Below are 114,461 nucleotides of genomic sequence, written 5' to 3'. Positions count from 1 at the left end.
AACCAAGCCAACGCCGCACATCCTTGGTTTTTGCAATTAATTGGTCAGGAAGATGCCTCGGTAGCCGTATACCTGCAAGCTGATTTGCCAAGTTTGGCTACTCCACCGACACGCCTTGAGCCGCAGCCGTATTTCCTTTATCACACTTACCCATTGCCATTGGCTTCTCAAACGGCTTACACCCTGTACATACGCTTACACAATCAGAATGCGGCATTGCTGGGTAATGCCCACTTCAAGCAAGCTGAGCAGCGGGTGAATATTCACAGTGTTGTCTTTGGTGTCTTGTTGGCAGGTTGTTTACTGGCGTTGGGAGTGTACAACGGGATATTAGCATTCAACTTGCGGGATCGTAATTTTGCTTGGTTAGCCGCGTTTATCTTGGCGATTATGCTGAAATTGACCCAGTATACAGGTTTGTTCCAGCAGTATATTCGGGTATCCGAGCAATACGCATTTCTGTATTCCGCGCTGGGGTATCTTTGTATTATCAGCTATTTGGCATTTTTCCGTCATTTACTAGGGACGCGCAGTTACTTGCCTTACCTTGATAAGGTATTTGCAGGGATATTTTGGTTGGCGGTGGTCATGATGCTGGGTTCCCCTTGGCTACCGTTTGATCTGTACGTCATCAATGTGTTGGCTCTCCTGAGCGGAGTGATAACCCTGCTGGCTATCTGGCGTTTGCGCCGCTTGCAGATACCTCGCATTCACAAGCTGAACTGGGCATTTTTCGTCTTGATTGGTGGATTGTTGCCGACAGTATTGAATACCTTAGGTATTTCGCTCGGATTCAATGATCATCTTAATCTGTCACTGACTGGGGTTACGCTCTTTGTTTTGTTGCTATCGACCGTGCAAGCCGATCATGTACGCCGTTTGCGTGAAGAAACAGCCAGTGCAAATGCGGCTAACAAGGCTAAAGGCGATTTTCTCACCACCATGAGCCACGAATTGCGCACCCCGATGAATGCGGTGGTGGGTGCGGGTGTGTTATTACAGGATACCGCACTGACACCGCAGCAACGCAGCTACGTCGACAAGCTGGAAATTGCTGCCCGCCACATGCTGACCCTGATTGGCAATATTCTGGATGTTGCCCGTATTGAGCAGCAGGCATTGCATCTGGAAAAAATTTCATTTGATCTCAACGCTATCGCCACCGAGTTGGAAATCTTATTTGCAAGGCAGGCAGTCGACAAAGGCTTAGCATTCAATATTCATGCACCTGCGGATTCAGTTTGGTTGCAAGGCGACCCAACACGCTTGAAGCAAATCCTCGTAAACCTGCTGGGTAATGCCATCAAGTTTACCGAGCGCGGCAGTGTCGAGTGTACGCTGGTGGTGGGCAAGAAAAGTGAGGAAGGGCTTCCCGTAACGTTTAGCGTCACCGATAGCGGCATCGGCATTACCCCGCAACAGCAGGTGCATTTATTCCAACCATTTTCACAGGCAGATAGCTCAACCTCGCGACGTTACGGTGGCAGTGGTCTGGGGCTTGCCATCAGTGCGCAATTGGTGCGGCAGATGGGAGGAGAGTTAAGTGTGGAAAGTTCACCGGGGCAAGGCAGCAGCTTCTCGTTTACTCTGGAATTCCCCGTTGTTGAAATAATCCCGGCGACGCAATCACCTGCCAGCATCGCACCGCGTACACTGCCAGATGCACACATTTTGCTGGTGGATGACGACGTGCTAAACCAATTTTTTGCGCAAGCCATCCTCGAAAAATTAGGGATGCGCGTCACTGTGGCAGATAGTGGGGCAGCCGCTATCCAGCAGGCACAGCAACAGGATTTTGCAATGGTGTTGATGGATGTGAGTATGCCGGGTATGGATGGTTATGAGACAACCCAGCAAATTCGCCAGTTCAAACCAGCGGCAGCGTTACCGATTATCGCCCTGACTGCGCACGCAATTGAAGGGGAACGGGAACGCTGTTTTACGGCGGGGATGGATGATTTCTTGAGCAAGCCGTATCAATTGTGGGACTTGCAGCAGATATTGCAGCGATGGCTGCGTTGATGCTTCGCGCTGTGGTTTCCTGTATCCTTCGTGCTTGTTTTATCGTATGAATAGACCCTAGGCTTTATGACACTACTCCCCGGATCAACCATCGGAATGCTCGGTGGCGGGCAACTTGGACGTATGTTCACCGTTGCCGCACGCACCCTCGGCTATCGCGTCATCGTGCTGGAACCCGACCCGCACAGCCCCGCCGCGCAATTTGCCGACGAACACATTATTGCCGCTTACGACGACACCGCCGCCTTGACCTTGTTTGGCAACGCCTGCGATGTTGTTACCACTGAGTTTGAAAATATTCCTGCGAAAACGCTGGAATTCCTCACACAGTTTTGCCCGGTGCGCCCTGCTGCCAGCGCGGTGGAAATGGCACAAGACCGGATCGTGGAAAAGGAATTTGTGCGTTCCTGCGGTTTATTGCCCGTGCCGTTTGCGGCGATTCGGCGTATTCCCGACCTTGCGGCAGCGCAAGAGCTAGTGACATTTCCGGCGATTTTGAAGACCGCACGCTTGGGTTACGACGGCAAGGGGCAGTCAACGGTTCACGATCTTGCCGAAGCCGAAGCCGCTTTTGTACGCATGGGCGAGGTCGAATGCGTGCTGGAACAGCGGGTGGATTTAGCCTGCGAAATTTCCGTGATTCTGGCGCGTAGTGTCAGCGGTGAAGTGCGATGCTTCCCCGTGGCGGAAAATGAACACCGCAACGGCATTTTGCACCAAACCATCGTCCCGGCACGGGTTGCACCCGCTCTTGCACAATCGGCACAAGCGGCGGCGACCCGCATCGCGAATAAACTCGATTTCGTCGGGGTGATGGCGGTGGAATTTTTCATTACCCGCAGCGGCGAATTACTCGTCAACGAAATGGCTCCGCGCACCCACAATAGCGGGCATTACACCTTGGATGCGTGCATCACTTCGCAATTTGAACAACAAGTGCGCATGGTCTGCGAATTGCCGTTTGGCGATACTCACCTGCTATCGTCCGTGGTCATGGTCAATTTACTCGGCGATGTGTGGGGCGACTCCCAACCGCTGTGGTTGGCATTGCTGCAAAGTGCGCACACCAAACTCCATTTATACGGCAAACGCGAAGCTCGCGTCGGGCGTAAAATGGGGCATTACTGCACATTGGCAGACAATGCCGATGCCGCACTGGCAGAAGCTGGGCGGATTTTCCAACAACTGTAAAACTGTAGAGGTGACACCACATGGATAACAATACCCTGATTTTAAAAGTACACGTCATTATCGCGTTGCTCTCGCTGGCTATTTATTTGCTGCGCGGCTTGTGGATGATGACCAATAATCCGGCAGTTACTGGCAAACCGGCCTTAGCCAGCGCGTCGCTTTCCATGCTGATTTTGCTGGGAACGGGTGTATGGCTGGCATTTGTCAGCGGTGCGCACGGGCTGGATGGTTTCGTGGTTTTCAAGTTTATGGGTTTGCTTGAATACATCGTGCTGGGCGTGATCGCGCTGAAACCGGGCTTACCGCGCCCCACTGCGATTGTCTTGTGGGTGGCTGGTTTAGGCGGTTTTGTGTTCAGTTACTTAGTCGCTAAAGGCGTTGTACCGGTGTTGTTCTAATGGCTGATATTCCTTACACCAAAGACTTGCGCAATGACATTCGTTTTGAAACCGAATTGTGCGGGCATAAGCTCACGTTCTTGTCCACTTGGGGGATTTTTTCCCCGCGTGAAATTGATGACGGCACTGATTTGCTGCTGAAATACTTGGAAATTAACCCGACGGATGATTGTTTCGACTTGGGTTGCGGCTACGGCCCCGTGGGTTTGGCAATGGCAAAACTCGCACCACTTGGGCAAACGCTAATGGTAGATAAAGATTTCATGGCGGTGGAATACGCGAACCGTAACGCCGCTTTGAATAAATTACCCAATGCCAAAGCCATGCTCAGTAACGGCTTTCAACACATTGCTAAAGATGCGCGGTTTGATGTAATTGCATCCAACATCCCAGCAAAAGTGGGGAAGGAAATGATGAGTATCTTGCTGCACGATATGAAACACCACCTAAAACCGGGTGGGCGAATCTATTTGGTGACAATCAATGGCTTGCGTGAATACATGAAGCGCAATCTAAAAGAGACTTTCGGTAACTTTGACAAGCTCAAACAAGGCCAGTCTTATACCGTATCTTACGCAGAAAAATTGAAGTAACCCCCTATTTTTCCCCTCTTAACACCCTTCCCCCCTTGCAGGGGTCAGGGCTGAGGATGGGGGGTTAACGTATTACGACGCTTCTTTCTTCGCCGCGCCCGCACGTTTACGGTCGTTTTCCATCAGGAAACGCTTGCGGATACGGATATTCTTTGGCGTGATTTCAACCAATTCGTCATCGTCGATGAATTCCATCGCTTGTTCCAACGTCATGCGGATCGCCGGGACAAGGATCAGGTTTTCGTCAGTACCGGAAGCACGAATATTGGTTAACTGCTTAGCTTTCAGCGGGTTAACTACCAAGTCATTGTCGCGGGTATGGATACCGACAACTTGACCTTCGTACACTTCTTCGGTGTGACCGACGAACAACTTACCACGCTCTTGCAGGCTGAACAGGGCGTAAGCCAAGGCTTTGCCTGTGCCGTTAGAAATCAATACGCCGTTGTGACGGTTGCCAATCGCGCCCGCTTTGAACGGTGCGTAGTTATCAAATACGTGGTAAATCAAACCAGTACCCGAAGTCATGGTCATGAAATCAGTCTGGAAACCGATCAAACCGCGAGCAGGCATCCGGTATTCCAAACGCACCCGACCTTTACCATCGGGAGCCATGTCTTTCAGTTCCGCACGGCGTTCGCCCAGTGCTTCCATGACTTTGCCTTGGCTGGACTCTTCGATGTCAACGGTCACGTTTTCAAACGGTTCCATTTTCACACCGTCGATTTCACGGATGATAACTTCCGGGCGGGAAACTGCGAGTTCATAACCTTCACGACGCATATTTTCGATCAGGATGCCCAAGTGCAATTCACCACGACCGGAAACTTTGAATTTCTCAGGGTCAGCGGTGTCTTCGACGCGCAAGGCTACGTTGTGCAGCAATTCTTGCTTCAAACGCTCGTTCAAGCGACGTGAAGATGTACCAGTTTTAACTTCTTTGCCCGCAAACGGTGAAGTATTGACTTGGAATGTCATGGTAACGGTCGGTTCGTCAATGGTCAGCGGCGGCAATGCAACCACATTTTCTGGGTCACACACGGTGTCGGAAATGTGCAGCTCATCCATACCGGAGAACGCGATAATGTCGCCCGCTTGCGCTTCGTTGACTTCGACGCGATCCAGACCGTTAAAGCCGAGGATTTTCAGCACACGACCGTTACGGATTTTGCCTTCGGTATCAATGACTTTAACTTGGGTATTGGTTTTAACGCGACCTTGCTTGATACGCCCAATCCCGATAATGCCGAGGTAAGAGTTGTAGTCCAATTGGCTGATTTGCAACTGGAACGGTGCATCCGGGTCAACGTCTGGTGCAGCAACGCTGTTGATAATGGTCTGGAACAACGGGGTCATATCGCCGCCGCTAACCGTTTCTTCCAAGCCCGCATAGCCGTTGATGGCAGAAGCGTAAACCACTGGGAAATCGAGCTGCTCGTCAGTCGCGCCAAGGTTATCAAACAGTTCAAACACCTGATCCATTACGCGGTGCGGATTCGCGCCCGGACGGTCGATTTTGTTGACGACCAGAATCGGTTTCAAGCCGTGGGAAAAGGCTTTTTGGGTAACGAAACGAGTTTGTGGCATTGGGCCATCAACTGCGTCAACCAACAGTAATACGGAGTCAACCATTGATAATACGCGCTCTACTTCGCCGCCGAAGTCCGCGTGTCCCGGTGTGTCGACGATATTGATGCGGTATTCTTGACCATCTTCAGGGTTAGTCCAACGCAAAGCGGTGTTTTTCGCCAAAATGGTAATGCCGCGCTCTTTCTCCAGCGCGTTAGAGTCCATCATGCGTTCGGAGACTTCGGCGCGTTCGCCCAAAGTACCGGATTGTTGTAGGAGTTTGTCTACAAGGGTGGTTTTGCCGTGGTCAACGTGGGCAATGATGGCGATATTTCGCAGGTTCTGGATCACAACGGAGTACTCAATGAATTCATGAAAGGCGCGATTATACTGACAATATGTTAATTTTCTAATGTATTTGCGAAATTACATGCTGATAGTGCGAAAAACGCCGTAGACTTGCGCTCTTTTCAGCAAACACGGAGTGCTTAATGGAATTACCCATCAGAACCCACTACGACATGCTCGGCGGCGAACAAGGCATACGCCAATTGGTTAACCGCTTTTATGACTTAATGGACGAACTGCCGGAAGCGTGGGAATTACGCAAAATTCATCAGCAAGATTTGCAAAGTGCACGTGACAAACTTTTTAAGTTTTTATCGGGCTGGCTCGGTGGCCCCGGATTGTACGAAGCCGAATACGGGCATCCGCGTTTGCGGGCGCGGCACATGCCTTTCCCGGTAGATACGCAAATGCGTGACCAGTGGTTAATGTGCATTAATCAGGCATTGGATGAACAAGTCAGTGACGAATTATTCAAGTTACAACTGAAGTCTTCGTTTGCCAACGTCGCAGATCACATGCGTAACCGTGCGGGTTAAGCCTTCCTTGGTTTAGTACGGGAATCGTCAGTGGGGCAGTGAATACCACGTTCCTTTACCCTGACCGTGTTGTTGCAATAACTTGCTACGTACCAATTCTTCCAGCCGCTTCCTAATAGTGGCTCGGTTAGCTTGAGTAGCCAACAAAACTTCCCCGGTGGTGATCCTGCCGTTTTCCCGTGCGAGTTCCAAAATATCTGCTGAGAGTTGAGGTAGTGCTTGCAAGAAATGGCGTTCCCGCTCGACTTTTTTCAATAAGTTATCTTTTTGCTTTTTCATGGAACGTAGGAAAAATAGCAGCCAATGTCCCCACTCTGGCGCATCGCTTTTAAGGGTGGATTGGGTGCGACGCAGTGCCAAGTAATAGCCATCCTTGTTAGCTTCCACCACACTTTCCAAGGAGCTGTAAGGCACATACACATAACCGGCCTTCAATAGCAGTAGTGTGGTGAGAATGCGCGATAACCTGCCATTACCGTCTTGGAAGGGGTGAATCGCCAGAAAGCGCACCACAAACACCGCGACAACTATCAAAGGATGCAAGAAACGGTCAAGCAGGGCTTGGTTTGTCCACTCCACCAGTTCCTGCATTTGCAGTGGGGTTTCAAACGGGCTGGAAGTCTCAAAAATAATGCCGATTTCCTTACCGTCCGCACTGAAAGCAGCCACGCTGTTGGAGAGGATTTTGTACGCTCCCCGGTGGCGTTCGTCTTTGTCGCTGTATTTCAGTAGCAGGGTATGGAACTGCTTGATATGGTTTTCGGTCAGGGGAATGCTGCTGTACGACTCAAACAGCAGTTGCATGACTTCGGCGTAACCTGCCACCTCTTGCTCATCGCGAGTGCTGAACTGGCGTTGCTCCAGATTTTGCAGCAGGTTTTCCACTTCACGATCAGTCAGTTTCACACCCTCAATACGGGTGGAGGAAGCGACACTTTCCACTGTCGCCACCCAGCGTAAAGCTTCCAATCGTTCAGGTGCTAAATTCTGGTAAGTACGCCAACCACCCTTGAACTCGTCAATTTCAGCAATAAGATTGAGAAGTTCAAAGGTAATATCAGGCTTGATGACCTTCATTGAAAACGTCCATATCCATAAATTTATTCGTATTTATTCATACGAGCTTTTTCAGCCTCAATCCAGCCTCTGACGTGCTGATTAATTGCGTCAGCTTTCATGCCTTTGGTTAACAATGGCTCGCCGATACTCACGGTAATCGTACCGGGCTTTTTGATCCAAGCGTGCCGCCGCCAGCTTTCCCCGGCATTGTGTGCCACCGGAACCACCAAAGCACCGATTTGTGCCGCCATCAATGCGCCACCGATTTTGAATTCGCCGGTTTCCGGTGGGGCAATGCGAGTGCCTTCCGGGAAAATAACCACGCAAATACCGGCTTCCAGCAAGGCTTTCCCCTGCTGACTCATTTGTTTAATCGCGGCACGCCCCGCGCTGCGGTCAATCGCAATCGGACGCAGCATACGCAAACCCCAGCCAAAAAACGGAATTTTCAATAACTCTTGTTTCAGCACCCAAGTCAAACGCTGCGGAAAAATTACCGGCAAGGCATAAGTTTCCCAAGTCGACTGGTGGTTTGCCATGATCAGAAACGCACCTTGCGCCGGGATGTTTTCACGCCCTAACACCCGGTATTTGACCCCGCAAGTCACTTCCAGCCACCACACATTGAAACGATTCCACAAGGTGACAGCCGGGTAACGCACTTTATCCGGCAATGCCCACAGCACCACCATCATCATACCGCCAACCAACAAAGTGCTGACCACAGAACCCGCCCAATAAATGGCAGCCCGCAACCCCAACCAGAATGTATTTAATGCGTTCATGCGTTGTGTACTTTTGCTAAAGGAGTGAATCGACGTAGTGTGCCAGATTGTCGAACACAGGTATATCGGCGGGTAAACGCCCATCAGCTAAGGTGCGCTCGCCTTTGCCGGTACGCACTTGCACATAACCCGCGCCCGCTGCTGCGGCGGCTTGCCAGTCGCGTAACGAATCCCCCACCACTACCGCTTGCGTCACATCCGCGCCAAGCTGTTGCGCAATATCGAACATCATGCCCGGTTTGGGTTTACGACACGCGCACTGCGCTTCGCCTAGGTGTGGGCAATACGCAATCAACGCAATTTCCGCGCCGTGTGCCGCCAATAATCCGCGTAACTTGGCGTGCATCGCATCCAATTCTTCCACGCTGTAATAGCCGCGTGCGATACCCGATTGATTGGTCGCCACCGCCAAGGTGTAACCCGCGTGATACAGCCGCGCCATTGCTTCAATGCTGCCGGGAATTGGGATCCATTCAGCCACGCTGCGGATGAAATTATCCGAATCCTCGTTAATTACGCCGTCGCGGTCGAGGATAATAAGTTTGTTTATACCCCTCACCCTACCCCTCTCCCTCAAGGGGAGAGGGAACTGCCAATAACTTATGCAGTTTGCGTAATGCCTGTCCGCGATGACTGATACGGTTTTTTTCTTCCGGCGGTAATTCAGCGGAAGAGCAGCCGTGAGTCGGCACATAAAACAACGGGTCATAGCCAAACCCGTTTGCACCACTCAACTCATGCAAGATTCTGCCCTCCCAACTCGCTTCCGCAATGATGGGCAATTGATCGTCGGCATGACGTAAATACACGATGCAGCAATAGAACCGCGCGGTACGCTGCGCATCCGGCACATCTTTTAACGCTTCAAGTAACTTGGTGTTATTGGCAGCATCACCTGCACCGGAATAACGTGCGGAGTACAACCCCGGCGCACCACCGAGTGCATCCACGACAATGCCGGAATCATCCGCCATCGCGGGCATTCCGGTAGCTTGTGCTGCATGACGGGCTTTAATCAGGGCGTTTTCGACGAAAGTTAACCCGGTTTCATCCGCATCACTGACCCCGAATTCGCTTTGACGCACGAATTCCAAACCCAAATCGCTCATCATGGCATTGAATTCACGCAACTTTCCGGCATTCCCGGAGGCTAAAACAATCCGCTGACTCATCCTGCTAATGCCTCACGTTGTGCTTGCATGATTTCACGAATGCCTTTTTCGGCTAACACCAACATCGCATCCAACTCATCGCGGCGGAACGCATGACCTTCTGCCGTGCCTTGCAACTCAATGAATTGCCCTGCTTCATTCATCACCACATTCATATCGGTTTCGGCTTTGGAATCTTCATCGTAATCCAAGTCCAGCACCGGCACGCCATCAAAAATCCCCACCGACACCGAAGCAATTTGCCCATGCAACGGGTTTTTCTTGAGACGACGATTTTGCTGTAACCAGGTTACCGCATCGCACAATGCCACGTAAGCACCGCTGATGGACGCAGTGCGCGTGCCGCCATCGGCTTGCAACACATCGCAATCGAGGGTGATTTGAAATTCGCCCAAGGCTTCCAAATCCACCATTGCCCGCAACGAACGCCCGATCAATCGCTGGATTTCCATCGTGCGTCCGCCTTGTTTGCCTTTGGCAGCTTCGCGGGCGGTGCGTGAACCCGTGGAGCGCGGCAACATCCCGTATTCTGCCGTCACCCAGCCCTGCCCTTTACCTTTCAACCAACCTGGCAAACGGTCTTCCACCGTCGCAGTACACAACACTTTGGTGTTGCCAAACTCAACCAGCACCGAACCTTCCGCGTGGCAAGTGTAATGACGGGTAAATTTGACCGTTCGCATTTGGTCGGGAGCACGTTCGCTTGGCCTCATCGGGATTCCTTCATGGTGTATTGCGTATTTAAGCGGGCGATTATACGCATCCTTGGGATGGGTTTCATGGAGTTATTTCTCAGCACTCTTGCCGCTGGCGAAATTGCCAAACAGATTCATCCATGACTTCATCGCATCCACATTAGTACCGATGCTGGATTGAAAAATACTGGTGGGATCAAAACCTTCCGCGCCTTCCTTCATTTTTTGCAGCATTTGCTCCATGACTTTCTGGTTGAATTCCTGCACATCCGGCAACCCCATCAGGCGGCGCAACTCTTCCGGTGACATGTCGACATTGATTTGAACATTCATCGTAATACTCCCTTGGTTAGAACAACTAGGTTATATATTACACTATCCACTTCGAGAGCATCGCCGCCAATCTTGGGGGGTCAATGGGTTTGGTGAGGTAATCGCTCATCCCCGCCGCAATGCATTTGGCACGTTCGGTAGAAATCGCGTGCGCCGTCATCGCAATAATCGGCAAATGCTGCCATTCGCGGCGTTGGCGAATCAGCCGCACAGCTTCGTAACCATCCATTTGGGGCATTTGAATATCCATAAAAACAAGCTGAAACGTCGCCTGTTCCAGCATTTCAATGGCTTCTACGCCATTGTTTGCCACGGTAACACTTACCCCTAATTTGCCCAGCAATGCCCCCGCTACCATCTGATTCAGCGGATCATCTTCCACCAGCAAAACCTGCACGGTATTGAAATTCGTGACTATCGCGTTTGCGGCGGTATCAACGGGTAGCGCATCCGTACACGTCGCAAATGCAGCGGTAAAAACGAACGTACTCCCCTGCCCTAACTGGCTTGCCAGCGTAATATCACCCGCCATCAACCGCGCTAACGATTGACTAATCACCAATCCCAAGCCGCTCCCGCCATGCCGTCGGGACAAGGAACTATCGGCCTGTGCAAAGGGTTGAAACAGCTTTGCCTGTTGGTTTGGACTAATCCCAATGCCGGTATCTTTCACCGTAAATTGCAACCGCACTTGCGCATCCCGTATCGCTAACAGCCCAATACGAATGGCAATTTCACCCGCCTCGGTGAATTTAATAGCATTACTCACCAAATTCAGCAAAATCTGCGCAAGACGTTGCGGGTCGCCAACCAAACAAGTTGGCACATCCTCCGCCACTTGAATTTGAAACCCTAAGCCTTTTTGCCGCGCCTGTTCTTCAAACAAATAGGTTATTTGCTGCAACACATTACTGAGTCGGAACGCTGTAGGATTGAGCGCGAGCTTGCCCGCTTCGATTTTCGCCACATCCAAAATATCGTCGATAATCCCCAGCAACATCTTGGAGGACGACTGCATTTTGTTCAGGTAATCCACTTGTTGTGCGGTCAAATCCGTTTGTTGCAGCAAATACCCCAAACCAATCATCGCATTCATCGGAGTACGGATTTCATGGCTCATATTCGCCAGAAACTCACTTTTAGCTTGATTCGCGCGTTCCGCCTCCTCCTTAGCTTGTTGCAGCGCGGTATTCAAACGGGTCAGTTTGCGGTTCCAATAAATGCTGCCCAACAAAATCAGGGTTGCACCGATAACGAGTTTCCACAACAAGGAATAATCCGTCGTTTCAACCACGTAGACCGAATTCCAATTACGCTTAACTGCCTCGTGATCGGCTTGCGTCAAAGAGTCGACGGCTCTTTGCATAATACCCAGCAATGGCGGGGAATCTTTGCGCACTGCAATCGAAATCGGGTAATCGTAATCCAGTTTGCCAATGATCTTTAAATTGTATAGCCCCTGCTGAATAATCTGGATACCGTGCGCAAACGAAGCCACGCCAGCGTAAGCCCCACCGTTTTCCACCATTTCAAACAGTTCATCGGGGGTTTCCGCTTCAATAAAAGTGGTATTGGGGTAGTCTTGACGCAACTGTTTGCCAATTGCACCTCCGGTGGGAATAACGATTTTTTGATCCGCAATATCCGCCAACGACTGGACAAACGGCCGCCCGGATTTGGCGAGCAAAACATGCGACGTTTGATAATAAGGCGTGGTGAAGGACAAAAAATCTTCACGTTCTGGCGTTTTGACCGCCCCAGAAAGGAAATCGCACTTACCTTCGCGAACAAACTGCAAGGCTTCACCCCACGTATTGCTCAACACCGGCTGCAACGGGATATTCAGCCGCTGGGAAAAGAGTTGGAGGTAGTCGGAAAAAATGCCTTTGTGCTTGCCACCCTCTAGGAAGTCGTAGGGCTTCCAGACGGGGCTAAAGCAATAGCGCAGGGGTGCGCCTTGGCGTTGCTTTAGCCATGCTTGTTCGGATTTGCTTAAAGCAATAGCAGCGGATGGCGGAATTTGCTCAATAGCTGGCGTATTCGCCGTTGAAAAGATCAACAGACCATACAGGAGAATGAGGAGCAAGGGTTTCATATGCACAATAGTAGCGCATCCCTCAGATTAATATCACCACCAACTCTTTCGGCCCATGCACCCCATACGCCAACGTCTGCTCAATATCCGCCGACTTCGACGGCCCCGAAATCAGCAACGCATTCGTCGGCATTCCCGCTTGCACCCAGCCTTGCGCCTGCACAGCCTCCGCAAATGTGGTGTACAACTTATCTACTTCCAACACCGCAATATGCACCGGTGGAACCAGCGACATCAAACGCGGTTCATCCGCACTCGGCATCACGATCAACGTTCCCGTTTCCGCAATCCCGCCATACGTGCCCGTGAAAGCCGCATCCACGCCGTAAAACAGCTCCTGTTTCCAGCTTTCAATGGGCTGGTCGTAGGTTTTTAGGGCAGGAAAGCGGTCGGCTTGTGCGTGAAGCTGTTTACCCAGCATGGTTTCCGGCGAAACTAACAGGTTGCTTAAACCCTTGGCTGCACACACCTGACTGACGACATCCAACCACGTTTCGGGTGTGGCGTGATGTACTTCGGCGCGTACTGCGACCATGCGTTCGGTAAAGCGGCGTACTCGTTCCGCCGTATCCCAATCGTAACGGCTCAGGTAATCACGTTCGTTAAAGCCGCAATCCGGGCGTTGCGGTTCGCGCAAACGAGCAAGAATATTAGCGCGTGCCGTATTACTCATGGTCGACTCCCAGATTCTTTACTTGTTGGTGCAAGGTCGATTCCGCCAATTTTGGCGCACTACGTACCGTCGTCCACGCGCCCAAATTCGTCGGCAACATGCCTTTGAAGCGCGTCGCCAGCGTCGAACCTGCGTGGTAAATCGTCGGATGCGTCGCCGCCCATGCCCAGGTTTTCCAAGTTGCCGCCTCGCTCAAAGTACGGCGTTTGCCCGAACCCACGGTGTTGGTATTAGCAGCATCCTTACGCACCCCGTCGTAACGCAAGCGGTTGAGAATACTCGGAATCGGAATGCGTACCGGGCAAACTTCGCTACACGCGCCGCACAAGGTCGAGGCTTGCGCTAACTCACCATGCACATCCAGCCCCGCTTTTTGCGGCTCTAAAATCGAGCCAATCGGCCCCGGATACACCGTGCCGTAACTGTGCCCACCAATGCGCACGTACACCGGACAATGGTTAATGCACGCCCCGCAACGAATACAGCGCAAGGTCGCCAGCAATTCGGGATCACTATAAATATTGGAACGCCCATTATCCAGCAACACCAAATGCACCTCTTCGGGGCCATCCTTCTCCCCCACTTTGCGAGGACTGGAAATCATATTGAAGTAGGTGGTAATCGGTTGCCCCGTCGCCGAGCGCGTCAAAATGCTCAACAGCGGCGGCACATCGCTCAGGCTTTCCACGACTTTTTCAATGCCCGTGACTGCAATGTGTACTGGCGGCGCAGTAGTCGACATCCGACCATTGCCTTCGTTTTCCACCAAACATAACGTGCCGGTTTCTGCCACCATGAAATTCACGCCGGAAAGCCCCACGGGTGCGGCATAAAACTTGTCGCGCAAAATACGTCGAGCGGTTTGCGTCAATTCATCCACGTCTTCGGTGTAAGGAATGTCGGGGAATTTTTGGTGGAACAACTTGGCAATCTGTATGCGGTTTTTGTGAATCGCGGGCATGATAATGTGCGACGGGGTTTCGCCATCGAGTTGGATAATGAATTCGCCAAGGTCGGACTCCAAACACTCAATGCCCAAGGCTTCGAGGAAATGGTTCATACCCATTTCTTCCGACACCATCGACTTGCCTTTGATAATCGACTTGGCATTGTGGCGTTCCAAAATCGCTTGCACGATCTGGTTGCCTTGTTCGGGGGTTTCTGCCCAATGCACTTGAATGCCATTGCGGGTCAGGTTGGCTTCGAGGGTTTCCAACAATTCCGGCAACTTGCTCAGAGCGTTAGCGCGGATCGCCATGCTTTGGGTGCGCAAGCGTTCCAGTTCGGCTTTGTCGGGGAATTGGTCGAGGCGGCGCGTCATCAAGCCATCCATCGCACGGTAGAAATTGGCGCGAACTTCGGGCTTGGCGAGGTTAGCGCGGACGGTTTGGCGGAAAGTGGATGTCATAGCGTATTGTCTCCTGCCAAAGGGGAAAAATCCCCCCTACCCCCCCTTTTGCAAAGGGGGGAACAAGAGGGGTGGCGCATCTGGCTTCCCCCTTTGAAAAAGGGGGACTGAGGGGGATTTTCTTCAAACATGCGTTCTCTCCCAAAGAAACTCGGCAATATGCTGATGAGGAAGCGCATCGCCTTGCTTTGCCATTACCCCGCCAATATTCATCAAGCAACCGCATTCCTGACTGATCAAACGATCCACGCCGGTATTGCGGATGTGGGTCACTTTATCCAGCACCATCGCCGCCGAAATTTCCGGCTCTTTCACCGCGAACGTGCCGCCAAAACCGCAGCATTCGGGTTTGCGGGCGTGCTCCACCCGTTGCACATTGCTGAGTTGCCCCAGCAAGGATTCGATCTTGTCGGCAACGCCCATTTCACGGCGGGCAGAACAAGAGGTGTGTACTGCCACTGTCAGCGGTTCGCCCAAATCTTGCAACTCGATTTTCAGCACATCGACGAGGAATTCGGTGAGTTCGTACACGCGGCTGGCAACATCCACCGCTTGTGCTTCATCCTGCTGCCCCGCAAACAGTTCGGGGTAATGCACTTTCATCATCCCCGCACACGAACCGGATGGAATCACGATGGGAATGGGTTTGGGGAACAGCGCGATTTGCGCCCGTGCCACAGAACGCGCTTCGTCGCGGTAGCCGGAGTTCCAAGCGGGTTGTCCGCAGCAGGTTTGTGCAGGTGGGAAAATGACTTTCACCCCCGCACGTTGCAGCAATTGCATCGCTGACACACCCGCTTGCGGGTACATCAAATCGACTAGGCATGTGCCAAAAAAGTAGATGGTATCGGGTTTTGTTGCCATTGGAGCCTACCTGCCTACGAGTGTTAGGTGACGCAGCGAACGCACCTTGCGGGCTTCGTCAGCGTCGATGGATTTGAGGGAATCTTCCACAAAAGCCAGATGTTCTTGCGCGGCTTTGCGGGCGCGTTCGGGATCACTGGCAAGGACGGCTTCCATCAGTTCGCGGTGCTGATTCTTGAGCGGATCGAACACACGCGGGATGGTGTAGAGCTTATCCAGATTGTGCGAAATGCTGTTTTGCAGCAGTTCAAACAGGTTTTTCATGACGTGCAGCAGCACCAGATTGTGCGAGGCTTCGACAATCGCCAGATGAAAATCGGCATCGGCGCGGGCTTCGTCCATCGGGTCAGCACTGCCGTGACGTTGAATCATGCGCTCGAAACAATCGCGGATATTGGCTTTGTCCTCATCGGTGGCACGCAAGGCGGCGTACCAAGCGGCATTGCCTTCCAAGGCGTGGCGAATTTCCAGCACGTCGAAACGGTATTCGGGGTTTTCACGGAACAATTCGACCAAGGGGCTGCTGCACGGTGCAGTGGCTTGCGGGGTATCGTTTTCCACAAACGTGCCGCCGCCCGGTTTGGAAACCAGCAAGCCCCGGCTGATCAGGGTTTGGATGGCTTCACGCAAGGAAGGGCGCGATACGCCGAATTGTTCCGCCAAGGCGCGTTCGGCGGGCAAACGTTCGCCCAGCGTGAAATGTCCGCTGGTGATCATTTGTTCCAGTTGTTGAGTGAGTTGTTCGGCGATGCGTAATTTCTTCATGGCTTCCGCTCTTTTGGCCTTACCAATTTTGGTTATCATAACTGATGTTACGCAGCCCTAAGCACCTGTAGCTCATCAAAAGCGCCCCGAATTGCCTTGGCGTAGAGCTTTGAACGCAAGGCAAAGTGGTTAAGATGCTTGCTGATGGTCAAACACTCCATTTTGAAGACGGCGACGATGGAGGCGAATAAGTGATTCGCTTGTGTTTTAGCGGTGTGGGCAGGGGATTTCGCAAAGGCAGCATTGGATTTGAGCGATTTATGGAAGACCTCGACTTTCCACCGTTTTTGGTAGGTTGTCGTGATTTCGTCCCACTCTGCTGCCAAGCGGCTACAGACCAGATACAAAATGCCGCTGCTGCCGTCTTTGTTCGTAAAGACTTGCCGGGCGAGCTTGACGGGGAAGGTTAGCCCCTTCAACCAGCCCTTGATGGCTTTTTGTTCTGTCCATACCAATTGGTCGAGTCGTGTGTAACGTTTTGCCTTGCTGTCTACTTCGCTCAATGCCACTAATCGGTTACTTTTCAATGCCATAATGAAGTCCTTTTGCCGTTTCTCCTTGATGTGTTCCATATTCTCGGCGGAGGCGAACCAAATGTCGCTCAACACCCATGAAAATGTCAGTTGGTTTTGAATGCAGGTGTCAATCATGGAGCGCATTTGCTCATTTTTGGTGACATCGCTGCACCGCTTTTCTTGGCGTGTATTGATGTCACAGAAACGGAACGGTTTCCGTATCAGTTCAAATGCAACAGGAATGGATGCACCATTGCTATGATATAGACAGTTTAACAAGTTGATTCCCTTGATATTACGCCCTTTGCAGTGGTCGTAATGCCAACAAATTAGATCGTTTTCGTCCATGTAGGGCTTTTCTTGCACCGTATCGTCGATGATCAGGATGCCATCGGCTGATTCGACCTCCCTGACGGTCTTTTTTACCTGTTTCCACAGGTCTTTCGAGGTGTACTCATCTCCCGAAAGAAAACGACTGATCGCATCGTGGCTAATTTCGCCGTCCAATAATTGGGATAAACCCGTTGCTGTGGCGTAGCCAAAGGTCACGGTCAGGTAGTCGGTGTAGAGGTCAAGACGTGTTTGATTCATACCTGAAATATAGTCGAGGAGAGGTCGGACTGCGTAACATCAGATCATAAAAGCCTGAAAGTTTTATTGCAAGTGGATTAGATTGTGTATTGACAAGGACTTACGAAAAGCCCCAGAATTCATGGTCTTACCAGTTGGTTATTAAAGCAATATTGGTAAGACCAATTATATTCAGGAGGAGGAGTTCTCAATGAGTCAAACGCTACTTTCGTTACTGGCATTTTTGCCCTTGGTGCTGGCAGCCGTGCTGCTGGTGGGATTTAACTGGCCTGCACGGCGAGCGATGCCCGTGGTTTTCGTGGTGACGGTGGCGATTGCGCTTACCGCGTGGGAAATGACCGCTAATCGGGTGCTGGCTTCTACCCTGCAAGGGCTGATTCTGACGGGGGCGATTCTGTGGATTATTTTCGGGGCTATTTTGCTGCTGAATACGCTGAAGCATTCGGGGGCGATTACCGCGATTCGGGCGGGCTTCTCGAATGTCAGTACCGATCGACGCATTCAGGTCATTATCGTGGCGTGGTTGTTTGGCTGCTTTATTGAAGGTGCATCCGGTTTTGGTACACCCGCAGCGGTGGTTGCACCGTTGATGGTAGCCTTGGGTTTTCCGGCAATGGCAGCGGTCATGGTCGGGATGATGGTGCAATCCACGCCGGTATCATTCGGTGCGGTGGGTACGCCGATTATCGTCGGGGTTTCCGGCGGTTTGGATAAGGCGGGCATCAGCGAAAAACTGCTCAGCGAAGGCTCAAGCTGGGACGTGTTGTACGCGCTGATTACCTCGGAAGTGGCGATTACCCACGCGCTTATTGGCGTGTTAATGCCGCTGTTCATGTGTGTGATGTTGACCCGCTTCTTCGGGCGTAACAAGTCGTGGAGTGAAGGTTTGGCGGTTGCGCCATTTGCGATTTTTGCGGGTTTGGCATTTGTAATTCCTTACGCGCTGGCTGGCGTGTTTTTGGGGCCGGAATTCCCGTCCATTATTGGTGCATTGGTGGGTTTGTCCTTGGTTGTACCGGCGGCACGTGCCGGTTTTTTGGTGCCGAAAAAATCGTGGGATTTTGCGCCACCGAGCGAATGGGCTGCGGAATGGATGGGCAGCATTGAAATTAAGCTGGATAGCCTGACCGCAAAAGCACCCGTGTCGATTGGCATGGCGTGGTTGCCGTATGTGTTGCTGGCGGCGTTGTTGGTGTTGTCACGGGTTAGTACCGAGGTGAAAACCTTCCTGAGCAATACGCTGGTGTTGCCGTGGGTGGATATTCTGGGTGAAAAGGGCATTTCCGGCAAAATCGAGTTCCTGTACTTGCCGGGTGGCATTATGGTGTTGGTGGTGTTGGCGACGTTCTTCCTGCATCGCATGAAATTTTCCGAGTTGAAAGCGGCAGTGGGCGAGTCTTCACGGACATTGCTGGGTGCGGGCTTTGTATTGATTTTCACCATTCCAATGGTGCGGATTCTGATTAACTCCGGGGTAAATCTGGCGGATTTGCCATCCATGCCACGCGCAATGGCGCAATTGGTTGCCAGCAGTGTGGGCGATGTTTACCCGTTCTTTGCACCTGCGGTTGGGGCATTGGGCGCGTTTATTGCTGGCTCGAATACCGTTTCCAACCTGATGTTGGCGCAATTCCAGTTTGATACCGCCGGGTTGATTGGGGTATCGGGTGCAATGTTGGTGGCGGTGCAAGCGGTGGGCGCGGCGGCGGGCAATATGATTGCGATTCACAACGTGGTGGCGGCATCGGCAACGGTGGGCTTGCTGGGGCGTGAAGGGCAAACCATTCGCTTGACGATTATTCCGACGCTGTATTACCTGGTGATGGCGGGCATTATTACCATGGTTGCCATCCATTTCTTAGGCGTGACTGACCCGTTAATGTGAGGCATTGCCATGAACCATCCCCTGATCACCACCCTGCAAGGTATTGTGGGCGCGGATAAGCTGACGACTGGGCAACGCCGTACTGAGTATTACCGTACCGGCTTTCGTTCGGGCAGTGGCACGGCATTGGCGGTGGTGTTTCCGCAAACCCTCATGCAACTGTGGCACGTGCTGCAAGCTTGTGTGGATGCGAACACCATTATCATTATGCAGGCGGCGAAAACCGGCTTGACGGAAGGCTCGACCCCCAGCGGGGACGATTACGACCGTGAAGTGGTGGTGATCAATACCTTGGCGATGGACGATTTGGTGCTGTTGAATGGCGGTGAACAGGTGTTGAGTTTTCCCGGTGCGACTTTGCACAAGCTGGAAAAATTGCTCAAGCCGTTAAAACGTGCGCCGCATTCGGTGATCGGCTCGTCCTGTTTGGGCGCGTCGATTGTCGGCGGCGTGGCGAATAATTCGGGCGGAGCCTTGGTCAAACGCGGCCCGGCTTACACCGAAATGGCGTTGTTTGCGCAGGTGAATGAACAGGGCAAGCTCGAAATGGTTAACCATTTGGGGATTGCCTTGGGCGATTCGCCAGAGGAGATGATTACACGGCTGGAGTCTGGCAATTTTGCCAAAGACGGGGTGGATGATGGCGGCAAGCTGGCATCGGCTCGCGACTACGTGGCGCGGTTGCGCGATGTGGATGCGGCAACACCGGCGCGTTTCAATGCCGATGAAAGCCGTTTGTTTGAAGCCAGTGGGTGCGCGGGGAAATTGGCGGTGTTTGCGGTGCGACTGGATACGTTTCCGATGGTGCAGCAGGAGCAAGCGTTTTACATCGGCACGAATGATCCGCAGGTGTTGACGCGCTTGCGTCGCCACATCCTCAGCCAGTTTGAAAATGTGCCGGAAGTGGGCGAATACATGCACCGCGATATTTTTAATATTGCGGAAAAGTACGGCAAAGATACCTTCCTGACGATTGAAAAGTTGGGGACGGATGTGATGCCGAAGTTGTTTGCGATTAAGGGGCGTACCGATGCGACTTTGAATAAGTTGCCGTTGCTGCCCAAATATTTGAGTGATCGGGTGATGCAGGGCGTCAGTAGTTTGTTTCCGCAGCATTTACCTGACCGTTTGCTGGAATTCCGTGACCGTTATGAGCATCACTTGATTCTGAAAATGAGTGAGGGCGGGATTGCCGAGGCGCAGGCGTTTTTGCCGGAATTCTTTGCGGATGCGGGTAATGCGGGCGCGTATTTTGAGTGTACGCCGCAGGAGGCGAGTAAGGCGTTCTTGCAGCGGTTTGCGGCGGCGGGCGCGGCGATCCGTTACCAGACCTTGTTCAGTGATCAGGTCGGCGAGGAAATGTTGGCGTTGGACATTGCGTTGCGGCGCAATGATGCGGATTGGGTGGAAGTGTTGCCGGAACACATTCGCAGCCAGATTGAACATACGCTGTATTACGGGCATTTTATGTGCCACGTTTTCCATCAGGATTATATTTTGAAAAAGGGTGCGGATGCCCATGCGGTGAAAAAGGCGATGCTGGCGTTGCTGGATGCGCGGGGGGCGAAATATCCGGCGGAGCATAATGTCGGGCATTTGTATCAGGCGGAAAGCGGCTTGCGGGAGTTTTATAAGCGGCTTGATCCGACCAATACGTTTAATCCGGGGATTGGGAAGATGGAGAAGTAAGTAACTAGCTAGAAGTTTCCACGTATAAGATCCTGCTGGTGTAAACTGGTAGTTTGTCACTTAAGAATGTCCGCACCGATGAAATTTGCCCAGCCGATCCCTGAAGAAATCCGCGTGACCTTGCAGGAAATGTATATGAACCACCCTACATTCCGCTGTCGTCAACGTGCGCAAGCAATTTTGTTGAGTACACGCGGCTTTACCCTTGCGGAACTGTGGTCAATCTTGGATGTACGGCGCGATGCCATCAGTGAGTGGCTCGACCGCTGGGAACATGAAGGGCTGCTGGGACTTTACGACCGTCCCCGCTCTGGTTGCCCCCGGATATACACAGAAGCTGAAGTAGCGTTGTTGAAAACCCTAGTGGACGAAGAGCCACGCCAAATCAAGACGGCTCAAACCAAACTGGCTGATCTAACCCAGAAAGTAGCCAGTACCAGCACCTTGAAACGCCTGTTAAAAAAAAGTTCCACTACCTCTGGAAGCGGATGCGTAACTCATTGAAAGATAAACGTGACCCCGTGGCTTTCAAGCGTGAGCAGGAAATTCAAGCATTACTCCACCAGCAAGCGGCGGCTGGCAAGTTGCTTATTTACTACTTCGATGGTTCAGGTTTTACCACAACTCCTTGCGTCCCTTACGGGTGGCAGAAACGGGGGAAACACGCAGGCTACTCACAGCTCAGAGCAAACGCTTGAATGTCTTGGGTTTTATGAGCCTAGACAACGATAGTTTTTTCCACACGGTGGAAGGGCGCGTTGACTCACAAGCTGCCATCGCCGCCTTTAATGCCTTTGCTGACCGTTATGCCGAAGAATTTGCACAAACAAAAATACCTTGCTTGGTTATTCTGGATAACGCCCCGATACAAACCAGCAAAGCCTTTCTTGGTAAACGTGAAGATTGGATGTTGGCGGGAATTTGCTTACATTTTTTGCCAACCTACAGCCCTGAACTCAATCCTATCGAAATACTCTGGCGAAAAATCAAATATGAATGGTTGCCGCTGGATGCCTATAAAAGCTACAAGGACATGAAGGAACTGGTGTTAGCTATACTGGCTGGCTTTGGCGAAAAATACACGATAACTTTTGGATAATTACTTATAAGAGGAATTGTAGTTGTTGTGGGTAGGCTCGGATGCGCGTAGTTTCATGTTATCCTTGTGAGAACACAAGCAAGGCGGAAAATTCGCCATCCTAGCTACCGATATTAGGACATAAACGTATGCAAAAAGTGGATGATCCTTCTGCTAAGTAACTAGTACTAAGTTTTCGCACATTACCCCCTTTGAAACTCAATGAGTTATGAATCAGGAATACACGAAAACTTTGGCTCAGTTACTTACCTATCGTGGTTATCGTCGCCAAGCACTTTATTGTTTATTTCGTCTTTTTGAAGATGGCTTGCCAGAAAACTATATTCTGCAACCAGAAGGCATTGAGGATTTAGCGATCTTTGATGCCTCAGGTGTGTTGCTAGAAGTTGTACAGGTAAAAGATTATTCCAGTCCATTAGTTGCATCTGATTTTACATCTTTTTTCTATGAACGGATTGCTCAATATTGCCAACCAACATCTAAGGTTAAAGTAACGTTGGCATCTTTTGGGGCTATTGGTAGTGAATTAGCAATGGCTTTAGATACGTCATCCAACATACCTAAGCGCACATTAAAAACCGTTAAAGGTGAAACTTTATCAGATACTCAAGCTTCACAAATTCTCAATCATATCCAATATGTTCAACTTGAAGATGAGAAATTAACTGAGATTGTTTTTTCTAAATTGAGAAAGTCTGTAGCAGCAGGACAACCACAACAAGCTTTTGATAATTTCATGTGGTGGTTATTTACTGCATCAGAAAAAAGGACAGAAATCACTAGGAAGGCTGTTATTGAGCGACTCAATAACATAGGCAAGTTCTTAGCTCAAAGAAATTCTCATATAAGTGAATGGAATGTTTCTATTCTGCCTATTTCATTATTAACGCCACATCAAAGCACGGAAATCTTAGAACGTGAATTCTTCCAAGGAGGGCGCGTAAGATTTGAACATATTGCCGCTAATCTTGATATTCCTAGAAATCAGGTGCTGGCTGAGATTAATAATGCTTTCCTCAAAAATAATGTAGTAGTGGTTCATGCTGCATCAGGGCAAGGTAAAACTACATTAGCCTATCGTTATTTGTTAGAGTTTTGTGCTGCTGAGTTCTGCTTTGAGATTCTAAGACCTTCTGATACTATTCATGCAAGACGTATGGCAATAGCTTTGGCTGGGCATTATGAGTCATTGCAAGTTCCAACTTTTATTTATTTAGATGTACGCCCCGGTGATAATGCCTGGAAAGAATTCGTAAGAGAAGTATCAGGTATTTCAGGCATACAAGTTCTTATCACTATTCGAGAAGAAGACTGGTTTCTCTCAAGAATAACTATTGATGATTTCTTCTTTGCAGATATACAGCCACAGTTTGATGAAAATACGGCAATGCTGTTGTTTGGCTCACTTAATGAAAAATATAAAGTCACGCATTATTTGGATTTTGATGATGCTTGGAAACAGCTAGGAGAGCGAAAAACACTGTTTGAATTTGTTTATCTTTTAACACAAAATCAAAGCTTAACATTTAAAATAAAACAGCAAGTTTCTGCATTGCAAGATGAAGTAAATGAAGGTAAATTAACTTGTAATGAATTGAAGCTCTTACGTCTGGTAGCTGTGGCATCAGCATATGAGGCACGAATTCGGTTAATTGATCTTGTAAATCTTTGCGATATAAGTAATTATCCAAAAGTTATCGTGTATTTTTCGCCGAAGCCAGCCAGTATAGCTAACACCAGTTCCTTCATGTCCTTGTAGCTTTTATAGGCATCCAGCGGCAACCATTCATATTTGATTTTTCGCCAGAGTATTTCGATAGGATTGAGTTCAGGGCTGTAGGTTGGCAAAAAATGTAAGCAAATTCCCGCCAACATCCAATCTTCACGTTTACCAAGAAAGGCTTTGCTGGTTTGTATCGGGGCGTTATCCAGAATAACCAAGCAAGGTATTTTTGTTTGTGCAAATTCTTCGGCATAACGGTCAGCAAAGGCACTAAAGGCGGCGATGGCAGCTTGTGAGTCAACGCGCCCTTCCACCGTGTGGAAAAAACTATCGTTGTCTAGGCTCATAAAACCCAAGACATTCAAGCGTTTGCTCTGAGCTGTGAGTAGCCTGCGTGTTTCCCCCGTTTCTGCCACCCGTAAGGGACGCAAGGAGTTGTGGTAAAACCTGAACCATCGAAGTAGTAAATAAGCAACTTGCCAGCCGCCGCTTGCTGGTGGAGTAATGCTTGAATTTCCTGCTCACGCTTGAAAGCCACGGGGTCACGTTTATCTTTCAATGAGTTACGCATCCGCTTCCAGAGGTAGTGGAACTTTTTTTTAACAGGCGTTTCAAGGTGCTGGTACTGGCTACTTTCTGGGTTAGATCAGCCAGTTTGGTTTGAGCCGTCTTGATTTGGCGTGGCTCTTCGTCCACTAGGGTTTTCAACAACGCTACTTCAGCTTCTGTGTATATCCGGGGGCAACCAGAGCGGGGACGGTCGTAAAGTCCCAGCAGCCCTTCATGTTCCCAGCGGTCGAGCCACTCACTGATGGCATCGCGCCGTACATCCAAGATTGACCACAGTTCCGCAAGGGTAAAGCCGCGTGTACTCAACAAAATTGCTTGCGCACGTTGACGACAGCGGAATGTAGGGTGGTTCATATACATTTCCTGCAAGGTCACGCGGATTTCTTCAGGGATCGGCTGGGCAAATTTCATCGGTGCGGACATTCTTAAGTGACAAACTACCAGTTTACACCAGCAGGATCTTATACGTGGAAACTTCTAGCTAGTTACTTAGCAGAACCCCAACGGACATTACAACGCTTTAATAACGAATTTTTATTGCGAACATCTATTGATGGTCATTATGTTGAAGGTTTTCACTCAGTACGCAGCGAAATTATATGCTCCCAGTTATTAGATGAGGTTTTTTATCCTTGGCCCAGCTTAGCAAAACAGGTTTTATCAATTCTAGAAGAAAATGATCTTGAGTTCTTTTTACTATGTACATTCTCACGCCACTATCATGATTCAAAAGAATTAATATCAGCGTTATCTTCTCTTTCCTTAACAACATGGGAGGCGGTAAGAGGTGTTGGTAGATCTTTGCAATGGCTTGGACTCAAAGAGTATGCTTTGGTTAATGCGGAAGTTTTGAGTGATGCGCGTACTCTTGTAGGACAGGCATGGTGGATGTTAATAGATTTTGATATAGCAAATGCATTAAAAGTAAAAAATGATTTATTTGCACCATTGGCAGCATCAAATCCTAACTTTGCAATAGCTGCTCAAGCAGCAATGGCATTAAAAGAAAAACAAACAAATAAAATGGATATATTTAATTATTTTTCTGATTTTCTCGGAAGCTTGCTTTATTTTCCTAGAAATCCACAGTCAATTCTTGAATTTGATGCATTTGCAGAAATTATATTTTGGCTTGGACATATTAATTTAAAAGTCGATTATGAGTTAATTGCCAACGATGATTTGGATGCAGCATTAACTATTCTACCTGTTTATTCTTTTGCTCGGCTTGCTATTGCCACTCGTACATTTAATGAGAATTTATATTCTTCTTGGTTTGATTTAAATAAAGAAAAGTTGAAAAAACATATCCAAGAAAAAGAAGGAATATTTGCGTTAGATCAAGAAGATGACTGTTTGGTTGCACACTATATAATTAGGCAAAACAATAGAATGTCTGGCATGGGATTGTCAAGATCGAAGCCTGATACACTTGTTACTTATAATGATCTTTCAGTAGAAAGGGTTGAAACAATCGCTTGGTGTATACCAAACTTCAATAAGTATGGATCATCGGGATATGGGAATAAAACATCTCTGCTGGAATTGCCTTATGATGACACAGTAAAGCGAATGCCTATTGAAAACATTCTGAAACCTTGGTTGCCTATTTTTAATTCTTGGTTTCAGGGATTAGTAGACTATCAAGCTCGCCCGAAAGAATGGAGTGAGTACTTTTCCCAAATATATAAACTGCGTAGAGATACAGTTTATTCACTAAAACAAATCGGCATTGCTTTACATGATATTGGTTCAAAAGATATACAATTTATAACCGATATGAAGGAGTGGAATAGCTTTAGACGATTAACAACGGATAATTTTTTGTTGCCAAAATCTGCTCTTGACGAATGGGGAATGATAACTGAAAGTCAAGCTAAAGAAACCTCGAATTTAAGAAATAGCCAAAGATTTTTAGCCAGCAAACGTTTGTCTGATTTTAAAGTGGCACTTAATGAATATAGGCATAGGGTTGGTGATTTCGTAAGGTCGGCTGAAAAAGCCCTTATTCTCATGGTTCTTATGCCATCTGCAAAAGCAAAAGATCAAGTTGAAGAGCTTTATGCTTTAGCTGAAAAAGAGGGTATCAACAAACATGATATTCATTTATCAGTATGCAATGGAATTGATGCATGTATAATGCTAAAAAAACTTCACCAACAAGAGGAGGTCTTGACAAATCCCCAGTCGCTAGACTTTTTATCACCAAAAGAAGAATATGAAGCATGGATTGAAACTATATACAAATGGTGTAGAGCTGCATATCCAGAACAGTTTCCACTCATGGAAGGAAAGCTCCAGAAAACCAAAAGAAAATTAACAAAAGGAATGCTAAGTGATTGTTTAATCCCTACATCCAATCGTCTTAATTCCTCATTAAAACTATTAAAAAAACGAGGTATTCATGCCAAAATTCATGCGGATAATATTTACTGGAAAGGAAATAATGCATTATGGATCACTTTCGATGTTGAACATCCAATTGACTCTTTAAATGCATTGGATGCTTTATGGCAAGCAATAGCAAGTGCATTAAATATAGACCAAGACAAAATTGTTAGAATCAAAGCAATGGATCTCTATTGGCAACATATAATACTGATCCCGCTAGTCAAAGGAAAAAGCTTGGAAAGATTAGCTTATACTAATTTCAAGGGAGTTATGGAATATGATATTGATGTTATAAGCAGCCAACGTTGGCGTTTATTTCCTGAGCCTATTAGCTCGGATGTTTTGGATGCACTTGGAATTAGGCAGTGGGCATATCTGGGTAAGACAGATCTTATTGATTCTTTTGTCAACTCTTATGGGGAGCTATTTGAGCATATTGATTATTTATCTAATTTTAATAAGCAAATTCAAGGCATGGACGATGTTGGCACAGATGTGCTACGTAATTATTTAGAAGATGAAGAAGTGGCTATAAACTCGCACGCTCAAAAAACTTTTGACTCAATGGCTGAGTTAACTAATTATTTCTCGGATCAAGATCTCACCTTGCTATCTGAAACAAGACCAAATATATTTCTTTGCCTGAATTTGATTTTAGAGATAAGTACTGCGCTATATCCTATAGAGAACTTTCAAAACACAGCATCATTAACACTAGAACAAATAGCATCTTGGCGTGATAGATTACATATAAGTCTTACTTCTGTTGGCTTTTTGAAATACCTTTGGATAGCTGATATGATTGGATGTAATGAGCCTAATTTAAATTAACAATTACACATTTTGTTATTTTAAGTGGCGTGACAAAGCATTTAAAGCATTATTCGCCCACAACAGTCAGTGCGTAATTTAATAACTCTTCGCCAAAATAGGTTTTGGAGTTGCGCAAAATTTCAATATAAGGATTTAGTAAAGGAATCATGCCTTTGCGCTTGGCTTCAATCAAAACGCCGAGACTGCCAATGATTTTGACTTGGTTGATTTGTGCGACTTTTCGCCCTGCTTTCTCGTCAATCAACAGATAATCAGCATTAAGGTTTTTATACAATACAATAGAGGTTAACTCACCCTTGTCGACTGTGTCGCCACCAATAATGTGCAAATCAAGGCACGATTCTTTTACTTTGCCTTGTAAATAATGAGCAAGTTTGGCTGAGCCAGCTTTATTCCCGACGGTAACTTCTTCATAAACAGTCTGTGACACTCGGACTTCGCCAAAGAGTGCATCCAAAACGTCCAAGCAATCGCACAGTGCCAAAGCGACTAAAGGCGAGCTATCCGCAATAATAATCACGCCAAATCCTTTGCCAGCATGTCGATTTCTGCTTGCAGCTCTTCAACATTGTCGTAGGTTTGTGGCTCAATCCCGCGTTGGCGGCATTCGTAGAGAAATTCGTAGCGGTCAAGGTCGCCAACAAATTCAGCCGCAGCACCCGCCGACAGTTTGCCGCGTCGATAAAGGTCAATCGCCGTATTCAGTTTGAGTAGGCGTATCAGCTCTTTGGGTGTTTGATAAGCAAAGAATTTTTCTGGAATATCGAGCGTCAATTGCATGAGATTTCTCCGCTAACGAGGTACATGATCATTGTGGCACGCCCCAACCGCACTCGCAAACTTGGATGTTTACGTCGGTACGGATAACCCACTTGCGTGGCAAACGGATTTGGTGACAGTGCATAGGATTGGCTACACAAGGTTTCATGCTATCCTCATGAAAACACCAGCAAAGCAGGAAAACCGCCATGCCAACCACCATCAACCGTAAGCTCTACCCGGAACTGGACAAGCTGCTATGGGATGTCCATTGCGAAACCGTCGATCCTGACTTTGCTTTCCGCGTGTATGAAGAACGTTGGGGCTTCGTGCAAGCACAGAATCTAAGCGACAACGAGCAAGGTCTAATCAAGGAACTCACTCGCACAGTGGGGCAAGGCATTTTCATTCCAGCGTTTGGGGTGGTGCATCATGCCTGATTACCAACTGCCCCATCACCGCCTGATCATGACCGCATTGGCGCAGTTCGATGCTGATTTCTTTACCCAACATGCCATTTGTTTCGGTGGCGGGACACGCATTGCCTTGGAACTGGACGAATACCGCGAATCGGTTGATATTGATTTGCTGTGTCCAAACAAGGATGCCTACCGTGCTGTGCGTGAACAGGTGACGAATCTTTCCCTCGGCGCATTGGTCAGGCAAGAGTTTGATTATGTGCGCGAAATTCGCGCCGACCGTTACGCTGTCAGAACGTTTCTCAAGCTGGATGATTCACTGGTCAAACTCGAAATCGTCAGTTGTGATGAATACCGACTGGGCGCAGGTGCTGATCTGAACTTGTTTCCGCTGCCCTACTTGTCACGCGAATCCTGTTTCATGACCAAGCTGTTGGCGAATGCTGACCGTGCGCTTGCCCCACCGTTCAAGGATGTCTTCGATTTGGTGGCGATGTATCTGGCATGGGGTGAAATCCCGCAAGCTGCATGGCAAGAAGCCGAGCGACAATACGGCAGTGTTCCCCGCAAAGCATTGTTGAAATCGTTGGCAGATATGCTGACACGACCTGCACTGTATCTGGAACGGGCAGCGGATATGAAAATGAAGCCAAGTTGGGCGCAGCGGATTGTGGCGGAAGGTGCGCAGCAGTTGTACGACCGGATTGCGGCATAACCGCTCACTTGTCATTTTGGAAACACAAACTAAACACCACGTCGAGAGATAAGAATTCTGATGAAATGCCTAGTTTACGCCAGTTTTGCGTGCATTGATTTTAGTGAAAATGACCTTGCCCAACTTGCTACAGATGCCGCCGCGCGTAATGCTGAATCCGGGGTCACGGGTTATTTGTATTTCGACAACGGGCGTTTCATGCAATACATCGAAGGTGAAGCGTGGGCTATTGACCTGTTAATCGGGCGTATTGAGCGTGACACGCGCCACACCATCAAGCGCCTGGTGATGGATAATGACTTGGAAACACGCCGTTTTCCGACATGGCATATGCAGTGGCTGAAACAAGGCTCGTTAGTAAATATTCGACTGGAGCACATCTTGCACAGTTTTTTACTACTAAAAACTGCGCACACCAGCCGCTACAGCATGTTGGAAGCGCGAGTCTGGCAACTGGTCGATAAAATCGCCGACCGCCACGGCATTAGCCAAGGTAAGTAACCCAAGCAGCCCGCACCGCCTCACGCTCACGCACAAACTGCCCCGCCTCCACTACCGCGTCCTGCTCCTGCAACGACAGCTCGTGGATACGATCACGCAACGTCCGGTAAGCATCCGCCAACATCACCGCCGTATCTGCTGGCAAAATTCCCGCCCCCTGCAACGATTCTAATTGGCGGATATTGTCGCTCCAGCGCACCAATTCCGGGTGTTCGTGCGCATGAGCCAGAATCAGAAACTGCACAATAAATTCAATATCTGTCACGCCACCGGGGTCTTTTTTCAGGTTAAAAATACTGGAATCCTTACTCGCCATGCTTTCCCACATTTTCTGGCGCATCGCAATCACCTGCTTGCGCAACTCCGCCCTATCACGCGGCTGACAAAGGATGTCATGGCGTACTTGCTCAAACTGCGACCGCAAACGCTCCGTTCCCGTAATCACCCGCGCCCGCAGCAAGGCTTGATGTTCCCACACCCACGCCTTTTCCTGCTGGTAAGTGCAAAACGCATTCAAACTGCTGACCAGCAAACCCGAAGCCCCACTAGGGCGCAAGCGCGTATCGGTTTCGTACAAGCGTCCCGCTGGCGTAAACGTCGTCAGCGTATGAATAATTTTCTGCGCAAATCGTGCATAAAACACCGCATTTTCCAGCGTCTTTTTGCCATTGGTCTGCTGCGCCGTGCCGTGGCTGTCGTGTAAGAAAATAATGTCGAGATCCGACCCATAACCGAGTTCCAGCCCGCCCAGTTTGCCGTAAGCAATAATCGCAAACCCCGCTTGTTGCGTTTCTCCCGCATCATTCTTGTAACACGGCACGCCCGTTTGCGCCGTCATCGTCACCCACACATGCCGCTGGGTTTCTTCCAACACCGCCTCGGCAATCCATGTCAACTGATCCGAGACCTTCATCAGCGGCAATATGCCGGTAATGTCCGCCGCCGCTACCCGCAACACTTGTGCTTGCTTGAATTGGCGCAACCGTTCCATCACCTGTTCGGTGTCGCCCTGATCAATACGCTCCAATTCCAAGCGCAATGCCGCCCCCAGTTGCTCACGATCCAACGGCGTATACAACTGGCGCGAATCCAGCAATTGATCCAGCAAAATCGGGTGATCGGTCAACTGGCTGGTAATCCACAAGCTATCACTAACCAAGCGCACAAATTGTTCCAACGCATTCGGGTGATCCGCCAGCATGGCAATGTAACCGGAACGCGGCGCAATCTTTTGCACAATCCGCAAACACCGTTCCAACGCCTGTTCAGGGTCAGCCAAAGCATTACACGCATCCAGCAACGCAGGCAGCAAGCGGTTCAAACGACTGCGCCCCGTATCGGTCAACGTGTTATACAAACGGCTGTGCAGCAATGCCTGAATCGCGGGATGTTCCGGCATCGGCTGACTCTCTTGGGTTTCGAGTGCAAACACCCTCTGGAAAATCTGCGATACCGCACGCTGATGACGATTGAGTTCTGCCTCAAAACTCGCCCAATCCGCAAAGCCCATCGAGCTGGAGAGACAGGCTTGGCGTTCAGACGTGGTTGGCAGCGAATGCGTCTGTTCGTCGTTCCACATTTGCAGGCGATTTTCCGTGCGGCGCAGGAAATGGTACGCGCTGCGTAAAATCCCAAACTCGTCCGCCGTCAGCAATTGTTGCGCCAGTAAGGCATCCAGCGTCGGCAGCAAACTACGCCCCCGCAATTCGGGAATCCGCCCGCCGCGCATCAGTTGGAACACTTGCGCGGTGAATTCGATTTCGCGGATACCGCCAGTGCCGAGCTTCACATCCAAATATTTGCCACGGCGTTCGGCTTCGCGGTTGATCATGGCTTTCATATCGCGCAATTGCTCAATCGCGCCATAATCGAGGTAGCGGCGGAACACAAACGGGCGGAAGCGTGCCATCAATTCCGCGCCATTGTGTTTGTCGCCCGCCATCACCCGCGCCTTGATCAGGGCGTAACGTTCCCATTCGCGCCCGTGGGTTTCGTAGTAATGCTCCATCGCATCGAACGACAACGCAAGTGCGCCGACTTCACCGAAGGGGCGTAAGCGCATATCGACGCGGTACACAATGCCCTCCGCCGTGGTTTGCCCCAACACCCCAATCAAGCGTTGTCCCACACGGGTGAAAAACGTTTGGTTATCGAGATCGCGCTTGCCATCGGTTGCGCCTGCTTCGGGGAAGGCGAAAATCATGTCGATGTCAGAGGAAAAGTTGAGTTCCTGCCCACCGAGTTTGCCCATGCCGATAATCACCATCTGCTGGGGCTCACCGCTGCGGCTGCGCGGGATGCCGTGTTTGGCGGTGAGTTCGGCGTAACACCAGCGGTAAACTGCGTCCACCAAACCATCGGCGAGGTCGGAAGTGGTTTGCAAGGTTTCGGCGAGTTCTGCTTTGCCTAGCAAATCGCGGTAGGCGATGCGCACCATTTCGCGGTTACGGATGATGCGCACCGTGCGCAATAGGCTGTCGTAATCGGGGAGTGTAAGCACTTCAGCCGCGATGTTTTGCACCAATTCACCATTGGCATACGGCTGGCTCGTTTCTAGGTAGGCTTGCCATTCAGGGTGGCGGGCAAGCTGGTGTTGCAGATAGGGGCTGGCTGAAAAAATGGCATCAGAAACAAGCATTATTATTTTCTCTTGAGAAGGCACTTCCCCCATTATAAGCCCTATTCTAGTGCCATCCCTACCCTTTCTATATCTCTTTTAGCTATTCAGGCTATCCCTTCACGTTGTGCGGTGCAATATAAAACCTTGATATAAATCATTATTGCGCCTGCACAATTTTGGGTAATGTAAATGTAACATTTTCCCCACGATAGGACATTTTAGCGTGATTGACGCCAGCATTCTCTCCGCAGACACCGTAGTTGCCCTAGGTTACATGCTGGCCTTGGGAGTTTCTCTCGCCGTTATTCTGGCAATTGCCAACCGTTTCCTGTTTGTGTACGAAGATCCGCGCATCGACGAAGTGGATTCCGCCCTGCCACACGCCAATTGTGGTGCATGTGGTGAAGCCGGTTGCCGCATTTTCGCCGAAAAGCTGATTGCGGGCGAAGTCCAGCCGGGGCAATGCACCGTTAACGCGCCTGCCAACAACCTTGCGATTGCCAATTTCCTCGGCGTGGATCTCGGTAATCAGGAAAAGCGCGTGGCTCGATTGGCTTGCGCTGGCGGCAACCACGTTGCCTACAACCGCGCCAAATACGCCGGATTGCATTCCTGCCGGGGCGCAGCAATGGTGGGCGGCGGTGGCAAAACCTGTACGTGGGGCTGCTTGGGCATGGCGGATTGCGCCGACGTGTGCGAATTCGGCGCGATTTCGATGGATAAAAACGGCCTGCCCGTCGTCGATGCCGACAAATGCACCGCCTGTGGCGATTGCGTCGATGTCTGCCCCAAGAAACTGTTTGAACTGCATCCTGTCAGCCACCAATTGTGGGTGGCTTGCAAAAATCTCCACCACGGCGCAGAGGCGGAAGCCGAATGCGAAGTGGCTTGCAATGCCTGTGAGCGTTGCGTGAACGATTCCCCGGAAGGGTTAATAACGATCAGGGACAACCTGGCAACCATTGATTACAGTAAAAACACCCTAGCCTCTCGCGTCAGCATCCAGCGTTGCCCTACCGGTGCAATCGTGTGGCTGAACCGCAAAGGGGAGACCGAAAAAGGGTCAAAAGCCAAGCCTGTCATTAGAAAGAAGGCACTCCCAGTTAGCCACGCATAATCCTTTGAATCTCACTCGTAGAGGCAGTCAAACCATGTTCGGAATCAAGAAACCTGTTACCCCTACCGTCAAGTACCCCGGTACGCGCATGGCAATGGACGGCAACGCCGCTGTCATTATGTGTGAACGCGAGGCATCGGATGCTGCGGGTGCGTACCCCATTACCCCTTCCACCCAAATGGGCGAATACTGGGCGGAAGAAGTCGCCAAAGGCCACGTCAATAACGCGGGGCAACCGCTGATTTTCGTTGAACCGGAATCCGAACATGCTGCCGCCGCCGTGACTGCGGGGATGTCCATGACGGGCTTGCGTGCCACCAACTTCTCCTCCGCACAGGGCGTGGCATTCATGCACGAATCCTTGTACGCCGCCGTCGGTAAACGCCTGCCTTACGTGCTGAACATTGGTTGCCGCGCCATTACCAAAGCCAGCCTCAACGTGCATTGCGGGCATGATGACTACCACTGCATCGACGACACCGGTTTCTTCCAGATTTTTGCCAAGAATGCGCAAGAAGCGGCTGACCTCAACCTGATCGGACGCAAGATTGCCGAAATGTCCCTGACCCCAGCGGCAGTTGCACAAGACGGCTTCCTCACCACCCATTTGATCGAACCGCTGCAAGTGCCGGAACGCGAACTGATTGCGGAATTCCTCGGCAACCCCGCCGACATGATCGACTGCCCCACCCCGGCGCAGGAAATGATTTACGGCCCGAAACGCCGTCGTGTCCCTGAAGTGTGGAGCGTGGATAACCCGATGGTTGCCGGTACGGTGCAAAACCAAGACGCTTACATGCAAGCGACTGCCGCGCAACGCCCGTATTTCTTCGACCACATCCGCGACCTTTCCGAAAAAGCGATGGCGGAATACGCCAGCCTTACCGGGCGTTACTACGGGCGCATTGCCGAATACCGTTGCGATGACGCTGACTACGTAATCCTTGGGCAAGGCAGCATGATCGTGCAGGCGGAAGCGGTTGCCGATTACCTGCGCGATACCCGCAAGCTCAAAGTGGGCGTAATTAACCTCACCATGTACCGCCCCTTCCCCGGCGATTTGATTAGCAAGGCACTCAAGGGCAAGAAAGGCTGCGTGGTGCTGGAGCGTACCGACCAGCCACTGGCGGAAGATTTACCCGTGATGCGTGAAGTCCGCGCCTCCCTCACCAAAAGCATGGAAAACGGTTTTGCTACCCGTGGCGAACTGCCTTACCCGCTGTATGCCAGCTACAAAAGCGGCGAAGCCCCAGCCCTGTACTCCGGCTGCTACGGCTTGGGTAGCCGCGACCTGCAACCGGAAGGCATTATCGGTGCTATCGAAAACATGCTGCCCACCGGCAAAAACCAGCGTTTCTTCTATCTCGGCATCGACTTCTACCGCAATGCCGCCTCCCCGCGTCAGGAAGTGTATTTCAATGACCTGTTGAGCCGTTACCCGCAAATCAAGGATTTGTCGGTGTATGGCAGTGAAAATCCCAACCTGATGCCGAAAGGCTCAATCACCGTGCGGATGCACTCGGTCGGCGGCTGGGGCGCAATCACCACGGGTAAAAACCTGGCGATGACGCTGTACGACTTGCTGGGTTTCGACATCAAAGCCAACCCCAAATACGGTTCGGAAAAGAAAGGTCAGCCGACCACCTACTACCTGTCCGCTGCGCCTGAACCGATCCGTTTATCGTGCGAATACCATTTCGTCGATGTGGTGCTCTCACCCGACCCGAACGTGTTCCTGCACTCCAACCCATTGCACGGGCTGGACAAGGATGGCGTGTTCATTATCCAAAGTAGCCTCGGCACTGCGGCAGAAGTGTGGGCGCAAATTCCGCGTCAGGCACAGAAATACATCGTTGACCACGGCATCCGCATTTACTACATCGACGGTTTCAAGATTGCCCGCGAAGAAGCTTCCAACGCTGAACTGCAATTCCGTATGCAGGGTAACGCCTTCCAAGGTGCGTTCTTCGCCGCTTCCCCGTTGATGGCGCGGAACAATATGACCCGCGACACCCTGTTCGACGCGATTGAAAAACAATTGCGCGACAAGTTCGGCGGCAAAGGCGCACGGGTGGTTGAAGACAACCTCAAAGTGGTACGCCGTGGTTTCGATGAAATCATTGAAATCACGGAAAAAACCGTCGGTTTGACCCCGGAAGCGGTGCGCAAGCAAGCCAGTTCCTTGCCGATCATGCTGAAACAGTTGCCGGAAGGCGACGGACGTTTATCCGACATCCACCGTTTCTGGGAACAGACCGGCAGCTTCTACCTCGAAGGCAAAGGCAGCGGCAACCTCGCCGACCCGTACATGGCAACCGGCTTGATGCCCGTCGCCACCGGCTTCTACCGCGACATGACCCAGATCCGCTTTGAATACCCTGAATTCAAGCCGGAAAACTGCACCGCTTGCGGCAACTGCTACAGCGTGTGCCCGGATAGCGCAATTCCCGGTCTGGTCAACTCCATCAGCGACGTATTCAATTCCGCCATCATGACGATTGAACGCGGCGGCAACCCGACCCGTTTCCTGCGCCGTGAAGTGCGTACCGTTGAGAAAAAGCTGCGCGGCCTGATCGAGCAAAACGGTGAAGCCGCCAACGTCAACCAGCTCATCGACCATGCGGTACTGGAAACACTGGCAGAATCCCCGCTGGAAGGTGCGGAAAAGCAGAGTCTGGAACGCGAATTCAGCCGCCTGCTCGCCACCATCGGCGACTTCCGTTTCGCCATTACCAAGCCTTACTACTCCACCCGCGAGAAAAAGCAGGCAGGCAGCGGTGGCTTGTTCTCCATCACCATCAACCCTTACACCTGTAAAGGCTGCATGGAATGCATCAAGGTCTGTGACGATCAGGCATTGGTAGCCGCCCCGCAAACCGAATCAGCGGTCGAGCGGATGCGCAAGGAATGGAAATTCTGGCTGGAATTGCCCACCACCGCCCCCGAATTCAGCCGCATTGACGATCTGGATGAAAAGGTTGGTGCACTCGAAACCCTACTGCTCGACAAGCACAACTACCATTCCATGATGTCCGGCGACGGCGCGTGTCTGGGTTGCGGCGAAAAGACCAGTATCCACCTGTTCACCGCCACCGTAACCGCCTTGCTGCAACCGCGCGTCAAAACGCATCTGGAAAAAATCGACAACCTGATCAACCAGCTCGAAACCAAGGTGCGCATGACCTTGGCGAACAATATCAACCTTGGCGACACCGCTGCCTTCCGCGCCGCTATCGACGGCAACAAGGAACATGACCTGACACTGGGCATCCTCTCGCATTCACTGGAAGCAGACGGCCCGACCCAGCCACTCAACCAGCAATGGCTGAAAGACATTACCAAGCTACTGGATGCCTTGCGCAACCTGAAATGGCGTTACACCGAAGGCCAGACCAAGCAAGGTCGCGCCGAAATGGGCATTATCAACGCCACGGGCTGTACCTCGGTGTGGGCATCCACCTTCCCGTTCAACCCGTATCCGTTCCCGTGGGCAAACCATTTGTTCCAGGACGCGCCGTCGATGGCGATGGGTATTTTTGAAGGTCACATGGCGAAAATGGCAGACGGTTTCAAAGCCATCCGCAAGGCCGAGCTGATTATTGCCGACAAATACGACCCGGCGGAACACGATTCCATCCTGACCTACTTCAACTGGAAAGCCTTCAGTGATGAAGAATGGCGTTTGTGCCCACCAGTCGTTGCCGTGGGTGGTGACGGTGCGATGTATGACATCGGCTTCCAAAACCTGTCGCGGGCGCTGATGTCAGGAATGCCGATCAAGGTGCTGGTGCTGGATACGCAGGTGTATTCCAACACGGGCGGTCAGGCGTGTACCTCCGGCTTTATCGGGCAGGTGTCCGACATGGCTCCGTATGGCAAGGCGTGGAAAGGCAAGACCGAAATCCGCAAGGAAATGAGCCTGATAGGGATGGCACACCGCACGTCCTTCGTGCTGCAAAGCTCCATTTCCAACATGACCCACATGATCGAAGGCTTTATCGACGGTTTGAACAGCCGCCGTCCAGCCCTGTTCAACATCTATGCCGTGTGCCAACCCGAACACGGTGTAGCCGATGATGCTGCCGAACAGCAAAGCAAACTGGCGGTCGAATCCCGCGCATACCCCTTGTTCCGCTTCGACCCGGATGCAGGCGAAACCCTGAAAGACTGCGCCAGCATCGAAGGCAACCCGTCCATCGACACCGACTGGCCAACTTACACGCTGGAATACACCGACGAAAAAGGCAAAACCGCCAGCATGAAAGTGCCAATGACCTTTGCCGATTTCGCCCTGACCGAAGGCCGTTTCCGCAAGAGCTTCCGCAAAGCCCCGCCGGAAACCTGGAACGACAATATGGTGCAGTTGCACGACTTCATCGAACTGGATGAAGACGCACGCGACGGCCTGTTCCCGTACATCTGGGCAGTCGATGGCAAAAACCGTCTGATGCGGGTATTGGTTGCACAGGAATTGCTGGCTTCCACCGAAGAGCGCCGTGGTTTCTGGCATCAACTCAAGTCGCTGACCGGGGTTGATCAAGTGGTGGATATGGATGCGATCAAGCTGCAAGCCAAAGCCGAAGTGGCGCAACAACTCACTGCCACCCTGATGGGCATGGCGGCGGGCAGCTTGCCTGCCGGTTTGCTGGCAAGCGGTGGCAATGGCGCATTGTCTCCGGCTTCTGGCGCACCAGCGGCTAACGCGGGCAGTTTCGAGCCAGTGTGGGTCGATACCCCGGAATGTACCGCCTGTGACGAGTGCATCAATATCAACCCCGCTATCTTTGCTTACAACGACCAGAAAAAGGCGATTGTGATTAACCCACAAGGCGGCTCGTTCAAGGACATCGTGAAAGCGGCAGAGAAATGCACGGCAGGTTGCCTGCACCCTGGGACTCCGCACAACCCGAACGAAGCTGGCTTGGATAAGCTGGTGGCGCGGGCAGCGAAGTATCAGTAAAAATGGGTAGGGGCAGACCTGCGTGTCTGCCCTCTTTGCCGTAACCGGCGGTGAATTTACAGAAGGGCAGACACATAGGTCTGCCCCTACATCGCCGAGATTGACTGATTACCCACGAGGGAACAGGTGACAACCATGCTTGCTCTGTTTGAAAAATTCCGCAAAGGCCGCTTCTCGCACGGCATTCACCCGCGTTACCACAAGGATGCAACGCGGGGGAAGGCGATCCAGCGGCTGGCGTTCCCGCCGCGCCTGATAGTGCCGGTGGCACAACACATTGGCGCACCTGCCAAGCCTGTGGTCAACGTGGGTCAGGAAGTGCTGCGTGGGCAAATCATCGCCGAGGCGGATGGCTTCATGTCCGTCCCGGTACACGCGCCTGCCACGGGTGTGGTTAGCAGCATTGGGCTGATGCCGAGTGCGGCTGGCCCCAAAGTGCTGTCGATTGTGATTGATGTGTACAAAGCCTCTTCCCAGTACGTGCTGTACGGCAATCCGGTCGAGCCGGAAACGCTGGACCACGACGAACTGATCCAGCGGGTGCAAGCCACCGGCATGGCAGGTCTGGGCGGGGCGGCGTTTCCGTCGCACGTCAAATTGCGCATTCCGCACGGCAAAACCGCGCACACACTGGTGGTGAATGGCTGCGAATGCGAACCCTACCTCACCTGCGACCACCGGGTGATGCTGGAACAGCCACAGGATTTGCTGCAAGGCATCCGTTACGCGCTGCACATTACCGGAGCCAAACGCGCCATCGTCGGCATTGAAGACAACAAAGCCGACGCAGCCACCGCGATAAAAGCCGCCTTGAAACCCGACGACCCGATCACCGTGGAACTGGTGGAAACCAAGTACCCACAGGGCGCGGAAAAGATGCTGCTGAAATCGCTGCTGGGTGTGGAAGTCCCCGCTGGCGGCTTGCCCATCGACATCGGCATTGTGGTCAACAATGTCGGTACGCTGGCGCAACTCGGCAAACTGTTACCCAAAGGCGAAGGGCTGATTGAGCGCGTCGTCACCGTCACGGGCACGAATGTTGCCAAAGCAGGCAATTACCTGATGCCGATTGGCACACCGGTACGCTTCATCCTTGAGCAACTGGGCATTACCGCCGACCACGAAAAAGTGATCCTCGGTGGCCCGATGATGGGGATGTCGCTGCCTTCGCTGGATGTGCCGATCACCAAAGGCACGTCCGGTTTGCTGGTGTTTCAGGAACGCACTTTCATCGGCGAACAGGGCGAAACGGTTTTCCCCTGCATCAAGTGTTCGCGCTGTGTGGATGCCTGCCCGATGCACCTCAACCCGGCGCAAATGGGCTGGCTGGCGGGCAAACGCCACTACGCCGAAATGGAAAGCGATTTCCACCTCAACAGTTGCTTTGAATGCGGCTGTTGCAGCTTCGTGTGCCCATCCAACATTCCGCTGGTGCAATATTTCCGCATTGCCAAAGCCGTCAACCGTGAACAGAAGGGGAAAGCATGAGCAAGAAACACATTGTTCTGCACACTGCGCCGCACGTGAAAAAGCCGCAGGATGTGCCGACTATCATGCGCCATGTGGTGTACGCGCTGCTGCCGATTGTGGCGTTCGCGGTGTACCAGTTTGGCATTAGCGTGCTGGCACTGGTGATTGTCACCACGCTGGCTTGCCTTGGCACGGAACGCTTTTTCAACTGGATGGGCAACAAGCCCAGCAGCTTGAACGACTGGTCGTCCACCATCAGCGGCATTTTGCTGGCGTTGACCTTACCACCCGGTTTTCCGTTGTGGATGGCGGCGGTGGCGGGGATTGCCGGGATTGCCATCGGTAAAGCGGTATTTGGCGGGATTGGTTACAACGTATTCAACCCGGCATTGGTGGGGCGGGCGTTTGTACAAGCGGCGTTTCCGGTGGCGATTACCACTTGGACTCCGGCGTTTTTCACCGGGCGTTTCAGCGAGTTTGTGCCTTCCAGCCTGACTGCGCCGTTCATGATGCCGCCGGAAACCGCCGAGTGGGTGAAACAGGTGGCGGTGGATGGTTTTACCGGGGCTACGCCATTAAGTTTGCACAAGTTCCAGCACATCAGCACTGCACCGTTTGACCTGTATACCGGCATGGTAGCGGGTTCGGCGGGGGAAACGTCCGCACTGCTGATTCTGGTGTGCGGGATGTATCTGGTGATCCGCAAGATGATGAACTGGCAGATTCCGGCGTGGATTTTCGTCGGCGTGATTGCCACCTCCGGGGTGTTGTACCTGATTAACCCGGACAAATACGCTGACCCAGTATTCATGCTGTTTTCGGGTGGGCTGATGTTGGGGGCAATGTTCATGGCTTCCGACATGGTGGGTTCGCCGCTCACACCGAAAGGGGTAATGATTTACGGCTTGCTGATCGGCTTCCTCACCGTACTCATTCGCCAGTTCGGGAGTTTGTCGGAAGGCATTATGTACGCCATTTTGCTGGGCAATGCCATGACCCCGCTGATTGATACCTGGACACAACCACGCTTGTTTGGCGCACAACCCAAGAGCGCACAATCTAAGGGGAGAACCGCATGAGTGGGAATACCAGTAAGGCGATGATCGCCACCTTGGGGTTTGTGACTGCACTGTCGGGTTTCCTGATCGTGACCGTGTACCAAGCCACCAAACCGGCGATTGAGGAAAACAAACGGCTGGCTATCCAGAAAACCGTGCTGGAAGTCATCAAGGGCGCAACCGCTTACAAGCATTTCGTCATCAATGAAAAAGGTGAGTTGCTGGCAGCCGCCCCCGGCTTGAAAGGCACGAATGTCTACGCCGGTTACGATGCTGGGGGCAAGTTGACGGGTTTGGCGGCGGAAGGTCGGGCGCAAGGTTATTCGGGCGCGGTGGAAACCATTTACGCCTACACCCCATCTTGCCAGTGCATTACCGGGGTCAAGGTCATCAAGCAAACTGAAACGCCGGGGCTGGGTGACAAGGTGATTACCAACAAGGATTTCGTCGCCAACTTCGACAAGCTGGATGCCACCGTGAAGGGCGATGCGCTGGCAAACGCGATTGTCGCGGTCAAACATGGCTCGAAAAAGAACCCGTGGGAAATTGATGCGATTAGTGGGGCGACCATTTCCTCCAAGGCGATTGCCAAGGGGCTGAATGGCAGTGCACAAGACGTGTTGCCCAAGGTCGTGCCGTTACTGTCGCAAATGGAAGGAGCGCAACCATGAGCTTACTCAAACAGGATGACCGCATCACGGTCGATACTTTCCTCGAAGGCATTTGGCGCGAAAACCCGGTGTTCGTGATGATGCTGGGGATGTGCCCGGTATTGGCAGTGACCAATTCCTCCATTAACGCCTTGGCAATGGGGCTGGCTACGACCTTCGTCTTGATTGCGTCGAGTATGCTGGTGTCGTTGTTCCGTAACCTGATCCCGTCGGGGGTGCGGATTGCCACTTACATCGTGATCATTTCCACCTTTGTGACCATCGTCGATTACACCATGCAGGCGGTAAGCCAGACCTTGTACAACGCGCTGGGGGCGTTCATCCAGTTGATTGTGGTGAACTGCATTATTCTGGGGCGGGCGGAAGCCTGTGCGTCACGCAACAAACCGCTGAAGTCGATGGTAAACGCGGCGGGCATGGGGCTGGGTTTCACGCTGGCGTTACTGTGTCTGGGAACAGTGCGGGAAGTACTGGGCAATGGTTCGCTGTTTGGCTTGCCACTGTTCGGGGAACAGTTCCAGCCGTGGGTCATTATGGTATTGCCACCGGGCGGCTTCCTGGTGCTGGGTGGCTGGTTGCTGTTCTTTGAATGGCTGAAAACCCGCAAGCAAGATCAAACCCCAACCACCGGAGGTGTCAGCGCATGAACACGGATAGCGTCACGTTTATCTTTTTCAACTCGGTGCTGGCAAATAACTTCGTGCTGGCGATGTTTTTGGGGCTGTGCCCGTTCCTTGGCGTATCTGGCAAGCTGAATACAGCAGTGCCAATGGGCTTGGCGACTTCGTTCGTCATGCTGGTGAGTTCGATATGCGCGTATTTCATCAATGAATTGCTGGTGGCGTTCAATATCGAATACCTGCGCCTGATCAGTTACATCGTGGTGATTGCGTCGGCGGTGCAACTGGTGGAAATGACCATGAAGAAACTCAGCCCGGCGTTGTTCCGTGCGCTGGGGATTTACCTGCCGTTGATTACCACCAACTGCGCGGTGCTGGGTGTGGCCTTGTTCCAGACTTCCAAGGAATACGCTTTCATGCAATCGGTGTCGTATGCCGGGGGCGCGGGGGTCGGTTTCATCCTCGCACTGGTGCTGATGGCGGGCTTACGTGAGCGGCTGGATTTGGCACGGTTGCCGAGTGTAACCCAAGGGGCGGCGTTGAGCCTGATCCTCGGCGCATTGCTGTCAATGGCGTTTATGGGATTTGCAGGACTGGGAGCGGAATGATGCGGGATTATCTGATTGCAATGCTGGTGATTCCGGTGTTGTTCGGCGCGTGGATTGTGGTGCAACGCATCGTGAAAGAATTTGCCTTGCGCCACCCGGAGTTTGGCCCGCCACGCGAGGAGGGCGGCGGCTGCGGGTCGTCGTGCGGGTGCAGTGGCAAGAAGGCGTGCAAGAACCGCGACAAACACGAACATTGAAGAGAGAGGATTTTTATGACTGATACCAACGAACAGACTTACAGCAATACCTGCGACGCTATCGTGCGCTCCAGCAAGCGCATCACCGATACCAAAACGGATGAGGTGCGTGAAATGGTATTGACCATCCATGACCCTGCGTTCCGGGCGATGCCGGGGCAGAATATTGGCGTGCTGGTGGAAGGCAAACATCCGTTTGGCAACCGCTTCCATCATCGCTATTACAGCGTGTTAGCGGCACAGCCGCATGGCGAAGGCTCGGACATCGAGATTCTGGTGCGGCGTTGTTCCTATATCGACGAGGTGTCGGGTGAAGAATACCCCGGCATTGCTTCGCACTACCTGTGTGATGCTGCACCGGGTAAGCAAATTACCCTGACCGGGCCTTACAAGGCGGCGTTCAAAGTGCCTGCGGATAACACCAGCAACTTGTTGATGATTGGGACGGGGACGGGGATTGCGCCGTTCCGTACTTTGATCAAGTCAGTATACGCGCAGGAACAGGGCTGGCGTGGGCAAGTGCGCTTGTTCTACGGCGCGAAGAGCGGGCTGGATGCGTTGTACATGAACGACCAGAACAATGACATTACCAACTATTACGATCAGGCTACCTTTGAGGCGTATCAGGCGATTGACCCGCAATCGTGGCGCGATGCGTCCGGTAATCTGGGCAAGAGTCTGGCGGAAAACGGCGCGAAAACCTGGGTGATGATGCAGATGCCGAATACTTACGTTTACCTCGCCGGGTTGAAGAAACAGGTGGCGGTGCTGGATAAGGTGATGGGTGAACTGGCGGGTTCGGCGGCGAACTGGCAGGCGTTGAAGAACCGGCTGGTGGCGGATGGGCGTTGGGCGGAGTTGGTGTATTAAACACTAACCCACGAATCTTTGCTCCCTTCACCCCTTGCGGGGGAAGGGCTGGGGATGGGGGGTTAGGTTCGGAGTGATAAACTCTGCAATTCCTCCAGCTCTTTATCGCGGCGGTGATAACCCGTTTCTTTGATGAGTTTGGCGGCGGCGGCAATGTGGTACGCAGGGTCAGCCGCTGCGCGGCTATTCCCCCCTTCCCCAGCCCTTCCCCCGCAAGGGGGGCAGGGAGCAAGAGACTCCGCCACCAACAACCGCGCCATCTCCAAATGATAATCCGTCAAATGCAGCCGCATCCCGCTGCCGTCGGCGATGTCGAACACTTCCTGCAAGTCCTGCCGGGCGCGGGCGAAGTTGCGGGTGTGGCGGTGCAGCGCAGCGCGGGCGAGCAGACCGTGAGGCAACATGATCTGTTGTCCTGCTGCACGCAAACCAGCGACAGCCTGATCTAGCCAGTGAAGACCCTCACCCCCAACCCCTCTCCCGGAGGTAGAGGGGAGTAAGAGTTGTTGCAGATGGGCACGTCCGAGGGTGAGTTGTTGTAGGCATACATCAAGTAAACTTGCTCTGTTTCGCATCGCCCATTCCAGCGTCTGTTCCGCCCGCTCCAGCACCTCCGCCGTGCTGCCATACACCAGCAGCAGGTCGCAGTAGAGGAAACCTGGCAGCGAATACAGGCGCGGGTACGCAGGCTGGTGTTCCTGCTGGAGTTGCTCCGCTTCCCGAAACAGGGCAAGGGCGGCGGCGGTGTCCCCTGCCTGATTCAGGGCATCGGCGTGGGTGGAGCGTCTTGCCATGCGCTGGAACATATCCCCGGACTGGTCGGCGTAGCGGCTGCTGCGTGCGCAGCTCTCCACCGCTTGCGCCACATCGCCGAGGGTGAGTTGCAGTTCGCTGAGGTTACTGGCGGCACTTGCGGCATTTTCCCAATCTTTGCTGTTTGTCTGCATTTCCATACCAGCCTGCATCGGCTCCAGTGCCTCACGCAGCCGCCCCAAGGCGCGTAAGCGGAAACCTGCCCAGCTCAGCAATACGGCTTTATCGCCTTCCGTCAAACCCGCTGCGGGGGTGTGCCACGGGGTAGTGAAGAAATGCGCTACGGTAGCGAGGTCATCGCTGAAAGCTCCGAGTTTTCTCCAAATGTATTTTTCATTCTCACGCAAAATACGAGGCCAATACACCTCATCCAACGCCTGCTGATGCAACCCCGCCGCACACCCATGCGCCACAGCACTGAACAGCGGCTGCATTTCTTCCAACGTATCGGGAAATTCCTTCTCCGGCAGAGCTTTGTAGTACTCGTACAGCCGTTCATGCGCCTGCTGCCACGCTTGTGGCTGCTGGGTTTGTAGTTGCCCGCCGAAGTATTCGCGGATCAGCGGGTGGCAATCGAGGTTATCTGGATAATCAGGATTTGGAGCGTTTAACAGTCGTTGTTCGCGCAAGTCATATATTGCATAGCACCAATCGGCATCACTACCCAACTGATCAGTAAGTCTGGGGATTTTCGCCTCTTTCAAACACTGGACAGCTCCGGGTGAAACGGGTCGATCAAACAAACCCAGCAAGTACAACACACTCAATGCGGATGTACCCTTGAGATGTGTTTCATAAGCAGCCAACATTTTTTCTGCGTGTTTGCCATCACTACGCTCAGCCATCAAACCCGGAATCTTGTCTCGTTGGCGAATATCACAGCTCAACACCTTTTTGACGTAATTACCCAGTAAGTTAAGTGCCAAGGCATGACCTGCAACTTCTTTCACAGCCTTTGTCAGATCAACCTCTGAGCCTTTTACACCGATAGCTCGCAACAGGGCTACGCCGTCTGTTTCTTGTAGTTGTTCAAGATCGTGGGCTAATACCAGTTTTTCCGGCTTACCTTTGAGTTCTTCGACAGTTTGCCGTGACGAAATCAGGCACAACCCCGGATTTTTGACTGCCAATTGCTGCAACAACGCTTTTAAAGCTTGATCTTTAAGCTCACCGTGGAAAATCCCAACCGGGTGCTGTAATGGCTCTAAACCATCCAAGATCAAGAGGGTGCGCTGTGAAGCAACTAATCGGGCTAACTTGATACCGCGTTCATGTGGCGGTGGCAGATTTTGCTCGGCATAACCAAAGAACCGCAAGGCAGACTCGAAGAAGTCATCGGTAGAAGCCTGCTTATTCTCTGCTGAACCCTGAGAATAGAATGACCATGTAAAGACGGCTTCTGCGCCGCGATAGCCACTTGCAACAAATTGATCTAACCAATGTTTCAGCAATGCAGTTTTACCCGTACCGCCCATTGCTTTCAGAATGAGAACATTGACCCCTTCAGCCCAAGCTCTATTCAACATGGCAATTTCTGCTTCACGCCCAAACAGATGGCTGTTGGTATGGGGAAGTTTGGTGATCTGGATTTTATCGGCAGGCGGAGGTTCTGCGGATTCCCCTACAGTTTCAACATCAGATTGCTGTAGGGGTTGAGACTTTGGGAGCACGTCCTCCTTGATGAAAGCCAGCAACGATTTGTAAAGCTGGTCGCCTTTGTTTGCCAGCTTGCAGATGCTGATATGATCTTCAGGCAGTGGAACTGCTATTTCATGTGGTACGTGTGGCTCACTGCTATTAGCATCAACGACAAGGACTTTTATTGGCTTAAAGAATTTCACACCGACTTGCACTGGTTTTCTCTCAGCAAAAGTGCGCACCGCAACACAAGTATCTTGCGCATTGAAATAGGCAAGGAATTGCTGATTGAGTGAACGCAAGTGCGCATCATGATTTTGCATGTTTCCGACCTGCGGGTTAGTACGCAGCAAGAAGGCCATATATTGAGCAAGCGTAGCTAGCTGTGAACCATTATGTGGTGTGGCAACGAAAGAAACGCCTCGAATGCGTTTAACAACACTTTCATAGCGGGCAACTCCTTTTGTGCATCCGTGATGGATCAAGGTTTTGATGACCAACCCACCCATACTATGACCGATCAATAGTAAGGGACGGTTTTTTAGCCCTTCTTCGGTAGCCAGTGTTTCCAGCACCGAATCGCCTTGATCGGGTAGTGGCATCGCATTGTCTTGCCAACTACTCAATTTCGCATCGTAGCCAAGCACCCAAACCGAGCAATCAACATCAGATGCCAACCAGCGAGGCCATAACGTGGAATCATCTTTTTCATCCATCATCCAAGTTCCACGGGCATCGCCGTTTAGACCGTGAATGAATATAACGGCAAGATCATCTTTCTTGGTCGAACCAACCAAACATTCTAATTGAGCCATCAAGCCACCGATAACGAGGAATGGGGGATAAAATTTACATGGGGAATGATACCGTTTATCCGCCATTTTGTCCGACTTTATGAACATTTGATCACCGCTTCAATGTGGCGATATTGACAATAATGAGTCAACGTTCAAGACTCTAGGTATCGGCAAATGGGAGAGTCAAATCATGACCACGCTAAACATTTCTTTACCAGACAATATGAAAACATGGATCAGCCAACGGGTAACAGGTGGTGATTACAGCAATATTAGCGATTACATCCGCAGCCTCATCCGCCGTGACCAAGAGCAGCTACAAGCCCAGCGCGAACAAGATGACCGCAAGTGGCAACTGATACAGGACATCGCCCGCAAAAACTTGCAACAGCGTTTGGCAGAACCACCACCCGAAGAATTTGCCGACATGAGCGAAGAAGAAGTTATGCGCATGGTGCGTGAAGAAATTCAAGCCTACCGCCAAGGTAAAGCATGAGGGTTGTCATTGATTGCAACATTTTGATTTCAGCAGGGCTGACAGCAGGAACATGCCGCGCCGTGATACAAACGGCACTGGCTCATTGCGAGATAGTGATGTCACCGGCTATTTTGGCTGAATATCAGGAAGTAGTATCCCGCCCCAAATTTGTCCGTGTTCGCGACAAACTGGAAGGTTTCATGCTGGATATGGCACGGGTAGCTGAATTCGTTTACCCAGAGCCGATTGCTTACCCACTCCCAGACCCAAAGGATGTGCCTTATCTGCTAGCCGCACTGGCAAGTGGCGCGAAATATTTGGTAACGGGCAATGGCAACGACTTTCCAGCGGATGTCTGCGTGGGTGTTGATGTGGTAACTCCAGCAGCATTTCTCAGGCTTGATTTGCCGGATGAACCAATTTTACGTTGAGCAATTTATCGGCTTAGTCGTGTAAGTAACGTCCACCCTCTTCCTGCACCTGATTCAACAACGGATTATGGATACGCACCCCGCCAATCACTTGCCCATGATTGAGGTCTTCGCTCAACAAAACGCTGGCGTTTGCCCGCTGCGCTGCCGCGACAATCAATGAATCCCAAAACGATAGCCGCACCATTTCCTGAATGTTGGAGGCTATCTGAATCAATGACGGGTCAACCTGCACAACTTCCCACGCTTCGTACAATTTCAGTTCGGCTCTGGCGGTCTCATAAGTCATCGGCTTGCGTAATTTACGGGTGGCATTGTTGTAGAACTCTTGCATGACCTGCGTGCTAATCACCCCGCAACGCTGTCGCCACAAATCCTGCACGACTTGTTTGCAGATTTCCTGCTTCCAGCCAGCCGCATGATCGTAGACATACAACAAGATGTTGCTATCAACGAAAGTTTTTGCGGTCATACATTTCCTCGCGTGTTAAGTAATTGCCACCGCCGAAGTCATAACCTTTTTCCATCGAAGCTAGTGCTTGTTCCATCGCTTGCAGGTAGGCATCGTCTTTCTTTGCTAAACGCTCCAGCTCCGCTGTCAGCAAGGCACTGATTGACGTAGAACGTTGTGCTGCCAGTACCTTGATTTTCTGGAGCAGTTCTTTTTCCAACGAAAGCGTAATATTCTGTTTCATGTCATCACCTCCACGCTTTCATGTGTAGCACGCTTTTACGTGAAAAACAACGTGTGATAATTTTCGCATTATGCTCTAAACTATACTTTAGACTAAAGCTGATTTTTACTGAAATAGGTTTCACAGACGATGATCTCCCCCATCCTCCGTCAGACATCCGCCTTGATCCTTGCCCGACGGCAACCGGACTACCGCCGTTTCCTGCACACTCGCATCGACTTTGGCGAGCAACTGATCGGCATCAAGGGCGCACGCGGTTGTGGCAAAACCACCGTGCTGCTGCAACACGCGCAAAGCTGCGGCTTGGAAGCCTCCCGTATCCTCTATATTGCCTGCGACCACCCCGCGATGGTGGATGTGGATTTGTATGCCCTAGCCCAAACCTTTTACCAAGAAGGCGGGCAACTGCTGCTGATCGACGAAATCCACAAAAGCAAGGGCTTTGCCGTTCACCTCAAGGCGATCCGCGATACCTTTGATTTGCAGGTGATCTTTTCCGGCTCGTCGGCGTTGCGGCTGGAACACGAACTGGCGGATTTGTCACGGCGGGCGGTGGTACATGAGTTGCCGGTGCTGTCATTGCGCGAATTCATGGAAATCGAAACCGGGCAACACTTCGCGGCTTATGCCCTGCCCGACATCCTCGCCAATCACGCCAACTTGGCGGCAAACGTCATGCAAACGCTGCGCCCGATTGAGCAGTTCAAGAAATACCTGCGTTACGGTGCTTACCCGTTCTACCGCGAATCGCTGGATAATTACACCAGCAAGCTGCTGGAAGTGATCAACCTGACGATTGATTCCGACCTTGCCAGCCTCTACAGCATCGCCCCCGACAAACTGGATAAGCTGAAAAAGCTGCTGTACATGCTGTGCAGCACTGACCCGGTGGAATTGAACATTTCCAAACTGAGCGCGGGGGTGGGTACATCTTGGCCGACGCTTTCACGCTATCTCGACAGCATGAGCGCGGGCAGTCTGGTGCATATCGTGCGCGGCGGCAGCGGAATGCGTACCGTCAACAAGCCGGACAAGCTATTGCTGGATAACACCAACCTGTTTTACGCGCTGTGTGCCAGCCCCAATGTTGGCTCGCTGCGCGAAAGTTTTTTTGTCTCGCAACTGAGTTACCAGCATCAGGTGCATTACCACGACAAAGGCGATTTTGTGGTGGATGACCGCTGGGTATTTGAAATCGGAGGTGCGGGTAAGACGCTCAAACAACTGGCACAGCACCCGGATGGCTATGCGGTGGTCGATGATGTGGTCATCGGCGATGGCAGGCGGATTCCGTTGTGGTTGTTTGGGATGTTGTATTGAGTTACGTGAAATGCCCTTAACTGACTGGTTTTCCCTGCTCGCCATCTGTTTGATGGGTGCAATGTTCCCCGGTGCAAGCCTTGCTGTGGTGCTGCGCAACACTATCAATCATTCGCGCTTGCACGGCATCGTGACTGGCGTTTCCCACGCGCTGGGCATCGGTTTATACGCGCTGCTTTCGGTACTCGGTCTGGTTTTGCTGCTGCAACAATCGCCGCTGTTGGTCAAAGCCATTAGCTACGCCGGGGCAGTTTACCTGCTGTGGCTGGGCTATCAAGGCTTGATGGCGAAAGCGCACACGGGGCGACACGCCGCTATTCAAACGCATCAAGCCACATTGCTGGACGCTGCCCGTGACGGCTTGCTGATAGCGTTGCTCAACCCCAAGGTCGGGCTGTTTTTCCTCGCGCTGTTCAGCCAGTTTGTGCAGGAAGGGATGAGTCTGACTGCCAAAACCATGTTTGTCAGCACGATTGCTATCGTGGATGGTGCTTGGTATGTGCTGGTGGCTGCGGTTTTGTCACAAGGTAAATGGCTGGAATGGTTACGGCAACATCAGGTGTGGGTCGAGCGAATTCTGGGTGTTATCCTGATTTTATTGGCTTTGCGGATTTTTCTGGCATGAGGAGCATCCCTCGTCTCCCCTGAGCAGAGGAGACTGGGATGGGTTGCGTATTACGCGGACAGTTTGTCGATGACGCGCAACAGCTTTTCCTTTGCCACCTTGCCAACTTCTTGTGCTGCGTCGCTTTGCGCCAGCCCCAGCACGGTGACAGGATCCATAAAACTCACCACCACGTTGCCCGGTGTGGTTTCGTACATAATGAAATTGCATGGCAATAACGTGCCTGCATTCGGTTCCACCTCCAGAATCTGGGAGGCCAGCTTGGGGTTGCACGCGCCGAAAATACGGTAAGGCGGAATATCTTTATCCATTTTGGCTTTGAAAATGGCTTGCACATTGACTTCGCTGACAACGCCCAGATGCTCTTCCATCAAGACGGCGCGGACTCTTTCAATGGCTTCTTCAAAACCGCTTTGCAGTGTGGTGTTGAACTCGTATGACATGGGTTTTCCTTTGCGTTACCTGAAATGAGGCGAGTTTAGACAGACAGATTGTCATGAACAATGCAAAATCACAAATACGCCCCCGTGCCTGCACCAAATCTGCAAAATCTTTCCGTGCTCCCTCCACATCAGCGCGTAAATACCTGCACAAGTGGCGCGTACTATCTACTCCTGACACTACTCACATGAACCGGGAAACGGACGATGCCAACAATAATCGGATGTTTACAAGCTGTTATCCCGGTGGGTTTGACAACCCATAAGACTCCTTCGGTTCCGGTTAGCGGCTTTAGCGTCGCTGACTGGAATTACTTTGCCCGCTTGCTTTATAGTTACCCCCATGAATAAACACATCCTCATCGCCGACGACGACCCGCACATCCGCGACGTGATCAGTTTCGCGCTGGAAAAAGCCGGGATGCAACCCACCCTCGCCGAAGACGGGCGGCAAGCCTTGGATTTATTCCGGGCGCAAGCGGCGGATTTGATCGTGCTCGACATCAATATGCCAGAACTTGACGGTCTGGAAGTGTGCCGCGAAGTGCGTAAGTTTTCCGATGTACCGATTCTGTTTTTATCCTCGCGGGATGATGAAATAGACCGCATTCTGGGGTTGGAAATCGGTGGCGATGATTACGTCACCAAACCGTTTAGCCCCCGTGAATTAGTCGCCCGCATTAATGTGATCCTCAAGCGCAGCCAGCAACTCACACCAAGCAGTGCGGCGATTACCCCCGGTGAATTGCGCCTGAGTAAGCTCACAATTCAACCACAACAACACACCGCCAGTTGGCAGGGGCAAAACGTTACCCTGACTGCTACCGAATTTGCCATGTTGCACCTGTTTGCCCGCCAGCCGACGCGGGTATTTAGCCGCGATACCATTATGGGCAGCGCGTATGACGGCAATGTCTACGTGAGTGACCGCACCATTGACAGCCACATTCGCCATATTCGCCAGAAATTTGCGGAAAAAGGTTGCGAAAATATTATCGAAACCGTACATGGGGTTGGTTACAAACTCGCAAATTGCCAGTAAATTGATCAACTGAATCGGGTAGTGACATTTATCAGTACAAACGCGCCACAACCCGACTAGCATGGTAGGGTTACTGTTTTTAACGACAACAATCCTGTGGAGCAAACAATGGCGCAAGAAAAAAACCCCAACCCAACCCCTGCAAATTCTGAGTTAACCGCCACTGGCGTGGAAGATTTTGCGGTTCTGCAAGCGAGTTCTGAAGCGCAAGACGCGCAATTTGCGGCGGTGGAAGACATCCTCGAACACCTTGAACCGCAACCCGACAACAACGAAGCCACCCTGAAAGCCATCGGCGCGATTCTTGAAGGCGCGTCCCCCGATGATGCGGCGGCACTCAAAGCAGCGTTGTTACGTTGGCAAAAATTTGAAGCCAAAATGCCTATCAGCCCGGATGACGAGTTGGTGGACGATTGGCGCAGCGCGGTTTACCCCTACAAAAACCGCTTATCACGCAAATCCTATGAAAAGCAGAAATACCACCTGCAAGTCGAGCTACTCAAACTGCAAGCGTGGGTACGTGAAACCGGGCAGCGCGTAGTAATCCTGTTTGAAGGCCGTGATGCTGCCGGTAAAGGGGGGGCGATTAAGCGTTTCATGGAACACCTCAACCCGCGTGGTGCGCGTGTTGTGGCGTTGGAAAAGCCGACCGAAATGGAACGTGGGCAATGGTATTTTCAGCGTTACATCCAGCATTTGCCGTCCGCCGGTGAAATCGTGCTGATGGACCGCTCTTGGTACAACCGTGCGGGCGTTGAGCGTGTCATGGGCTTTTGTAACGAAGATGAATACTTGGCATTCATGCGCCAAGCCCCGGAACTGGAACGCCATCTGGTCAACAGCGGCATTCATTTAATCAAGTTCTGGTTCTCGGTCAGCCGCAAAGAACAACGCCGCCGTTTCAAAGAACGCGAAATTCACCCACTCAAGCAGTGGAAGCTCAGCCCGATTGACTTGGCTTCCCTCGAAAAATGGGATGAATACGGCAAGGCTAAAGAAGCAATGTTCTTCCACACTGACACTTCCGAGTGCCCTTGGATCATTGTGAAATCCGACTGTAAGAAACGCGCCCGCCTGAATGCGATGCGTTATGTGCTGAACAAAATGGATTACAAAGGTAAAGACCTGCGTAATATCAGCCAAGCTGACCCGCTGATTGTGGGGCGAGCCAGCTTTGGCGGTAACAACAGCTAAACGCTTAACGCAAGCGTAGCACCTGCCCCACCTTGATCCCATGAGGTGCGGGCAGTTGATTCAGCCGAATCAATTCCGGCACTGCCACACCCGTCACCCGCATGACCTGATAAACCGTATCACCAGCACGCACTGTGTAATGCCCTGCGGCTCCCGGACTCGCGGCTTTTACTGTATGCAAATCTGCCCAAGGTAACACTTTACTGCTACTCGCAGGCTCCACCTGTAACGGGCGCACCACTTGCTTTTTAAAAGTGGCGGCTTGATCTTGCGTCCCGGAAAATTTCCCGTAAGCCTGCATCACTTTACCCACGTAAGCGGGGTTGGGAATACCACCGGTTTTACGCACATTGCCTTCGCCAGCATTGTAAGCGGCAATCGCACGACGAGTATTACCATCGTAATGCGCCAGCAATACGCCAAGGTAACGCGCCCCGCCGTTAATGTTTTGCCAAGCGTTGTAACCATCATTCACATTAAAACGCCGTGCAGTTCCCGGCATTAATTGCATCAAACCCTTTTCACCGGACGTGCCACGCGCTTTGGATTTAAAGCAACTTTCAATGGTAATTACCGCTTTAATCAGATCCTGACTCACGCCGTGCTGACGTGCCGCATTGTGAATCGGCTGTCCATACGCGCTGGCTTTTTGTTCGAGTGTGGAACCGCTCAAGGTTTGGCAACCACCACCCGTGCGGCGGGCTACACGACGTTTTTTAACGGAACGGCTGCGCGATTTCAGGGCGTTACCGGCTTTTTGTGGGGTGTAAGATTGGGCAGCTTGTTGAGCTGCGGCGTGGGCGCGTGACGATGGGGCAACCACAATGGCAACAGCAATAACCATCGCGACACTGAGTGCGATTGATAGCATCTTTTCCATAAGTTTTCTTCTAAATCCATTCTATTTGATAGATACCGCCAACAGCGGCATACCGAACTTGCCATTTAAACTTAATATTAGCTGAACAGCAAGAGCCACTTATTTAGTTATCAATCAGTTATAAAGCAAGCCGGTATTTTGTATTAATCCACAGCGTTTATACGACAAAATCGGACAGCAATACACGCAAGGCTTGCAAAGCACGCTACAGCGCGGTAAATAGACCGCAAGCTAACGACACACAGGCCAACCATGTATACCCCTTCATCGCGCATTCGTACCTTGTTTAAAGCTTTTTTTCTCGCCGCCTTGGTCGTGGGCACGATCTTAGCGTTGATTCCCAGTAACGGCATGGGCGTTAAACACGTGGATAAAGTACAGCACGCGCTGGCATTTTTCAGCCTCGCGGCATTACTCGACATCGCGAGTTTACGGCGGTATTGGCAGTGGAAAGTACCATTGTTGCTGGGTTACGGTGCAATGATTGAGGTGCTGCAAGCGTTCCTGCCTTGGCGTTCGTTTTCGGTGGCTGACTGGTTTGCTGACGCGCTGGGCTTGGGGTTGTACTGGCTGGTGTGGTGGTGGTTGCTTAAAAACCGCCTACCACACCGCTAGCGTTACGGTTTGGTGGGTTGTGCCACAGGTGCGGGCGCGGCGGGTTCTTGCCACATTTCTACCCGTGCGTCTTTGAGTTGATAACCTGCTTCGGCAAGGTCAGTTTTAACTCTTTCCGCCGTTAATGTACCGAAAACCCACACCGGTTCGTACATGCGTTCCATCCCCACGCTTTTTCCGGGCAGCGGTTGCACCAACAGCGTTTGGTTCAACGGCGGCGGCGGCACATGGATACACGCCCCGAAGTAAGGCACGAGCAAAAACTCTTTCACCACACCTTGCTTTTCGTCCACTTCCAACGGCGAAATGAAACCCGGAATTTTCACCTGTTTGCCGTTAAGCGCGGGGTTCACCGGAGCCATATTGAGTTCCGCCTGCATCTTTTCTAACACAGCGTCTTCGGACGGATCACCTTCGGGAATCGCATCAATCTGCGGTTGATATTTCTTCAAAATATCCGCCAAACCCTGTCCCGGCAACTCTAGGTTTTCCCATTCGAGTTCGGTAAATTGCGCATCTTCTGCCTTGCGTTTCGCCAATTCCGCATCGCTGGGTTTCACCAACGCCTGAATCGACGTGCCAATCGCCGGAGCTTCCGGTGGCAAGGCTGTCTGAGCGGGCGGTGTTGCCGGAGCAACCTGTTTTTCCTCACCACACCCTGTTAAACCCATAGTGAGCAATAAGCACGCTAAAATCTTAGTTTTCATTTCAAATCCTTACCAATCAATATAAATCACACCCGCACCGTTAACCCATCCTGCAACGCACGCCGGTACGCAATCGCCCCCGGAATCAAACTAAACAGCAACGCTAACCCCGCGACCACTGCCAGCAGCAGCAAATCGCCCACATCCGGCAACCAAGTGCTCAAATAAAATCCGTATTCCGCCAACACCCACGGACGCGCCGCTAACACCCCCGCAAACACCAACACCGCGCCCAGCAAGCAACCCAACACGACCAATACGCCCGCTTCCAGCACAAACAACAGGAACACATGACGCGGATGCGCCCCCACTGCCCGCAAAATAGCCATTTCACGCCGCCGTTCATTCAACGTGGAAAGCAACGTAGTCAACATCCCCAATAGCCCCGCCACCACCACGAAGCCGGTAATAATCCGCAGCACGTTTTCAAATAAACCAATCGCTTGCCACAATTCCGCCAACGCCACACCGGGGACAGTCGCCAGCAATGGTTCACGCTTGTAATCGTTGATTTCGCGCTGTATCCGAAATGCTGCCGCCCGATTTTTCAAACCTACCATAAATGCGGTAATCACTTTAGGTTGCAAGTTTTTCTGCAACGCCTGTTCCGCGCTGATTTGATAACCGGGAATTTTTGCGCCCCCCACCCAATCAACGTGAATGGCCTCAATGCCTTCCAGCGAAACATGCACAGTGCGGTCAAGCGGCGTGCCCGTGGGTTTGAGGATGCCGACGACAGTGAACGGTTTATCATCATGCAAAGTAAAGCTCGTTGAAGCCGCTCCGTGGGCGATGACGATTTTATCGCCGAGCTTGTAGCCCAACTTCCGCGCCACTTCCGCTCCTAACACCGCGTCGAATACGCCATCAAAAGGCTTGCCAGCCGCAAATTCCAACAGGCGTTTATCACCGTGGCGGTAATAGCGAAAATAATCCTGATTCGTGCCTAACACCCGAAAACCTTGGTGCGAATCACCCAAACTCAGCGGAATTGTCCAATCCACCAGCGGCTTACTCGCGATCTCCTGATACGACTGCCAACTGATATTGTTGGTGGCATTGCCAATCCGAAATACGCTGTAAAGCAGCAATTGCACCGGCCCACTCCGCGCGCCCACCACCAAATCCGTCCCGGAAATCGTGCTGAGGAAACTGCTTTTCGCCTCCTTACGGATGTACTCCACGCCCAACAGCAACGCCACGCTGATTGCGATAGAAAACAGCGTCAGCAGCAAACTAGCACGGCGATTCCACAGACTACGCAGGGTGAGATTGAGCAAAATCATGGTTTAATCACCATCGTGAATAACATCAGGAAAACCGTAAACACGCCCTGCTTCACTCATCGCTTCCGCCAACAACGCATCCCAATCGTCGGGCGGATGTCCAGAATGCAGCATTTTGCGAAATACCCGATAAGCGTCGCGTTCACTTTCGTAAGCGCGTTTGGTGCTATCATCGTTAACCCATGCCAGCACAATAATACGGCTTTCGGCGTGGTAGCGAAAAAACAGGCGGTATTGCTGGAAAAATTTAGCACGAAACCAGTGTTTGTATTCCGCGCCCAACGTGTTGCCTTGCCGGTATTCGGGCAGCGTCGGGTCTTGCGGAATAATGTCAAAAGCCAGACGTTTCAAAGCGGTAAGCCGTTTTGCTGAGCGTTTTTTATGAAAATTGAGTGGATCTTTGTATTCAAGCCGCTCCACTTCTCTAGTGAGTATTTCCAATTGCTCTGAAAATAAGGGGTGTGGAAGCACAGTCCAACCATGAATGACCGAGGGTAGTGCTGGCATTATTCGTCCTCGTCATCATCGGGTGGTAATGGCGCATTGAGATCGAGATCCGCATCGACATTAGCTGTCAAACGTTCGATTCTAGCCATCAACTCAGCAGAAAGCGGCTGTAAGCGGTGTGGGTTCTGTTCAATATCATTAGCGAGGAATTGCAGAAATTTACCCAATACCGGGTCTGGTTCATCCTCAATTGGCACGATTACCCGCGATAACAACACGCTGCCGTCGGATTGGATGGTGTAATGCACCTTGTCACGTTTGCCCAATTTCAGCGCACGCCGCACCGGTTCTGGCACGGTAGTTTGGTAACGGTCGGTGAGCGTGGATTCAGTTTCAAACACGGTGGTTGGCATGACGCGCCTCCATAAGACTAACAGGGTAATGCAATTGCATTACTCTACCATGCTCGCGCCATTGACGCTGCTCAAATCCACCACACGCGGAAAATGACTGGCAATGTGCGGGTCGTGGCTGACGAAAATAATGGTGCTGCCCTGCACTTGTGCTTCCCGAAACAACAGCTCAAGGAAACCGTCACGGGTATCCGTATCCAGCGCGGAAGTCGGTTCGTCGGCAATCAAAATTTCCGGGCTACCGATCAACGCACGCGCCACGGCCACCCGTTGTTGCTGCCCGACACTCAACTCGGTAACAGCTCGCTGCCACAACGACCTATCCAGCCCCAAATGTTCCAATAAACGCTCGATAGCACCTTGCACATCGCCAGCACGTTGTTTGCGCCGTGCGGAAAAATGACACGGTAATTGCACATTTTCACGCACCGACAAATACGGCAACAGATTAAACTGCTGGAAAATAACGCCCATGTGATCCGCGCGGAAACGATCACGCGCCGCTGGATTCATGTTGTGCAAGGTTTGCCCCAACAGGGTCAAACTGCCACTGGCAGGCTTGAGGATACCTGCCAGCAGGTTGAGCAACGTGGTTTTACCGCTACCGCTTGCCCCGCGAATGAACAAATGTTCGCCTTGCTCAACCTGCAATTCGGCAATCGCCAAGGTGTCCTGGCTTTGGCCTTGCCAGCGGTAGCGCAGATTGTGCAGCTCAATGACACTCATTGTGTCAGCGTAAGCGTCGTATCTTGGGTCAGTTCCATTGCCGACGCACCTTTTTCCGTGACCCACTCCGCCTTAATGTGTTGGAAACCGTTCGGGAATGCCGCAAACAATTTCACCGCAACCTCTTTGAGTTCCGTCGGTTTAGCGCAGGCGTAAGACCATGCAATATCCATGTCATTGTGCGCGGCCTCAGCCTCCTGTTGGTGTTCATGTTCAGCAGACACTTCGTCCCCCAGTAACGCAGACAACACTTCGGTGTCTTGCAATTGGCACTCAGCTTCGGGATTAAGCGTAAATAGCTCATCACCCGCTTCGAGCTTTTTCACCGCATCATCCAACGTTTCTTTATCCGCATCGCTGGTGGGAACGTGTTCAAAACCCACGATATTGGCGGCGGGAGATTCCAAAGTGATTTCCACACCTTCTGTACCCACTGCAACCGCCAGCGTAGCAACGCCGTGTTCGTGTGCACCGTGTTGCTCGTGTTCTTCGGCGTGAAGATTGCTGGCGGAAAGTGCCAATAACAGGCTGAAACTGCTGATTAACAAGCTAGGGTATTTCATTTTAAGCTCCGAAAGTGTCGCGTGGTGAGGTAGTCACCGTTTGGGTAAACGAAGTAAGTAACTGACTGACAAAAGCTTCATCTAGGTCAGCGGTAATAAAGACGAAACGGCTGCGATGATCATCATCCGGCCATGCGGGGAGTTCGATTGACGGGTAAAACAAATGTTGCACTGCGTGTAATACCACCGGACGACCAGGGTATTCCTGCACATTGACGATAGCTTTCATGCGCAATAAACGCTGGCTGCAAAATTCTGCCAGTGTTTCCAAGGCTTCCGCCACTCCTGCCCAAGGTAAAGCGTGCTCAAATTGCAGGGAAAAGCTGCGAATCCGCCCATCTGCACCCGTGTGTAGCGGCGCACTGGGGTTAAGAATACCTGATGTTTTTAACGGCGAACCGCCCGTCACCAAGCGGAAGTTTTCCGCAGCCAACCATTGTTTGGCTTTGACAGGTTCGGATTGGTGATACGCCCGCAATTTGAAAATGTGATCCGGGCTGACATTGCCATGCTGCACCTGCACTACTGGCGCGGCAGGATTCAGGCTGGCAAGACGACTTTCCAGTTGCGCAATTGTGGCGGCATCGGCAAGGTCGGTTTTGGTAAGCAATAAGCGATCAGCACCCGCCACTTGGCGCACCGCTTCAAAGTGCTGGTCAAGTTGACCGCTGCCAAATACCGCATCCACCGTAGTGACAACACCATCCAGATAGTGGCGTTTAGCGACCCAATCGGAACGCAGCAGGGTTTCGAGTATCGGCGTGGGGTCGGCGATACCGGTGGTTTCGATGATAATGCGTTCATACGGGGGAATTTTGCCATCGCGCCGCCCCATCCACAGGTTTTTCAGGGTGGGTACTAGCGATCCTTGGATTTCACAACACACACACCCGCCGGACAGCAGTGCCATTGTGCCTTGGGTATTATCGACCAGTTGATGATCCAGCCCGATACTGCCGAACTCGTTCATAATCACAGCGGTAAGTGGTGGCGCACGCAACAACCGTTCCCAAAACGACGGTTTCAGCAGATTGTTGAGTACTGTGGTTTTGCCACTGCCCAGAAAGCCGGTAAGCAAAGTAATCGGGATGCGCACATCCACCGCGTCAGCCATGATTCATTCCTGCATCGTTCTCGTTTGCAACAAAGTTGCATTAAAGTGTAGAGGAGTCGTGACTAACTTGCAACGCCACGCTTAATGCGCAGCGGCTGCGTCATCGTGTTGAGTTGACTGATAAATTGTCAGGAACTCATGGGGATTCACGTAAAACATCCGATCCAACCCAAATGGCTGATCCGGCTTCCATTCTGAGACTTGCGGGGGCAAGCTACGAATGGAGTAATACAAATTTGCCGGACGCGGGGTAGCTTTAGCAGGTGTGCCCACCGTACCGATTTTTTCACCGGTTTTAACCCAAGAAGCGGGTTTAACCGTCACTTGTTCCAGATTGGCATAATGATGTAACCGCCACTTCGCGCCTAATACCAATACGGAATTATCACCTTCAGGATCAGTTTCACGGTAAATCACCCAGCCACTGGTGGCAGCCTCTACCGATGTGCCTTTATTGGCGAAAATATTAATGCCCTTTTGTGCATTCATTCCGCCGACATACCAAAAGGCGGAAGGGTTCCAATCGTAAGGTTTCGCGCCTTCAACCGGGAGATGACGATCCTCCGGTATCCAATAACCCATCATAAAAACGGTCAGTGCGCCGAGTAGTAGTAGTGGCTTGTTCATGGCGTATTCCCCGCATGTGTGCTCTTCTTCATTATTATTGATACGGCTTATGCCGAAAAGTTCATCTTATTGTACTTAATAATACTAGGCCAATTTCACCCGCAACCCAAAGGCTTTCTGGAAGAACGGCTTATCACTGTGACGTTAACAACAACGCCTTAATTTTGCTGACTGGTTCGCGTAAATCTGGCGGTGAATTTTCCAGCCAATCGCCTAAATACGTTTCCAACGAAAGGTCTTTGCCGGTTTCGCCAAGATTCAGGTAATTGATCGCTGTCCAACCCTGCGGTGTTGCTGACAAAATCGGGAGGATTTGGTTACTCACCACCTCGTTCAAGTCGCGGTCTTTAGCGTAAGGGTCAGCACGTAACACCTCACGGTATTGCTGATACCAAGCGGGTAATTTCATACCCTTAGGCAATTGGCGGTGTGCTTCTTGCAGGTTGTTTTGACTGTATTCGCGCAAATGCGGGGCGTAATCTTTCCAGTTCGGGTAAGGCGGATTTTCTGCCCATGCTTCTGCCATGCGCTCCAAGGTAAATAAACCGAAGGCTTCGCACAACGCTTCCTCAAACCATTGCTGGCGTGAAACATTGTTCGGGGCAAGGTCGTAATTGCTCATTAAATGGCACATTTCGTGCGAAAACTGATAAGCAATGCGTGCCCAATGGTTGCCGGAGGCTTGCACCTGCACAATGTATTCGCCATCCGCGCTTTTTTCGTACATTGCACGCGGCGCGTCTTCACTACGCTGAACCAAAATCGTCCCGAATTTGCGTTGCGCAATGTAGGGGCTAATCACGGTGATGACCGAATCCAGTACCGCCTGCACATCTGCCGGAGCCGCTCCCCCCCATTCTTGGGTGGTTAATTTGATCTGCGCTGGCGGCACAAACGCAAACGCCCGCAATGGGGTTAACGCCAATAACACTAGCAGGATCAGATGGGCTAAACGCATGGGGTCACTCATAACTTCGGGTTCATTATCGTGCTATCCAGTGTGCGACTGACACGCGATAAAAGCCAAATATTTTCGGCTAACCGGCATAAGTCAGACGATACGATGCCAATCTCAAGTTTTATCCAAAGGTAATTCCAGCACAAACGCCGCCCCCACAGCACTTTCTCCTAAACGAATACTGCCACCGTAAGCCTTGAGCAACGACGCAATGATTTCCAGCCCCAACCCCGTGCCGCCGTTGCTGCGTTTAGTGGTAAAAAACGGGGTGAAAATTTTATCGCGATTCGCCGGGGAAATGCCTTCGCCGTTATCCTGCACGTGCACTTCCAGCACTTGCGGGCGCACTTGCGCGGTCAACGCAGTACTGGTTGCGCCATGCTGCACGCTGTTATCGAATAAATTGCTGAAAATAGACTCTAGTGCGTCTGGGGCAATCGCCAAACGGCATTCCGGCAAGCCTTGCGGTATTTGCAATGCCAAACCGCGCTCTTGGTAACGATTTTGCACTGCTTTGAGCATTTCTGTCAGGGTGCTGGTTTGCTTGCTGGGTTCCAACGCATCGGCGCGTGCCAGCTCCAGTAGACGATTGACCAGCAATTTCAACCGCTGGGTATCTGCCAATAAATTATTGATGAAATGCCCGCTGCGTTCTACCGTCATCGAATCCAAGTGATCACGCAATAACTCCAACGCCCCCTGCATCGAAGTCAACGGGGTTTTAAACTCGTGGGAAACATGCGTCGCAAAGCGACGTAAATAATCCGAACGCTCCGCCAGCGCGTGTGACATCCCCACAAAGCTGTCGGATAATTGCGCCATTTCCTGCGTTACCGGATGCTGTAGCGGCGCAATTTCACGCTGTTCGCCGTTACGCACCCGCTCGGTTTGCCGCAATAATTCCCGAATCGGGCGCGAAATCGTTGACGATACAAACAGCACCAGCAACACCGCCAACACCAGCAAACTCAAAGTTGCCAGAGCCACGGTTTCCTTCACTTCATACAAATGTTTGATAATATTGGTCGGGGTACGTGATAAATAAATCACCCCTTGCAATCGCCCCGCTTCAATCACCGGAAACGCCGCAAACACCCGAATATTGGTTCCGCGACTGATCGAATACAGCGGCGGCGGTGGCTCATCCGACACCCGTTGGCGAATCGTACTGGCGTATTGCCCCTTCAACGCCTGTTTCACTTCGGCAATGTGCGCCAGTGACAAACCAACCTCTTCGCGCCCCGCAATCACCGTGCCGTTCATGTCCAGCAAGCGCACCCCGGATAAGGTGGTTTGCTGCATATCCTGCATAATGCGCTTCATCCGCTCCCCGACATTTTGCGCCAACGTATCGGTAGCGTGGATACTCGGACGCGCTTCCGGGCGCGGCAATTCAATCGGCGCAATCAAATCAACACGCGGTGTTACCGGCTGATAATCCTGCGATTCAGGCGAAACTTCACGCGCAGGGCTGAGATACGCTTTCCCCAAATCCCCAGTAAACAACACGTAGCCGTAATCGTGTCCGTTCGCCTGATCCCGCACTGTTTGCCGAAACGTCGCCGCCAATACCGCTGCTTGTGAAATCAATTCCAGCTCGGTTTGTTGTACCAGTTCATTTTCGTAAATGCGGAAAAAATACAAACCACCCAACGGCAATGCCAACACCGTTAACATCACCACCAGCAAGATACTGCGCAACCGCAACAACACCTTGCGCGGTAACGGCAGACGGGCATTGATTAACATCTAGGGTGCTGCGCGTGGCACAACCGCCAAAGCCAACGGTTGCGGCCCCGTCACCTCAATATGCCATTGCGCCCCCGGCTCGGCGTGTAACGCTGCCAATTGCGGCTCAATCGGTAATTCCCGCCCTTGGCGTGCCACCAATACCGCCACGGTAATCGAAGCGGGTCGCCCGAAATCAAACAGTTCATTCATAGCACCGCGCAAAGTACGCCCGGTATAAATCACGTCATCAATCAGCAATACATGGCGATTATTCACATCGGGTAATAACGACGGCTTGCTTTGTGGATGCAGACCCACCCGACTGAAGTCATCGCGGTAAAAAGTGACACTCAAGCTTCCCGGCTCTTCCGCCAATTGCAGGCGTTGTTGCAAGTGTTCGGCAATCCATACCCCAGCGGTATGAATACCAACCAGCAACGGATCAGCAATGCCACGGGCTTGCATCCAATCACGCACCTGCTGTTCCAGCGTGTCGAGTAAGGCATCAATATTATAGTTGTTGTCCATTAGTGTATTCCTGCATCCAGCTTTCCAGAATAATGGCGGCAGCCACCTGATCAATCTCTTCTTTGCGGACTTTGCGTTTGCGCCCCGCTTGCCGCGCCGACTTTAAGCGTTGCTCCGCCTCCCGTGAGGACAATTGCTCGCTGACCACATCCACCGGCAAGGCGTAACGCCCTTCCAATTGACGGATGAAACGCTCAATCGGCTCTTGCATCGCACTGTCGCTACCATCCAGTTTACGTGGCATCCCCACCACCAAACGTTTGGGTCGCCACTCTTGTATACAGCGGGTAATCGCCGCCCAGTCGGGCACACCGTCACGCGCTGTTACCGTCGATTGCGGTGTCGCCACCCCTGTTAAGGTATTGGCAACAGCAACGCCAATGCGAGCTTTACCGTAATCGAAACCCAAAACCGTCAAATGCGTCATGCGTGTCCTGCGGTAACACCCAGTAAATTCATATCAATTCCCAAGGTACGCGCCGCACCCTGCCAACGTTGAGTGTAGGGCATATCAAATAAGATTTCCGGGGTAGCAAGGCAGGTAAGCCACGCATTTTCTTTGATTTCGTGTTCCAACTGCCCCGGACTCCAGCCTGCACAACCCAAAATCAGCAAAAAATGCTGCGGCCCCACACCACTGGCAATGTCGCTTAAAATATCGCGCGAAGAAGTCAGGGCTAAATCGTCACTAATCCGCAAGGTGCTATCCCAGCGACGCTCGCCGTCGTGCAGCACAAAACCTTGCTCCGGTTGCACCGGCCCGCCGCTCAGTGCGGGTTGCCCTGCAATGTGTGGGTCATGGATTTCAATCGCCAACTGCCCCAGCAATTCCCCCACCGTCATTTCCAACGGACGATTAATCACCACGCCAAACGCACCGAATTCATCATGCTGGCATAACAAGCTCACGCTATGGTCAAAATTCGGGTCGCCCATGCCCGGCATGGCAATCAGCAGGTGGTTGCGCAGGTTAAGGGTATTCTCGGTCACAGGCTTTACCAATCCATCGGGTTATTGAGTGTCGAGGGTTCCGCTGTGGAACAACCACGTGCGGGTAATGTTGAGTTGATCCCATTTACGGCGGATGTCATCCGGCAATGGCGGATAAGGCCCTGCTAAAGTCACGATGCGCAAGGCGGCTTTATCCAATACATCATAGCCTGATGATACACTGATTTGGGTATCGACAATACGACCCTGATGATCGAGGGTGGCATTCAAAATCAACTTGCCACTCAACTGGCGACGCACCGCTTCTTCGGGGAAATTGATATTGCCGACGCGCTCAATTTTCTTCACCCACGCATCAATGTATTCCGCTTCCACCGCGCTTTTGGCACTCACCGCATCAATAAAGTGAATCCGGGGGCGGCGGGCGTAACGCGCTTCTTGTTCGTCCACTTCCGCCAGCAATTGCGCAATTTCTTGGGTGGCATCCGAACGCTCTGGTGCGATTTCCGGCTGCTCTTCTTCGGGCTGTTCCGGGGATTTATCGACGCGTTTAAAGGTTTCGCCTTTGGTAGTCAGGATTTGCGGTTGTAACTTCGGCACTGCCTCGGTCATGCTGGCTTCGGTTTGTACAGGAGAATCGCCTTCTGCTTCATTGGGCAACAACGATGACAATGGGCTGGTCGGGCGATTTTTTTGGTCACTATTACCGCTGGCTTGTTGATTGGCTTGCGCGATAAAATCGACCTCGTCGGGAGCTTTCTCGCTGTGCGTTTGTACCAGCGTGATGTCGAGCACCGGGGAAAGATACGCTTGCGGGTTAATTCCCGGAATAAAGCCAACCCCACCGATGAGCAACAAATGCAGCAGCAGCGCGACAGGTAGCGTTTTGGCAAGCGGTTCATCCGCTAAATTTCTAGGCAATACAGGCATAGTGTGGTTCACAGTTCGTCTGTTTGATCGGCAGGACATTGATTTTAATATTATCCCGCTTGCTTTTTTTCAAGGTAAGCCCCTTTGATGAAGGGTTATCTTAGCACCTTTAACGGCAATTTGAGTAGCAGTTATGTGGAAACAACTCATCGGCATGGTCGCCGCCATCAGCTTAGGCGTAGCCGCAGCATGGTGGATCTCGCAACAACTTAACCCCGCACCGGCTGCGAGTGTGCAACCCGCCGCACAATCGGTGGGTGGCGATTTCACCCTGCAATCTGCTAAGGGCGCGGTCAATTTAGCCGATTTTCGCGGTAAAGTGGTGGCGTTGTATTTCGGTTATACCGCCTGCCCCGACATTTGCCCCACCTCAATGGCAACCCAAAAGGCCGCTTTTGCACAACTCAGTGCCGCAGAAATGGCGCAGGTGCAAGGCATTTTCATCTCGGTTGACCCCGAACGCGACACTTTAGAACACATTCAACGCTACGTCGGCTATTTCCACCCCAATATCGTCGGGGTCAGCGGCACATTGCCGGAGCTGGAAACCCTCGCACGGCGTTACAACGCCTTTTTCCGCAAAGTCGAAATGCCGGGGTCGGCGATGGCGTACACCATTGACCATTCCAGCGTGATTTACGTGATCGACAAACAGGGTAAAGTGCAAACGCAAGTGCAACACGCCGCACCTCCGGCGGAATTAGCGGCAGCGATTCGGGCGTGGTTGTAACAATCTCGGAACAGCTTAAATTGAATCAGACGCTGATTATTCCAAACACCATGTGACTTCACTGTTTGAACTCATTGTGGCTAGTGCACCGAACGCTGCTGTATCATCGACGCTATATCAACTAAAAACGACAATAATTGCGTTATGACTAAGCTAATCCCGTCTTTACAGAGTTGCCTCAATCGGATGACTTCCGGCGAGAAGCGTTTTGCGCGTCGTTTGGAACAGTTGTTGGAAGATGATTACCTGTGTTGGTACGAGCCGCGTGTGGGTGAAGGTTTTCGCCAGCGTTACGCTGATTTCATTATCGTGCATCCTTGGCGCGGATTATTGCTGCTGGAAGTGAAAGATTGGAAGCTGGATAGTATTCAGTCTATCGACAAAGCGTCTGCTACCCTGCTAACTCCGCAAGGCGTTAAAACCACTACCAACCCGCTGGAACAGGCGCGGCAATGTGCTTATAAGTTGGTGCAGCAACTCGAACAAGACCCGCAATTGATTCAATACGCAGGCAGGCATCAGGGCAAATTGGCGTTCCCTTACGGCTATGGCGTGGTACTGACCAATATTAGCCGGAAACAGTTTAGCAATACCGATTTGCAAGCCGTGTTGCCTTGGAATCGCACCCTGTGCAGTGATGAAATGCTGGAAAATATTGACCCGGAAGATTTCCAGCAATGCTTATGGAATATGTTCGATTACCAGTTCAGCAAGCCGCTGACAGTGCCGCAGTTGGATCGTATCCGCTGGCATATTTTCCCGGAGATTCGGATCGCGTCCCAAGGCAGTTTGTTTGCAGAACCGCAGGCTGATATTGCCGATAAACCCATCGAAACGGTGTTGCCCGATATTCTCAAAGTCATGGATCTGCAACAGGAACAACTAGCTCGCAGCATGGGGCGTGGGCATCGTGTTATTCACGGGGTAGCAGGCTCTGGGAAAACGCTCATCTTGGCGTACCGCTGTTTGTATCTGGCAAAGCTATTGTCCAAACCCATTTTGGTATTGTGTTACAACATTGCCTTAGCGGCGCGGTTGCGGGCTTTGATGCAAGAAAAAGCCATTGATGACAAGGTGAGCGTTTACCACTTTCATGACTGGTGTGGTGAACAATTACGTGCCTATCACATCGACCGCCCAACGGAACACGGGGTTGAGTATTTGGATGCGCTGGTCAATAGCGTCAGTGCCGCTGTAGAAAGTGGGCGTATTCCCAAAGCGCAATATGGCGCAATCATGATTGATGAGGGGCATGATTTTCAGCCTGCGTGGTTAAAGCTGGTTAGCGGCATGGTTGACCCGGAAAAAGATTCTTTGCTGTTGTTATACGATGATGCGCAATCCATTTACCAACAAAACCAATCGTTGAAGTTCAGCCTTTCCAGCGTGGGGATTCAAGCACGCGGGCGTACTACCGTGCTGCGCCTCAATTACCGTAACACCGATGAAGTGTTTGGGTTTGCTTACCAATTTGCGCGGCAATATTTGCAACCCCACGACAGTGACGACGATCATATCCCCCTACTGGCTCCAGAAATGGCAGGGCGACACAGCTTTAGTCCTGTTTGCCGCCTGTTCTCCAGTTTTGCAGAAGAAACCGTAAGAATTGTGCGTTGGTTACGGCAATGGCATCAGGAACGTGGCACATCATGGGCAGAAATGGCGGTGCTGTATCGACACAGTAATCAGGGCAAAGTATTGCAGCAAGCCATGCACGACGCAGACGTACCTTGTTATTGGTTGCGTGACCCGGCGAGTAAAAAAGGTTTCAACCCTGCCGAAGATTCGGTAAAGCTCATGACTTTCCATAGCAGCAAGGGGTTGGAATTTCCGTTGGTGGTGATTGCGGGCATTGGTTTCATTAGCACGGATACGGCAACCGCAGCCGATGAAGCAAAGCTATTGTATGTCGCCATGACCCGCGCTACTGACCGTTTATTGCTGACTAGCCATCAGGAAACGGATTTCACCCGCGCCTTGCAAAGCGAGGCCACAGTTTTATTAGAGGCAGTCTCATGACAACCGAACAATCTTGCCCATTCTGCCAACTCGCAGCGGCGGATATTGTGGCGGAAAATGCATTTCATGTGGTCATCCGTGACCGTTTTCCGGTGTCGTTGGGGCATTCGCTGATTATTCCGAAACGCCATGTGGCTTCACTGTTTGAACTTACGCCGGAAGAATTCAACGCTTTGCATGAATTGTTGCATATCACTAAGCAGCAACTCGACACGCAATATCAGCCCGCAGGCTATAACGTCGGCGTGAATGTCGGCGAAGCCGCTGGGCAAACGGTGTTTCACCTGCATGTGCATGTGATACCGCGTTATACGGGCGATCAGGCTGATCCGCGTGGTGGCGTGCGGTGGATTTTTCCTGAAAAAGCCGATTATTGGTCAGCAAGGTAAACTAGGCATGGCGAATGACTCCCGTTTTTATGAAATCGAACCAACTTTAGAAAATCACTGGCGAGCCATTATTTTGTTTGGCAGAAATGTCGCGTCATACAAATTTGCCTTGGCGAAAGCACTGTATGATTTACGAACCAATCAACAAGAGCTAATTCGTCTTGAAGACTTAGCCCCTCACTTTGCTGATCATGTTATCCAGCACCTCCAACAATGTGATAAGCAAGGCACTTCCAGCCAAAGCCGCTTTCTGGAGGTTTGTCGAAAATTTCGTGATGGAGACGCGAATACTTCACGGGATGAACTCATTACTGAAACCGTAAAGCTGGGTTTTAACAATGTGTTGGATGCCTTCCATAACGTGCATGGCAAAGAGCTGGATAGTCGATTTTTTCTCGATGAACGTAAAACAGCCGGAGGCATTCGGTTAACCGAGCAATTTTATCATTTGGCTAGTTTGGGTGATTTTGCTGATTTGAATCAGGAAACCGAAGCGCGTTGGCGACTGGTAGAAACCGCATGGGAATTGAATTTGCCTAAGCAGGTGGTGCAAGTTTCGTATGATGAAACCAGTCAGTTTTTACACACCCTCACCACACAACATCGACGGGTAAATATCACCTCCTCGCGGGATGCGCTGAATGGCTACCAAAAAGGTCGTTGTTTTTACTGTTACCGCGATATTTCTATTGACCCCACCTCCGATAATTTGGCTGATGTTGATCATTTCTTTCCGCACAAGTTGACCTTTTGTGCCACCGATAAACCGATCAATGGTGTGGCGAATCTTGTGCTGGCGTGCAAGGAATGCAATCGAGGTAGTGAGGGGAAGTTTGACCGTTTGCCGAAACTTGATCTGCTGGATCGCTTGCATCAGCGTAATGAGTATTTGATTAAAAGCCATCATCCCTTGAGAGAAACACTCTTGCTGCAAACAGGGATGCGCGAAGATGAACGTATTGATTTCCTACAAAATGCTTATAACTGCGCGTCAGCACATTTGATCACGCGCTGGTCGCCAAAACCTAGCGGCATTGCTGTTTTCTGAGTCAATCTGCTCAATGGTGACGGCGAAAAGATTCTGTGATCAACGTAAGAACGTGTAAAGATCATCCACCGCCATTTCCAACCCAACAGAAACGAGTGTGAAAGTTTTGCCCTCGGTGTAACTTTCCTTGAGCCACTCGTTGCTGCGGCGGTAAATTTCCACGTAAGGCGTGTCCTGCGAACACAGCACGTATTCCTGTAAAGTTGGAATCATCCGATAACCTACCAGTTTTTCCGTGCGATCTTTACGTGCCGTGCTGCCGGATAATACTTCAATCACCAGACACGGCGATTGATTAAAATGCGATGCGGTTTCATCCTCACACGTCACCTGCACATCAGGGTAGTAATAACGGGTATCGTTGAATATTTGAATTTCAACCCTCATATCCGACTGAAATACTTGGCAACGACTGCCGCGCAGGTGCAGAGCCAATGCGAGGAAAAAATTTCCTGCCAGTAAATTATGCCCGCGACTCGCCCCCGCCATCGCGTAAATCTGCCCATTCACATACTCGTATTTCTGCCCATCCGGGCGGTCGTTTTCCCCTAATAAATATTCTTCTGGGGACACATAAGGTGACTTCGGTAACGCACCCATCGCACTGACTCCTGCACAAGGGACTTAAAGCTCAACTGCACGATTCCATCTTCGTGGTTTTTATATGGCAGTTCAAGTGATGCCGTGCAACTTCATGTAAACTTAGCGACGACGTATCCACAACAAACAGGAGTTACCCCATGCACACCCCGCACAAGCTGGAACTAGTCAGTTTCAAAGTTTGCCCGTTCGTACAGCGTTCTGTGATTGCCCTCAATATGAAAGGCATCGAATACAGCCTCACCCACATTAACCCGCACGACGCACCTGACTGGTTCAAGGCCATTTCCCCACTGGGTAAAGTGCCGGTGTTGCTGGTCGATGGTACGCCATTGTTCGAGTCTGCGGTGATTCTGGAATATTTGGATGAAGTCTACCCGCCCAGCCTGCACCCCGCTGACCCGCTGGAAAAAGCCCAACATCGCGCTTGGATCGAGTTTTGTTCCGAGCTGATCGGGCGGCAGTTCCGCATGGTGACGGCAAAGGATGAAACCGCGTTTAACGAAGCCCGCGAATCCCTGCAACAAGGTTTGCAACGGCTGGCAACGGTAGTCGATGCTACTGGCCCATTCTTTTCCGGTAGCGAATTGAAACTGGTGGACACGGTTTACGCACCGCTGTTCATGCGTTTGTCACTGGCACGTCAATTGGTGGGGCTGGAACTGGAATTGGGTACTCGCCTGCAAACTTGGAGCGATACTTTGCTGGGTTTGGAAGCGGTCAAAACCTCTGTAGTGGAAGATTTTAACGCCGTGTTCCTGAACTTCCTGAAAATGCAGGAAAGCTGGTTACTCGCTCGCCATCAAGCCGCAACACCTTAATGCTAGAAATCCTCTACCAAGATGCTCACCTTGTTGCCATCAACAAACCTTCGGGTCTGTTGGTGCATCGCAGCCTGATTGACCGCCACGAAACGCGCTTTGCGATTCAGCTTACCCGCGACCAGATTGGGCAGAAAGTTTACCCGGTGCATCGGCTGGATAAACCCACGTCGGGGGTATTGCTGTTCGCGCTTGATAGCGACACCGCACGGCTGATCAATGCGCAATTTACCGCTGGGCAAGTGCAGAAAACCTACCAAGCCATTGCGCGTGGGTTTGTTCCCGACAATGGCGTGATTGATCACCCGTTGCGTGAACAGTTGGACGCACTGGCGGATGCCGACGCAGACACTGATAAAGACGCACAAACCGCGTTGACCCATTACCGGCGATTACAGGCGTTTGAAGTGCCGTTCGCAGTTGACCGCCACCCGACCAGCCGTTACTCCTTGGTGGAGCTATGCCCCAAAACAGGGCGCAAGCACCAATTGCGCCGCCACATGAAGCACATTTCCCACCATTTGATCGGTGACACCACCCACGGCAACGGTAAACACAACCGTTTTTTCCGTGAACAGTTTGGCAGCTCACGTTTGTTGCTGCACGCCACCCAGCTTTGCTTAAAACACCCGCACAATCATGAAAACTTACTGATTCAAGCGAAGTTTCCCGCAGACTTTGATGAGGTGGTACGGTTATTGCTTCCTTTCCAACAGTAATCAATAAACACAGTCGACTACCCGACGAGGTTCTTTATGGAAAGGAATTCACAACTGACACTGGCGCAAATTTTGACGCGCTTGTCCCAAATTTTAGGGCAAAAACAATCCGGTACGTTTTTCGTAGCGACGGATATAAACACCTCTTGCCGTTTCGCCATAGAAGAAGGAAAAATCACCCACTGCACCCACAAACGCGATCAGGGCATGACCGCCGTGCGCAGTTTTCTAGGTACACAAGGCGGCTCCTGCTCGTTTTCCGAAAATCAATTTGTGCCGTTTCGGGCAGATGCAGCGGTTATTCATCAAATGTGTATAGATGTATTGGGAATTCGCCCCAGCTTACGCATTGAAAAACCACCGTTATTAGCCAGTAATCCCGCACCAACACGCGCTGTGGAAGCCAATAATCGGTTTTATCGCGGGGGTTACGCTGCCGCCGAAAGCAGCAACGTTGAAACCACCAGCCAAGCCGCAAAGGTCAACAACCGTTTTTACCGGGGTGGTTAGCACCTAACCAAGCCGCACCACGTACCCCGCTGGAGTCGCCGTAGCGAGGAGGCAATAAACGGGTCGTTACGTAATCAGAGAACACGTATTTCCCCCAACGCGCGGGCACATTTTGGTACAAACGGGCAATGTTTGACATCCCGCCGCCCAGCACAATCACATTGGGATCAAGGATATTGATAACATGAGCAAGGCTTTTTGCCATGCGCTCCTCGTAAGCCTGCAACGCGGTTTCGGCACGCTCATCGCCGTGTGCAGCGCGTTCCACCAGCGTCGCCGCAGTTACGCTTTCCCCGTGTAATAAGCGGTAATGCGCGGCGAAACCCGTGCCGGAAAGCCAAGTTTCAATACAGCCGTGTTTGCCGCAATAACACGCCGCACCGGGCAATTCGTGCATTTCAGGCCAAGGCAAGGGGTTGTGCCCCCATTCGCCGCCGATAGCGTTTGCGCCACCTAACACCTGCCCGTTTACCACAATCCCCGCACCTGTACCTGTGCCAATAATGACCCCGAATACCACCGACGCACCGGCTGCCGCGCCGTCGGTAGCCTCTGATAACGCAAAACAATTCGCATCATTTTCCATACGGATAGCGCGTTGTAACAGATGGCTCAAATCGGTGTGCAACGGCTTGCCATTCAACACCACCGAGTTCGCATTTTTCATTAAACCGGTTGCGGGGGAAATCGCCCCCGGCATTCCGACACCCACGCTGCATTGCCCACCAGCGACACGTTCCGCCGCATCCACTAGCGTTTTAATGGTGTGTAATGTCGCTGCGTACTGCCCTTGCGGGGTGGGTAAACGCTGGCGGAACTGCTCAGTGCCGTGCGCGTCCAGCAATAACACTTCGATTTTCGTACCACCAAGATCAATTCCAATATGCACGCGCTGACTCCTTAATGACGCTGATGAATCGGGAAACTGCCAAAAACTTGCAATAAGTCATGACCTTTCGCAAGCAATAATGCTAAATTGCAAACCGTTTTACCCCGCTTTTTGATAGGAATAGGCGTGTTTATGCGTTTTGATGACATCCTGACCCGTTCACCAGTCTTGGAAGCCGTATTGCGTTCCGCACACTTGATTGCTCAAACCGATGCCAGCGTGTTAATCACAGGCGAATCCGGCACGGGTAAAGAATTGGTGGCGCACGCCATGCACGCTGCCAGCCCGCGCCACCAGCAGCCGTTTATTGCGGTCAATTGCGCAGCATTGCCGGAAACACTGGCGGAATCCCTGCTATTCGGACACCGCAAAGGCGCGTTCACCGGGGCTGATAATAACCACGCGGGGCTATTAACCGCAGCGGATGGCGGAACCTTATTTCTGGATGAAATCGGTGAATTGCCGTTAAATCTGCAAGCGAAATTACTACGCTTTTTAGAGTCGGGCGAAATCTTACCGCTGGGTGACGCACAGGCGAAACGCCTCAATGTGCGGGTATTTGCCGCCACTCACCGGGATTTATTCACACTGGCAGAACGTGGTGAATTCCGCCGCGATTTGTTTTTCCGTTTGAACATTATTCCGGTGGAATTACCAGCACTGCGCGAACGCAAAGAAGACATTGAGTTGCTGCTCAACCATTTCCTCCAGCAATTTGCGTCACAACACCAATTACCACGCGCCAGTTTCGATAAACCTGCACGCCAGCAATTGTTACGCCATACATGGACAGGCAATGTGCGCGAGTTACGCAATCTGTGCGAACGTTGTAGCATTTTGCTCGCTGGTCGTGAAATCGGGGTAACGAACCTGCCGCACGAATTACGCAATCCGGGTGAACCAGCACACAGCACATCTTTCAGTTTGCCGATGCATGGGGTTAATCTGGATGAGCTTGAGCGCGATTTACTCAATCAAGCGTTAGAGCGCACCCAAAACAATAAAACCCATGCCGCTAAACTGCTGGGCATTAGCCGTGACGCGCTCAATTATCGGCTGAAAAAACAGTTGCTTGCATAACGGTTAACAGCAACTTCCACCGCTCAACAGCATAGCCACTGTTTTATACCTCATATCGGAAATGAATGACCTCCCCGTTTGTCGGTCGGGCAAACTGGGTACTCAGAGGGTTTCATCAGGAGGTATGAAACATGTGGAACTGTCATTTCTCGCACCTAAAATATTCCCTGCTCGGCTCGGCAATGCTGGTATTGGCGGGGTGTAGTACCAATCCCCGCAGCTTAAGTGCCGTGAGTCCGGCACAACAAGCCACCGAACCTGCGAAAAACCGTGTCGTTCAAGCCCACCAAAAAACCAAACCGCACACCGTGCAGTTGGCTAAAGCCCGCAAAGCTCCCGCTGCCAGCACCTTGGAAAAAGTCACTTGGTGCGCCCGCAAACAGCAAGGCAAAATGTATTGTTGGGGCGGAAGCAGCCCAACCACGGGTTTTGATTGCAGCGGCCTCACCCAATATTCTTTCAAGCAAGGCGCAGGGGTTAATCTGCCACGCACGGCAGCGGCTCAATACCAAGCAGCGGAGAAAGTGAATCAACAGGAAGCTCGCAAAGGTGATTTGGTATTTTTCAGAACACGCGGCAAGCGCGTCAGTCATGTCGGCATTTACTTGGGTGACAATAAATTCATCCACGCGCCGCGCACTGGGAAAAGCATTACCACCAGCAAGCTGCAAGGCTATTGGAAACAACGCTTAGTGGGTTTTGGACGTGTACAGGGTGCGTGCCGCCCCGTCTATTCCTAGCACGGGGCAACTTGGAGCGCAGTTAGCGATCAGTGATGTTTCATCCCGCCCATCGGTGGGGTGACTTCCTTGATAGGGGCATCAACGACAGTCGTGCTGCCATCTTCAAAGGTGAGTGTTACCGCTACGGATTCACCAGCTTTGAGTTCCTGACGCAACTCAATCAGCATAATGTGTAAACCACCGGGCGCGAGTTCCGCTTTACCGTTGGCTGGCACATCAATTTGCGGGATCTGGCGCATTTCCATTACGCCATTGTTATTGGTGTGAGTGTGTAATTCCACCGTGTTAGCCACCGGACTGGTAGCAGATACCACTTGGTGTGCGACAGCACTGCCGTTGCTCAACACCATGAACGCCGCGCTATTCGGTTGACCCGGTGGAACTGCACGCACAAACGGATTTTCTGCTTTAACCGCATCCGCTGCTTTAGCCACGGTTACCGCTGCTGCTTGCACTTGAGGAGCTTCCGCAGGTTTTTTAGCTGTTTCACTTTCTGCTTGGCAAGCTGTCGTTACAGAAATCAATACGCCTAACAAGGCTGCACGCAATAAAGGTTTCATTCTATTCTCCTGAAAAAAGACACTAAAACTACGTCCCAGTATCTTAAAAAGAGTAGATTCAATCAATGTGTTATATCACACACCTGCATCACACCATTCACCGCTGGCGAGACCGTCAAGCGTCCAAGAACCAATGCGATAACGAATTAAACGTAACGTCGGCAACCCCACCGCCGCTGTCATACGCCGCACCTGACGATTACGCCCTTCGCTGATGGTAATCGCTAACCACGCATCAGGAATCGCTTTGCGCACCCGAATCGGTGGTTGCCGCGCCCATAATCCCGGTGGTTCTGGAATAATCGTCACCGTCGCAGGGCGCGTCATGCCATCGTTGAGCATTACCCCATCACGCAACGGCTGTAACGCTGCGTCGCTCGGCGTGCCTTCCACTTGCACCCAATAGGTCTTGCTGGTTTTGTGTTTAGGGTCGGCAATTTTATGCTGTAAACGCCCGTCATCGGTTAACAGCAATAAGCCTTCACTGTCACGGTCTAAACGTCCGGCGGCATACACACCGGGAACAGGGACGAAATCCGCGAGGGTTTGACGGCCTTGACCATCTGTAAACTGGCACAACACGTCATACGGCTTGTTAAACAAAATAATCCGTGACATGGGTTAATCCAACAGCAACTGGGTAAATGCGGGAGTGGCATAGACGGCAAAACCCGTTTCGCTACGCCACACAAAATAAGCGGCTAAACCGTGCTGATCCGCAAAGGCTTTACCCTTGATTTCCCCCATCGCCATCAACAAAGTGGCGTAAGCATCCGCCTCCGCCCCCTGTTGCGCAACCACCGATACCGAAGCTAAACGATGTGTCACCGGATAGCCCGTCGCCGGATCAAGCGTGTGTGAATAACGTTTACCGTCTTTCATAAAAAAGTTGCGGTAATCGCCCGACGTAGCCAGCCCTGCATTGTGCAAACGAATGCCCTGCTGCACTGCCCGCCCGTCATCCAAAGGCTTTTCAATGGCAACACGCCAAGCATCGCCGCGCGGACTAGAGCCACGGGTACGGATTTCCCCGGCAATTTCCACCATGTAATTCGTCACACCCAATGATTCAAGGTATTCCCCGACGCTATCGGTGGCAAAACCATCCGCTAACGAAGCCAGTTCCACGTGTAAATCCGCTTGGGTTTTGCGTAAGGCTGGCGGCTCACGTTGCACCTGCAATTTTTGGTAGCCCACCCGCGCCCGCGCCGCTGCAATAGCCTCCGCAGCGGGCACATGATCCGCACTTTCCTGCGCCGAACCGAATCCCCACAGGGTAATCAAAGGGCGGATGGTAATGTCGTAAACACCTGCACTTTCCGCACTTAAGCGCAACGCCAACTCACTTAAGCGTGCCACGTCCGGCGATACTGCAAACCAATCTGTGCCTTGGTGCGCGTTGAACTGGGAAATTTCTGAAGACTTATCCCAACCCGCGATTTGTTGGGTGGTTTTGCTCAATGCTTGGGTAATACCTGCCGTGAGGGTGGCGGCATCGACTCCCGCAGGATTATCCGTCAGGGTGACATGCCAAACGGCAGTGCCGTGCATTCCTTCGAGCTGCATTCCCGCTGGTTTGCCACACGCCGTTAACAGGCTGATTAGAATGCAAAATGCCAACCCGAAAGCTGGCATTTTCCGATAACGCATCCAGCCCACGCCGGTTACACCTTATCCTGTGAACCGGAAGGACTGGTAAAACGGTCATTCAAATATTGCACAAAACGATCCGTTGCATCGCGAATACCGTCCAAACGCCGCCGATTACGCTTATTCCAGCCAGAAGGTGTGCTCAGGAAAATACTGCGCCAAATGCGGGTACTTTTACGGAACGCCGCTGCCAAACTGCCGTAAGATTCACGCACAGCCAAACGTTCTGCAATACGTTTCGCCAATTTCTGGCGGATCAACAGGTGCAAACCCAGCGCAATACCAATCGGAATCGCAATGCTGATCGCAGTAAATACCGTATGACCCTGCAAAGAAGCTAACCAAGGCGGGTTAAATAACAAGCCTTCCCAATAATCGAATTCAATGCTCATCGCAAACAAAGCGATTAACAACGAACCCAATACCAGCACGTCCGCCATCAATACCTGTTTCTTCCAGCGTTGTAACGCTTCACGTAAACGTGGCACGGCCTGCTGCTCAATGTGGTTCGCCTGAGATTCCATCGCGCCCACAATGCGATATACCCGCTCGATATTTACGCCATCAATCCGCGCCATAATGCGGCGATAATCGGCATCGCGCTTGGCGACGTAACGCGCCCACACGTTTTCATCCGGCACGGGCACGGCTAACTTATCGTTGAATAAAATGTGGAAACTGCCCGCTGACAAACCCTGTTGCACCAAGGCTTTCTGCCATGACGATACGATGTCTTCAAGGTTATCTTCACGCGCAGAAGTGTCAATTTGATTTAAGATAAACAGGAATTTACTACCGTCATTGCGGCGCATCGAACCTTTTACCAAGTGCTCTAGGGTATCCTGCATCGCGCCCGGTTCGGGGTGGCGTGCATCAAAAAACACCAGAACCAAATCCGACAGCTCAATAATGTGGTCGGTAATCCGCAAAGTCGCTTTACGTTGTTCGTCTGCGTCAAACCCCGGTGAGTCGATCAAAATTTTACCGCGCAATTTCTCACTCGGTGCCACTTTCATTTGCAGGTAGTTGTCGATTTTCGCGCCTTCACCCGTGGTGACATGCTCAATCTCTTCGCTGATCTGGTAAAACGGAAAACGTGGATCACCATCCAACGCTAATCCCGGCAAAGTGCGTTGCTGTCCATCGGGGCTAAAGGTAATGACCGTAAAACGATCATCAACCGCCTGATTCCCGGTACGCTGCAAATCCACATCAAGGTAAGTATTGATGAAGCTGGATTTACCCGCCGAGAATGTCCCCAAAATCGACACCAGCGGCCACCACGAAATCTGCGTGGCGTAGGATTCCCCGCCATCCAGCAAACCAAGCTTTTGAGCAACGGCATCCAATTCCCGGTATTGGTTAACGGCCTCTACCAGAACCGGATTTTCACGTTTAAGGTGCTCTTGCAAACGCTTTAAACGCTGCTCCATTCGCTTGGCTGGTGTCATGGTTATCCTCTTGTCGCACTCGCGAGTAATTGTTCATTGGGCGGCTCAACCGCGCTGTGACCATCTTTTGCCGTTGCTGCCCCAGCCGGTGTTGCGGGTGGAGCGACGGCTGGCGTAACCACTTCCGGGGTAGCCGGTTGCGCAGCCACAGGTGCTACAGGCGCACTGGTCGCCGGAGCCACTGCGGATGGTGCAGGCTGTTGCATACCGTAGTAGTTATAATACGGGTTAGGTGTCACCGCCGTCGTGCTCGGTGGTGGCACAACATACGGCGTGGTTTTATCACTACCGAATGGATTGAATTTATTGATCATTTTCATGGGGCCAGAAATATTCTTATTCATTGACCACATATCACGCTGCATATTGTAAGTCGACACCGCCATGTTTTGGGTAGAAGCATTCATCTGCTGAAGGTTACCCGCCATGTCCTGCGTACTGCTATTCATGCCGACAATATTGTTACTCATGTGTCCGGTCGACTCGACCAAATTACCCATTTGACTACTCATTGTCTCCATCGTGCCTGCAATGCTCTGCATATTGGTCTGCACGCTGTTATTCATACCCGCAATGGTTTCGGTTAAGCGGTGTACGTCGGTGGTCAATGATTGAACTAAGAAAAACCCATAAGCGGACAGTATGATAAAAGCAACCATTGCAGGATACACAATCATCTGCAAAGTGCGCGTCACATTGACTTGCTTCTCCTCAAAGTGCTGCAACTCGTCCTCAACACCGTGCAGTTCGTGCACCACTTCGGTGATGCTTGAGGCGTTATCTGCTTTTTCCATACTTGGCTCCTATCGCGGGCTGCCTGAAACACTGATTTCATTAATGGCTGACCCGATACTGTGAATGCAATTTCACGTTACTTTAACGTGCGTGGTGTGAACATCATCATTTTCCTTTGGGTGGTCATATTATTATTTATCGTTGTTACGACAATAAAGGCAGGCACGGGGATCTGTCAAACCCCGTGCTGCCTTTTTATTATTTAATCGTCTTCGCTAAAGCAGGGTCAACCATTTCCACGTACAAACGCATATTGTTCGCTTCGGTGCTACGACCTTGTGCCTGCAATTGTGGCGCGAGTTCAGCAAACAAAGCAGCCGCTTGTTGTGAATTGCCTTGTTTCCAGAAAACGTTCGCCAGCTCACCCTTGTATTGCAAAGAATCAGGCGTTTGCTTCAACAATGAGGTGTAAAAACCAGCGGCATTGTCAAACTCGTTGCTCCAGTATGCTTCACGTGCAGCACGCAGCAAATCAGCTTCACTGTTCGCATCCGCTACTGGTGCAGTGGCTGCTTCAGGTGTTACTACTGCAGCGGCGGCTGGTGCAGACGGTACTTCAACAGTAGCAACGGGTGCAGCGGCTGTTACAGCGGGTGCTGCTTCAGGTGCTGTTGCTGTTGTTACCGGTGCGGCGGCTTCAGTAGCAACAGGTGCTGCTGCCGCTGCAACGGGTGCAGTTTCAGTAGCAACAACGGCCTGTTGTGGTGCAGCAGCTTGCGTTGCCGCAGCAGGTGCTTGCCCATGATCAGCCGCAGCCGCTGGTGCTGCTTGATGTGCTGCATCAACTTGGGCAACTTCTTTATGCGCAGTACCCGCTTTATTACCACCCAATCCAAAATTCAACAGGATGGCAGTTATCGCCAGCAACCATGCCAGCATAATCGGATGTTTCATCAACCAACGTAAAATATTCATCTGAATCTCCTTTTCTTAGACCCCAGAGTTATTAGAAAGTATGTATTTATACCGGATAAAGTAATCGACCCAGTTCCTCGACTTCCGCAGCCGCTTTGGAACGGGGTTCCATTTCAAACACTGCTAAACCTTCGCTGAAAGAACGCCGGTATGTCGTGCGCATATACAAGCGAGGTTCAAGCAGGCGGATATTACCCAACATTTGCATGGCTTCCGCCGCTTCCGCTGTTTCACGAACGGCGTGATGGGTATCCGCGCGGTTGATAACGCCAAGCAGTTCAACCGCTTGATCACCACGGATGTCGCTCACCATTTTCAGAAAACGCTGCGTTGACCAGACATCGGCTTGGCTGGGCGCAATCGGTATCAGAATGCGATCCGCTTTACGCACCGCAATTTCCAATGCTGCCATGTCCGCTAAACCCATATCCACAAGTACTTCGGAATTTTTCCCTTCCGTACCTAGTGTCTCAGCGGTGCGCACCGGGACAATCGCGGGCAAATAACCTTCATCCGCGCGAATTTCAAATGCATCCGACGTAGTAGCTTGCGGGTCTAGGTCATACACAATCACATGCTTGTTGTGACGTGTTGCAACCCATAACGCTAAGTTAAACGTGACCGTGCTTTTGCCGGTTCCACCTTTGAGATTCCCAATCAGCGTAATCATGTATGGCTCACTTCATCCGGGTTAACGGCTTACTGTTGCACAGGCGCAGGGGCTTGTGGTGCTGCGGCTGCGGGTGCTGCCTGCGCAGGAGCTGGCATTGGCTGCATACCGTAACCTTGCGCAGGTACTGGCATTACCATTGGCTGACCTTGTGGTGCTGTCGCGCCGCCTTGTGCACTACCTTCTGGCATTGCAGGCATCGGGATAGCGTACAAGTAGTAGTAAGCCGCTGGTGGTTGCGGTGGTGTTGGCATGTTTGGCGCAACAACTGGGGTAGGTGCAGCAGGTTGTGTCGGTGCTTGTGGCGCGACTGGCATTGCTGGTGCTTCTGGCTGTGTCGGCACGGCTGGTACAGCAGCAATTTGTGCTGGCACTGGCGGCACGGCTGGCACAGCAGGTTCTGCTGGCGCACTCGCTGCTGCCGGTGCTGCGGCTGCTGGTTCAGCAGCAGCGGCTTGTTGCGCTGGTGCTGGAACTGCCGGAGCTTCAGGTGCTTTCACTTCGCTCAATGGAGCGGCTGGCGCTTCTGGAGCTTTCACTTCGCTCACTGGTGCAACTGGTGCTTCAGGTGCAATAGCAGCCACTGGCGCAACTGGTGCTTCAGGTGCAATAGCAGCCACTGGCGCAACTGGTGCTTCAGGTGCAGTAACAGCCACTGGTGCAACCGGTGCTTCAGGTGCTGCCGGAGCGGTTGGTGCAGTGCCTGCTACAGGAGCAGTAACGGCTGGCGCAACGGTTGCCGCCCCTTCCGCTGTTGTTGCTGCTGCCGCAGGTGCGCCTGCTGCTGGAGCACTGGCTGTTGCTGTTGCAACTGCTGGAGCTGCTGCTGTTGTAGCTGCTTCACCAACGCTGACAAACGGGCCAGGCGGCGGCTCAGGTAAATCCGTTGCAGCCCCAACATTCATGCTAAGCATTGCCAAGGTTGCCGAGGTAGCGGCAACGGTGACTGCTAAACGTTTTTTATTAAACATTTTCATCGTCATTCCTTCCAAACAATTAAATATCCGTCTTCAATTTTATCCCGCGTCTAGCCGGGGCTTTTTTCCGTTCCTTCGTCTCGGTGGAAACCGAATCCGCGTCCGCATCTACCGCTGTTTCAACGGGTTGCATCACGATTTCAGTCTCGTCCTTGTCCATGCTGACTGCGACAGGCGCGGTCACTACTACCACCGGTTCCGGCGGCGTGATTACTGGTGCGGGAGTGGGAGCAGGTGCAGGCTTTGCTGCCACTGGAGCCACTACTGAGAGTTTCTGCGGTGATTTTTTACCGCGCCCACGCCACCATTTACGTCCGGCTGCAAACCAACCGCCCACGCCTTGCAGCGTACCTTTGGCGATAGCAACACCGTACATACCGGCGTAAGTTGCAATTTCTTTACCCACTGCGCCAGCCGATTTACCCGGTTTGCTCGGTGTCGGTGCTTGACCACCAGAACCACCACCCGGCGGTTCATCACCGCTGGCGCAAGTTCCCATAGAGTTTCCTGCACTGATACAACCCAATGGAATAATCAACAGGGTCAACAAGGTCGCCACCGCGCCCCCGAAGATCAGGGAAACCGCCATGCCTTGAAAAATGGGGTCAGACAAAATGACCATCGACCCGCCAAACAATGCCAAAGCAGTAATAATGATCGGGCGAGTCCGCGCTTCGCAGGAATGAATCACTGCTTCCAGCACCGTTTCGCCGTTAGCAACCGCTTCCCGTGCAAAATCGACCAACAAAATCGAGTTACGCACGATAATCCCCGCCAAGGCAATAAAACCAATCATCGAGGTAGCGGTAAATTCCGCATCCATCAACCAATGCCCCGGCACAATCCCGATCAGGGTCAACGGAATTGGAGCCATAATAATCGCGGGCAAGGTGAAATTCCCAAATTGCGCCACGATTAGCATATAAATCAGCACCAAGGCAGCGGCAAACGCAATCCCCATGTCGCGGAAAGTTTCCCACGTCACCGTCCATTCACCGCCCCATTCAAAGGCAGACTTTCCTTCCACCCCTTCCGGTGATTTCAACCAATACGCCTCATCCAGCAAGCGTGTACCATCCGGGGAAAGATAACCTTCACCGTTATTAGCATCCGCCAACAGTTGTTCCACCTGACCTTGCCCATAAACCGGTGCGGCTAAACGCCCCACGGTTTCAGCGGTAACAAATTCCACCGAGCGTAAATCTTTACGGTACAGCGGCTTATCCTGTTTATCGAATACAAACGTCCCTAACTCGTGCAACGGCACAAACTGCCCCACGCGATTAGTCACCGGCAACTGCGATAAACGGTAAATCTGTGAACGCGCACTCAACGGCACTTGCATCACAATGCGACTAGGATCAATCAGCGCGTTTTTCTTGATGTCGCCTAAAATAAAGCCGCCCATCGCCATTTCCAAGGTGCGGTTCACGTCTTCAGCAGTAATGCCGTTGCGTTGCGCTTTATCCGAATCCACGATGAAACGCAGGATGTCGTGGTCTTCTTCCATCAGATTATCCACATCATCCAAGTTTTCCGCTGATTCAAACATTTTGGTTAAATCGTTGGCAACTTGGCGACGTGTATTCGCATCCGGCCCGTAGATTTCTGCCACCACTGACTGTAACACTGGCGGCCCCGGCGGCATTTCCACCACTTGCAGCTTACCGCCAGTCCCCAGCAACAACGGCTTGAGTAAAGCGCGAGCTTCCACTGCAATCTCATGGCTGGTACGGTCACGGTCGTGCTTGTCCGTCAACTGCACCTGAATGTCAGCCTGCCAAGATTGTTGACGCAAATAATAGTGACGCACCAAACCGTTAAAGTTAAACGGTGAGGCAGTGCCGGTATAGGTTTGCAACGCGGTAACTTCAGGAATTTCCTTCAGCTTGCCTGCCATTGAGTGAATCAAGTTAGCGGTGACGGGCAAAGCCGTGCCTTCCGGCATATTCAGCACCACGTTGAATTCTGGCTTATTGTCCAACGGCAACATTTTCACCCGCACGGCTTTCATGGGGTAAAACATCAGCATGAATACGAAGAATACCACCACGATACTGGCTAAAAAGAGGTAACCCTTTTTACGATTCGTCACCAACGGCACGATTAAACCCCGGAACAACCTTTCCATGCGAGCCGCTTGCTTGTGCTCTTTTTCAGCCGCTTCGTGCAAACTTTGTAACGACGGTCTAAAACGATTAGTTAACCAAGGGGTAAACGCAAAAGCCGCAAACAGGGAAATCACCATTGCTACCGAACCCAATACCGGGATTGGCAACATATACGGCCCCATCATGCCGCTCACAAACCCCATCGGTAACAGCGCGGCAATGACCGTGGCAGTCGCCAAAATGGTCGGATTGCCCACCTCACGCACCGCATCCACCGCTGTCGGCACATCGGTATCACCAATCAATAACCAGCGACGATAAATGTTTTCCACCACCACAATCGCATCGTCGACCAAAATCCCGATGGAGAAAATCAACGCAAACAAACTCACCCGGTCAATCGTCATACCGAGTAGCCAAGCGGAAAATACTGTCGTGGTAATAACCGCCGGGATAACAATCAGCACCACCCCGGAAGCTCGCCAGCCGAGGAAGAACCACACCAAAATCGTAACGATGCCTGTAGCAACGAACAGCTTAAAAATCAGCTCATCCACCTTGGTTTTGGCGGTTTCACCGTAGTTGCGCGTTACCGACACATTGACGTTATCGGGAATCACGCGCCCCTTGAGGACTTCTAATTTCTCCATCACCGCATTGGCGACATCAACCCCGTTCGTACCGTGCTTTTTAGCAATCGCCAAGGTAACTGCGGGTGCGTTATCCGCACGCTCAACACCCTCAGATGCAGCAGGCCCGGTGTAATAACCCACTGAACGACTCGCATCGCTGGGGCCTTCGGTAACGGTTGCCACATCACGCACATAAACCGGACGACCTTCCACCACCGCTACCATCAGACGCTTCACGTCTTCCGCCGAGTTAAGGAATGCCCCGCTGTAAACTTTAAACACGCGCTGATCCGGCTCGACCGCGCCGGTATTACGCTCGGTATTCGCCATGCGTACCGCGCCCGCCACCTGTTCCAGCGATACGCCAAAAGTAGCTAAACGTTCGGGTAAAATTTCGACGCGCAACTCTTCATGCCGCCCATCCACCACAAAACTTTGGCTGGTATTCGCGACTTCGCGCAAGCTTTGCAGTACATCCAAACCCACTAAACGCAGGTTGGCATCGTCCACCGCATTTGACCACAGAGTCAGGGTCACTAACGGCACATCATCCGCGCCTTTGGGTTTTATCAGCGGCTCTTGCACCCCCATCGGAATGCGGTCTTTATTGGAAGCCAGCTTGTCATACAGCTTAACCAATGACGGCTCAAGCTGTTCGCCCACCACGAATTGCACCGTGACCATTGCTTGTTCACGGGCTGAATACGAGTAAACGTGATCAACGCCGGTCATTTCCGACATGATGCTTTCCAGCGGGCGGGAAATCAGATTTTCCACTTCCTGCGCGGAAGCTCCCGGATAACGGACAAAAATATCCACCATCGGCACCGAAATCTGCGGGTCTTCCTGACGTGGTGTCACCCACATCCCCAAAACACCGACGGCAAAAAAAGCCAGCAGCAACAACAGTGACAATGGCGAAGTAATAAATGCCTTAGCCATGCCACCAGCCATACCCAAATTGTGCTGGGTATGCGGCGGAGTCTTATGTGGAGAATCGTTCATTTACTTACATTTCCTAGCGGGCGAGATATTTTATTTTGCGGTGGGCATCCAACCAGATGACGCGCTCGGTGGTGGATTATCAATAATCCGTTCACCAACGCTGATACCCGAAATTACTTCAACCATACCGTTACTTTGATCAGAGCCTAAGCGAATCAAACGTAACTCTGACACATTGCTGTCATTGACCAGCAAAACACTCGGTAAACTCCGCCCACTCAATAAAGCAGTACGCGGAATCACAGCCACTTTGGGCTTATCTTTATTACGTTCCGGTAAGTATACCTCAGCATACATCCCCGGAGAGGCGGTAATATCCACCGGCAAATCAAACTTTACGATGACGGTATGGCGACTCGGATCAGCAATCGGGTAAATCTGTGCGACTTTTGCCATCGTTTCCACATGACCATCAATACGCACCGGAACCACCATGTCCTCATCCAAATAGCGGATCAAACCGGATGGCACGTCGGCTTGCAAACGCTTAAATTTGACGAAGCCAAACTTAATCAGTGCCTGCCCCGGCTGCACGGTATCGCCCTCTTCCACCAAACGTTCCAGCACCATACCTTCAAACGGTGCGATGGATTTAGCGTCACGCACCGTCGAATCAATTTCCTGTAACTGCGACATTGCCTGCTGCAAACTTGATTGCGCTTGCGAAACCACCGTCGCGCTACTCATCAAATCGCTGTAACGCCCCATGTCGGAGTCGTAACCACCCATCATCGAATCTGCAAACGGGCGCACCGCCACATATCAAACATCGCGGGCAAGCCAAAACCGGGTAATGCACCCACGTCTTTACTGCGTGGCGACACCAATTCACGGGTGTATTGTGCTTGGGAGTTTTGCAGCACCGCCTGTGCAGTGGAAATCTGTGCTAAAACGGAATTACGCCTAGCTTGCAAGGTCGTCTCATCAATCTGCACAATGACATCGCCTTGCTTAAAGATCGCCCCGACCTCACCAGCCACCTGCTTGACCACGCCCGGCACTTGCGCCGCCAACGTCACTTCCTTGTAAGGGATAACCGTGCTACCCAATACGGATTGCGATTGGGATTCGGATGCGTCAACGCGGATAATCTCGGCGGCATACGCCCCCGGCAAAAGGCAAATGCTCGCTACCAAGACCAACAGCCAATGCGCATTGTTTGTTATGCTCATGCGATTATTCATTCCTCAAAGCGGCGGTATTGTGGAGGTCACACAGAAAGAAAGCATGTCAGCAACAACATACCTACACAAAGGACTCCTTCTCCTCGATTTCCTGCCCGAACTATATCGTTTCAGCCCCACAAATTCCAGTCGACTCGCAAGAATATTAGAGAATTCTTATAAATAGATGACGAAAAGCCGTTTGATTTCACCCAGCTTTTCATGACGCAGTGTCAACTCCACCGCTCGCGGCAATACCTTGCCCGCCCACTCACTCGCTGGCTGCCAAGTTTTCTTATCATCCATAAAACGCAAGGTCACATCCGTGACATCAGCATTGAGTAATACTAACTCCACCGGCTCGGTGCTTTCCGCATGATCCACCCAATCCCAACTGCGGCGCAGCAACTTACCTTCCTCTAAAACGTATTCCACGCGCTGCAAATAGCTACGCATCTGCCCTTGCCCGCCGTTACGCAATTCCCAACCCACATCAGGATTACCACCACGGGTTAACGCTAGTAACCCGTCATCTGGCACATGAATCGACGGCAAGACCGTGCCGAAACCGGTGTTTTGCCCACGCGCAACGACTTGGTGCAAATCACGCTCCAGCAACACCACCGCACGCTGCCACTGCTGCAACACCACTTGTCGCTCACCGTTACTGCGTTGCGCGTCCAGCAATAGCTCCACCGAACGGTAAGACAACATCACCAACACCGAAAAAATCGCCAGTGCAATCAGCAATTCCATCAAGCTAAATCCTGATACTCTCCTCTTCATGGTGCTGGCTTCTTTGGGAGTGCGGCGGGCTGCGGATTCGCAATATAACCCACCTGCACATCAACCCTTTCATCCAGCTTATTGAGCGCGAATACGCTGACCTCAATACGCCGCAAATCTTTATTCGGGGTTGCCATAATTTCCTGCTGCCATTGCCAACGGCTATGCCCCATAAGCATTTCACCCTTTTCTGAACCCTCTGACGGATACCCACCCTGTAACTGCACTTCCGCAATGCGATTCAACGCCACCCACCGCGCCAGTGCACCGTCTTGATTACGTTTGTACAGGGCAATATCGCCCATACTGGTTTCCACACTAATACTGATCACCAAGCCCAATAACAGCAGTGCGATCAACACTTCGATCAAGTTAAAACCAGCTTGACGGGTGGGCGAGCGCACTAATACCCCTCCAAAGGCAAATCTGCCAACTGTCCACGCACATCCACGCTGATACCGCGCGAATGCCCGTTTTCAGCACGTAATCGCCATTCAAACCCGGTCATTTCCCCGCCCGGAAATACAAAAATTTGCGGGTGCAACTTATCCAGCACCACATCCACGCCCTGCAACGTCAAGCTGTGCTTGTAGCCTTGCGGAAACGTATACGGTTTAAACAAGCCATCATCGGCTAACGGCTCTGGCTTCTGTTGATCATTGAGCACAAAAAAAGCGTAACCGCGTGCATCCATGCCTATCGCTAACGGCTGGGAACGTACCAATGCTTCATCTTGGAGCAGACTAATACGCCCGCGCAACCGCTCAACCTCTTCCTGCAAAGGGTCGACCACCGCCAGACTCAATAACGAACCTGCCATCGCGTACAACACGCCCACCACCATCAACACCACCAGCATTTCCATCAAGGAAAAGCCAGTAGCATGACGCGGCTTAACGCTCCAGCCGCCAGCTACCGATGTCATCATCCGTGCCTTCGAGCTTATCCGCACCGACGCTGTAAACATCGACTTCCTTACCGTGTGTGCCCGGATTTAAATAACGGTAGTCATTACCCCAAGGGTCTTTGGGTAACTCTTTCATGTAGGGCTTCCAACGTGGCGCAACTTCCGCCCCCGGATTACTCACCAGCGCACTCAATGCTCCTGAAGGCGGGAATGAGCCGTTATCGGTGCGATACATTTCCAAGTGAATTTTGATCTGATTCAGTTGCGTTTCGGCGTTTTGCACTTTCGCTTTATCAAAAATATCCATCTGGCTTAGGGTAAAGCCAATCAACAACCCCATGATCATAATCACGATCAATAATTCCGTCAGGGAAAACCCCTGTTCACGCGGTCGACGTACCACTGATAATGTGTGACCCATACAGCTCATCCTTTCTAACAAGATTCATCCTCAAGATTCTGGCATACTGGAAACCCTATTGCACACTCGAAAACACCAATCACACGCAATGCTGCAACGTTATTACTTTCCGCTGCTATTCAGTGTCTGCCTGCTCATGCTACAACCTTGGCAAGAATCGCTATTATTCCAGCGCAACCTGATTGATGCGGGGCAAGTATGGCGGTTGTGGACAGGCAACCTGATCCATACCAATGGCTGGCACTTGGGGTTAAATCTTGGCGGTTTTTGGTTGCTGATAGGGCTGCAACAAATAGCGGCGACACCGCGTACTCTGCTTTCACAAATACTCTTCATCGGCACGGGCGTTGGCTTGGGGCTATGGTTTTTCTCACCGCAAGTCGCGTGGTATGCGGGCTTTTCCGGCATTCTGTACGGCTTGTTCATGCTGAGCGGGGTACGTTGCCTGCAACAGCGCGATTGGCTGTTAGCCGCTGTTTTGATTATTGGCATTGGTGGTAAAACCGTGTGGGACTGGCTACACAATGGCGCAGGCGTAACCGCACAATGGATCGACGCGCCGGTAATTTACGCCGCACATTTTTACGGCATGGGCAGTGGTTTAGTGCTCGCATTACTACCCGCACCGCGTACACCCTAATGCTGACACGTTTACGCCGCATTACCCACCACCTGCTACAACCTGATTGCGCCTTTTGCGGGGAACCACGCCTGCCGGATTACCCGCTATGCCAAGCGTGCCACGACGACCTGCCTTGGCTGGCAGCACATCACAACCATGCAATTCCCGGCTGCGACAACAGTATTAGCGCGTTCGCCTATCAAACACCGATCAGTCCGCTATTACTCAGCATTAAATTTGGCAAACGCTTGCGTGACCTCACCACACTAGGGGAACTCACCGCTGTTGGCATTTTGCCGCAAATCAGCCAATTACCGCAGGCGATTTTACCCGTGCCATTACACCCGCAACGCTTACATGAGCGTGGCTTTAATCAAGCACTGGAATTGGCACGCCCACTCGCCAAACAACTGGGCATCCCCCTATTGACGCGGACAGTAGTTCGCCAAAAAGCCACCTTACGCCAAACCGAATTGGACTCAACCCAACGTCCGCAGAACGTGCTGCAAGCATTTCATTTAAATGCACCATTGCCCTATACCCGCATTGCCTTGTTCGATGATGTCATTACCACGGGCGCGACTTTACGCAGCCTTGCGCAATTACTCCGCGCTAACGGGGTGCAACACCTTGAAGCATGGTCATGCGCTCGCCCGATTCAACGCCAAAAACATGAATTTGACCGCCAAATCGACTAAGCTTGACGCTCATCAATCCTAGCTATTGGAAATCGACACCCATGATCCGCAGCATGACCGCTTTTACCCACCGCGAACTCACCACCGAACACGGAACCATGAGCTGGGAAATCCGCAGTGTTAACCACCGCTACCTTGATATTAGCCTGCGCCAACCCGAAGAGTTCCGCAGCCAGGAAAACAGCCTGCGCGAAATCATTCAAAGCACCTTGAAGCGTGGCAAAATCGAAGCCAACTTACGTTTTAATGCCACCCGCTCTAACACTAGCGAAATCCGCATTAATGAACCGCTGGCTCGCGCCCTTATTATTGCCTGCCGCCAACTGGAAGTATTCACCGAAAACCCCGAACCGCTTAAGGCCGTGGATATTCTGCGCTGGCCGGGTGTTGCCCAAGATTGCCAGCCGGACATGGATATTTTAGTGGCACACGCCAAAGTGTTACTGCAAGACAGTCTTGATGACCTGCTGGAAATGCGTGAACGCGAAGGCAAACGCCTTGCTGATTTTATTTACCAACGCTGCGATCAAATCGCCGAAATCATTGTGCGCATCCGCAAACACCGCCCCGGCATTATCGCCGCACAACGTGAGAAAATCCTTAATCGCATTGAAGAGCTGAAACTCTCCCCGGATTACGGGCGGGTTGAACAGGAATTGGTAATTTTAGCGCAACGCCTTGATGTTGAAGAAGAACTCGACCGCCTCATGGCACACCTTGATGAAATCAACGATGTTTTAGAACGCAATGAACCTGTCGGTCGTCGCCTCGACTTCCTCATGCAGGAACTCAATCGCGAAGCCAATACCCTCTCCTCCAAATCCAACGACGCGGATACCACTCAAGCTGCGGTGGATTTAAAGGTCATGATCGAACAGATGCGTGAACAGGTGCAAAACATAGAGTAAAAACGCTACAACATAACTAGCTGATCTGAAAAAATAAAACGTGTATGATGCGCAAATACAACACCAATTGTCGCTAATTTCAGACAACATCTTGCCCTGAGTTAAACCATACTTCATGATTAAGGCAAGGAAACGCGGCAACTAGCAACAGACACAGTGAGGATGGACATGCACGGACTAACGATAATGCGCAACCTATTATTGCTCAGTGCTATGCTGTTGCCCTGTGTCACGCTTCCGGTTAATGCCGCATTACCTACTGAAGTCAACGGTCAGCAACTACCCTCTTTGTCTTCCATGCTAGAGCGGGTAACGCCTGCCGTGGTGAATATCAGCACCGAAGGGCGGCAAAATACCACCCCAGCAATGCTGAATGATCCCTTTTTCAAACGCTTCTTTGGTGACAGCCTAAGCAGCGAAAACCCTATGTCAGGCACGGGTTCCGGGGTCATTATTCACGCACAACTTGGGCATGTGTTGACCAACTTTCACGTCATTGAAGCTGCCGACACCATTTTTGTCACACTCAATGACGGGCGACGCTTTCCCGCTAACGTGTTGGGAGCCGACCCGCACGCAGACCTTGCCGTTCTGCAAATCCCCCCTGAACGCTTAGTCGCGATGCGCTTTGGTGATTCCGAACGGCTGCGCGTGGGTGATTTCGTCGTGGCTATCGGCAATCCTTATGGCATCGGGCAAACCGTTACCTCCGGGATTATTAGCGCGTTACACCGCAACCCCGGCATTAGCGAATACGAAAACTTCATCCAAACCGACGCGCCTATTAACCTCGGCAACTCCGGCGGCCCTCTGGTTAACCTACGCGGCGAACTGATTGGGATTAATACCGCGATTCTGGGCGATCAAAGCGGCGGCAATTTAGGTATTGGCTTTGCCGTACCCATCAATACCGCTGCGGGTGTGATTACCCAAATTGTTCAGCACGGACACGTCGAGCGCGGGCAACTAGGTTTAGAAGTACAAGACTTGGATACTGAAAGCGCACGCAATGCAGGCATTAAACCCAATGGCGGTGCTATTGTGCGTCAAATTATTGCTGGCTCAGCCGCTGAAAAGGCAGGCGTACAAACCGGCGACATTATTGTGCGGTTAAATAGCAAAGAAATTAATACCGCTGCTGATGTCAAAAATCGCGTGGGAAATGCGCAAATTGGTGAAAAAGTGTACCTCAATATATTGCGCGGCGGAAAACCACGCAATATTACCGTCGTCATTGGTGCGGCAGGAAAAAATACACCGCCGCCACCTGCTAACGCACCGGCCGCACAAAGCAGCACCGGTCGCCCATTTTGGGAGCGCGGTTTGCAATAAAACGTAGGTCTGACAAGGGTTTCAGCGCATTGCTTATTGACAACAGCAATGGATTTACTATATGGTCACTGCAATGGTTTTTGTGTTAGACGGCTGCGGCATTTGCGCAAAAATTGAAAGTAATTCTGGCTTGCTGATGACGGATGGATTCAGCCTTAGTGAGCAGTTTCGCGAAGCTACAGATGATACCAAATATAGTGCTTAAGCCCGGCACTGGTATTTTCTGTTCGCGGACACAGGTTTGGTGTCCCCAATCCAGACCTGTTTAATTAGCCCCGGCTTTTTAGACCCCCTGTTTGGCCGGGGTTCCTTTTATACTGGGATCAGTATACTTCCAACAAATTAACTAATCCTGAACAAGCGGCGATAAGTAGTTATTATCGCCACCGATGTGTTTCAGTGCCCTAACCAGCCTTCCGCCACCGCCCAACAAGTATCCAACCCGGTTTTATTCAGTGCCGAAAAAGTTTGCACTGACACACCGTGTAAATCGGCCAGTTCTTTGCGTACTTTCAATAACACATTACCCGCAGCCCCTCGCGCTATTTTATCGGCTTTATTCAACAGAATATGTACCGGCAATTGCCGCCGATAAGCCCACTGCAACATAGTTTGGTCATAATCTGTCAAAGGGTGACGAATATCCATTACCAAGACTAAACCACGCAAGGTATTGCGCTCTACAAGGTAGGATTCAATGAATTTTTGCCATTCTAAGCGAATCGCCTCTGGCACTTTAGCGTAACCGTAGCCCGGCAAATCGACCAAAAAATGCCCATCATTAAGGCGGAAAAAGTTAATAAGTTGTGTCCGCCCCGGCGTTTTACTGGTGCGTGCCAAGGATTTTTGCGAACATACCACGTTGATTACACTAGACTTCCCGGCATTTGAGCGACCTGCAAAGGCAATCTCTAACCCTCCCTCTGGTGGCAGGGTATTGCGGGTAGTCGCACTTTGCAGAAAGCTTGCCTGCTGAAAGTAATGATTCATAATGTTAGGATTCTCTAATATTTTTTGAGGAACAGAAACAGAATATGTTATACAATCCAGTCGTTTTTTCGAGACACGCAACTGATGACAGTTTGGTGACACGAAGGAAATGACTGTGGAGCGTGTGGATTCGGTAGCCTGCGTCAGGCCAGTGCAGCTTAAAGAGCGGCGGGCGTGATTGCAAGTTCATTGCCTCAGCCGCATTAAGACGGCAAGGCAACACACCCGGCGGTTGCAGGGGAGCAATCAGCTGGAGTGGTTAGAATGATTGCAAATTTTGTAGATATCTTAGGAGCACTTCGAGATGAAAAAAGTACTCACGTTTGTACTGACTGGCCTGGCAATCAGCGTTGCAGCTTCTGCATGGGCAGAAGGTGGTAATGCCGAAGCTGGCAAAACCAAATCCGCCACGTGTGCAGCTTGTCACGGTGCTGACGGTAATAGCGTCAACCCTGAATGGCCTAAACTGGCAGGCCAACACCCTAGCTACATTGCTAAGCAATTAGCTAACTTCAAGGAAGATGCGCGGGTTAACCCTTCCATGTCCCCAATGGCAAAACCATTGAGCGAACAGGATATGGCAGACTTAGCTGCGTATTTCTCCAGCCAAGCAGCGAAACCGGGCGAAGCGGATCAAACCAAAGTCGCACTGGGTGAGCAAATGTACAAAGGCGGCAACAATGCAACAGGCGTTGCAGCGTGTGCAGCTTGTCATGGCCCTACCGGTGCTGGCAACCCAGCGTCTAACTTCCCTGCATTAAATGGTCAACATGCCACTTATATCAAAAACCAGTTGAATGCTTTCCGTAAGGGTGAGCGTGCCAACGATGCAGGTAAAATGATGCGTAACGTTGCGGCGAAGATGACCGATGCGGAAATTGAAGCCGTTGCAGAATACATTGCTGGCTTGAAGTGATTACCATTTTGTAATCGTTTCCGAGAAAACAAGGGGTGACATCTGTCACCCTTTGTTGTTTTAATGCCTGTTCTTGCAATCATGGTCTTCACGGTATGAGAAACGCCTCGACACCCAGTTCGCGCTTAATCAACTTCCTCGGTTCCATGAACCTCGCCATCAGCCTGTTGTTGGTGTTAGCCATTGCATCCATCATCGGTACTGTTTTACAACAAAACAAACCCTACACCGACTACCAAATCAAATTTGGCTCATTTTGGTTCGACCTGTTTCAGATGCTGGGACTTTACGATGTGTACTCTGCCGTTTGGTTTTTAACCATACTGGGCTTCTTAGTGCTGTCGACTACCACCTGCGTAGGGCGTAATACGCCCGGAATCCTCCGCGAGTTACGTCACTTCCGTGAGAATATTCAGGAAAAGTCGCTGCGGGCAATGAAGCACCAAATGACATTGGCAAGCACCGCTGATAACGCAACTGCGCTGTCGATTGCACAACGTATTCTGACAGCGCAAGGTTTCAAAACGCGCACTAAACAAGCCGATGATCATACTGTTATCGCGGGCATGAAAGGCGGTTCTAATCACTGGGGTTATTGGCTGACGCACCTTGGGATTATTGTGATTTGCTTGGGCGGCTTAATGGATAGCCGTTTACCACTGATGATCGCCGAGTGGCAAGGCAATTTAAAACCTGAAACCCGCAATATTCCTGCCGCTGACGTGCCTCCCATTAGTCAATTACCGCCTAGCAGTTATTCCTACCGTGGCTCGGTCGATATTCCCGAAGGCAATCGCGCCAACATTATCTTCTTACCAGTACGCGATGGCTACTTGGTGCAACATTTGCCGTTTGAAGTAGAAGTTAAAGATTTCCGCGTAGAGCATTATTCCACCGGGATGCCGAAGTCGTTTGAAAGTGATTTAGTGATTCATGACAAGGCATTGGACAAACCGCTGGAATCCACTATTTCGGTGAATCACCCGTTGATTTATAAAGGTGTGGCGATTTATCAGGCCAACTTTGGCGATGGCGGCTCACAAGTGAACCTGCATCTGCACCCGTTTAGCACCCGCTATGCGGCGCAAGATATGCAAGGTAACGTGTTTCGTGACTACAACCTGAGCAGTTCGGATAAAAAATACAAACTGGAAATTAACGATTTCCGCCTGTTCAATATCAACGACATCGAAGAAGACGGTAAAGCCAAAAAGAAAAACATCGGCCCCAGCGTGACCTTCAAACTGCGCGACGAAACTGGGCAGGCGATGGAATACCAGAACTACATGAATCCGGTGACGATCAAAGGGCAACACTATTTTATTAGTGGGGTGCGCACTACACCGAATGAGCCATTCCGTTATTTGCACATTCCGGTAGACCCTAAAGGCGGCATGGAACGCTTTATGCGCTTTTTGTCGGATATGCAAAACCCTGAGCTTGTGAAAAAATCAGCAATGGCAACCACCCAATTGTCGATGCAACAAGCCAATATGCAAAACACCGGCGTGGAAACCCAAGTCATCGAGTCGATGGTGCAACTCACCAGTATTTTTGCCAGTAAAGGCTCGGATGGCATTATGGAGGAAATCACCAAGCGTTTCCCACAAGACCGACAGGAAGCCGCATCAGAAGCCTTCATGAAAGTCCTCAACGCAGCATTACGCGCGGTGTACCAAGACAGCCTGAAACAGGCGGGTGTAACCGGTGATCTGACGGAAGCCGACTGGTTGTTTTTCGATGATAGTTTGCTGGCGATTGATAAAATTGCGGCGTATGGCTCGCCTTGGTTTGTGCAAATGACGAGTTTCAAGCAAGTCGAAGCATCCGGTCTGCAAATTACACGCTCACCGGGTAAAGACGTGGTGTATTTCGGTAGTGCCATGTTAACTCTAGGGGTATTTCTGCTGTTTTACGTCGCGCATCGTAGAATATGGGTCTGGGTCAAACCAAACGGCGATAACCGCGTGGAACTTGTCCTAGCTGGTAGCAGCAACCGAAATCTGCCAGAGTTCGAGCGTTATTTTAATAAATTGCAGGGTATTTTCCGGCAAACCCTAGTACGTGAGGTTACAGATGACAGTTCCACAGGCAAGCATTGATTCCTTGATTGAGCAGCCTAGCCTGCTAAAACAACTCCAACTGAGTGATTGGTTGTGGGCACTCGTTGTCATTGCCGCGACAGCCTTCACCTTCATTAACTACGGGGCAACGATGGATGCTTATGAAATTGGCATCCTCGCACTAACTGCACCAGCGATTATTGCGCAAGGCTGGTACTGGAAAGCCTTCCGTCCTTATGTGATTGCAGTGGCTTTACTCAGCCTCTTCAGTATTTGGCTATATAACGGCAATTATGCCAATGCCGAAGCAGTGTTCGGACTCAAATTCCTGTTTTCCAGCCAATCAGCGGTCATGTGGATGAGTGCGCTGTTTGTATTGGCGACTGTGGCATATTTCGGCGGGTTGTTTACCAATAATCAATTCACTATGAAAACTGCGTCCGCGATGACTTGGGTAGCACTGGTCATGGGTTTGGTGGGCTTAATGGTGCGCTGGCACGAGTCTTACCTGATTGATGCCGATTTTGGACATATTCCAGTCAGCAACCTGTATGAAGTATTCATTTTATTCTGTTTGATCACCGGCTTGCTGTATTTATTCTACGAAGGCCGTTACAACAACCGTTCGCTCGGTGGTTTTGTATTGCTGGTTATTAGTGCGGCAGTGGCATTTTTACTGTGGTATAGCTTTGAGCGGGATGCACACAAAATTTTACCGCTAGTCCCTGCCCTGAAAAGCTACTGGATGAAAATACACGTCCCGGCGAATTTCGTGGGTTACGGCGCGTTTGCCTTGGCAGCGATGGTAAGCATTGCTTACTTGATTAAGAGTCGCGGGGAACGTCTCAAGCCGCAAGGCTTTGCCGCAACACGCCTGCCCTCGCTGGAAATGCTCGATGATATTACCTATAAAGCCATTGCTTTAGGTTTTGCATTTTTCACGATTGCCACCATTTTGGGTGCAATGTGGGCAGCGGAAGCATGGGGTGGTTACTGGTCGTGGGATCCCAAAGAAACTTGGGCATTAATTGTCTGGTTGAACTATGCTGCATGGTTGCATTTGCGCTTCTCTAAAGGTTGGCGCGGCGTGCCGATGGCATGGTGGGCTATCGTCGGATTGTTTGTAACCTTGTTTGCTTTCCTTGGGGTCAATATGTTCCTTTCCGGGCTGCACTCCTACGGTGAACTTTAAACAACAAACTGTGTCCTAATGTCCAAAGCGTCCTAAGAATGGCAAACAACGTGATAAATCAATAAGAGATCAAGGAGATAGCTAACATGAAATGTGTATTTAATCGCACCTGCGGGATTGTTTTAACCGCGATGCTGGCATTGGCGGGATGTTTTTCAGAGTCCACCCAAGCGGAAGCTGTAAACCAGACGCAAACTACCAAGCCTAGCAATCCTGCTCCGGCTCCAGCACCTGTGCAGGCACAAGCACCGGCAATGGATTTCCGTGAGGGCGTGCATTACACCACTATCGTTCCAGCGATCCCAACGCAAGTACCACAAGGCAAAGTCGAAGTCGTGGAAATGTTCTGGTACGGCTGCCCGCACTGCTACTCGCTCGAACCGACCATTCAACGCTATTTACAGACCAAACCGGAAAATGTAGTTTTTCAACAAGTTCCGGCGACCTTAAGCCCGCGCTGGGCATACCACGCCAAGCTGTTTTATGTCGGCAAAATGCTTGATCCGACTGGTGATAAGCACGTTCACACCAAGATTTTTGAAGCATTGCAAAAACAACGCCGCCAAATCAATAGCGACGATGCCATGATCCGCTTCTTTGGCGAACAAGGTTTTGCCCCTGAACAAGTCACCAAAGCCCTGCAATCTATGGAAATGCAGGCGATGCTGGCGCGTTCTGACGAAGTAGGCAAAGGTTCTAAGGCTGACTCCGTACCCGTCATTATTGTAAATGGCAAATACATGACCAGCCCTAGTAAAGTAGGCAGTGAAGAAACCCTGTTGCAAGTGATAAACTACCTGACCAAGCGGTAAACACCCTAGCAGGAGATGATGATGCGCACACTCAGTTTGCTGGATAAAATTTTAGTTGAAATTGATCAATCGCTGCGCGTTGTTCACGCAACCGCACCCACCACGGAACGCCCTAACCCCGCCGAAGGGGTACAGGAAACCGCGCCGTTGAGCGATGAAGATCGGCAACTGATTAACCGCCTGATGCGCATTAATCACACGGGTGAAGTCTCTGCCCAAGGTTTATACCGAGGGCAAGCCATGACTGCCAACCGCCCGGACATCAAAGCGCAGATGGATCGTGCCGCGATGGAAGAAAACGATCACCTGAACTGGACAGAAAAACGCTTGCACGCACTTGATGGGCGCAAGAGTTTACTCAATCCCTTGTTCTACTGGGGTTCATTCGCGATTGGCGCAGCGGCTGGCAAAATCGGCGATAAATGGAGCTTGGGTTTCGTCAAAGAAACCGAAGATCAGGTCATCAAACACCTCGAAGAACACATCAACCACTTACCCGCACACGCGCTTGCCGACATGGCGATTTTACAAAAGATGAAAGAAGACGAGACCCATCACGGTGATGTAGCAATGCAATCGGGTGGGGCGAAATTGCCATTCCCGGTACGTAAATTGTTAATGCCGCTGATGTCGAAAGTAATGACGAAGAGTGCGTATTACGTTTAATCCTGGCACCAATCTAACGCGGCATACCCCAGTTGTGCCGCGATACACTCGCACAACTCCCCCGCCAGCTCAAACGGTGCTTGATCAATGCCTAAATCACGGCATTGCGTCACCTGCAAGCCCGCATACCCACACGGGTTAATCCGCTGAAACGGTTCTAAATCCATCGCCACATTCAGGCTTAAACCGTGGTAAGTGTAGCCGCGTGTTACCCGCAACCCTAACGCAGCAATTTTACTACCCTGCACGTAAACGCCCGGTGCTTCACGATCACCTTGCGCGGTAATCCCGTAACGTGCCAGCAAGGTAATGATGGATTGCTCAATTCCCATCACCAATTCGCGCACCCCAAGGGCTTTACGGCGAATATCCAGCAATAGATAAACCACTAACTGCCCCGGCCCGTGATAAGTCACCTGCCCACCACGATCAATCGGCACGACCGGAATATCGCCCGGTGCGAGCACGTGCTCAGGCTTACCGTTACGCCCCAAGGTGAACACCGGCAAATGCTGTACCAACCACAGCTCATCGACCGTAGTGGCGGTGCGCTCACGGGTAAAATCCTGCATTTGCTGTAATACCGGCAAATAAGCTTGCTGCCCTAAAACCCGCACGCGCAACGTTGTTTCAGGTACAAACGATGCGGTTACAACGCCCACAACACCAGCTCACAGGCTTTCAGATCCTGATAAACTGCGTCAATTTGCGTTTTGCTGACCGCGCGAATATTCACGGTCAGACTCTGGTATTTCCCGGCGGAACTGTCACGGCATTGTAAGCGCGTTTCCGCACTAAACTCGTTATCGTGGCGACAGACAATTTCACAAATCTGCACATGCAAATCACCGCTCGCACGCCCCACCACTTTGATAGGAAAATCGCACGGAAACTCTAAAATTAAAGTTTCATCTTGCCCAAAACGTTCTACATCACTCACGTTGTATTCCTCAATCGGCAAAGATTTTTTGTACGCCATCCACCATGCCGCGCCACCAGCCGCCTTCCTCGACATCATCCAGTGCCAGTAACGGGGATTCTTTAACCACCTTGCCGGATGTTTTATCCATAATTAAAATCTTACCCAAAACATCGCCGCGTTTGATCGGCGCATCCACGCCCTTATCCAGTTGCATCTTGCCATCCAACTGATCGTAAGAACCTTTGGTAATGCTTACAAATAAGTCAGAGGTAATGCCTGCGGGCACTTCAGACACATCGCCCTTCCAAATCCGCACATCGGCTAACACCGCACCCGCGTTAAAGAGTTTATGTGCCTCAAAGGTACGGAAACCGTATTCCAGCAGTTTTTGGCTTAATTCCGCACGGCTGTCTTCGCTTTTCGCGCCCAACATCACAGAAATCAACCGCATATTGTCGCGCTTAGCAGAAGCGACTAAACAAAAACCAGCAGACTCTGTGTGCCCGGTTTTCATGCCATCGACACTAGCGTCGCGCCACAGCAACTTATTGCGGTTTTGCTGCTTAATATTGTTGTAGCTAAACTCTTTTTCCGCGTAGAGCTTGTAACGCTCCGGGAATTCGTTAATCAAAGCATTCGCCAGCTTCACAATATCACGCGCGGTGGTGTAATGATCTTTGGCAGGCCAGCCCGTGACATTCACGTATTTGGTGTCATTCATCCCCAGCGTAACAGCCGCTTGATTCATGCGCTGCACGAAAGCATCCTCGCTCCCGGCAATGTGTTCCACCAATGCCATTGCCGCATCATTACCCGACTGGATAATCATGCCGCGCAACAGTTTTTCAAAGGTAATTTTTTTACCCAGCTCCACGAACATGCGCGAGCCTTCCATTTTCCAAGCTTTTTCGCTGATTAACACTTCGTCTTCGAGCTTGACCGTACCCTTACCCAATTCTTGGTAAATAATGTAAGCGGTCATCAACTTGGTAATACTGGCTGGCTCCACCTTCAGACTGGGATTGAGTCCGGCTAATTCCTCACCGCTTTGAAAGTCGACCAACAGGTAACTTTTTGCGTCAATTTCCGGGACACCGGGCGCACGCACCACTACTTCCGGGGGTAAAGCCGGATCATTATAGGGGGCTGTTGAAACTCCCGTAGGCGCACCGTCTTCTGTTGTCGCAGCAGCGGCAGGGGCAGCTTCTTGAGCAGCGGGCTTGGTTTCCGCCATCGCTACGCTGCCACTTAGCAATACTACCAACCATAACGCTTTCAGCATCCTTGTAAACATGGACAGTCCTTTCACATAAACAGGGGTTAATCGAACAAGTACAATAGGGTAGCCGAGACCGCAATTACTGAGCAACTACCTTAAAGGTCGCCAAGCCATTACTTTGCAGGGCATCTTTCACATTATCAATTTGATCTTGATCGTACAACGGACCAATTCTGATCTGATGCACGGTTTTGCCTTTTTCTTGGGCGGTTGCCAGTTCTGTTTTCGACAAGCCTACCGAGGTTAAACGCACAAACATATCAATCGCCGGATTGCGCTCAGGCCACGCCCCCGCAACAATATAATACACTTTGGACTTATTCATCGGGCGTAACGGCTGCTTTTCGCGCTGTAATACCCGAATAGCGGCACTGGAAGTGCGTGAGCCGTCTAAAGAACGTCCATCGCTGCCACTTTCCGCCGCCACTAAATCCGCTGGCAACTGCCCTTTGAACTGCTCTGGCGACAACGCTTCCAACTTTACCGGTGCGCCGTGCTTTTGAGTAATACCCAAGGCATTAGCCGCTGCAAACGACAACTGGATTAAATCGCCACCTTCAAACGGCCCACGGTCATTGATCCGCACAATAATATTTTTACCGTTTTGTTGATGCGTTACCCGCACAAAACTCGGCAGAGGCAAGGTGCGGTGTGCAGCGGAATACGCATACATATCGAACACTTCGCAACCCGCCGTTTCCGTGCCTTGGAATTCCGCGCCGTACCATCCGGCAGTGCCGCTTTCGGTATAACCAGCGGCAGAAGCCATGACCTGATACGATTTGCCTTCAATCGTGTAAGTCGCATCGTTGCCGCACGCACTCCGCGCTTCAAATCCAGAGGCAGGAGCTTTCGCACCGCCTTGCGCATCATCCGTTGTTGAAGGGTTGCTGCCACAGGCCGCCAACCCGATTGCTGCGGAAGCCAACAAAACTCCCGCACGCTGCCATTTTATTGTCATCATCGTTAACCAGCTTTTTTGCCCAAGGAAATGAGGTTGTCCCGCTTAAAACCCCGCAGGACACCCCATGATAATGCTTATAAACCAAACTTACGCTGACGAATCGCCTGTGCCAATTGATGAACCGCCATTGCGTATTTCAAGTTGGCATTGTAACGGGTAATCACGTAAAAATTCTCGCCGCCGACCCAATATTCATCAGTAGAACCTTCCAGCTTCAATAAACTCACCCGCGCTGAATTCAACCCGGCTTGCGGCCTAACACCAGCGTTCGCCAATTCACCCAACGTGCGTGACGGTTTTTTAGGGGTCGTTTCTGCCAAACCCGCACCACCACCGGATACCGCAGCAGGCACTGCCACACCGCCACCGCGTTTCCAGCCATTACGGGCAAAGTAGTTAGCTACACTGGGAATCGCATCCTGCGGATTCCACAAATCGCGCTTACCATCACGATTGCCATCAACGGCGTAATTGCGGTAACTGCTGGAAATGAATTGCCCCAAACCCATTGCCCCTGCGTAAGAGCCATTAAAAATAGCCGGACGCACTTTTTCTTCACGCGACAACAAGAACAGTTGTTCCAATTCCTTGCGGTAGAAATCGCCACGTTTCGGGTAATCAAAACCTAGCGTCGTCAATGCCTGCAATACATTGTGCGCCCCGGTGTTTTTACCGTACTGGGTTTCTACCCCTATAATGGCGACGATATATTCAATATCCACCCCGTATTGACGCGAAGCCGCATCTAATAACGGTGCATGACGATTCCAGAAATCAACCCCGCCACGAATACGCTCTTCCGTCAAAAAAATCGGACGGTAAGCACGCCAACCCTGCCCTTCAGCAGGTGCGCCCACTTTGGTCAAGGCTGCTTGGTCGCGTTTGACCCCGGAAAATGTTTGCTCTAAAAAAGCCACATTGAAGCCGTGTTCACGGTTCATTTTGCCAATGAAATCGCGCAAACCGGGGTAATTAGCGTAATCGCCATGCAAACCGGGGGGATACGTCACCGGCGGTGGCGCAGGAGGAATAGAAGTCGTGGAAGGTGGCGTTGTACGCGGTGGCGCAGGCACAACAGGACGTTGCGGCTGGGACGTTTGCCCACTAGGAACAGCGGGTGGTTGCAACACCCACGGGAATTGCACCGGCCCTTGACCGGGCGCACAAGCCACCAAAGAAAACCCGATTAAAGCACCAACCGCCAAAGAATATGCGGGCTTAAACCACGCACGAGAGCCGTATACGTCACCCATTTCAATCTCCTATTGGCAGAAGCACTAAAAATCCGTTTTCAGCCCTCCTGTTGATAAATCCGCTTGCGCCGCTTCATCCCCATGATAATACCGAACGCCGTCATCAACGTCACCACCGAAGTACCGCCATAACTAAACAACGGTAAAGGCACGCCAACCACAGGGAGCAACCCCGTAACCATCCCGGTATTCACAAACAGATAAAAGAAAAACGTTAAACTTAAACTTCCGGCGAGAAGACGTGCAAAGCTGTCTTCACCTTTGGTAGCAATGTACAAACCACGCCAAATAATAAACACATACAGCGCGATCAATAACACATTACCCGCCAAGCCAAACTCTTCACCGAACACCGCAAAAATAAAGTCAGTATGCTGTTCAGGCAAAAAATCCAAGTGCGACTGATCGCCGTTCAGCCAGCCCTTACCGTAAACCCCACCGGAACCAATCGCAATCTTCGACTGAGAAATGTGGTATCCAGTTCCCAAAATATCCGATTCAGGATTCAATAAGACATCCACACGCTTGCGCTGGTAATCGTGCATCCCAAATTGGTACATCAACGGTGCGGCAATTGACACCAAAGCCACTGCACTACCAATCAGCCACCAAGACATGCCCGCCAGATAAATCACGAAAAACCCGGAAGTCGCAATCAAAATAGAGGTTCCCAAATCCGGTTGTTTCATAATCAACAACATCGGCACAAAAACCAACACCAAGGCCACTACAATATCAATAAAACGCGGCGGCAACGACTTTTCAGAAAAATAATAAGCCACCATCATCGGCACGGCTAACTTCATAATCTCAGCAGGCTGGATGTGCACCCCAACATTCAACCAACGTGTTGCGCCTTTTTTCTCCACACCGATCATTAACACCAAAACCAATAACACCAAACCGCCGGTATATAGCCAAATAGACCATTGCCGTAACGTTTTGCTTTGGATTTGCGAGAAGATCAGCATTAAAGCCAAACCCAGCAAAAAATGGATGCCCTGACGATATACCTGATCAATATTGCCATCACTGGCACTGAACAATGTTACCAATGCCGCAAATGCCAGCAATGACAATGCCGCCAGTAATACCGCATCAACTTTTTGAAAGATTTTAAGCAGCCAGTCCGGTAACAAGTAATTAATCATGCACTTCCTCTTCTTCAGGGACAGCTTCAGGCACGATGGCTTCGCCCTCGACTTCTTCTTCGTTACCGTATTTCTTCAGTAAATACGCATCCATGACTTTACGCGCAATGGGTGCTGCCACACTACCACCGCCACCGGACGCATTTTCCACAATGACCGCTACTGCAATTTTGGGATCATCAACCGGAGCAAAACCTACGAATAACGCATGGTCACGCAAGCGTTTCGCCAAACGCCCCGCGTTATACGTGCCGCCTGCCAAACCGAACACCTGTGCCGTACCGGTTTTACCCGCCATCCGGTAGGCCGCACCCGCGCCTGCTGCACGTGCTGTACCGCCCGGACGCATAACGTTTTCCATACCTTGCACTGTCAAATCCCAAAAGCGCGGTTCTGCCGCCACGTCAGGGAATGGCTCAGGCTTTAACACAGTTTCCTCTTGATTCTTAGCAATGCGCACCCCGCGTAATACGTGCGGTTTCAAGCGTTTACCGTGATTCGCCATAATCGTTGTCGCGTGCGCCAATTGCAGCGGTGTGGATAGCCAATAACCCTGCCCGATCCCGATATTAACCGTGTCTCCCGGATACCAACTGCTTTTATGACGACGCTGCTTCCATTCCTGTGAAGGCATTAAACCTGTCGCCTCAGATGGCAAATCAATGCCAGTACGCTCCCCAAAACCGAAGGTGCGCATAAAAGTTGAAAAACGGTCAATCCCCATACGGTATGCTAAATCGTAGAAAAACGTATCGCACGATTGCGTAATCGCCACCTTCAAGTCCACCGAACCATGCCCACGCTTATTCCAGCATCGAAACACGTGTTTTTGCCCGGATAAACGGAAGAAACCCGGATCATGTACCCGTGAACCCGTGGTAATAACTTTTTCTGCCAACCCTGCGATGCCCACCATCGGCTTAATGGTTGAACCCGGCGGATAAATCCCCTGCAACGCCCGGTTATACAACGGGCGATCAGGGTCATCCCGTAAGCCGACGTAATCTTTATGAGTAATACCGTTAATGAACAAATTTGGGTCAAAAGTTGGCATACTCACCAACGCTAAAATTTCCCCATTGCTAGGATCAATAGCAACAATCGCGCCCTTTTCGTTCTTCAGTAAACGCTCACCCGTCATCTGCAAATTAATGTCTAAGCCAAGGAATAAATCCTGACCACCGACTGGAGCTTTTTCATCCACCAATGCCTGTTGCTTGCCATGCGCATCAACTTCCACCAAGTGATAACCCGCCTGCCCGTGCAAACGCCCCTCGTGGGAAGCCTCTACCCCGGTTTTACCAATGTGGCTGGTTCCCAAATATTCGTTTTTATTGAGGGTTTCCAAGTCGCGCTCATCAATCCGCCCCACGTAACCAATCACATGGCTGGCAATCGTTCCGAGCGGATAATAACGCTCCATGCGCAATTCCAGATTGATGCCGGGAAAACGCGGGCGATGTACTGCAAATTTAGCGACTTCTTCTTCGCTTAAATTTTCTTTGATGGGAATCGGTTGGTACTTAAAACGACGGGCTTGCTGCTTAAAAATACGAATGTCTTTTTCCGTCAGGGTAATCAATGCCCCCAACCGCTCGACAACCGCATCCACATCGTTGAGATTGGTTTTACCGTCTTTATTTTCATCACCGATGCTATCACGCACAATTTCCAGCACGTACTGGATATGACTATCGGCCAACAACGCACCGTTACGGTCGTAAATTTGACCGCGATTAGGCGGGATGGGAATACGCTTTTGGTAATGTTCGCGTGACAATTCCGCGTATTTGCCGTGCTCAACGACTTGCAACTGATAGGCACGCGCAATGATGCCCAGCATAGCAAGCAAAATCAGAATAGCGGCGATAATGACACGGACATTGAACAGTTGTTGCTCATCACGATCCGTCTTGATGGAAAGGCGTTCACCCATGTAACTGTTATAACTGTGGCTAATTAACTGTGCAAATGTCCCAATAGCATTGCTGCGCCTAAAAAGCGCAGCAATCCCAAGAACTCGTCGGCCTAATACCCGAAGGTATTATCCATTATCTTGTTCGTAACGGGTAATGCTGGCGAGAATTTCTGCTTTCGCCTCTTCTGCATCAGCCCAACCATCAACGCGCACCCACTTGCCCGGTTCTAATTCTTTGTAACGCTCAAAGAAGTGCTGAATCTGCTGAATCAACAAGCTTGGTAGCTGGGTGTAAGATTCAATATCACGATAGCCCGATGACAACTTATGTGCAGGTACAGCAACGATTTTAGCATCAATCCCAGATTCATCCGACATTTTCAGCATACCAACCGGGCGCACCGGAATCACGCAACCGTGCATCAACGGTGTCGGACTTACGACTAACACGTCAGTCGGATCGCCGTCTTGCCCCAAGGTATGCGGAATAAACCCATAGTTTGCCGGGTAAAACATTGGTGTGGACATAAAACGGTCAACGTACAATGCTCCGCTGTCCTTATCCAGCTCGTACTTTACCGGCGTGGAAAGGGCTGGGATTTCAATGATAACATTAACGTCATTGGGTACATCCTTCCCAACGGAGATTTTATCAATATTCATGGTTTTCTCTACTTGATGGCTGAAAATCGAAGTATTATACCGCTTGCGCCCGCAAGGCACACCATCCCGCATTGCAACATTTAACACGCATCCCTAAAAATATGGCAAATTCATTTCAAGAACAGCTTCTCAAGGCAGGCTTAGTCACTCAAGAACAAGTCGAGAAGGCTAATCAACCCAAACCCAAGCCTGTGGAAAAAATCCCTAATAAAAATAGGAATACAGCGAAGTCACGACCCAATCCTGTGCCGCGCCCACAAGCAAACCCACAACCTGTCAAAGCAACTAAGCCACCGAAACCCCAGTCAGATCTTGAACAGTTTTACAAAGAGCGGGCGCAACTGGAACGCAACGAACGCGAAGAAACCGAACGTCTCGCCCGCGAACGTGCAGCCCGCAAAAAACAAACCCGCGAACAAGTCCACGCACTTATTCAAGGGCATGTGCAAAACGTGGATGACGCTGAAATTCGTTACAACTTCGTGGTCGGCGACAATATTAAATACGTGTATGTCACCGAAGCACAGCAACAAGCTCTTGCCGACGGTACACTCGCCATTACCTTCCTTGAGGGCAAGCGTTGCCTGATTTCCTCAGAAATCGCCGCGCAATTACTTACCTTAGACCCCGGCAAACTGGTTATTCTTAACCACCCTGACGACACTGCTGCGGCTTAATCCGTCGCATCTTGTTGCTCAAGTGCTTGTCGATACAACTGATTTTTGGGCAAACCTGTCAAACGCGCCGCCACTGCTGCGGCTTGTTTGACGGGCAAAACCTCCAGTAATACCGCAAGCACTTTATCCGCATTCAGCACTGCCAGCGCATCAGCCGATTCGTCGCACACCTTGCCCGCCACCACCACCACAAATTCACCACGCGAGCGGTCAGAATCGGCTGCCATATGCTGTAAAATCTCAGTGGCTGTGCCCCGATAAATGCTTTCATACAACTTGGTTAACTCACGCAGCACCACTATCTGCCGCTCCCCACCGAATACTGCAAGCATATCCTCCAGCAAATCCGCAATGCGGTGGCTGGATTCATAAAATACCAAGGTACGCGATTCCGCCTCCAAACCCGTCAATAACTTACGACGCGACACGGACTTCGCAGGTAAAAAGCCTTCAAAGGCAAAACGATCCGTGGGCAAACCCGCCACTGATAGCGCGGCGATTAAAGCACTTGCCCCCGGCACGGGTACTATTTTGCACCCCGCCGCACCTAGAGCATTCACCAATTTGTAACCGGGGTCACTGATCAGCGGCGTACCGGCATCGCTCACCAATGCCACGTTCATACCTTCCGCTAATTCGCGTTGAATCTGTGCCACCCGACTGGTTTCATTGTGATCATGCAAGCTCTCCAAGGTATTTTGTATCCCAAAATGAGCGAACATCCGCCGGGTCACGCGGGTATCTTCTGCATAAACCTTGCTGACCTCCGCCAAGATACGTAAGGCACGCGCTGTTATGTCTTCAAGGTTGCCGATTGGCGTTGCCACACAATATAAAATGCCTTCTGCCATCGGATACGACCTTCTCTCGTAAAAAACCACCATTTAACGCTAAAAACCACAGTTTTGCATTAAACGTACCAACAGCTATGCTATAGTTTTTCCGCAAAGCCCCCTTTGATAATACGAAACTGGAACGCCAAATTATGCAAACAATGCGTCATAACGGACTTATGAAAAAATCCATTTACGGTGTAATGCTTTCACTCTCGCTGCTGATGCACGGCTGCTCAAACGTCCCAGGCTTAACTGGCGTGACCGACAATAGTGCTATGCCGGGTGACGCATCCATCCAGCAAGCCAATGCTCTACTCAAACAGGGTAAAAAACGTGAAGCTGCTGCCAGTTACTTCAATGCTGCCAGCTCGTACCCGTCACCGCAACGTGAGCGTGTCATTTTACAAGCGGCGGAAATTACCGCATCTATTGGCGATGCCGACCTGACCAATAGTTACCTTGCCCGCGCCCCGCTCAACACCCTTAACGGTGAAAATCAGGGTCGCCATGCGTATGTTTCCGCGCTACTGGCGTTACAACAAAAAAATCCTGATTTAGCTTTGCGATTATTGCCTACCGACATGAATGCGTTATCACCTGCCTTGCGTGAAAAAGTGCAAAACATCCGCAGTCGGGCGCAATCTTCAGGCGGCAAACCTGCTAATGCAGTCAAAGTACAAGCTGCCATGATCCCTACAGCGGTCAATCGTGTAGCCGTATTATTGCCACAATCCGGCGCACTCGGCGGTGTCAGCCAAGATATTATTCAAGGCATTCAAGCCGCACGCAGCGGAATGGGTGGCAGCACCAGCGTTAACCTTTACGATGTCAGTACTGGTGGGGCGGTTGCTCAATATCAAAAGGCCGTGGCGGAAGGTGCAGACGTAATTGTGGGGCCACTGGACAAAGAATCACTGTCGCAACTATTAGCACAGCCACAAATGTTGTCAAAACCGATTTTGAGCCTTAATTACCTGACCAACACCCGTAATATTCCGGGAGCGTTGTACCAATTTGGTTTATTACCCGAAGACGAAGCCCGTGAAGTAGCTAATTTTGCCATCGCACGCGGACAACGTACTGCTGTCATCCTCGCACCCAACTCCGCATGGGGCGAACGGGTTGCAGGTGCATTCCGCGCGGCTTACCAAGGCAAAGGCGGGCAAATTATCGCAAATCAGCAATACGCCGATGCGCCTTCCAGCAGTTACCTGCAAGATGTGCAAAATGCCGTCGGTGCTTCCCAAGGCCGAGCCAGCATGGTGTTTTTAGCAGCGTCGCCTAGCCAAGCACGTTTATTGCGCCCACTATTGGCAGCACAAGCAGCATCATTACCGGTGTACGCCACATCGCACATTTTCTCAGGGCGCACTGACCCTAGCAAAGATGCTGATTTGGATGGGGTTATCTACACAGAAATCCCTTGGGTTATGGAAAGCCTACAAGCAGGTACACTGAATAACTCCACCTACCCACGCATGTTCGCATTAGGGATGGACGCATTCTTGATTGCTAAAAACTTACCCGGCATCGCCAGCAATCCCAGCGCACGAGTCAATGGCAAAACCGGCGACATCAGTTTAGCCGGTAATCGCCAAATTCAGCGTCACCTGCCTTTCGCCACTTTTGCTAACGGCTTACCACGTCCACTTGGACAATAAACCGCAAGCTGCGCACTTACAACGCGGCAGCAATACCGAACAGTTAGCCTGCGAGCATTTGCAGGCTAACGGCTTACGCCTCGTGCAACAAAACTATCGTATTCGCAGCGGCGAAATCGACCTGATTATGCGGGATGGTCACACACTGGTATTTGTGGAAGTTCGCTACCGTAAAACGCAACGTTATGGCGGCGCATTGCAAAGTATTGACCCGCGAAAACAAGCGCGTATCATCCGCACCGCACAACACTACCTCCAGTATCGCGCACCGAATGCACAAGTGCGCTTTGATGTCGTTGCTGTCGAAGGCGACAATGGCATAAACTGGATCAAGAACGCTTTCGACTTGGGCTAAAAACATGACATTACACACGCGCATCCGCCAACATTTTCTCGCCAGCATTGAAACCAAACAAAAAGCTTTAACGCAATTAGAAACGCCGCTGGTCGCAGCAGCACAACGGGTACTCAGCACCTTCAATGCTGGTAATAAAATTCTGAGTTGCGGTAATGGCGGTTCCGCAGGTGATGCGCAACATTTTTCCTCGGAAATGCTCAACCGTTTCGAGAAGGAACGCCAAGGGTTAGCTGCGATTGCGTTAACTACCGATACATCGACCTTGACTTCAATCGCCAATGACTACAGCTATGAACGGATTTTTTCACGTCAAGTCGAAGCTCTTGGACGACCGGGCGATGTCCTATTAGCCATTTCCACCAGCGGCAATTCCGCTAACGTTAACAAAGCGATTGAAGTGGCGCAGCAACGCGGCATGAGCGTCATTGCCCTCAGCGGCAAATCCGGTGGCACGATGCAGGCATTATTAACTACTAATGACATTGAATTGCGCGTCCCCTCAGACAGCACTGCCCGCATTCAAGAAACACACTTGCTATTGATTCACTGCATTTGCGATTTAGTTGACCACTTGTTACTGGGATCAGCTAACGACTAAGGAAATTCACTGTGGAATCCATCACTGCCAGCAATAGCGTTTCTTTTTTCCGCGAAGCCGCTCCGTATATTCACAGTCATCGCGGTAAAACTTTTGTGATTGCTTTCGCAGGCGAGGTCATTGCTTCCAGTCAATTTCGCCAGATTATTCAAGATATTGCGATTATTTCAACGCTAGGTACGCGTATCGTATTAGTACATGGAACCCGTCCACAAATCGACGAACGCCTTGCACGCAATAACCATCCTATACACTTACACAAAGGTATCCGCGTTACCGACGCAAATACCTTGTTAATGGCACAAGAAGCCATTGGTTTTCTACGTATCCGTATCGAAAACCTGTTAACCCACGCACTCAATCAACCGTCATTAACTAATGCTGGTTTAGGCGTGGTTTCAGGAAATTTCATCACCGCACGTCCGCTTGGTATTCATGATGGCATTGACTACGGCTATACCGGCATGGTGCGCAAAATCAATCACACCTTTATTACGCAACAGCTCGATGCAAATAACATCGTGCTGGTATCGCCTATGGGCTACTCCCCAACGGGCGAGGCTTACAACTTGCGTTATGAACAAGTAGCTATTAGCGCGGCAAAAACCCTCAAGGCCGACAAACTGATATTCCTCAGTGATCAACCACTGGATCTTCCTCACGAACTTACCCCTGAGGAAGCGAAAGCCTATTTACCTCAACACGAGCTGCTACCCACTATTATCGAAGCCGTAACTACCGATGTGGAACGCATTCACCTCGTGAACGCTGATACCGACGGTGGATTATTGCTTGAACTATACACTCGCGATGGTGTGGGCAGCATGATTGCAACCGCGCAATTTGAATGTTTACGCGCCGCTACGATCGAAGACATTAGTGGAATTCTTGAATTGATCCGCCCTTTAGAACAACAAGGCACGCTGATTAAACGTTCACGCGAACAACTAGAGCTGGAAATTCATAATTTCCATATCATTACCCGCGACCACGAAGTCATTGCCTGTGTCGCTCTATATGACACAGACACCCCCACCATTGCTGAATTAGCCTGTCTTGCAGTCAATCCACAATACAGGGGTGGCAATCGTGGTGATAAACTTTTACGACATGTTGCGCAACTGGCAAAAACTCAAGGCAAAATCAAGCTATTGGTTTTAACCACACAAACAACGGATTGGTTTCGGGAAAGAGGGTTCGAGAAAGGGGAAATTGCCAACTTACCCAGCAATAAAAAATCGCTATACAACTACCAACGTAACTCACAAGTTCTGTTCAAAACATTAAGCTAACGCATTTGTGGTAATTAACGGAAGCGGATTATCGGAATACTTCGGACAAAAAAAAGCCCCGTCACAAGACTGTGAACGGGGCTTTTCGATTTGGAGCCTGGCGTTGACCTACTCTCACATGGGGAAGCCCCACACTACCATCGGCGATGCACCGTTTCACTTCTGAGTTCGGGATGGGATCAGGTGGTTCCAATGCTCTATAGACACCAGGCAAACTGGCCGGGTTAACGTGAAGCTTCATAAGTGTAAGGACTTTCATCCCCACCGTGGCCTTCACAACCCAATTCGGAAAAATAATCGTGGTTCAACTGTTACTTTACTGACTAAACCGTAAATCCACAAGCAGACCGCTCGGGGTTATAGGATCAAGCCTCACGGGCAATTAGTACTGGTTAGCTACATGCGTTACCGCACTTCCACACCCAGCCTATCAACGTCGTAGTCTCCAACGGCCCTTTAGAACCCTCTAGGGGTTAGGGAGATCTCATCTTGGGAGGGGCTTCCCGCTTAGATGCTTTCAGCGGTTATCCCGTCCGAACATAGCTACCCTGCAATGCCACTGGCGTGACAACAGGAACACCAGAGGTTCGTCCAACCCGGTCCTCTCGTACTAAGGTCAGCTTCCCTCAAATCTCCAACGCCCACGGCAGATAGGGACCGAACTGTCTCACGACGTTCTGAACCCAGCTCGCGTACCGCTTTAAATGGCGAACAGCCATACCCTTGGGACCTGCTTCAGCCCCAGGATGCGATGAGCCGACA

118 protein-coding genes, 1 rRNA gene and 1 other annotated feature (1 of these 120 running past the window's edge) are annotated in these 114,461 nt (G+C 51.2%); of the genes, 54 read left to right on the top strand and 65 right to left on the bottom strand.

The window, feature by feature from the left end; translation table 11 throughout:
• From J9260_RS00680 to J9260_RS00665, 4 genes are all read left to right on the top strand, one after another.
• A protein-coding gene (locus tag J9260_RS00680; protein WP_210219148.1) for a hybrid sensor histidine kinase/response regulator crosses the window boundary here: on the top strand, positions 1–2,022 show its 3' portion. Its footprint begins 159 nt before the window's first position; the window shows 2,022 of its 2,181 coding nt (coding positions 160–2,181); the start codon falls outside the window, past its left edge; the stop codon is at positions 2,020–2,022.
• A 66-nt stretch (positions 2,023–2,088) separates the two neighbouring features.
• Entirely contained in the window at positions 2,089–3,213 is a 1,125-nt protein-coding gene (locus J9260_RS00675) for a 5-(carboxyamino)imidazole ribonucleotide synthase (protein WP_210219147.1), read from the top strand.
• 20 nt (positions 3,214–3,233) lie between these two features.
• Entirely contained in the window at positions 3,234–3,611 is a 378-nt protein-coding gene (locus J9260_RS00670; RefSeq protein WP_210219146.1) for a SirB2 family protein, read from the top strand.
• Positions 3,611–4,204, top strand: a complete 594-nt coding sequence (locus tag J9260_RS00665; protein WP_210219145.1) for a class I SAM-dependent methyltransferase — start codon at positions 3,611–3,613, stop codon at positions 4,202–4,204. Before J9260_RS00670 ends, J9260_RS00665 begins: the two co-directional genes overlap by 1 nt.
• A gap of 72 nt (positions 4,205–4,276) precedes the next feature.
• Here the strand turns inward: J9260_RS00665 and typA are convergent, their stop codons facing one another.
• Positions 4,277–6,124: a translational GTPase TypA gene (gene typA / locus J9260_RS00660; RefSeq protein WP_210219144.1), complete on the bottom strand. Its 1,848-nt coding sequence runs from the start codon at positions 6,122–6,124 to the stop codon at positions 4,277–4,279.
• A 140-nt stretch (positions 6,125–6,264) separates the two neighbouring features.
• On the opposite strand from typA, the gene J9260_RS00655 reads away from it, so the two are divergent.
• Positions 6,265–6,657 carry a group II truncated hemoglobin gene (locus J9260_RS00655; protein WP_210219143.1) on the top strand — a complete coding sequence of 131 codons (393 nt, stop codon included), beginning with the start codon at positions 6,265–6,267 and terminating at the stop codon, positions 6,655–6,657.
• Positions 6,658–6,684: 27 nt separating this feature from the next.
• Here J9260_RS00655 and J9260_RS00650 read toward each other — a convergent pair whose 3' ends face one another.
• From J9260_RS00650 to J9260_RS00595, 12 genes are all read right to left on the bottom strand, one after another.
• Positions 6,685–7,734 (bottom strand): Fic family protein, encoded by a 1,050-nt coding sequence (locus tag J9260_RS00650; RefSeq protein ID WP_210219142.1) that lies wholly within the window; start codon positions 7,732–7,734, stop codon positions 6,685–6,687.
• 23 nt (positions 7,735–7,757) lie between these two features.
• Positions 7,758–8,501, bottom strand: coding sequence for a lysophospholipid acyltransferase family protein (locus J9260_RS00645; protein WP_210219141.1), 744 nt, complete (start codon positions 8,499–8,501; stop codon positions 7,758–7,760).
• 16 nt (positions 8,502–8,517) lie between these two features.
• Positions 8,518–9,060 (bottom strand): D-glycero-beta-D-manno-heptose 1,7-bisphosphate 7-phosphatase, encoded by a 543-nt coding sequence (gmhB, locus tag J9260_RS00640; RefSeq protein WP_210220841.1) that lies wholly within the window; start codon positions 9,058–9,060, stop codon positions 8,518–8,520.
• Position 9,061: 1 nt separating this feature from the next.
• A complete protein-coding gene (gene rdgB / locus J9260_RS00635; RefSeq protein ID WP_210219140.1) occupies positions 9,062–9,673 on the bottom strand; it encodes an RdgB/HAM1 family non-canonical purine NTP pyrophosphatase in 612 nt (203 codons plus the stop codon).
• Positions 9,670–10,386 (bottom strand): ribonuclease PH, encoded by a 717-nt coding sequence (rph, locus tag J9260_RS00630; RefSeq protein ID WP_210219139.1) that lies wholly within the window; start codon positions 10,384–10,386, stop codon positions 9,670–9,672. Before rph ends, rdgB begins: the two co-directional genes overlap by 4 nt.
• Positions 10,387–10,458: 72 nt before the next feature.
• A complete protein-coding gene (locus tag J9260_RS00625) occupies positions 10,459–10,701 on the bottom strand; it encodes a DUF6489 family protein (RefSeq protein WP_210219138.1) in 243 nt (80 codons plus the stop codon).
• 37 nt (positions 10,702–10,738) lie between these two features.
• On the bottom strand, positions 10,739–12,787 hold the full coding sequence (locus tag J9260_RS00620) for a response regulator (RefSeq protein ID WP_210219137.1): 2,049 nt from the start codon (positions 12,785–12,787) through the stop codon (positions 10,739–10,741).
• A 31-nt stretch (positions 12,788–12,818) separates the two neighbouring features.
• A complete protein-coding gene (locus J9260_RS00615) occupies positions 12,819–13,469 on the bottom strand; it encodes a LutC/YkgG family protein (RefSeq protein WP_210219136.1) in 651 nt (216 codons plus the stop codon).
• Positions 13,462–14,877 carry a LutB/LldF family L-lactate oxidation iron-sulfur protein gene (locus J9260_RS00610; RefSeq protein ID WP_210219135.1) on the bottom strand — a complete coding sequence of 472 codons (1,416 nt, stop codon included), beginning with the start codon at positions 14,875–14,877 and terminating at the stop codon, positions 13,462–13,464. Before J9260_RS00610 ends, J9260_RS00615 begins: the two co-directional genes overlap by 8 nt.
• Before the next feature lie 123 nt (positions 14,878–15,000).
• Positions 15,001–15,741 (bottom strand): (Fe-S)-binding protein, encoded by a 741-nt coding sequence (locus tag J9260_RS00605; RefSeq protein WP_210219134.1) that lies wholly within the window; start codon positions 15,739–15,741, stop codon positions 15,001–15,003.
• 6 nt (positions 15,742–15,747) lie between these two features.
• Positions 15,748–16,506 (bottom strand): FCD domain-containing protein, encoded by a 759-nt coding sequence (locus J9260_RS00600; protein ID WP_210219133.1) that lies wholly within the window; start codon positions 16,504–16,506, stop codon positions 15,748–15,750.
• Positions 16,507–16,553: 47 nt separating this feature from the next.
• Positions 16,554–17,612 carry an IS701 family transposase gene (locus tag J9260_RS00595; RefSeq protein ID WP_210217672.1) on the bottom strand — a complete coding sequence of 353 codons (1,059 nt, stop codon included), beginning with the start codon at positions 17,610–17,612 and terminating at the stop codon, positions 16,554–16,556.
• Positions 17,613–17,802: 190 nt separating this feature from the next.
• Here J9260_RS00595 and J9260_RS00590 point away from each other — a divergent pair, with 190 nt between their 5' ends.
• From J9260_RS00590 to J9260_RS00570, 5 genes are all read left to right on the top strand, one after another.
• Positions 17,803–19,497, top strand: coding sequence for an L-lactate permease (locus J9260_RS00590; RefSeq protein ID WP_246499552.1), 1,695 nt, complete (start codon positions 17,803–17,805; stop codon positions 19,495–19,497).
• A 9-nt stretch (positions 19,498–19,506) separates the two neighbouring features.
• On the top strand, positions 19,507–21,186 hold the full coding sequence (gene dld, locus J9260_RS00585; protein WP_210219132.1) for a D-lactate dehydrogenase: 1,680 nt from the start codon (positions 19,507–19,509) through the stop codon (positions 21,184–21,186).
• 78 nt (positions 21,187–21,264) lie between these two features.
• Positions 21,265–21,690 carry a helix-turn-helix domain-containing protein gene (locus tag J9260_RS00580; RefSeq protein ID WP_210217478.1) on the top strand — a complete coding sequence of 142 codons (426 nt, stop codon included), beginning with the start codon at positions 21,265–21,267 and terminating at the stop codon, positions 21,688–21,690.
• Positions 21,691–21,829: 139 nt separating this feature from the next.
• Positions 21,830–22,285 carry a transposase gene (locus tag J9260_RS00575; RefSeq protein WP_210217479.1) on the top strand — a complete coding sequence of 152 codons (456 nt, stop codon included), beginning with the start codon at positions 21,830–21,832 and terminating at the stop codon, positions 22,283–22,285.
• Positions 22,286–22,493: 208 nt separating this feature from the next.
• A complete protein-coding gene (locus J9260_RS00570) occupies positions 22,494–24,044 on the top strand; it encodes a hypothetical protein (protein ID WP_210219131.1) in 1,551 nt (516 codons plus the stop codon).
• On the opposite strand, the gene J9260_RS00565 is transcribed toward J9260_RS00570, so the two are convergent.
• Positions 23,969–24,424 carry a transposase gene (locus tag J9260_RS00565; protein ID WP_210217793.1) on the bottom strand — a complete coding sequence of 152 codons (456 nt, stop codon included), beginning with the start codon at positions 24,422–24,424 and terminating at the stop codon, positions 23,969–23,971. The two genes, J9260_RS00570 and J9260_RS00565, sit on opposite strands and share 76 nt — an antisense overlap.
• A 139-nt stretch (positions 24,425–24,563) precedes the next feature.
• Positions 24,564–24,989 (bottom strand): helix-turn-helix domain-containing protein, encoded by a 426-nt coding sequence (locus J9260_RS00560; protein WP_210217478.1) that lies wholly within the window; start codon positions 24,987–24,989, stop codon positions 24,564–24,566.
• A gap of 18 nt (positions 24,990–25,007) precedes the next feature.
• Between J9260_RS00560 and J9260_RS00555 the strand changes: the two genes are divergently transcribed.
• Positions 25,008–27,800, top strand: coding sequence for a hypothetical protein (locus J9260_RS00555; RefSeq protein ID WP_210219130.1), 2,793 nt, complete (start codon positions 25,008–25,010; stop codon positions 27,798–27,800).
• A 49-nt stretch (positions 27,801–27,849) separates the two neighbouring features.
• Here J9260_RS00555 and J9260_RS00550 read toward each other — a convergent pair whose 3' ends face one another.
• Both J9260_RS00550 and J9260_RS00545 read right to left on the bottom strand, forming a co-directional pair.
• The gene (locus tag J9260_RS00550; RefSeq protein WP_210219129.1) at positions 27,850–28,323 is read right to left on the bottom strand and encodes a PIN domain-containing protein; all 474 of its coding nucleotides are present in this window, start codon (positions 28,321–28,323) and stop codon (positions 27,850–27,852) included.
• Positions 28,320–28,583, bottom strand: coding sequence for a UPF0175 family protein (locus J9260_RS00545; RefSeq protein ID WP_202719040.1), 264 nt, complete (start codon positions 28,581–28,583; stop codon positions 28,320–28,322). Before J9260_RS00545 ends, J9260_RS00550 begins: the two co-directional genes overlap by 4 nt.
• A 188-nt stretch (positions 28,584–28,771) precedes the next feature.
• On the opposite strand from J9260_RS00545, the gene J9260_RS00540 reads away from it, so the two are divergent.
• The 3 genes from J9260_RS00540 to J9260_RS00530 are packed head-to-tail and all read left to right on the top strand — an operon-like array spanning position 28,772 to position 30,197.
• On the top strand, positions 28,772–29,002 hold the full coding sequence (locus tag J9260_RS00540) for a hypothetical protein (protein WP_210219128.1): 231 nt from the start codon (positions 28,772–28,774) through the stop codon (positions 29,000–29,002).
• Positions 28,995–29,696, top strand: a complete 702-nt coding sequence (locus tag J9260_RS00535) for a nucleotidyl transferase AbiEii/AbiGii toxin family protein (protein WP_210219127.1) — start codon at positions 28,995–28,997, stop codon at positions 29,694–29,696. The genes J9260_RS00540 and J9260_RS00535 overlap by 8 nt, the downstream gene beginning before the upstream one ends.
• Positions 29,697–29,756: 60 nt before the next feature.
• The gene (locus J9260_RS00530; RefSeq protein ID WP_210219126.1) at positions 29,757–30,197 is read left to right on the top strand and encodes a BLUF domain-containing protein; all 441 of its coding nucleotides are present in this window, start codon (positions 29,757–29,759) and stop codon (positions 30,195–30,197) included.
• Here J9260_RS00530 and glnE read toward each other — a convergent pair.
• On the bottom strand, positions 30,181–32,835 hold the full coding sequence (glnE, locus tag J9260_RS00525) for a bifunctional [glutamate--ammonia ligase]-adenylyl-L-tyrosine phosphorylase/[glutamate--ammonia-ligase] adenylyltransferase (RefSeq protein WP_210219125.1): 2,655 nt from the start codon (positions 32,833–32,835) through the stop codon (positions 30,181–30,183). The genes J9260_RS00530 and glnE overlap by 17 nt on opposite strands.
• A gap of 205 nt (positions 32,836–33,040) precedes the next feature.
• On the opposite strand from glnE, the gene J9260_RS00520 reads away from it, so the two are divergent.
• The 9 genes from J9260_RS00520 to J9260_RS00480 all read left to right on the top strand — a co-directional run bounded on the left by J9260_RS00520 (position 33,041) and on the right by J9260_RS00480 (position 44,388).
• On the top strand, positions 33,041–33,934 hold the full coding sequence (locus tag J9260_RS00520) for an RnfABCDGE type electron transport complex subunit B (RefSeq protein ID WP_246499550.1): 894 nt from the start codon (positions 33,041–33,043) through the stop codon (positions 33,932–33,934).
• Between the two features lie 34 nt (positions 33,935–33,968).
• Positions 33,969–38,894 (top strand): 2-oxoacid:acceptor oxidoreductase family protein, encoded by a 4,926-nt coding sequence (locus tag J9260_RS00515; protein WP_210219124.1) that lies wholly within the window; start codon positions 33,969–33,971, stop codon positions 38,892–38,894.
• Between the two features lie 135 nt (positions 38,895–39,029).
• Entirely contained in the window at positions 39,030–40,382 is a 1,353-nt protein-coding gene (gene rsxC / locus J9260_RS00510; RefSeq protein WP_210219123.1) for an electron transport complex subunit RsxC, read from the top strand.
• Positions 40,379–41,443: an RnfABCDGE type electron transport complex subunit D gene (locus J9260_RS00505; protein ID WP_210219122.1), complete on the top strand. Its 1,065-nt coding sequence runs from the start codon at positions 40,379–40,381 to the stop codon at positions 41,441–41,443. Before rsxC ends, J9260_RS00505 begins: the two co-directional genes overlap by 4 nt.
• The gene (locus tag J9260_RS00500) at positions 41,440–42,093 is read left to right on the top strand and encodes an RnfABCDGE type electron transport complex subunit G (RefSeq protein WP_210219121.1); all 654 of its coding nucleotides are present in this window, start codon (positions 41,440–41,442) and stop codon (positions 42,091–42,093) included. Before J9260_RS00505 ends, J9260_RS00500 begins: the two co-directional genes overlap by 4 nt.
• Positions 42,090–42,740 carry an electron transport complex subunit RsxE gene (rsxE, locus tag J9260_RS00495; protein ID WP_210219120.1) on the top strand — a complete coding sequence of 217 codons (651 nt, stop codon included), beginning with the start codon at positions 42,090–42,092 and terminating at the stop codon, positions 42,738–42,740. Before J9260_RS00500 ends, rsxE begins: the two co-directional genes overlap by 4 nt.
• Positions 42,737–43,321: an electron transport complex protein RnfA gene (locus J9260_RS00490; RefSeq protein ID WP_210219119.1), complete on the top strand. Its 585-nt coding sequence runs from the start codon at positions 42,737–42,739 to the stop codon at positions 43,319–43,321. Before rsxE ends, J9260_RS00490 begins: the two co-directional genes overlap by 4 nt.
• Positions 43,318–43,518, top strand: coding sequence for a chemotaxis protein (locus J9260_RS00485; RefSeq protein ID WP_210219118.1), 201 nt, complete (start codon positions 43,318–43,320; stop codon positions 43,516–43,518). The genes J9260_RS00490 and J9260_RS00485 overlap by 4 nt, the downstream gene beginning before the upstream one ends.
• Positions 43,519–43,533: 15 nt before the next feature.
• Positions 43,534–44,388 carry a ferredoxin reductase domain-containing protein gene (locus J9260_RS00480; protein ID WP_210219117.1) on the top strand — a complete coding sequence of 285 codons (855 nt, stop codon included), beginning with the start codon at positions 43,534–43,536 and terminating at the stop codon, positions 44,386–44,388.
• 62 nt (positions 44,389–44,450) lie between these two features.
• Here J9260_RS00480 and J9260_RS00475 read toward each other — a convergent pair whose 3' ends face one another.
• Entirely contained in the window at positions 44,451–47,654 is a 3,204-nt protein-coding gene (locus tag J9260_RS00475) for a lipase family protein (RefSeq protein ID WP_210219116.1), read from the bottom strand.
• A gap of 172 nt (positions 47,655–47,826) precedes the next feature.
• Here J9260_RS00475 and J9260_RS00470 point away from each other — a divergent pair, with 172 nt between their 5' ends.
• Positions 47,827–48,132: a ribbon-helix-helix domain-containing protein gene (locus tag J9260_RS00470; RefSeq protein WP_210219115.1), complete on the top strand. Its 306-nt coding sequence runs from the start codon at positions 47,827–47,829 to the stop codon at positions 48,130–48,132.
• On the top strand, positions 48,129–48,545 hold the full coding sequence (locus tag J9260_RS00465; protein WP_210219114.1) for a putative toxin-antitoxin system toxin component, PIN family: 417 nt from the start codon (positions 48,129–48,131) through the stop codon (positions 48,543–48,545). The genes J9260_RS00470 and J9260_RS00465 overlap by 4 nt, the downstream gene beginning before the upstream one ends.
• A gap of 13 nt (positions 48,546–48,558) precedes the next feature.
• Here J9260_RS00465 and J9260_RS00460 read toward each other — a convergent pair whose 3' ends face one another.
• Positions 48,559–49,017 (bottom strand): PIN domain-containing protein, encoded by a 459-nt coding sequence (locus J9260_RS00460; protein ID WP_210219113.1) that lies wholly within the window; start codon positions 49,015–49,017, stop codon positions 48,559–48,561.
• Positions 48,995–49,240 carry a DUF6364 family protein gene (locus J9260_RS00455; protein WP_210219112.1) on the bottom strand — a complete coding sequence of 82 codons (246 nt, stop codon included), beginning with the start codon at positions 49,238–49,240 and terminating at the stop codon, positions 48,995–48,997. Before J9260_RS00455 ends, J9260_RS00460 begins: the two co-directional genes overlap by 23 nt.
• 129 nt (positions 49,241–49,369) lie before the next feature.
• Between J9260_RS00455 and J9260_RS00450 the strand changes: the two genes are divergently transcribed.
• Together J9260_RS00450 and J9260_RS00445 are read left to right on the top strand one after the other, a co-directional pair.
• The gene (locus J9260_RS00450) at positions 49,370–50,560 is read left to right on the top strand and encodes an ATP-binding protein (protein ID WP_210219111.1); all 1,191 of its coding nucleotides are present in this window, start codon (positions 49,370–49,372) and stop codon (positions 50,558–50,560) included.
• 10 nt (positions 50,561–50,570) lie between these two features.
• A complete protein-coding gene (locus J9260_RS00445; RefSeq protein ID WP_210219110.1) occupies positions 50,571–51,185 on the top strand; it encodes a LysE family translocator in 615 nt (204 codons plus the stop codon).
• A gap of 50 nt (positions 51,186–51,235) precedes the next feature.
• Here the strand turns inward: J9260_RS00445 and J9260_RS00440 are convergent, their stop codons facing one another.
• Positions 51,236–51,628, bottom strand: coding sequence for a DUF302 domain-containing protein (locus tag J9260_RS00440; RefSeq protein WP_210219109.1), 393 nt, complete (start codon positions 51,626–51,628; stop codon positions 51,236–51,238).
• Positions 51,629–51,968: 340 nt separating this feature from the next.
• Between J9260_RS00440 and J9260_RS00435 the strand changes: the two genes are divergently transcribed.
• Together J9260_RS00435 and ppk2 are read left to right on the top strand one after the other, a co-directional pair.
• The gene (locus tag J9260_RS00435) at positions 51,969–52,667 is read left to right on the top strand and encodes a response regulator transcription factor (RefSeq protein WP_210219108.1); all 699 of its coding nucleotides are present in this window, start codon (positions 51,969–51,971) and stop codon (positions 52,665–52,667) included.
• A gap of 378 nt (positions 52,668–53,045) precedes the next feature.
• Complete coding sequence (gene ppk2, locus J9260_RS00430) at positions 53,046–53,861, top strand: polyphosphate kinase 2 (RefSeq protein WP_210220677.1); 816 nt, start codon at positions 53,046–53,048, stop codon at positions 53,859–53,861.
• Positions 53,862–53,865: 4 nt separating this feature from the next.
• Here ppk2 and J9260_RS00425 read toward each other — a convergent pair whose 3' ends face one another.
• On the bottom strand, positions 53,866–54,741 hold the full coding sequence (locus tag J9260_RS00425; protein WP_210219107.1) for a lytic transglycosylase: 876 nt from the start codon (positions 54,739–54,741) through the stop codon (positions 53,866–53,868).
• A 252-nt stretch (positions 54,742–54,993) separates the two neighbouring features.
• Between J9260_RS00425 and J9260_RS00420 the strand changes: the two genes are divergently transcribed.
• On the top strand, positions 54,994–55,356 hold the full coding sequence (locus J9260_RS00420; protein ID WP_210219106.1) for a VanZ family protein: 363 nt from the start codon (positions 54,994–54,996) through the stop codon (positions 55,354–55,356).
• A 2-nt stretch (positions 55,357–55,358) separates the two neighbouring features.
• Here J9260_RS00420 and J9260_RS00415 read toward each other — a convergent pair whose 3' ends face one another.
• The 14 genes from J9260_RS00415 to J9260_RS00350 form a co-directional block, all read right to left on the bottom strand.
• Complete coding sequence (locus J9260_RS00415; protein ID WP_210219105.1) at positions 55,359–56,063, bottom strand: DUF3299 domain-containing protein; 705 nt, start codon at positions 56,061–56,063, stop codon at positions 55,359–55,361.
• Positions 56,064–56,089: 26 nt separating this feature from the next.
• The gene (locus tag J9260_RS00410; protein ID WP_210219104.1) at positions 56,090–57,349 is read right to left on the bottom strand and encodes an ABC transporter permease; all 1,260 of its coding nucleotides are present in this window, start codon (positions 57,347–57,349) and stop codon (positions 56,090–56,092) included.
• A gap of 3 nt (positions 57,350–57,352) precedes the next feature.
• Positions 57,353–57,856 (bottom strand): type II toxin-antitoxin system YhaV family toxin, encoded by a 504-nt coding sequence (locus J9260_RS00405; protein ID WP_210219103.1) that lies wholly within the window; start codon positions 57,854–57,856, stop codon positions 57,353–57,355.
• A complete protein-coding gene (locus tag J9260_RS00400; RefSeq protein ID WP_210219102.1) occupies positions 57,856–58,209 on the bottom strand; it encodes a type II toxin-antitoxin system PrlF family antitoxin in 354 nt (117 codons plus the stop codon). Before J9260_RS00400 ends, J9260_RS00405 begins: the two co-directional genes overlap by 1 nt.
• A 39-nt stretch (positions 58,210–58,248) precedes the next feature.
• Complete coding sequence (locus tag J9260_RS00395; RefSeq protein ID WP_210219101.1) at positions 58,249–58,935, bottom strand: ABC transporter ATP-binding protein; 687 nt, start codon at positions 58,933–58,935, stop codon at positions 58,249–58,251.
• Positions 58,932–59,498, bottom strand: a complete 567-nt coding sequence (locus tag J9260_RS00390) for a DUF2796 domain-containing protein (protein WP_210219100.1) — start codon at positions 59,496–59,498, stop codon at positions 58,932–58,934. Before J9260_RS00390 ends, J9260_RS00395 begins: the two co-directional genes overlap by 4 nt.
• A 1-nt stretch (position 59,499) precedes the next feature.
• The gene (locus J9260_RS00385) at positions 59,500–60,612 is read right to left on the bottom strand and encodes a CobW family GTP-binding protein (RefSeq protein ID WP_210219099.1); all 1,113 of its coding nucleotides are present in this window, start codon (positions 60,610–60,612) and stop codon (positions 59,500–59,502) included.
• Between the two features lie 81 nt (positions 60,613–60,693).
• Positions 60,694–61,239, bottom strand: coding sequence for a M23 family metallopeptidase (locus tag J9260_RS00380; RefSeq protein ID WP_210219098.1), 546 nt, complete (start codon positions 61,237–61,239; stop codon positions 60,694–60,696).
• A 133-nt stretch (positions 61,240–61,372) separates the two neighbouring features.
• Entirely contained in the window at positions 61,373–62,209 is an 837-nt protein-coding gene (locus J9260_RS00375; RefSeq protein ID WP_210219097.1) for a hypothetical protein, read from the bottom strand.
• Positions 62,210–62,311: 102 nt separating this feature from the next.
• A complete protein-coding gene (locus J9260_RS00370; protein ID WP_210219096.1) occupies positions 62,312–63,946 on the bottom strand; it encodes a sensor histidine kinase in 1,635 nt (544 codons plus the stop codon).
• Positions 63,947–64,456, bottom strand: a complete 510-nt coding sequence (gene pyrR / locus J9260_RS00365; protein WP_210219095.1) for a bifunctional pyr operon transcriptional regulator/uracil phosphoribosyltransferase PyrR — start codon at positions 64,454–64,456, stop codon at positions 63,947–63,949.
• Positions 64,440–64,883 (bottom strand): Holliday junction resolvase RuvX, encoded by a 444-nt coding sequence (gene ruvX / locus J9260_RS00360; RefSeq protein WP_210219094.1) that lies wholly within the window; start codon positions 64,881–64,883, stop codon positions 64,440–64,442. Before ruvX ends, pyrR begins: the two co-directional genes overlap by 17 nt.
• Complete coding sequence (locus J9260_RS00355) at positions 64,880–65,446, bottom strand: YqgE/AlgH family protein (protein WP_210219093.1); 567 nt, start codon at positions 65,444–65,446, stop codon at positions 64,880–64,882. Before J9260_RS00355 ends, ruvX begins: the two co-directional genes overlap by 4 nt.
• A gap of 21 nt (positions 65,447–65,467) precedes the next feature.
• Positions 65,468–66,349, bottom strand: a complete 882-nt coding sequence (locus J9260_RS00350) for an energy transducer TonB (protein WP_246499548.1) — start codon at positions 66,347–66,349, stop codon at positions 65,468–65,470.
• Positions 66,350–66,470: 121 nt separating this feature from the next.
• Here J9260_RS00350 and J9260_RS00345 point away from each other — a divergent pair, with 121 nt between their 5' ends.
• The 4 genes from J9260_RS00345 to J9260_RS00330 all read left to right on the top strand — a co-directional run bounded on the left by J9260_RS00345 (position 66,471) and on the right by J9260_RS00330 (position 70,523).
• On the top strand, positions 66,471–67,067 hold the full coding sequence (locus J9260_RS00345; protein ID WP_210219092.1) for an SCO family protein: 597 nt from the start codon (positions 66,471–66,473) through the stop codon (positions 67,065–67,067).
• 144 nt (positions 67,068–67,211) lie between these two features.
• The gene (locus J9260_RS00340; RefSeq protein ID WP_210219091.1) at positions 67,212–69,086 is read left to right on the top strand and encodes a 3'-5' exonuclease; all 1,875 of its coding nucleotides are present in this window, start codon (positions 67,212–67,214) and stop codon (positions 69,084–69,086) included.
• Positions 69,083–69,475: an HIT family protein gene (locus tag J9260_RS00335; protein ID WP_210219090.1), complete on the top strand. Its 393-nt coding sequence runs from the start codon at positions 69,083–69,085 to the stop codon at positions 69,473–69,475. Before J9260_RS00340 ends, J9260_RS00335 begins: the two co-directional genes overlap by 4 nt.
• A 7-nt stretch (positions 69,476–69,482) precedes the next feature.
• Entirely contained in the window at positions 69,483–70,523 is a 1,041-nt protein-coding gene (locus J9260_RS00330) for an HNH endonuclease family protein (RefSeq protein ID WP_210219089.1), read from the top strand.
• 39 nt (positions 70,524–70,562) lie between these two features.
• On the opposite strand, the gene J9260_RS00325 is transcribed toward J9260_RS00330, so the two are convergent.
• On the bottom strand, positions 70,563–71,123 hold the full coding sequence (locus J9260_RS00325; protein ID WP_210219088.1) for a Uma2 family endonuclease: 561 nt from the start codon (positions 71,121–71,123) through the stop codon (positions 70,563–70,565).
• Positions 71,124–71,263: 140 nt separating this feature from the next.
• Here J9260_RS00325 and J9260_RS00320 point away from each other — a divergent pair, with 140 nt between their 5' ends.
• The 3 genes from J9260_RS00320 to J9260_RS00310 are packed head-to-tail and all read left to right on the top strand — an operon-like array spanning position 71,264 to position 73,173.
• Positions 71,264–71,944, top strand: a complete 681-nt coding sequence (locus J9260_RS00320) for a glutathione S-transferase family protein (protein ID WP_210219087.1) — start codon at positions 71,264–71,266, stop codon at positions 71,942–71,944.
• Positions 71,944–72,663 (top strand): tRNA pseudouridine(65) synthase TruC, encoded by a 720-nt coding sequence (gene truC, locus J9260_RS00315; protein ID WP_210219086.1) that lies wholly within the window; start codon positions 71,944–71,946, stop codon positions 72,661–72,663. The genes J9260_RS00320 and truC overlap by 1 nt, the downstream gene beginning before the upstream one ends.
• 36 nt (positions 72,664–72,699) lie before the next feature.
• A complete protein-coding gene (locus J9260_RS00310) occupies positions 72,700–73,173 on the top strand; it encodes a hypothetical protein (RefSeq protein ID WP_210219085.1) in 474 nt (157 codons plus the stop codon).
• Here the strand turns inward: J9260_RS00310 and J9260_RS00305 are convergent.
• A complete protein-coding gene (locus J9260_RS00305; protein ID WP_210219084.1) occupies positions 73,145–74,062 on the bottom strand; it encodes an ROK family protein in 918 nt (305 codons plus the stop codon). The two genes, J9260_RS00310 and J9260_RS00305, sit on opposite strands and share 29 nt — an antisense overlap.
• A 132-nt stretch (positions 74,063–74,194) precedes the next feature.
• Between J9260_RS00305 and J9260_RS00300 the strand changes: the two genes are divergently transcribed.
• Complete coding sequence (locus tag J9260_RS00300; RefSeq protein WP_210219083.1) at positions 74,195–75,142, top strand: sigma-54 interaction domain-containing protein; 948 nt, start codon at positions 74,195–74,197, stop codon at positions 75,140–75,142.
• A 131-nt stretch (positions 75,143–75,273) separates the two neighbouring features.
• On the top strand, positions 75,274–75,882 hold the full coding sequence (locus tag J9260_RS00295; RefSeq protein ID WP_246499546.1) for a C40 family peptidase: 609 nt from the start codon (positions 75,274–75,276) through the stop codon (positions 75,880–75,882).
• Positions 75,883–75,911: 29 nt separating this feature from the next.
• On the opposite strand, the gene J9260_RS00290 is transcribed toward J9260_RS00295, so the two are convergent.
• From J9260_RS00290 to gspG, 15 genes are all read right to left on the bottom strand, one after another.
• A complete protein-coding gene (locus tag J9260_RS00290; protein ID WP_210219082.1) occupies positions 75,912–76,445 on the bottom strand; it encodes a copper chaperone PCu(A)C in 534 nt (177 codons plus the stop codon).
• Between the two features lie 75 nt (positions 76,446–76,520).
• A complete protein-coding gene (locus J9260_RS00285) occupies positions 76,521–77,063 on the bottom strand; it encodes an rRNA large subunit pseudouridine synthase E (RefSeq protein ID WP_210219081.1) in 543 nt (180 codons plus the stop codon).
• 3 nt (positions 77,064–77,066) lie between these two features.
• Positions 77,067–78,095: an FAD:protein FMN transferase gene (locus J9260_RS00280; protein WP_210219080.1), complete on the bottom strand. Its 1,029-nt coding sequence runs from the start codon at positions 78,093–78,095 to the stop codon at positions 77,067–77,069.
• Between the two features lie 14 nt (positions 78,096–78,109).
• Positions 78,110–79,546 carry a dynamin family protein gene (locus J9260_RS00275; protein WP_210219079.1) on the bottom strand — a complete coding sequence of 479 codons (1,437 nt, stop codon included), beginning with the start codon at positions 79,544–79,546 and terminating at the stop codon, positions 78,110–78,112.
• A gap of 2 nt (positions 79,547–79,548) precedes the next feature.
• Positions 79,549–80,340 carry a methyl-accepting chemotaxis protein gene (locus J9260_RS00270; protein WP_210219078.1) on the bottom strand — a complete coding sequence of 264 codons (792 nt, stop codon included), beginning with the start codon at positions 80,338–80,340 and terminating at the stop codon, positions 79,549–79,551.
• Positions 80,341–80,539: 199 nt separating this feature from the next.
• On the bottom strand, positions 80,540–81,256 hold the full coding sequence (locus tag J9260_RS00265) for a hypothetical protein (RefSeq protein ID WP_210219077.1): 717 nt from the start codon (positions 81,254–81,256) through the stop codon (positions 80,540–80,542).
• 46 nt (positions 81,257–81,302) lie between these two features.
• A complete protein-coding gene (locus tag J9260_RS00260; RefSeq protein ID WP_210219076.1) occupies positions 81,303–81,926 on the bottom strand; it encodes a nucleotide-binding protein in 624 nt (207 codons plus the stop codon).
• Between the two features lie 29 nt (positions 81,927–81,955).
• Complete coding sequence (locus tag J9260_RS00255) at positions 81,956–82,903, bottom strand: hypothetical protein (RefSeq protein ID WP_210219075.1); 948 nt, start codon at positions 82,901–82,903, stop codon at positions 81,956–81,958.
• Between the two features lie 19 nt (positions 82,904–82,922).
• The gene (locus J9260_RS00250) at positions 82,923–86,651 is read right to left on the bottom strand and encodes an efflux RND transporter permease subunit (protein WP_210219074.1); all 3,729 of its coding nucleotides are present in this window, start codon (positions 86,649–86,651) and stop codon (positions 82,923–82,925) included.
• Between the two features lie 30 nt (positions 86,652–86,681).
• Positions 86,682–87,404 (bottom strand): efflux RND transporter periplasmic adaptor subunit, encoded by a 723-nt coding sequence (locus tag J9260_RS18600; RefSeq protein WP_246499544.1) that lies wholly within the window; start codon positions 87,402–87,404, stop codon positions 86,682–86,684.
• On the bottom strand, positions 87,380–87,823 hold the full coding sequence (locus tag J9260_RS18595) for an efflux RND transporter periplasmic adaptor subunit (protein WP_246499542.1): 444 nt from the start codon (positions 87,821–87,823) through the stop codon (positions 87,380–87,382). The genes J9260_RS18600 and J9260_RS18595 overlap by 25 nt, the downstream gene beginning before the upstream one ends.
• Positions 87,824–87,991: 168 nt before the next feature.
• Positions 87,992–88,600, bottom strand: a complete 609-nt coding sequence (gspJ, locus tag J9260_RS00240; RefSeq protein ID WP_281419407.1) for a type II secretion system minor pseudopilin GspJ — start codon at positions 88,598–88,600, stop codon at positions 87,992–87,994.
• Positions 88,597–89,004, bottom strand: a complete 408-nt coding sequence (gene gspI / locus J9260_RS00235; protein ID WP_210219072.1) for a type II secretion system minor pseudopilin GspI — start codon at positions 89,002–89,004, stop codon at positions 88,597–88,599. The genes gspJ and gspI overlap by 4 nt, the downstream gene beginning before the upstream one ends.
• Positions 89,004–89,528: a GspH/FimT family protein gene (locus J9260_RS00230; RefSeq protein ID WP_210219071.1), complete on the bottom strand. Its 525-nt coding sequence runs from the start codon at positions 89,526–89,528 to the stop codon at positions 89,004–89,006. Before J9260_RS00230 ends, gspI begins: the two co-directional genes overlap by 1 nt.
• Positions 89,494–89,928 carry a type II secretion system major pseudopilin GspG gene (gene gspG, locus J9260_RS00225; RefSeq protein ID WP_210219070.1) on the bottom strand — a complete coding sequence of 145 codons (435 nt, stop codon included), beginning with the start codon at positions 89,926–89,928 and terminating at the stop codon, positions 89,494–89,496. Before gspG ends, J9260_RS00230 begins: the two co-directional genes overlap by 35 nt.
• A 58-nt stretch (positions 89,929–89,986) precedes the next feature.
• On the opposite strand from gspG, the gene rrtA reads away from it, so the two are divergent.
• The 5 genes from rrtA (at position 89,987) to J9260_RS00200 (ending at position 93,693) form a co-directional block, all read left to right on the top strand.
• The gene (gene rrtA, locus J9260_RS00220) at positions 89,987–90,568 is read left to right on the top strand and encodes a rhombosortase (protein WP_210219069.1); all 582 of its coding nucleotides are present in this window, start codon (positions 89,987–89,989) and stop codon (positions 90,566–90,568) included.
• Positions 90,475–91,248, top strand: coding sequence for a ComF family protein (locus J9260_RS00215; protein ID WP_210219068.1), 774 nt, complete (start codon positions 90,475–90,477; stop codon positions 91,246–91,248). The genes rrtA and J9260_RS00215 overlap by 94 nt, the downstream gene beginning before the upstream one ends.
• Before the next feature lie 41 nt (positions 91,249–91,289).
• Positions 91,290–92,156 carry a YicC/YloC family endoribonuclease gene (locus tag J9260_RS00210; protein ID WP_210219067.1) on the top strand — a complete coding sequence of 289 codons (867 nt, stop codon included), beginning with the start codon at positions 91,290–91,292 and terminating at the stop codon, positions 92,154–92,156.
• Positions 92,157–92,342: 186 nt separating this feature from the next.
• Positions 92,343–93,488, top strand: a complete 1,146-nt coding sequence (locus J9260_RS00205) for a trypsin-like peptidase domain-containing protein (protein ID WP_210219066.1) — start codon at positions 92,343–92,345, stop codon at positions 93,486–93,488.
• Between the two features lie 61 nt (positions 93,489–93,549).
• Positions 93,550–93,693, top strand: coding sequence for a hypothetical protein (locus tag J9260_RS00200; RefSeq protein WP_210219065.1), 144 nt, complete (start codon positions 93,550–93,552; stop codon positions 93,691–93,693).
• A gap of 191 nt (positions 93,694–93,884) precedes the next feature.
• On the opposite strand, the gene yihA is transcribed toward J9260_RS00200, so the two are convergent.
• Positions 93,885–94,478: a ribosome biogenesis GTP-binding protein YihA/YsxC gene (yihA, locus tag J9260_RS00195; protein WP_210219064.1), complete on the bottom strand. Its 594-nt coding sequence runs from the start codon at positions 94,476–94,478 to the stop codon at positions 93,885–93,887.
• Positions 94,479–94,782: 304 nt separating this feature from the next.
• Between yihA and J9260_RS00190 the strand changes: the two genes are divergently transcribed.
• The 5 genes from J9260_RS00190 to coq7 all read left to right on the top strand — a co-directional run bounded on the left by J9260_RS00190 (position 94,783) and on the right by coq7 (position 100,127).
• Positions 94,783–95,394, top strand: coding sequence for a c-type cytochrome (locus J9260_RS00190; protein WP_210219063.1), 612 nt, complete (start codon positions 94,783–94,785; stop codon positions 95,392–95,394).
• Between the two features lie 95 nt (positions 95,395–95,489).
• Complete coding sequence (locus tag J9260_RS00185; RefSeq protein WP_210219062.1) at positions 95,490–97,496, top strand: cytochrome c biogenesis protein ResB; 2,007 nt, start codon at positions 95,490–95,492, stop codon at positions 97,494–97,496.
• Positions 97,471–98,649, top strand: a complete 1,179-nt coding sequence (gene ccsB / locus J9260_RS00180; RefSeq protein WP_210219061.1) for a c-type cytochrome biogenesis protein CcsB — start codon at positions 97,471–97,473, stop codon at positions 98,647–98,649. The genes J9260_RS00185 and ccsB overlap by 26 nt, the downstream gene beginning before the upstream one ends.
• 86 nt (positions 98,650–98,735) lie before the next feature.
• Positions 98,736–99,461, top strand: a complete 726-nt coding sequence (locus J9260_RS00175; protein ID WP_210219060.1) for a thiol:disulfide interchange protein DsbA/DsbL — start codon at positions 98,736–98,738, stop codon at positions 99,459–99,461.
• Positions 99,462–99,482: 21 nt separating this feature from the next.
• Positions 99,483–100,127 (top strand): 2-polyprenyl-3-methyl-6-methoxy-1,4-benzoquinone monooxygenase, encoded by a 645-nt coding sequence (coq7, locus tag J9260_RS00170; protein ID WP_210219059.1) that lies wholly within the window; start codon positions 99,483–99,485, stop codon positions 100,125–100,127.
• Here coq7 and lipB read toward each other — a convergent pair.
• From lipB to ppa, 8 genes are all read right to left on the bottom strand, one after another.
• Entirely contained in the window at positions 100,124–100,789 is a 666-nt protein-coding gene (lipB, locus tag J9260_RS00165) for a lipoyl(octanoyl) transferase LipB (RefSeq protein WP_281419406.1), read from the bottom strand. The genes coq7 and lipB overlap by 4 nt on opposite strands.
• On the bottom strand, positions 100,777–101,106 hold the full coding sequence (locus J9260_RS00160) for a YbeD family protein (protein WP_210219058.1): 330 nt from the start codon (positions 101,104–101,106) through the stop codon (positions 100,777–100,779). The genes lipB and J9260_RS00160 overlap by 13 nt, the downstream gene beginning before the upstream one ends.
• Positions 101,078–102,343 carry a D-alanyl-D-alanine carboxypeptidase family protein gene (locus tag J9260_RS00155; RefSeq protein ID WP_210219057.1) on the bottom strand — a complete coding sequence of 422 codons (1,266 nt, stop codon included), beginning with the start codon at positions 102,341–102,343 and terminating at the stop codon, positions 101,078–101,080. The genes J9260_RS00160 and J9260_RS00155 overlap by 29 nt, the downstream gene beginning before the upstream one ends.
• Positions 102,344–102,407: 64 nt before the next feature.
• Positions 102,408–103,292: a septal ring lytic transglycosylase RlpA family protein gene (locus tag J9260_RS00150; protein ID WP_246499540.1), complete on the bottom strand. Its 885-nt coding sequence runs from the start codon at positions 103,290–103,292 to the stop codon at positions 102,408–102,410.
• A gap of 74 nt (positions 103,293–103,366) precedes the next feature.
• Positions 103,367–104,545 (bottom strand): lytic murein transglycosylase B, encoded by a 1,179-nt coding sequence (gene mltB / locus J9260_RS00145; RefSeq protein ID WP_210219056.1) that lies wholly within the window; start codon positions 104,543–104,545, stop codon positions 103,367–103,369.
• 38 nt (positions 104,546–104,583) lie between these two features.
• Positions 104,584–105,696 (bottom strand): rod shape-determining protein RodA, encoded by a 1,113-nt coding sequence (rodA, locus tag J9260_RS00140; RefSeq protein ID WP_210219055.1) that lies wholly within the window; start codon positions 105,694–105,696, stop codon positions 104,584–104,586.
• Positions 105,689–107,632, bottom strand: a complete 1,944-nt coding sequence (gene mrdA, locus J9260_RS00135) for a penicillin-binding protein 2 (protein WP_210219054.1) — start codon at positions 107,630–107,632, stop codon at positions 105,689–105,691. The genes rodA and mrdA overlap by 8 nt, the downstream gene beginning before the upstream one ends.
• Positions 107,633–107,740: 108 nt before the next feature.
• Positions 107,741–108,277: an inorganic diphosphatase gene (gene ppa / locus J9260_RS00130; protein ID WP_210219053.1), complete on the bottom strand. Its 537-nt coding sequence runs from the start codon at positions 108,275–108,277 to the stop codon at positions 107,741–107,743.
• A gap of 101 nt (positions 108,278–108,378) precedes the next feature.
• Between ppa and J9260_RS00125 the strand changes: the two genes are divergently transcribed.
• Complete coding sequence (locus J9260_RS00125; RefSeq protein ID WP_210219052.1) at positions 108,379–108,954, top strand: DUF2058 family protein; 576 nt, start codon at positions 108,379–108,381, stop codon at positions 108,952–108,954.
• On the opposite strand, the gene rsmI is transcribed toward J9260_RS00125, so the two are convergent.
• Positions 108,951–109,805: a 16S rRNA (cytidine(1402)-2'-O)-methyltransferase gene (gene rsmI, locus J9260_RS00120; RefSeq protein WP_210219051.1), complete on the bottom strand. Its 855-nt coding sequence runs from the start codon at positions 109,803–109,805 to the stop codon at positions 108,951–108,953. The genes J9260_RS00125 and rsmI overlap by 4 nt on opposite strands.
• A gap of 134 nt (positions 109,806–109,939) precedes the next feature.
• Here rsmI and J9260_RS00115 point away from each other — a divergent pair, with 134 nt between their 5' ends.
• The 4 genes from J9260_RS00115 to argA are packed head-to-tail and all read left to right on the top strand — an operon-like array spanning position 109,940 to position 113,699.
• Positions 109,940–111,451 carry a penicillin-binding protein activator gene (locus J9260_RS00115; protein WP_246499538.1) on the top strand — a complete coding sequence of 504 codons (1,512 nt, stop codon included), beginning with the start codon at positions 109,940–109,942 and terminating at the stop codon, positions 111,449–111,451.
• On the top strand, positions 111,441–111,806 hold the full coding sequence (locus J9260_RS00110; protein ID WP_210219050.1) for a YraN family protein: 366 nt from the start codon (positions 111,441–111,443) through the stop codon (positions 111,804–111,806). The genes J9260_RS00115 and J9260_RS00110 overlap by 11 nt, the downstream gene beginning before the upstream one ends.
• Before the next feature lie 4 nt (positions 111,807–111,810).
• Positions 111,811–112,407, top strand: coding sequence for a phosphoheptose isomerase (locus tag J9260_RS00105; protein WP_210219049.1), 597 nt, complete (start codon positions 111,811–111,813; stop codon positions 112,405–112,407).
• 11 nt (positions 112,408–112,418) lie between these two features.
• Positions 112,419–113,699, top strand: coding sequence for an amino-acid N-acetyltransferase (gene argA / locus J9260_RS00100; protein WP_246499536.1), 1,281 nt, complete (start codon positions 112,419–112,421; stop codon positions 113,697–113,699).
• 95 nt (positions 113,700–113,794) lie between these two features.
• Here argA and rrf read toward each other — a convergent pair.
• Positions 113,795–113,910, bottom strand: a 5S ribosomal RNA gene (rrf, locus tag J9260_RS00095).
• Between the two features lie 150 nt (positions 113,911–114,060).
• Positions 114,061–114,461 (bottom strand) — a sequence feature (23S ribosomal RNA rRNA prediction is too short).

The sequence above is a fragment of the Thiothrix unzii genome (assembly GCF_017901175.1).
GTDB classification, from domain to species: domain Bacteria; phylum Pseudomonadota; class Gammaproteobacteria; order Thiotrichales; family Thiotrichaceae; genus Thiothrix; species Thiothrix unzii.
Note: the sequence above shows the minus strand (reverse complement) of the source record. Positions and strands in the feature narration are given on the sequence as shown.

What these genes read in the sequence shown, in the direction of transcription:
- J9260_RS00675 (WP_210219147.1), top strand. Translation starts at nt 2,089, where the DNA reads ATGACACTACTCCCCGGATCAACCATCGGAATGCTCGGTGGCGGGCAA.
- J9260_RS00670 (WP_210219146.1), top strand. Translation starts at nt 3,234, where the DNA reads ATGGATAACAATACCCTGATTTTAAAAGTACACGTCATTATCGCGTTG.
- J9260_RS00665 (WP_210219145.1), top strand. Translation starts at nt 3,611, where the DNA reads ATGGCTGATATTCCTTACACCAAAGACTTGCGCAATGACATTCGTTTT.
- J9260_RS00655 (WP_210219143.1), top strand. Translation starts at nt 6,265, where the DNA reads ATGGAATTACCCATCAGAACCCACTACGACATGCTCGGCGGCGAACAA.
- J9260_RS00650 (WP_210219142.1), bottom strand. Translation starts at nt 7,734, where the DNA reads ATGAAGGTCATCAAGCCTGATATTACCTTTGAACTTCTCAATCTTATT.
- J9260_RS00645 (WP_210219141.1), bottom strand. Translation starts at nt 8,501, where the DNA reads ATGAACGCATTAAATACATTCTGGTTGGGGTTGCGGGCTGCCATTTAT.
- rdgB (WP_210219140.1), bottom strand. Translation starts at nt 9,673, where the DNA reads ATGAGTCAGCGGATTGTTTTAGCCTCCGGGAATGCCGGAAAGTTGCGT.
- rph (WP_210219139.1), bottom strand. Translation starts at nt 10,386, where the DNA reads ATGAGGCCAAGCGAACGTGCTCCCGACCAAATGCGAACGGTCAAATTT.
- J9260_RS00625 (WP_210219138.1), bottom strand. Translation starts at nt 10,701, where the DNA reads ATGAATGTTCAAATCAATGTCGACATGTCACCGGAAGAGTTGCGCCGC.
- J9260_RS00615 (WP_210219136.1), bottom strand. Translation starts at nt 13,469, where the DNA reads ATGAGTAATACGGCACGCGCTAATATTCTTGCTCGTTTGCGCGAACCG.
- J9260_RS00610 (WP_210219135.1), bottom strand. Translation starts at nt 14,877, where the DNA reads ATGACATCCACTTTCCGCCAAACCGTCCGCGCTAACCTCGCCAAGCCC.
- J9260_RS00605 (WP_210219134.1), bottom strand. Translation starts at nt 15,741, where the DNA reads ATGGCAACAAAACCCGATACCATCTACTTTTTTGGCACATGCCTAGTC.
- J9260_RS00600 (WP_210219133.1), bottom strand. Translation starts at nt 16,506, where the DNA reads ATGAAGAAATTACGCATCGCCGAACAACTCACTCAACAACTGGAACAA.
- J9260_RS00595 (WP_210217672.1), bottom strand. Translation starts at nt 17,612, where the DNA reads ATGAATCAAACACGTCTTGACCTCTACACCGACTACCTGACCGTGACC.
- J9260_RS00590 (WP_246499552.1), top strand. Translation starts at nt 17,803, where the DNA reads ATGAGTCAAACGCTACTTTCGTTACTGGCATTTTTGCCCTTGGTGCTG.
- dld (WP_210219132.1), top strand. Translation starts at nt 19,507, where the DNA reads ATGAACCATCCCCTGATCACCACCCTGCAAGGTATTGTGGGCGCGGAT.
- J9260_RS00580 (WP_210217478.1), top strand. Translation starts at nt 21,265, where the DNA reads ATGAAATTTGCCCAGCCGATCCCTGAAGAAATCCGCGTGACCTTGCAG.
- J9260_RS00570 (WP_210219131.1), top strand. Translation starts at nt 22,494, where the DNA reads ATGAATCAGGAATACACGAAAACTTTGGCTCAGTTACTTACCTATCGT.
- J9260_RS00560 (WP_210217478.1), bottom strand. Translation starts at nt 24,989, where the DNA reads ATGAAATTTGCCCAGCCGATCCCTGAAGAAATCCGCGTGACCTTGCAG.
- J9260_RS00545 (WP_202719040.1), bottom strand. Translation starts at nt 28,583, where the DNA reads ATGCAATTGACGCTCGATATTCCAGAAAAATTCTTTGCTTATCAAACA.
- J9260_RS00540 (WP_210219128.1), top strand. Translation starts at nt 28,772, where the DNA reads ATGCCAACCACCATCAACCGTAAGCTCTACCCGGAACTGGACAAGCTG.
- J9260_RS00535 (WP_210219127.1), top strand. Translation starts at nt 28,995, where the DNA reads ATGCCTGATTACCAACTGCCCCATCACCGCCTGATCATGACCGCATTG.
- J9260_RS00530 (WP_210219126.1), top strand. Translation starts at nt 29,757, where the DNA reads ATGAAATGCCTAGTTTACGCCAGTTTTGCGTGCATTGATTTTAGTGAA.
- glnE (WP_210219125.1), bottom strand. Translation starts at nt 32,835, where the DNA reads ATGCTTGTTTCTGATGCCATTTTTTCAGCCAGCCCCTATCTGCAACAC.
- J9260_RS00515 (WP_210219124.1), top strand. Translation starts at nt 33,969, where the DNA reads ATGTTCGGAATCAAGAAACCTGTTACCCCTACCGTCAAGTACCCCGGT.
- rsxC (WP_210219123.1), top strand. Translation starts at nt 39,030, where the DNA reads ATGCTTGCTCTGTTTGAAAAATTCCGCAAAGGCCGCTTCTCGCACGGC.
- J9260_RS00505 (WP_210219122.1), top strand. Translation starts at nt 40,379, where the DNA reads ATGAGCAAGAAACACATTGTTCTGCACACTGCGCCGCACGTGAAAAAG.
- J9260_RS00500 (WP_210219121.1), top strand. Translation starts at nt 41,440, where the DNA reads ATGAGTGGGAATACCAGTAAGGCGATGATCGCCACCTTGGGGTTTGTG.
- rsxE (WP_210219120.1), top strand. Translation starts at nt 42,090, where the DNA reads ATGAGCTTACTCAAACAGGATGACCGCATCACGGTCGATACTTTCCTC.
- J9260_RS00490 (WP_210219119.1), top strand. Translation starts at nt 42,737, where the DNA reads ATGAACACGGATAGCGTCACGTTTATCTTTTTCAACTCGGTGCTGGCA.
- J9260_RS00485 (WP_210219118.1), top strand. Translation starts at nt 43,318, where the DNA reads ATGATGCGGGATTATCTGATTGCAATGCTGGTGATTCCGGTGTTGTTC.
- J9260_RS00480 (WP_210219117.1), top strand. Translation starts at nt 43,534, where the DNA reads ATGACTGATACCAACGAACAGACTTACAGCAATACCTGCGACGCTATC.
- J9260_RS00475 (WP_210219116.1), bottom strand. Translation starts at nt 47,654, where the DNA reads ATGGCTCAATTAGAATGTTTGGTTGGTTCGACCAAGAAAGATGATCTT.
- J9260_RS00470 (WP_210219115.1), top strand. Translation starts at nt 47,827, where the DNA reads ATGACCACGCTAAACATTTCTTTACCAGACAATATGAAAACATGGATC.
- J9260_RS00465 (WP_210219114.1), top strand. Translation starts at nt 48,129, where the DNA reads ATGAGGGTTGTCATTGATTGCAACATTTTGATTTCAGCAGGGCTGACA.
- J9260_RS00460 (WP_210219113.1), bottom strand. Translation starts at nt 49,017, where the DNA reads ATGACCGCAAAAACTTTCGTTGATAGCAACATCTTGTTGTATGTCTAC.
- J9260_RS00455 (WP_210219112.1), bottom strand. Translation starts at nt 49,240, where the DNA reads ATGAAACAGAATATTACGCTTTCGTTGGAAAAAGAACTGCTCCAGAAA.
- J9260_RS00450 (WP_210219111.1), top strand. Translation starts at nt 49,370, where the DNA reads ATGATCTCCCCCATCCTCCGTCAGACATCCGCCTTGATCCTTGCCCGA.
- J9260_RS00445 (WP_210219110.1), top strand. Translation starts at nt 50,571, where the DNA reads ATGCCCTTAACTGACTGGTTTTCCCTGCTCGCCATCTGTTTGATGGGT.
- J9260_RS00440 (WP_210219109.1), bottom strand. Translation starts at nt 51,628, where the DNA reads ATGTCATACGAGTTCAACACCACACTGCAAAGCGGTTTTGAAGAAGCC.
- J9260_RS00435 (WP_210219108.1), top strand. Translation starts at nt 51,969, where the DNA reads ATGAATAAACACATCCTCATCGCCGACGACGACCCGCACATCCGCGAC.
- ppk2 (WP_210220677.1), top strand. Translation starts at nt 53,046, where the DNA reads ATGCCTATCAGCCCGGATGACGAGTTGGTGGACGATTGGCGCAGCGCG.
- J9260_RS00425 (WP_210219107.1), bottom strand. Translation starts at nt 54,741, where the DNA reads ATGGAAAAGATGCTATCAATCGCACTCAGTGTCGCGATGGTTATTGCT.
- J9260_RS00420 (WP_210219106.1), top strand. Translation starts at nt 54,994, where the DNA reads ATGTATACCCCTTCATCGCGCATTCGTACCTTGTTTAAAGCTTTTTTT.
- J9260_RS00415 (WP_210219105.1), bottom strand. Translation starts at nt 56,063, where the DNA reads ATGAAAACTAAGATTTTAGCGTGCTTATTGCTCACTATGGGTTTAACA.
- J9260_RS00410 (WP_210219104.1), bottom strand. Translation starts at nt 57,349, where the DNA reads ATGATTTTGCTCAATCTCACCCTGCGTAGTCTGTGGAATCGCCGTGCT.
- J9260_RS00405 (WP_210219103.1), bottom strand. Translation starts at nt 57,856, where the DNA reads ATGCCAGCACTACCCTCGGTCATTCATGGTTGGACTGTGCTTCCACAC.
- J9260_RS00400 (WP_210219102.1), bottom strand. Translation starts at nt 58,209, where the DNA reads ATGCCAACCACCGTGTTTGAAACTGAATCCACGCTCACCGACCGTTAC.
- J9260_RS00395 (WP_210219101.1), bottom strand. Translation starts at nt 58,935, where the DNA reads ATGAGTGTCATTGAGCTGCACAATCTGCGCTACCGCTGGCAAGGCCAA.
- J9260_RS00390 (WP_210219100.1), bottom strand. Translation starts at nt 59,498, where the DNA reads ATGAAATACCCTAGCTTGTTAATCAGCAGTTTCAGCCTGTTATTGGCA.
- J9260_RS00385 (WP_210219099.1), bottom strand. Translation starts at nt 60,612, where the DNA reads ATGGCTGACGCGGTGGATGTGCGCATCCCGATTACTTTGCTTACCGGC.
- J9260_RS00380 (WP_210219098.1), bottom strand. Translation starts at nt 61,239, where the DNA reads ATGAACAAGCCACTACTACTACTCGGCGCACTGACCGTTTTTATGATG.
- J9260_RS00375 (WP_210219097.1), bottom strand. Translation starts at nt 62,209, where the DNA reads ATGAGTGACCCCATGCGTTTAGCCCATCTGATCCTGCTAGTGTTATTG.
- J9260_RS00370 (WP_210219096.1), bottom strand. Translation starts at nt 63,946, where the DNA reads ATGTTAATCAATGCCCGTCTGCCGTTACCGCGCAAGGTGTTGTTGCGG.
- pyrR (WP_210219095.1), bottom strand. Translation starts at nt 64,456, where the DNA reads ATGGACAACAACTATAATATTGATGCCTTACTCGACACGCTGGAACAG.
- ruvX (WP_210219094.1), bottom strand. Translation starts at nt 64,883, where the DNA reads ATGACGCATTTGACGGTTTTGGGTTTCGATTACGGTAAAGCTCGCATT.
- J9260_RS00345 (WP_210219092.1), top strand. Translation starts at nt 66,471, where the DNA reads ATGTGGAAACAACTCATCGGCATGGTCGCCGCCATCAGCTTAGGCGTA.
- J9260_RS00340 (WP_210219091.1), top strand. Translation starts at nt 67,212, where the DNA reads ATGACTAAGCTAATCCCGTCTTTACAGAGTTGCCTCAATCGGATGACT.
- J9260_RS00335 (WP_210219090.1), top strand. Translation starts at nt 69,083, where the DNA reads ATGACAACCGAACAATCTTGCCCATTCTGCCAACTCGCAGCGGCGGAT.
- J9260_RS00330 (WP_210219089.1), top strand. Translation starts at nt 69,483, where the DNA reads ATGGCGAATGACTCCCGTTTTTATGAAATCGAACCAACTTTAGAAAAT.
- J9260_RS00325 (WP_210219088.1), bottom strand. Translation starts at nt 71,123, where the DNA reads ATGGGTGCGTTACCGAAGTCACCTTATGTGTCCCCAGAAGAATATTTA.
- J9260_RS00320 (WP_210219087.1), top strand. Translation starts at nt 71,264, where the DNA reads ATGCACACCCCGCACAAGCTGGAACTAGTCAGTTTCAAAGTTTGCCCG.
- truC (WP_210219086.1), top strand. Translation starts at nt 71,944, where the DNA reads ATGCTAGAAATCCTCTACCAAGATGCTCACCTTGTTGCCATCAACAAA.
- J9260_RS00310 (WP_210219085.1), top strand. Translation starts at nt 72,700, where the DNA reads ATGGAAAGGAATTCACAACTGACACTGGCGCAAATTTTGACGCGCTTG.
- J9260_RS00300 (WP_210219083.1), top strand. Translation starts at nt 74,195, where the DNA reads ATGCGTTTTGATGACATCCTGACCCGTTCACCAGTCTTGGAAGCCGTA.
- J9260_RS00295 (WP_246499546.1), top strand. Translation starts at nt 75,274, where the DNA reads ATGTGGAACTGTCATTTCTCGCACCTAAAATATTCCCTGCTCGGCTCG.
- J9260_RS00290 (WP_210219082.1), bottom strand. Translation starts at nt 76,445, where the DNA reads ATGAAACCTTTATTGCGTGCAGCCTTGTTAGGCGTATTGATTTCTGTA.
- J9260_RS00285 (WP_210219081.1), bottom strand. Translation starts at nt 77,063, where the DNA reads ATGTCACGGATTATTTTGTTTAACAAGCCGTATGACGTGTTGTGCCAG.
- J9260_RS00280 (WP_210219080.1), bottom strand. Translation starts at nt 78,095, where the DNA reads ATGCGTTATCGGAAAATGCCAGCTTTCGGGTTGGCATTTTGCATTCTA.
- J9260_RS00275 (WP_210219079.1), bottom strand. Translation starts at nt 79,546, where the DNA reads ATGACACCAGCCAAGCGAATGGAGCAGCGTTTAAAGCGTTTGCAAGAG.
- J9260_RS00270 (WP_210219078.1), bottom strand. Translation starts at nt 80,340, where the DNA reads ATGGAAAAAGCAGATAACGCCTCAAGCATCACCGAAGTGGTGCACGAA.
- J9260_RS00265 (WP_210219077.1), bottom strand. Translation starts at nt 81,256, where the DNA reads ATGAATATTTTACGTTGGTTGATGAAACATCCGATTATGCTGGCATGG.
- J9260_RS00260 (WP_210219076.1), bottom strand. Translation starts at nt 81,926, where the DNA reads ATGATTACGCTGATTGGGAATCTCAAAGGTGGAACCGGCAAAAGCACG.
- J9260_RS00255 (WP_210219075.1), bottom strand. Translation starts at nt 82,903, where the DNA reads ATGAAAATGTTTAATAAAAAACGTTTAGCAGTCACCGTTGCCGCTACC.
- J9260_RS00250 (WP_210219074.1), bottom strand. Translation starts at nt 86,651, where the DNA reads ATGAACGATTCTCCACATAAGACTCCGCCGCATACCCAGCACAATTTG.
- J9260_RS18595 (WP_246499542.1), bottom strand. Translation starts at nt 87,823, where the DNA reads ATGAGCATAACAAACAATGCGCATTGGCTGTTGGTCTTGGTAGCGAGC.
- gspJ (WP_281419407.1), bottom strand. Translation starts at nt 88,600, where the DNA reads ATGAAGAGGAGAGTATCAGGATTTAGCTTGATGGAATTGCTGATTGCA.
- J9260_RS00230 (WP_210219071.1), bottom strand. Translation starts at nt 89,528, where the DNA reads ATGATGACATCGGTAGCTGGCGGCTGGAGCGTTAAGCCGCGTCATGCT.
- gspG (WP_210219070.1), bottom strand. Translation starts at nt 89,928, where the DNA reads ATGGGTCACACATTATCAGTGGTACGTCGACCGCGTGAACAGGGGTTT.
- J9260_RS00215 (WP_210219068.1), top strand. Translation starts at nt 90,475, where the DNA reads ATGGATCGACGCGCCGGTAATTTACGCCGCACATTTTTACGGCATGGG.
- J9260_RS00210 (WP_210219067.1), top strand. Translation starts at nt 91,290, where the DNA reads ATGATCCGCAGCATGACCGCTTTTACCCACCGCGAACTCACCACCGAA.
- J9260_RS00205 (WP_210219066.1), top strand. Translation starts at nt 92,343, where the DNA reads ATGCGCAACCTATTATTGCTCAGTGCTATGCTGTTGCCCTGTGTCACG.
- J9260_RS00200 (WP_210219065.1), top strand. Translation starts at nt 93,550, where the DNA reads ATGGTCACTGCAATGGTTTTTGTGTTAGACGGCTGCGGCATTTGCGCA.
- yihA (WP_210219064.1), bottom strand. Translation starts at nt 94,478, where the DNA reads ATGAATCATTACTTTCAGCAGGCAAGCTTTCTGCAAAGTGCGACTACC.
- J9260_RS00190 (WP_210219063.1), top strand. Translation starts at nt 94,783, where the DNA reads ATGAAAAAAGTACTCACGTTTGTACTGACTGGCCTGGCAATCAGCGTT.
- J9260_RS00185 (WP_210219062.1), top strand. Translation starts at nt 95,490, where the DNA reads ATGAGAAACGCCTCGACACCCAGTTCGCGCTTAATCAACTTCCTCGGT.
- ccsB (WP_210219061.1), top strand. Translation starts at nt 97,471, where the DNA reads ATGACAGTTCCACAGGCAAGCATTGATTCCTTGATTGAGCAGCCTAGC.
- J9260_RS00175 (WP_210219060.1), top strand. Translation starts at nt 98,736, where the DNA reads ATGAAATGTGTATTTAATCGCACCTGCGGGATTGTTTTAACCGCGATG.
- coq7 (WP_210219059.1), top strand. Translation starts at nt 99,483, where the DNA reads ATGCGCACACTCAGTTTGCTGGATAAAATTTTAGTTGAAATTGATCAA.
- J9260_RS00160 (WP_210219058.1), bottom strand. Translation starts at nt 101,106, where the DNA reads ATGGCGTACAAAAAATCTTTGCCGATTGAGGAATACAACGTGAGTGAT.
- J9260_RS00155 (WP_210219057.1), bottom strand. Translation starts at nt 102,343, where the DNA reads ATGTTTACAAGGATGCTGAAAGCGTTATGGTTGGTAGTATTGCTAAGT.
- J9260_RS00150 (WP_246499540.1), bottom strand. Translation starts at nt 103,292, where the DNA reads ATGATGACAATAAAATGGCAGCGTGCGGGAGTTTTGTTGGCTTCCGCA.
- mltB (WP_210219056.1), bottom strand. Translation starts at nt 104,545, where the DNA reads ATGGGTGACGTATACGGCTCTCGTGCGTGGTTTAAGCCCGCATATTCT.
- rodA (WP_210219055.1), bottom strand. Translation starts at nt 105,696, where the DNA reads ATGATTAATTACTTGTTACCGGACTGGCTGCTTAAAATCTTTCAAAAA.
- mrdA (WP_210219054.1), bottom strand. Translation starts at nt 107,632, where the DNA reads ATGGGTGAACGCCTTTCCATCAAGACGGATCGTGATGAGCAACAACTG.
- ppa (WP_210219053.1), bottom strand. Translation starts at nt 108,277, where the DNA reads ATGAATATTGATAAAATCTCCGTTGGGAAGGATGTACCCAATGACGTT.
- J9260_RS00125 (WP_210219052.1), top strand. Translation starts at nt 108,379, where the DNA reads ATGGCAAATTCATTTCAAGAACAGCTTCTCAAGGCAGGCTTAGTCACT.
- rsmI (WP_210219051.1), bottom strand. Translation starts at nt 109,805, where the DNA reads ATGGCAGAAGGCATTTTATATTGTGTGGCAACGCCAATCGGCAACCTT.
- J9260_RS00115 (WP_246499538.1), top strand. Translation starts at nt 109,940, where the DNA reads ATGCAAACAATGCGTCATAACGGACTTATGAAAAAATCCATTTACGGT.
- J9260_RS00105 (WP_210219049.1), top strand. Translation starts at nt 111,811, where the DNA reads ATGACATTACACACGCGCATCCGCCAACATTTTCTCGCCAGCATTGAA.